The sequence below is a fragment of the Citrobacter sp. ANG330 genome, assembly GCF_047467925.1.
GTDB classification, from domain to species: domain Bacteria; phylum Pseudomonadota; class Gammaproteobacteria; order Enterobacterales; family Enterobacteriaceae; genus Citrobacter_A; species Citrobacter_A amalonaticus_G.
The window spans coordinates 1-115,343 of the sequence record NZ_JASJUI010000001.1; the positions used below are offsets into that span (position 1 = coordinate 1).

General features: G+C 53.8%; 99 protein-coding genes and 1 pseudogene (1 of these 100 running past the window's edge). 56 read left to right on the forward strand and 44 right to left on the reverse strand.

From position 1 onward, the window contains the following. The 4 genes from QNN88_RS00005 to marR form a co-directional block, all read right to left on the reverse strand. On the reverse strand, window positions 1-432 hold a 432-nt coding region (locus tag QNN88_RS00005; RefSeq protein WP_414238420.1), incomplete at its 3' end, for a DUF6531 domain-containing protein. A gap of 155 nt (window positions 433-587) precedes the next feature. Beyond that, a complete protein-coding gene (gene marB / locus QNN88_RS00010; protein ID WP_414238421.1) occupies window positions 588-806 on the reverse strand; it encodes a multiple antibiotic resistance protein MarB in 219 nt (72 codons plus the stop codon). A gap of 33 nt (window positions 807-839) precedes the next feature. Then, the gene (marA, locus tag QNN88_RS00015; RefSeq protein WP_139155862.1) at window positions 840-1,220 is read right to left on the reverse strand and encodes an MDR efflux pump AcrAB transcriptional activator MarA; all 381 of its coding nucleotides are present in this window, start codon (window positions 1,218-1,220) and stop codon (window positions 840-842) included. Between the two features lie 20 nt (window positions 1,221-1,240). Further along, window positions 1,241-1,675 (reverse strand): multiple antibiotic resistance transcriptional regulator MarR, encoded by a 435-nt coding sequence (gene marR, locus QNN88_RS00020; protein ID WP_414238422.1) that lies wholly within the window; start codon window positions 1,673-1,675, stop codon window positions 1,241-1,243. 259 nt (window positions 1,676-1,934) lie between these two features. On the opposite strand from marR, the gene QNN88_RS00025 reads away from it, so the two are divergent. Further along, window positions 1,935-2,597: a MarC family NAAT transporter gene (locus QNN88_RS00025; RefSeq protein ID WP_414238423.1), complete on the forward strand. Its 663-nt coding sequence runs from the start codon at window positions 1,935-1,937 to the stop codon at window positions 2,595-2,597. Window positions 2,598-2,631: 34 nt separating this feature from the next. On the opposite strand, the gene QNN88_RS00030 is transcribed toward QNN88_RS00025, so the two are convergent. After that, window positions 2,632-3,828 (reverse strand): sugar transporter, encoded by a 1,197-nt coding sequence (locus tag QNN88_RS00030; protein WP_414238424.1) that lies wholly within the window; start codon window positions 3,826-3,828, stop codon window positions 2,632-2,634. A gap of 95 nt (window positions 3,829-3,923) precedes the next feature. Continuing rightward, window positions 3,924-4,784: a putrescine utilization regulator PtrR gene (gene ptrR / locus QNN88_RS00035; RefSeq protein ID WP_414238425.1), complete on the reverse strand. Its 861-nt coding sequence runs from the start codon at window positions 4,782-4,784 to the stop codon at window positions 3,924-3,926. A gap of 99 nt (window positions 4,785-4,883) precedes the next feature. Here ptrR and sad point away from each other — a divergent pair, with 99 nt between their 5' ends. From sad to QNN88_RS00085, 10 genes are all read left to right on the forward strand, one after another. After that, on the forward strand, window positions 4,884-6,272 hold the full coding sequence (sad, locus tag QNN88_RS00040; protein WP_414238426.1) for a succinate-semialdehyde dehydrogenase: 1,389 nt from the start codon (window positions 4,884-4,886) through the stop codon (window positions 6,270-6,272). Window positions 6,273-6,373: 101 nt separating this feature from the next. Next, window positions 6,374-7,951, forward strand: a complete 1,578-nt coding sequence (locus tag QNN88_RS00045; protein ID WP_414238427.1) for a methyl-accepting chemotaxis protein — start codon at window positions 6,374-6,376, stop codon at window positions 7,949-7,951. Between the two features lie 63 nt (window positions 7,952-8,014). Next, a complete protein-coding gene (gene glsB, locus QNN88_RS00050; protein ID WP_414238428.1) occupies window positions 8,015-8,941 on the forward strand; it encodes a glutaminase B in 927 nt (308 codons plus the stop codon). After that, on the forward strand, window positions 8,941-9,300 hold the full coding sequence (locus QNN88_RS00055; protein ID WP_414238429.1) for a DUF4186 domain-containing protein: 360 nt from the start codon (window positions 8,941-8,943) through the stop codon (window positions 9,298-9,300). Before glsB ends, QNN88_RS00055 begins: the two co-directional genes overlap by 1 nt. Before the next feature lie 189 nt (window positions 9,301-9,489). Then, window positions 9,490-10,926 carry a diguanylate cyclase domain-containing protein gene (locus tag QNN88_RS00060; RefSeq protein WP_414238430.1) on the forward strand — a complete coding sequence of 479 codons (1,437 nt, stop codon included), beginning with the start codon at window positions 9,490-9,492 and terminating at the stop codon, window positions 10,924-10,926. A 76-nt stretch (window positions 10,927-11,002) separates the two neighbouring features. Beyond that, entirely contained in the window at window positions 11,003-11,530 is a 528-nt protein-coding gene (locus QNN88_RS00065; protein WP_414238431.1) for an N-acetyltransferase family protein, read from the forward strand. 106 nt (window positions 11,531-11,636) lie between these two features. Then, complete coding sequence (locus QNN88_RS00070; RefSeq protein WP_414238432.1) at window positions 11,637-13,088, forward strand: tagaturonate reductase; 1,452 nt, start codon at window positions 11,637-11,639, stop codon at window positions 13,086-13,088. 207 nt (window positions 13,089-13,295) lie between these two features. Then, window positions 13,296-14,210, forward strand: a complete 915-nt coding sequence (locus tag QNN88_RS00075; RefSeq protein ID WP_414238433.1) for a bestrophin family protein — start codon at window positions 13,296-13,298, stop codon at window positions 14,208-14,210. A 223-nt stretch (window positions 14,211-14,433) separates the two neighbouring features. After that, complete coding sequence (locus QNN88_RS00080; RefSeq protein ID WP_414238434.1) at window positions 14,434-17,223, forward strand: autotransporter outer membrane beta-barrel domain-containing protein; 2,790 nt, start codon at window positions 14,434-14,436, stop codon at window positions 17,221-17,223. A gap of 261 nt (window positions 17,224-17,484) precedes the next feature. Then, window positions 17,485-17,967, forward strand: coding sequence for a CaiF/GrlA family transcriptional regulator (locus tag QNN88_RS00085; RefSeq protein ID WP_414238435.1), 483 nt, complete (start codon window positions 17,485-17,487; stop codon window positions 17,965-17,967). 2 nt (window positions 17,968-17,969) lie between these two features. Here QNN88_RS00085 and tam read toward each other — a convergent pair whose 3' ends face one another. Next, window positions 17,970-18,728, reverse strand: a complete 759-nt coding sequence (gene tam / locus QNN88_RS00090; protein WP_414239323.1) for a trans-aconitate 2-methyltransferase — start codon at window positions 18,726-18,728, stop codon at window positions 17,970-17,972. A 92-nt stretch (window positions 18,729-18,820) separates the two neighbouring features. Between tam and QNN88_RS00095 the strand changes: the two genes are divergently transcribed. Further along, on the forward strand, window positions 18,821-18,985 hold the full coding sequence (locus QNN88_RS00095) for a hypothetical protein (protein ID WP_414238436.1): 165 nt from the start codon (window positions 18,821-18,823) through the stop codon (window positions 18,983-18,985). A 342-nt stretch (window positions 18,986-19,327) separates the two neighbouring features. Beyond that, window positions 19,328-20,656, forward strand: a complete 1,329-nt coding sequence (locus QNN88_RS00100) for a glycoside hydrolase family 10 protein (protein ID WP_414238437.1) — start codon at window positions 19,328-19,330, stop codon at window positions 20,654-20,656. Window positions 20,657-20,760: 104 nt separating this feature from the next. Here QNN88_RS00100 and QNN88_RS00105 read toward each other — a convergent pair whose 3' ends face one another. Beyond that, window positions 20,761-21,873, reverse strand: a complete 1,113-nt coding sequence (locus QNN88_RS00105; RefSeq protein ID WP_414238438.1) for a DUF2235 domain-containing protein — start codon at window positions 21,871-21,873, stop codon at window positions 20,761-20,763. A gap of 566 nt (window positions 21,874-22,439) precedes the next feature. Here QNN88_RS00105 and QNN88_RS00110 point away from each other — a divergent pair. Both QNN88_RS00110 and dosP read left to right on the forward strand, forming a co-directional pair. Continuing rightward, entirely contained in the window at window positions 22,440-23,822 is a 1,383-nt protein-coding gene (locus tag QNN88_RS00110) for a diguanylate cyclase (protein WP_414238439.1), read from the forward strand. 26 nt (window positions 23,823-23,848) lie between these two features. After that, window positions 23,849-26,254, forward strand: a complete 2,406-nt coding sequence (dosP, locus tag QNN88_RS00115) for an oxygen-sensing cyclic-di-GMP phosphodiesterase DosP (protein ID WP_414238440.1) — start codon at window positions 23,849-23,851, stop codon at window positions 26,252-26,254. 60 nt (window positions 26,255-26,314) lie between these two features. On the opposite strand, the gene QNN88_RS00120 is transcribed toward dosP, so the two are convergent. From QNN88_RS00120 to QNN88_RS00130, 3 genes are all read right to left on the reverse strand, one after another. Further along, complete coding sequence (locus QNN88_RS00120; protein WP_414238441.1) at window positions 26,315-28,237, reverse strand: methyl-accepting chemotaxis protein; 1,923 nt, start codon at window positions 28,235-28,237, stop codon at window positions 26,315-26,317. Between the two features lie 157 nt (window positions 28,238-28,394). Continuing rightward, complete coding sequence (hdeB, locus tag QNN88_RS00125) at window positions 28,395-28,724, reverse strand: acid-activated periplasmic chaperone HdeB (RefSeq protein ID WP_414238442.1); 330 nt, start codon at window positions 28,722-28,724, stop codon at window positions 28,395-28,397. 240 nt (window positions 28,725-28,964) lie between these two features. Next, the gene (locus QNN88_RS00130) at window positions 28,965-29,855 is read right to left on the reverse strand and encodes a LysR family transcriptional regulator (RefSeq protein ID WP_414238443.1); all 891 of its coding nucleotides are present in this window, start codon (window positions 29,853-29,855) and stop codon (window positions 28,965-28,967) included. A 142-nt stretch (window positions 29,856-29,997) separates the two neighbouring features. Here QNN88_RS00130 and QNN88_RS00135 point away from each other — a divergent pair, with 142 nt between their 5' ends. The 6 genes from QNN88_RS00135 to QNN88_RS00160 are packed head-to-tail and all read left to right on the forward strand — an operon-like array spanning window position 29,998 to window position 35,713. Further along, window positions 29,998-30,705 (forward strand): CoA transferase subunit A, encoded by a 708-nt coding sequence (locus tag QNN88_RS00135; protein WP_414238444.1) that lies wholly within the window; start codon window positions 29,998-30,000, stop codon window positions 30,703-30,705. Window positions 30,706-30,707: 2 nt separating this feature from the next. Then, a complete protein-coding gene (locus QNN88_RS00140) occupies window positions 30,708-31,364 on the forward strand; it encodes a CoA transferase subunit B (RefSeq protein WP_414238445.1) in 657 nt (218 codons plus the stop codon). Between the two features lie 10 nt (window positions 31,365-31,374). Beyond that, the gene (locus QNN88_RS00145; RefSeq protein ID WP_414238446.1) at window positions 31,375-32,580 is read left to right on the forward strand and encodes an acetyl-CoA C-acetyltransferase; all 1,206 of its coding nucleotides are present in this window, start codon (window positions 31,375-31,377) and stop codon (window positions 32,578-32,580) included. Then, on the forward strand, window positions 32,570-33,493 hold the full coding sequence (locus QNN88_RS00150) for a 3-hydroxyacyl-CoA dehydrogenase family protein (RefSeq protein ID WP_414238447.1): 924 nt from the start codon (window positions 32,570-32,572) through the stop codon (window positions 33,491-33,493). The genes QNN88_RS00145 and QNN88_RS00150 overlap by 11 nt, the downstream gene beginning before the upstream one ends. Window positions 33,494-33,536: 43 nt before the next feature. Next, the gene (locus tag QNN88_RS00155; RefSeq protein WP_414238448.1) at window positions 33,537-34,931 is read left to right on the forward strand and encodes a GntP family permease; all 1,395 of its coding nucleotides are present in this window, start codon (window positions 33,537-33,539) and stop codon (window positions 34,929-34,931) included. An 11-nt stretch (window positions 34,932-34,942) separates the two neighbouring features. Next, window positions 34,943-35,713, forward strand: a complete 771-nt coding sequence (locus QNN88_RS00160; RefSeq protein ID WP_414238449.1) for a 3-hydroxybutyrate dehydrogenase — start codon at window positions 34,943-34,945, stop codon at window positions 35,711-35,713. Window positions 35,714-35,748: 35 nt separating this feature from the next. Here QNN88_RS00160 and osmC read toward each other — a convergent pair whose 3' ends face one another. Then, window positions 35,749-36,180 carry a peroxiredoxin OsmC gene (gene osmC / locus QNN88_RS00165; RefSeq protein ID WP_414238450.1) on the reverse strand — a complete coding sequence of 144 codons (432 nt, stop codon included), beginning with the start codon at window positions 36,178-36,180 and terminating at the stop codon, window positions 35,749-35,751. 331 nt (window positions 36,181-36,511) lie between these two features. On the opposite strand from osmC, the gene bdm reads away from it, so the two are divergent. The 6 genes from bdm (at window position 36,512) to QNN88_RS00195 (ending at window position 41,600) form a co-directional block, all read left to right on the forward strand. Continuing rightward, entirely contained in the window at window positions 36,512-36,727 is a 216-nt protein-coding gene (gene bdm / locus QNN88_RS00170) for a biofilm-dependent modulation protein (protein WP_414238451.1), read from the forward strand. Between the two features lie 94 nt (window positions 36,728-36,821). Continuing rightward, a complete protein-coding gene (gene sra / locus QNN88_RS00175) occupies window positions 36,822-36,965 on the forward strand; it encodes a stationary-phase-induced ribosome-associated protein (RefSeq protein ID WP_061077521.1) in 144 nt (47 codons plus the stop codon). Window positions 36,966-37,136: 171 nt separating this feature from the next. Then, complete coding sequence (maeA, locus tag QNN88_RS00180; protein WP_414238452.1) at window positions 37,137-38,834, forward strand: malate dehydrogenase; 1,698 nt, start codon at window positions 37,137-37,139, stop codon at window positions 38,832-38,834. A gap of 308 nt (window positions 38,835-39,142) precedes the next feature. Continuing rightward, window positions 39,143-40,858: an ABC-F family ATP-binding cassette domain-containing protein gene (locus tag QNN88_RS00185; protein ID WP_414238453.1), complete on the forward strand. Its 1,716-nt coding sequence runs from the start codon at window positions 39,143-39,145 to the stop codon at window positions 40,856-40,858. Between the two features lie 179 nt (window positions 40,859-41,037). Further along, window positions 41,038-41,316: a type II toxin-antitoxin system RelE/ParE family toxin gene (locus QNN88_RS00190; RefSeq protein WP_414238454.1), complete on the forward strand. Its 279-nt coding sequence runs from the start codon at window positions 41,038-41,040 to the stop codon at window positions 41,314-41,316. After that, on the forward strand, window positions 41,316-41,600 hold the full coding sequence (locus QNN88_RS00195) for a HigA family addiction module antitoxin (RefSeq protein ID WP_102601809.1): 285 nt from the start codon (window positions 41,316-41,318) through the stop codon (window positions 41,598-41,600). Before QNN88_RS00190 ends, QNN88_RS00195 begins: the two co-directional genes overlap by 1 nt. A 44-nt stretch (window positions 41,601-41,644) precedes the next feature. Here the strand turns inward: QNN88_RS00195 and QNN88_RS00200 are convergent, their stop codons facing one another. From QNN88_RS00200 to fdnG, 4 genes are all read right to left on the reverse strand, one after another. Further along, a complete protein-coding gene (locus QNN88_RS00200; protein WP_414238455.1) occupies window positions 41,645-42,247 on the reverse strand; it encodes an inorganic diphosphatase in 603 nt (200 codons plus the stop codon). A 126-nt stretch (window positions 42,248-42,373) separates the two neighbouring features. Continuing rightward, window positions 42,374-43,030 (reverse strand): formate dehydrogenase-N subunit gamma, encoded by a 657-nt coding sequence (gene fdnI, locus QNN88_RS00205; protein WP_414238456.1) that lies wholly within the window; start codon window positions 43,028-43,030, stop codon window positions 42,374-42,376. Next, window positions 43,023-43,907 carry a formate dehydrogenase subunit beta gene (fdxH, locus tag QNN88_RS00210; RefSeq protein ID WP_414238457.1) on the reverse strand — a complete coding sequence of 295 codons (885 nt, stop codon included), beginning with the start codon at window positions 43,905-43,907 and terminating at the stop codon, window positions 43,023-43,025. Before fdxH ends, fdnI begins: the two co-directional genes overlap by 8 nt. Before the next feature lie 12 nt (window positions 43,908-43,919). Further along, on the reverse strand, window positions 43,920-46,967 hold the full coding sequence (fdnG, locus tag QNN88_RS00215; RefSeq protein ID WP_414238458.1) for a formate dehydrogenase-N subunit alpha: 3,048 nt from the start codon (window positions 46,965-46,967) through the stop codon (window positions 43,920-43,922). A 252-nt stretch (window positions 46,968-47,219) separates the two neighbouring features. Between fdnG and yddG the strand changes: the two genes are divergently transcribed. The 3 genes from yddG to QNN88_RS00230 all read left to right on the forward strand — a co-directional run bounded on the left by yddG (window position 47,220) and on the right by QNN88_RS00230 (window position 50,254). Continuing rightward, entirely contained in the window at window positions 47,220-48,101 is an 882-nt protein-coding gene (yddG, locus tag QNN88_RS00220) for an aromatic amino acid efflux DMT transporter YddG (protein ID WP_414238459.1), read from the forward strand. 544 nt (window positions 48,102-48,645) lie between these two features. After that, the gene (gene ompC, locus QNN88_RS00225) at window positions 48,646-49,725 is read left to right on the forward strand and encodes a porin OmpC (RefSeq protein WP_125368107.1); all 1,080 of its coding nucleotides are present in this window, start codon (window positions 48,646-48,648) and stop codon (window positions 49,723-49,725) included. An 88-nt stretch (window positions 49,726-49,813) separates the two neighbouring features. Further along, complete coding sequence (locus tag QNN88_RS00230; protein WP_414238460.1) at window positions 49,814-50,254, forward strand: GFA family protein; 441 nt, start codon at window positions 49,814-49,816, stop codon at window positions 50,252-50,254. On the opposite strand, the gene QNN88_RS00235 is transcribed toward QNN88_RS00230, so the two are convergent. The 8 genes from QNN88_RS00235 to QNN88_RS00270 all read right to left on the reverse strand — a co-directional run bounded on the left by QNN88_RS00235 (window position 50,244) and on the right by QNN88_RS00270 (window position 58,171). Continuing rightward, entirely contained in the window at window positions 50,244-51,743 is a 1,500-nt protein-coding gene (locus tag QNN88_RS00235) for an MFS transporter (protein WP_414238461.1), read from the reverse strand. The genes QNN88_RS00230 and QNN88_RS00235 overlap by 11 nt on opposite strands. A 212-nt stretch (window positions 51,744-51,955) precedes the next feature. Further along, window positions 51,956-52,729, reverse strand: coding sequence for a benzoate diol dehydrogenase BenD (gene benD, locus QNN88_RS00240; protein WP_414238462.1), 774 nt, complete (start codon window positions 52,727-52,729; stop codon window positions 51,956-51,958). Between the two features lie 9 nt (window positions 52,730-52,738). Further along, window positions 52,739-53,755, reverse strand: a complete 1,017-nt coding sequence (gene benC, locus QNN88_RS00245) for a benzoate 1,2-dioxygenase electron transfer component BenC (RefSeq protein WP_414238463.1) — start codon at window positions 53,753-53,755, stop codon at window positions 52,739-52,741. A 9-nt stretch (window positions 53,756-53,764) separates the two neighbouring features. Then, complete coding sequence (gene benB / locus QNN88_RS00250) at window positions 53,765-54,250, reverse strand: benzoate 1,2-dioxygenase small subunit (protein ID WP_414238464.1); 486 nt, start codon at window positions 54,248-54,250, stop codon at window positions 53,765-53,767. Beyond that, window positions 54,244-55,632, reverse strand: a complete 1,389-nt coding sequence (locus tag QNN88_RS00255) for a Rieske 2Fe-2S domain-containing protein (RefSeq protein ID WP_414238465.1) — start codon at window positions 55,630-55,632, stop codon at window positions 54,244-54,246. Before QNN88_RS00255 ends, benB begins: the two co-directional genes overlap by 7 nt. Window positions 55,633-55,752: 120 nt before the next feature. After that, window positions 55,753-56,679, reverse strand: a complete 927-nt coding sequence (gene catA, locus QNN88_RS00260; RefSeq protein ID WP_414238466.1) for a catechol 1,2-dioxygenase — start codon at window positions 56,677-56,679, stop codon at window positions 55,753-55,755. Between the two features lie 64 nt (window positions 56,680-56,743). Then, complete coding sequence (gene catC / locus QNN88_RS00265) at window positions 56,744-57,034, reverse strand: muconolactone Delta-isomerase (protein WP_414238467.1); 291 nt, start codon at window positions 57,032-57,034, stop codon at window positions 56,744-56,746. Window positions 57,035-57,046: 12 nt separating this feature from the next. Next, window positions 57,047-58,171: a muconate cycloisomerase family protein gene (locus QNN88_RS00270; RefSeq protein WP_414238468.1), complete on the reverse strand. Its 1,125-nt coding sequence runs from the start codon at window positions 58,169-58,171 to the stop codon at window positions 57,047-57,049. 260 nt (window positions 58,172-58,431) lie between these two features. Between QNN88_RS00270 and QNN88_RS00275 the strand changes: the two genes are divergently transcribed. The 9 genes from QNN88_RS00275 to QNN88_RS00315 all read left to right on the forward strand — a co-directional run bounded on the left by QNN88_RS00275 (window position 58,432) and on the right by QNN88_RS00315 (window position 72,596). After that, the gene (locus QNN88_RS00275) at window positions 58,432-59,229 is read left to right on the forward strand and encodes an IclR family transcriptional regulator C-terminal domain-containing protein (RefSeq protein ID WP_414238469.1); all 798 of its coding nucleotides are present in this window, start codon (window positions 58,432-58,434) and stop codon (window positions 59,227-59,229) included. Between the two features lie 65 nt (window positions 59,230-59,294). After that, on the forward strand, window positions 59,295-59,888 hold the full coding sequence (locus QNN88_RS00280; RefSeq protein ID WP_414238470.1) for a TetR family transcriptional regulator: 594 nt from the start codon (window positions 59,295-59,297) through the stop codon (window positions 59,886-59,888). A 198-nt stretch (window positions 59,889-60,086) separates the two neighbouring features. After that, the gene (locus QNN88_RS00285) at window positions 60,087-61,475 is read left to right on the forward strand and encodes a NarK family nitrate/nitrite MFS transporter (protein WP_414238471.1); all 1,389 of its coding nucleotides are present in this window, start codon (window positions 60,087-60,089) and stop codon (window positions 61,473-61,475) included. 131 nt (window positions 61,476-61,606) lie between these two features. Next, on the forward strand, window positions 61,607-65,347 hold the full coding sequence (locus tag QNN88_RS00290) for a nitrate reductase subunit alpha (protein ID WP_414238472.1): 3,741 nt from the start codon (window positions 61,607-61,609) through the stop codon (window positions 65,345-65,347). Beyond that, a complete protein-coding gene (narH, locus tag QNN88_RS00295; protein ID WP_414238473.1) occupies window positions 65,344-66,888 on the forward strand; it encodes a nitrate reductase subunit beta in 1,545 nt (514 codons plus the stop codon). Before QNN88_RS00290 ends, narH begins: the two co-directional genes overlap by 4 nt. Further along, window positions 66,888-67,583: a nitrate reductase molybdenum cofactor assembly chaperone gene (narW, locus tag QNN88_RS00300; protein ID WP_414238474.1), complete on the forward strand. Its 696-nt coding sequence runs from the start codon at window positions 66,888-66,890 to the stop codon at window positions 67,581-67,583. Before narH ends, narW begins: the two co-directional genes overlap by 1 nt. Then, window positions 67,580-68,260, forward strand: coding sequence for a respiratory nitrate reductase subunit gamma (gene narI / locus QNN88_RS00305; RefSeq protein ID WP_414238475.1), 681 nt, complete (start codon window positions 67,580-67,582; stop codon window positions 68,258-68,260). The genes narW and narI overlap by 4 nt, the downstream gene beginning before the upstream one ends. Window positions 68,261-68,337: 77 nt before the next feature. Continuing rightward, entirely contained in the window at window positions 68,338-69,231 is an 894-nt protein-coding gene (locus QNN88_RS00310) for a PhzF family isomerase (protein WP_414238476.1), read from the forward strand. Window positions 69,232-69,674: 443 nt separating this feature from the next. Continuing rightward, window positions 69,675-72,596, forward strand: a complete 2,922-nt coding sequence (locus QNN88_RS00315) for an autotransporter outer membrane beta-barrel domain-containing protein (protein ID WP_414238477.1) — start codon at window positions 69,675-69,677, stop codon at window positions 72,594-72,596. Window positions 72,597-72,637: 41 nt separating this feature from the next. Here the strand turns inward: QNN88_RS00315 and nhoA are convergent, their stop codons facing one another. Further along, window positions 72,638-73,483, reverse strand: coding sequence for an N-hydroxyarylamine O-acetyltransferase (gene nhoA / locus QNN88_RS00320; RefSeq protein ID WP_414238478.1), 846 nt, complete (start codon window positions 73,481-73,483; stop codon window positions 72,638-72,640). 506 nt (window positions 73,484-73,989) lie between these two features. Between nhoA and QNN88_RS00325 the strand changes: the two genes are divergently transcribed. Beyond that, window positions 73,990-75,606, forward strand: coding sequence for a carbohydrate porin (locus QNN88_RS00325; protein ID WP_414238479.1), 1,617 nt, complete (start codon window positions 73,990-73,992; stop codon window positions 75,604-75,606). Between the two features lie 139 nt (window positions 75,607-75,745). Continuing rightward, window positions 75,746-76,315 (forward strand): flavin reductase family protein, encoded by a 570-nt coding sequence (locus tag QNN88_RS00330; RefSeq protein WP_414238480.1) that lies wholly within the window; start codon window positions 75,746-75,748, stop codon window positions 76,313-76,315. Here the strand turns inward: QNN88_RS00330 and QNN88_RS00335 are convergent, their stop codons facing one another. Next, a complete protein-coding gene (locus QNN88_RS00335) occupies window positions 76,316-77,071 on the reverse strand; it encodes a DeoR/GlpR family DNA-binding transcription regulator (RefSeq protein WP_414238481.1) in 756 nt (251 codons plus the stop codon). It lies immediately after the preceding gene. Window positions 77,072-77,220: 149 nt separating this feature from the next. Here QNN88_RS00335 and QNN88_RS00340 point away from each other — a divergent pair, with 149 nt between their 5' ends. Next, entirely contained in the window at window positions 77,221-77,586 is a 366-nt protein-coding gene (locus QNN88_RS00340) for an NUDIX hydrolase (RefSeq protein ID WP_414238482.1), read from the forward strand. 125 nt (window positions 77,587-77,711) lie between these two features. On the opposite strand, the gene pptA is transcribed toward QNN88_RS00340, so the two are convergent. Together pptA and QNN88_RS00350 are read right to left on the reverse strand one after the other, a co-directional pair. Continuing rightward, the gene (gene pptA, locus QNN88_RS00345) at window positions 77,712-77,939 is read right to left on the reverse strand and encodes a tautomerase PptA (RefSeq protein WP_414238483.1); all 228 of its coding nucleotides are present in this window, start codon (window positions 77,937-77,939) and stop codon (window positions 77,712-77,714) included. Between the two features lie 64 nt (window positions 77,940-78,003). After that, a complete protein-coding gene (locus QNN88_RS00350) occupies window positions 78,004-79,008 on the reverse strand; it encodes a LacI family DNA-binding transcriptional regulator (protein ID WP_414238484.1) in 1,005 nt (334 codons plus the stop codon). Window positions 79,009-79,322: 314 nt separating this feature from the next. On the opposite strand from QNN88_RS00350, the gene QNN88_RS00355 reads away from it, so the two are divergent. Then, window positions 79,323-80,519 carry an L-talarate/galactarate dehydratase gene (locus QNN88_RS00355; protein ID WP_414238485.1) on the forward strand — a complete coding sequence of 399 codons (1,197 nt, stop codon included), beginning with the start codon at window positions 79,323-79,325 and terminating at the stop codon, window positions 80,517-80,519. Between the two features lie 72 nt (window positions 80,520-80,591). Beyond that, window positions 80,592-81,902, forward strand: a complete 1,311-nt coding sequence (locus QNN88_RS00360) for an MFS transporter (protein WP_414238486.1) — start codon at window positions 80,592-80,594, stop codon at window positions 81,900-81,902. 95 nt (window positions 81,903-81,997) lie between these two features. On the opposite strand, the gene QNN88_RS00365 is transcribed toward QNN88_RS00360, so the two are convergent. Further along, a complete protein-coding gene (locus QNN88_RS00365; protein WP_414238487.1) occupies window positions 81,998-82,615 on the reverse strand; it encodes a glutathione S-transferase family protein in 618 nt (205 codons plus the stop codon). Between the two features lie 403 nt (window positions 82,616-83,018). Between QNN88_RS00365 and QNN88_RS00370 the strand changes: the two genes are divergently transcribed. Both QNN88_RS00370 and ansP read left to right on the forward strand, forming a co-directional pair. Next, window positions 83,019-84,560, forward strand: a complete 1,542-nt coding sequence (locus tag QNN88_RS00370; RefSeq protein ID WP_414238488.1) for a methyl-accepting chemotaxis protein — start codon at window positions 83,019-83,021, stop codon at window positions 84,558-84,560. Between the two features lie 229 nt (window positions 84,561-84,789). Then, on the forward strand, window positions 84,790-86,232 hold the full coding sequence (gene ansP, locus QNN88_RS00375; RefSeq protein WP_414238489.1) for an L-asparagine permease: 1,443 nt from the start codon (window positions 84,790-84,792) through the stop codon (window positions 86,230-86,232). Window positions 86,233-86,385: 153 nt separating this feature from the next. Here ansP and QNN88_RS00380 read toward each other — a convergent pair whose 3' ends face one another. Then, a complete protein-coding gene (locus QNN88_RS00380; RefSeq protein WP_414238490.1) occupies window positions 86,386-87,447 on the reverse strand; it encodes a YncE family protein in 1,062 nt (353 codons plus the stop codon). Window positions 87,448-87,710: 263 nt separating this feature from the next. Here QNN88_RS00380 and pqqU point away from each other — a divergent pair, with 263 nt between their 5' ends. Further along, window positions 87,711-89,831 carry a TonB-dependent receptor PqqU gene (gene pqqU, locus QNN88_RS00385; protein ID WP_414238491.1) on the forward strand — a complete coding sequence of 707 codons (2,121 nt, stop codon included), beginning with the start codon at window positions 87,711-87,713 and terminating at the stop codon, window positions 89,829-89,831. Window positions 89,832-89,886: 55 nt separating this feature from the next. On the opposite strand, the gene QNN88_RS00390 is transcribed toward pqqU, so the two are convergent. From QNN88_RS00390 to QNN88_RS00400, 3 genes are all read right to left on the reverse strand, one after another. Next, window positions 89,887-90,552, reverse strand: a complete 666-nt coding sequence (locus QNN88_RS00390; protein WP_414238492.1) for a GntR family transcriptional regulator — start codon at window positions 90,550-90,552, stop codon at window positions 89,887-89,889. A gap of 235 nt (window positions 90,553-90,787) precedes the next feature. Then, the gene (locus QNN88_RS00395) at window positions 90,788-91,825 is read right to left on the reverse strand and encodes an NADP-dependent oxidoreductase (RefSeq protein ID WP_414238493.1); all 1,038 of its coding nucleotides are present in this window, start codon (window positions 91,823-91,825) and stop codon (window positions 90,788-90,790) included. A gap of 57 nt (window positions 91,826-91,882) precedes the next feature. Continuing rightward, window positions 91,883-92,458 (reverse strand): helix-turn-helix domain-containing protein, encoded by a 576-nt coding sequence (locus QNN88_RS00400; protein WP_414238494.1) that lies wholly within the window; start codon window positions 92,456-92,458, stop codon window positions 91,883-91,885. Window positions 92,459-92,495: 37 nt separating this feature from the next. Here QNN88_RS00400 and QNN88_RS00405 point away from each other — a divergent pair, with 37 nt between their 5' ends. Then, window positions 92,496-93,014, forward strand: a complete 519-nt coding sequence (locus QNN88_RS00405; RefSeq protein WP_414238495.1) for an N-acetyltransferase family protein — start codon at window positions 92,496-92,498, stop codon at window positions 93,012-93,014. Continuing rightward, the gene (locus QNN88_RS00410; protein ID WP_414238496.1) at window positions 93,011-93,460 is read left to right on the forward strand and encodes a DMT family transporter; all 450 of its coding nucleotides are present in this window, start codon (window positions 93,011-93,013) and stop codon (window positions 93,458-93,460) included. Before QNN88_RS00405 ends, QNN88_RS00410 begins: the two co-directional genes overlap by 4 nt. A 604-nt stretch (window positions 93,461-94,064) precedes the next feature. Here QNN88_RS00410 and QNN88_RS00415 read toward each other — a convergent pair. Together QNN88_RS00415 and QNN88_RS00420 are read right to left on the reverse strand one after the other, a co-directional pair. Then, a complete protein-coding gene (locus QNN88_RS00415; protein ID WP_414238497.1) occupies window positions 94,065-94,298 on the reverse strand; it encodes a YdcY family protein in 234 nt (77 codons plus the stop codon). A gap of 9 nt (window positions 94,299-94,307) precedes the next feature. Then, window positions 94,308-95,906 (reverse strand): ABC transporter substrate-binding protein, encoded by a 1,599-nt coding sequence (locus QNN88_RS00420; RefSeq protein ID WP_414238498.1) that lies wholly within the window; start codon window positions 95,904-95,906, stop codon window positions 94,308-94,310. A 259-nt stretch (window positions 95,907-96,165) separates the two neighbouring features. Between QNN88_RS00420 and QNN88_RS00425 the strand changes: the two genes are divergently transcribed. Genes QNN88_RS00425 through QNN88_RS00435 form a run of 3 tightly spaced genes read left to right on the forward strand, consistent with a single transcriptional unit; the run spans window position 96,166 to window position 102,597 of the window. Further along, on the forward strand, window positions 96,166-97,467 hold the full coding sequence (locus QNN88_RS00425; protein ID WP_414238499.1) for an SrfA family protein: 1,302 nt from the start codon (window positions 96,166-96,168) through the stop codon (window positions 97,465-97,467). Between the two features lie 4 nt (window positions 97,468-97,471). Next, window positions 97,472-100,453 carry a virulence factor SrfB gene (locus QNN88_RS00430; RefSeq protein WP_414238500.1) on the forward strand — a complete coding sequence of 994 codons (2,982 nt, stop codon included), beginning with the start codon at window positions 97,472-97,474 and terminating at the stop codon, window positions 100,451-100,453. After that, window positions 100,450-102,597, forward strand: a complete 2,148-nt coding sequence (locus tag QNN88_RS00435; RefSeq protein WP_414238501.1) for a virulence factor SrfC family protein — start codon at window positions 100,450-100,452, stop codon at window positions 102,595-102,597. Before QNN88_RS00430 ends, QNN88_RS00435 begins: the two co-directional genes overlap by 4 nt. On the opposite strand, the gene ortT is transcribed toward QNN88_RS00435, so the two are convergent. Then, the gene (gene ortT / locus QNN88_RS00440; RefSeq protein WP_042318948.1) at window positions 102,594-102,767 is read right to left on the reverse strand and encodes an orphan toxin OrtT; all 174 of its coding nucleotides are present in this window, start codon (window positions 102,765-102,767) and stop codon (window positions 102,594-102,596) included. The genes QNN88_RS00435 and ortT overlap by 4 nt on opposite strands. A gap of 193 nt (window positions 102,768-102,960) precedes the next feature. Between ortT and yncL the strand changes: the two genes are divergently transcribed. Further along, window positions 102,961-103,056 carry a stress response membrane protein YncL gene (gene yncL, locus QNN88_RS00445; RefSeq protein ID WP_414238502.1) on the forward strand — a complete coding sequence of 32 codons (96 nt, stop codon included), beginning with the start codon at window positions 102,961-102,963 and terminating at the stop codon, window positions 103,054-103,056. Between the two features lie 96 nt (window positions 103,057-103,152). Here yncL and patD read toward each other — a convergent pair whose 3' ends face one another. From patD to QNN88_RS00480, 7 genes and pseudogenes are all read right to left on the reverse strand, one after another. Continuing rightward, a complete protein-coding gene (gene patD / locus QNN88_RS00450) occupies window positions 103,153-104,577 on the reverse strand; it encodes an aminobutyraldehyde dehydrogenase (RefSeq protein ID WP_414238503.1) in 1,425 nt (474 codons plus the stop codon). Between the two features lie 21 nt (window positions 104,578-104,598). Next, entirely contained in the window at window positions 104,599-105,405 is an 807-nt protein-coding gene (locus QNN88_RS00455; RefSeq protein ID WP_414238504.1) for an ABC transporter permease, read from the reverse strand. Then, entirely contained in the window at window positions 105,395-106,339 is a 945-nt protein-coding gene (locus QNN88_RS00460; RefSeq protein WP_414238505.1) for an ABC transporter permease, read from the reverse strand. Before QNN88_RS00460 ends, QNN88_RS00455 begins: the two co-directional genes overlap by 11 nt. Further along, complete coding sequence (locus tag QNN88_RS00465) at window positions 106,340-107,353, reverse strand: ABC transporter ATP-binding protein (RefSeq protein WP_414238506.1); 1,014 nt, start codon at window positions 107,351-107,353, stop codon at window positions 106,340-106,342. A gap of 17 nt (window positions 107,354-107,370) precedes the next feature. Next, window positions 107,371-108,516, reverse strand: a complete 1,146-nt coding sequence (gene ydcS, locus QNN88_RS00470) for a putative ABC transporter substrate-binding protein YdcS (RefSeq protein WP_414238507.1) — start codon at window positions 108,514-108,516, stop codon at window positions 107,371-107,373. 324 nt (window positions 108,517-108,840) lie between these two features. Further along, window positions 108,841-110,250 carry a PLP-dependent aminotransferase family protein gene (locus QNN88_RS00475; RefSeq protein ID WP_414238508.1) on the reverse strand — a complete coding sequence of 470 codons (1,410 nt, stop codon included), beginning with the start codon at window positions 110,248-110,250 and terminating at the stop codon, window positions 108,841-108,843. 87 nt (window positions 110,251-110,337) lie between these two features. Then, a pseudogene (locus QNN88_RS00480) lies at window positions 110,338-110,556 on the reverse strand (type II toxin-antitoxin system HicB family antitoxin); the annotation flags it as partial. A gap of 225 nt (window positions 110,557-110,781) precedes the next feature. On the opposite strand from QNN88_RS00480, the gene QNN88_RS00485 reads away from it, so the two are divergent. Genes QNN88_RS00485 through QNN88_RS00495 form a run of 3 tightly spaced genes read left to right on the forward strand, consistent with a single transcriptional unit; the run spans window position 110,782 to window position 113,320 of the window. Then, window positions 110,782-112,185 (forward strand): cytochrome ubiquinol oxidase subunit I, encoded by a 1,404-nt coding sequence (locus QNN88_RS00485; protein ID WP_414238509.1) that lies wholly within the window; start codon window positions 110,782-110,784, stop codon window positions 112,183-112,185. After that, a complete protein-coding gene (gene cydB, locus QNN88_RS00490; RefSeq protein WP_414238510.1) occupies window positions 112,185-113,195 on the forward strand; it encodes a cytochrome d ubiquinol oxidase subunit II in 1,011 nt (336 codons plus the stop codon). The genes QNN88_RS00485 and cydB overlap by 1 nt, the downstream gene beginning before the upstream one ends. Continuing rightward, a complete protein-coding gene (locus QNN88_RS00495; protein WP_414238511.1) occupies window positions 113,195-113,320 on the forward strand; it encodes a DUF2474 domain-containing protein in 126 nt (41 codons plus the stop codon). The genes cydB and QNN88_RS00495 overlap by 1 nt, the downstream gene beginning before the upstream one ends. Before the next feature lie 110 nt (window positions 113,321-113,430). Here QNN88_RS00495 and QNN88_RS00500 read toward each other — a convergent pair whose 3' ends face one another. Next, window positions 113,431-115,343, reverse strand: partial view of a peptidase U32 family protein gene (locus QNN88_RS00500; RefSeq protein WP_414238512.1) — the 3' portion only. Its footprint extends 49 nt past the window's final position; the window shows 1,913 of its 1,962 coding nt (coding positions 50-1,962); its start codon lies off the right edge, out of view; the stop codon is at window positions 113,431-113,433.

The following is a 115,343-nucleotide window of genomic DNA, read 5'->3' on the forward strand; positions in this document are numbered from 1 at the left end:
ACCGCGCGCCAGCCAGAATCGTTCGCTGCGGCTGAAAGCGGTTTCACCGGGAAACAGCGGTTCGAAGTGAATGCTTCTGCCGCCGTTGTCGTTGAGGATAAGTCCCTCATCGCGAAGCTGTAAGCGAATATCGAAAGGAGCTTTCCAGCCGGGGCCGAAGATGCCCGCCGGGGCAGGCGTTTTTGTCCGGTAGCTGCTGTAGGCGCGGGTAAGCATAAACGGCAACGGACCGGGCAGGGCGACATCGGTTTCGCCGGGGAGCACCTTTGCACCCAGCAACGGGTTGACCGGGTTACCGGAAGTCATGCCACCGGGGCAGACCGAGCAGGCCACGCCTGTTGGCGCGCCAATCATCACGCCCGCCGAACCCTGGACAATGCTACCGCCCTTCATGGTGCCGTCGCCCTGGCGCGCCGCTGGTTTTCCGCTCATGCTCAAATCCTTTTTAAATCAGGTTTTGAGCAAGGAGCCTACCGGGAACAGTTCGTGAAAAAAGAGCAAAAAAGGCGCTGGGGAGAATTTTGAGAATATATAAAGATCAGGGGGGAAATAAAAAAAGCCCCGCTTTTCAGCAGGGCGAAAACGAATCACAGGCGGTGCCGGTTGTAATAAGGCACACCCAGTTCGTCGGACTTATCGCTTCCCGCGCCCATATGGTTAAAATCGAACGGTGACTGCTCCTGAGAAGTAGGAATAATCATCGTGTCGCGACCATTTTGTGTGGTGGGCTGCGCGGATTGCTCCGCAACGCTCTGACCTGAGACAACAAGCAGCAGGGCCAGCATTGCAGAAGACAGCAGTTTCATGATTTCCTCGATTACGTCGTTTACAGGCGATGGTTAGTTACAATGGTTCAGCGGCAGCAAATACCGCGATTCGCCGCGCATATTGGTAATACGGTATTTATGCGGCGGAACATCGAAATAGTTTTTGAATGTCCGGGTCAGCGTCTGCTGCGACTCGAAGCCATAACGTTCTGCCAGATATAAAATCGGCTCGTTACTCTCTTTTAATTTCTGCGCTATTTCGGTCATTTTACGGCTGCGGATGTACTGACCTAATGAATGGCCGGTCTCTTTTTTGAACATCCGTTGCAGGTGCCATTTGGAGTAACCTGAACGCTCTGACACTTTTTCCAGTGAGAGCGGCGATTCCAGGTTATCTTCGATCCAGTCCAAAATGCTATGAATGGTGATAGCGTCAGTATTGCGTCTGGACATCGTCATACCTCTTCTTGTTTTTACGGCAGGACTTTCTTAAGCAAATGCTCAAGCGTTGCCACTTCGTCCGCCGTTAAGTTTTTTGTTAATTCCTGGTGCAGGTCTTGTCCTACTAATTGATGACATTGCTCACAAATTGCCGCGCCGTGTTCGGTGAGTTTCACCAGCACGCCACGCTTGTCATGTGGGTTAGGGAGCCTGTCGATCCAGCCTTTGCAGACCAGACGATCGAGCATGCGCGTTAACGCGCCGAGATCGACAGACAACACTTTTTTCAGCTCAACCGGGGTAATACAACCCGCACAGCGGATAGAGCAGAGCACCTTAAACTGCGCTGCGGTGATATCCAGCGGTGAGAGATACTCATTCAAGAGACGATCTTTTTTCTGGTTGACCATATAGATCAAGCGCCCCAGTGGGATGATTTCATTGAATAAGTCACTGGTGCTTTTCACAATGGTTGCCCTGGCAAGTAGTTAATTACGGCAGATAATATTGCCCAGGCAACTATAAGTCAAACGAATGGATTTACCGATCACACGATTTGCTAAAAGGGAAAAGAGCTGCTCTGTATCACACTTTATTTTGTTAATGATAATTACTGGTTATATCTCTGGCCGATAACGAATGCTTACAGCGTCAGAATGGCTAACTTCATGGTTTTCCACTTATACTTGCCGCTAATACATGAGTGAAACAGGAATGGCTGCCAATATGATGGATTTGTTTAAAGCAATAGGGCTGGGGCTGGTGGTGATTCTGCCACTGGCAAATCCGTTAACGACAGTCGCACTGTTTCTCGGTCTTGCCGGGAACATGAACAGCGCCGAGCGCAACCAGCAGTCGCTGATGGCGTCGGTCTACGTGTTCGCCATTATGATGGTGGCCTACTATGCGGGCCAACTGGTGATGAATACCTTTGGTATCTCCATTCCAGGCCTGCGCATCGCCGGTGGTTTAATTGTGGCGTTTATTGGATTCCGCATGCTGTTTCCACAGCAAAAAGCGCATGAATCGCCAGAGGCGCGGAGTAAGTCAGAAGAACTGGAAGATGAGCCGACCGCCAATATCGCCTTTGTGCCGCTGGCGATGCCAAGCACGGCGGGGCCGGGAACCATTGCGATGATTATCAGCTCCGCCTCAACGGTGCGGTACGGATCTGATTTTCCTGACTGGGTGATTACCGTTGCGCCACCGATCATCTTTGCTCTCGTGGGAGTGATCCTCTGGGGATGCTTACGCAGTTCCGGGGCGATTATGCGTCTGGTGGGTAAGGGAGGAATTGAAGCCATTTCCCGTCTGATGGGCTTCCTGCTGGTCTGTATGGGCGTGCAGTTTATTATTAACGGCGTGCTGGAAATCATCAAAACCTACTGATAAAAAAGCCCGGTCGCGATGACCGGGCTGTCTGTCAGAAATGCTGTGGCTGTTCTTCCAACGTGACCGGCCATTTACGAAAGATAATCACTGACCAGATTAACGCCACGAGTGCCGGAGCGGCGCCTGTGTAACCAATCGCCGCCATCGACCAGTGCAGACTCACCTGATTTCCCACCAGCGCGCCTGCGCCGATACCAATATTGAAAATACCGGAGAACAGCGCCATCGCCACATCTGTGGCATCCGGGGCCAGTGCCAGCACCTTTACCTGCATCCCGAGGCCAATCACCATGATGGCAATCCCCCAGAAAATGCTCAGGACAGCCAGATGAAACTCACTGTCAGCGGCAGGTAACAGCAGTACCAGACAGAGCAGCAGCAGCGTAATGGCGATGCTGATAAGCGCCGAGGCGTGTCGATTGCCGAGCTTACCGAAAATCACGCTGCCGATAATACCCGCACCGCCCAGGATGAGTAACAGTACGGTGGCGAAAGTCGCGCTCAGCCCGGCAACAGTCTGCACAAACGGTTCGATATAGCTGTACGCGGTGTAGTGCGCCGTCACCACGACTACCGTCAACAAATAGAGGCTCATCAGCGCCGGGCGACGAAACAGCAGTGGAAGACTTTTCAGCGAGCCGGAGTGTTCGCTTGGCAATGTCGGCAGCAGCTTGATCAGACAAATCAGGGTGATCAACGCCCCCATCCCGATGGCGAAGAACGTGGTGCGCCAGCCAAAATACTGACCGACGATGCGACCGAGCGGTAAACCCAACACCATCGCCAGCGCCGTACCGGTCGCAAGTAAACTTAATGCCTGAGCGCGTTTGCCCGCCGGGGCAAGGCGGATCGCCAGTGAGGCCGTAATCGACCAGAAGATCGCGTGCGCAAAGGCTATCCCGATACGGCTTATCACCAGCACGGTGAAATTCCATGCCAGGAAAGAGAGCACATGACTGGCGATGAACAGGACAAACAGCCATATCAGCAGCTTACGTCGTTCAACCTGACTGGTCAGCAGCATAAACGGCAGGGACATCAGCGCGACCACCCAGGCGTAGATCGTCAGCATGATCCCGACCTGCGCGGTCTGCATATTAAAACTTTGTGCGATGTCGGAAAGCAGGCCTACCGGGACAAATTCGGTGGTATTGAAAATAAACGCTGCAATAGCCAGCGTAACGACCCGTAACCACGCGACGTTACGGGAAACCGTATGAGTTGTCATAAAAAATTAATCGGTTCGTTGCGAAAAAGGAGAGAAGGGGATCTTAAAACGTTTGCTGATGAAAAGACAACCGATATGTGATTTAGATCTCGTTTTCAGCTCTGCTCTGTCAACAGCTCAATAAACGCCTCCAGCTGGCGCATCATCGCACCGCGCCGCCAGACCAGCCATGTCGTCAGCCAGCGCCAGTTTCCGGACAACGGCCAGGACTCGACCTGTTGATGTCCGGGCATACTTTCCAGCATGGAGCGGGGGATCAGCGCGATACCGGCACCGGCGATCACACAGGCCAGCATGCCATGATAGGACTCCATTTCGTGGATTGTGCCCGGCATCGCCCGATCGGCATGAAACCAGCTTTCGAAATGGCGGCGATAGGAACAGTTGGCGCGAAAGGCGTAAATATGACTGCCGTTGACCTCGCTGGCGCGGGTCACCGGTGCATGACCGTGTGGCGTGACCACCATCATCTCTTCCTGATACACCGGCATTCCTTCAAGACCTGGGTGGGTGATCGGTCCGTCAACAAAGGCAGCATTGAGATGGCCCTGGAGCACCCCGTCCAGCATGTTGCCAGAAGGGCCAGTCGCCAGGGAGAACTGGATCCTGGGATAACGTTGATTGTAGCGGGCAAGCGTGGCCGGAATGCGCACGGCAGCGGTGCTCTCCAGCGCGCCGAGTGAGAATAGCCCCTGGGGTTCATCACCCGCGACAACCATTCGCGCCTCGTCAACCAGCGCAAGGATTTGTTGACTATAACGCAGAAAATTATGCCCGGCGGGGGAAAGCCGCAGTCGCTGGTTCTCGCGAATAAACAGATCGACACCGAGGTCAGCCTCCAGTTGCCGAATACGGGTAGTGAGATTGGACGGAACACGATGTACCTTCGCCGCCGCCTGGGTAATGCTGCCCGTTTCGGCGACGGCGTTAAACATCTTCAGCTGGGTCAGATCCATGGCTTTCTCTCATCGTGAATGGCCCCGTTAATATTATTCATTTTTCGTAAAGAGTAAACGCGTCCATGATGATGACATCAAGAACGACGGAGAGACTGTATGACGATTTCATCGGCAACCCATGCCATTTCCATCAATCCGCATAATGGTGAATTTCTTTCAGCGCTGCCGTGGTCTACAGCGCAGGAGATTGAGCAGGCGCTACAGTCAGCGGCTACGGGATTTCGCGGTTGGAAACAGACAACGGTGGCACATCGGGCGCAGAAATTACGCGACATCGGCCAGGCGTTACGCGCACGTGGCGAAGAGATGGCGCAGTGCATAACCCGCGAGATGGGGAAGCCGATTAAACAGGCGCGTGCTGAGGTCGCCAAATCAGCGGCGCTGTGTGACTGGTATGCAGAACATGGCCCGGCGATGCTGGTAGCCGAACCCACGCAGGTGGAAAACCACCAGGCGGTGATTGAGTATCGTCCGCTAGGAACCATCCTGGCAGTCATGCCCTGGAACTTTCCGCTATGGCAGGTGCTGCGCGGGGCGGTGCCAATTTTACTGGCTGGCAATGGCTATCTGCTCAAGCCTGCGCCGAACGTTATTGGCTGCTCGCAAATCATCCACCAGGTTTTTGCTGATGCGGCGATACCCGCCGGCGTCTACGGCTGGCTGAATGCGGATAATCAGGGCGTCAGTACATTGATTAACGATGCACGGATTGCGGCCGTGACGGTGACCGGCAGCGTGCGCGCCGGAGCGGCCATTGGCGCTCAGGCCGGAGCGGCGCTGAAAAAATGCGTACTCGAACTGGGGGGGGCCGATCCGTTTATTGTGCTTAACGATGCCGATCTGGATCTGGCGGTAGAGGCGGCGGTGGCCGGACGCTATCAGAATAGCGGGCAGGTTTGCGCCGCGGCGAAACGTTTTATCCTTGAAGAGGGGATTGCGGAACGTTTTATTGCGCGCTTTGTGGCGTCTGCCGCAGCGCTGAAGCTGGGCGATCCGCGGGCGGAGGAGAGCGAGCTTGGCCCAATGGCGCGTGCCGACCTGCGTGATGAATTGCATCAGCAAGTGCAGGCGACGATGGCCGAAGGCGCTCAGTTACTGCTTGGTGGCAAGATGCCTTCCGGAGCCGGTAACTTTTATCCGGCCACTGTGCTGACCAACGTCACCCCTGAGATGACGGCGTTTCGAGAAGAACTGTTCGGGCCGGTTGCGGCGATCACGGTGGCGAAGAGTGCCGAACAGGCACTGACGCTGGCAAACTGCAGTGACTTTGGTCTGTCGGCGACGCTTTTTACCGCCGATGAAGCCCGGGCACTGGAGATGGCCGCACGTCTGGAATGCGGAGGTGTCTTTATCAACGGCTTTAGCGCCAGCGATGCCCGGGTGGCGTTTGGTGGCGTTAAGAAGAGCGGCTTTGGTCGCGAACTCTCGCACTTTGGTCTGCATGAATTCTGTAATGTGCAGACCGTCTGGAAGAACCGACGCTAATCTTTCTGGCGCTCTGCGGGGCGCCTTGTCACATTTCTGCCATAGTTTTGTCATTTACGCTTCGTAGACTCGCGATTAACGTGTTGATACTGAAGACTATTATGAACTTAACTCAAACTTTACGTCGATTTCTACCACAGCAGTTTGGTCTGTTGGCCGGGGTTTTTTGCATTATCGCGCTGTTTTGCGTATTACAAATGACCTCGTCACTGATGCTGTCGTTTTCCGTCAGCCAGGCCCGGGAAAATGAGCAACGTAATCAACTGGCGCTGCGTCAGCAGACAAAAGTCGAAGAGGCGCGGATTGCGCTGCTAACCGCAAGCGATCTGCTCAACCGGGCTGGCGTCTACTTTATGCAGGACGCCGCCACAGGTTCAGAGGGAAGCTGGCAGCCATTAATCGACGAAGCACAACAGGTATTAACACAATCGACAACTGCGTGGCAGGCGTGGCGCGACATGAACCCGCCTGCGGATGAGGGGCTGGTTGACAGCTATCAACGCTTCAGCGACGGTCTTCAGGAGCAGGTGACCGGGTTAAGCAAAACAAAGTCCATCGATGCGTTCTTTGCCGTACCGATTCAGGCGTTTCAGGCTGACTTCAATGATAACTATGCCCGGGGGCAAAAGGTCGCCGCGCAGGCGCGGGAAAGTGGACGACAACAGTTGCTGGATCGCCTGCTGGATCTCCAGCATCTGTTCTTACTATTGCCGGTGATGCTGCTGGCCATTGCCGTCGCGGTATGGTGGGGAATGTCACGCTGGGTGATTTCTCCGCTGCGTCGGCTGATTGCGCATATCGATATTCTGGCGGCAGGCGATCTCTCGCGACCGATTCCCGCAGTGCCCGGCCTTAATCGCGAAGTGTCGCAACTCCACGTACGTATCGGTGCGATGCAGGAGGGGTTGCGCGAGTTAGTCCTGCAGGTTAGCGAGGCGACCACGGCAATGGCCGACAATATCGAAAGGCTGGCACAAAATAATACGCGCCTGTATCAACAGTCCGCAAAGCAGGATGAAGAACTGACTCATGTCACTTCGCATATTTCGGTGCTGGAAACACACGTCGGGGACAACAGCGGGTTTGCCCAACGGGCGAATCAGCGTGCGGAAGAGGCGCGTGCCATTGCGGCGGGCGGGGACAGAATGATGGATACCGTGAATCGTTCGATGCAGGCAATCGTGACGCGCTCGGCAGAGATGCGCGGGATCATTGCATTGATTGATAACGTTGCCTTCCAGACCAATATTCTGGCACTGAATGCGGCAATCGAAGCCGCTCATGCTGGTGAACAGGGACGCGGCTTTGCGGTGGTGGCAAGAGAAGTGGGGCTGTTGGCGCGTAAAAGCAGTCAGTCCACGCAGGATATTCAGGCGCTGATCTATCACTCTCTGCAAGGGATTGAAGAAGGATCGCGCGCGGTGACGCATCTGGAAGAGAACTTACAGCAAGTGATCGCGCTGGTGGAAAATCTGGGCGTTTCGCTGAATGATATCTCAGCCGCGACGCTGCAGCAGGGCGAGCGGATCCATCAAATGACACGCCAGCTACAGGCGCTGAACCTGGTCGCGCGCGATACCCGCGAACTGGTAGATACGGCATCGGCCTCCTCGCAGCAGTTGCATAATGAATCGCACCAGTTGATTCACGCGGTGGCAAGATTCCGACTTCCGGCCTGACGAGGGGGATTCCGCTCTGCTATACTCGCAGCCCTTTTCAGACCGGCAGGCAAGGAGTGTGGTGTGGCAATCACCCTGGACAATTCAATTTTAGAGACCATTCTGGCGGAGGTTCGTCCGCTGATTGGGCAGGGCAAGGTGGCGGACTATATACCTGCGCTGGCCTCGGTTGAGGGTTCCCGACTGGGTATTGCGATTTGCACCGTGGAGGGGCAACTCTGGCAGGCCGGAGATGCGACAGAACGCTATTCCATTCAGTCGATTTCGAAGGTACTCAGTCTGGTGGTGGCGATGCGTCACTATTCTGAAGATGAGATCTGGCAACGGGTGGGGAAAGATCCGTCTGGGTCGCCGTTTAACTCGCTGGTGCAGTTAGAAATGGAACACGGCATCCCGCGCAATCCGTTTATTAATGCCGGCGCGCTGGTCGTCTGCGATATGTTACAGGGGCGACTCAGCGCGCCGCGTCAACGCATGCTTGAAGTGGTCCGCTCGCTGAGTGGCGTAGCCGATATCGCTTACGATTCGGTAGTGGCCCGCTCAGAGTTCGAACATTCCGCCCGTAATGCCGCCATTGCCTGGCTGATGAAATCCTTCGGTAATTTTCACCATGACGTCACGACGGTCCTGCAAAACTATTTCCATTACTGTGCACTGAAAATGAGCTGCGTGGAGCTGGCGAAAACGTTTGTTTTTCTCGCGAACCAGGGAAAAGCTTTTCATCTCAATGAACCCGTAGTAACGCCGATGCAGGCGCGACAGATCAATGCGCTGATGGCAACCAGTGGGATGTATCAGAACGCGGGAGAGTTTGCCTGGCGCGTTGGCTTGCCCGCGAAATCGGGCGTTGGTGGTGGGATTGTGGCGATCGTGCCGCATGAAATGGCGATCGCCGTCTGGAGCCCGGAACTCGATCCGACCGGCAATTCGCTGGCAGGGATTGCGGTTCTGGAGCAACTGACTCAACGGTTAGGGCGCTCAGTTTACTGATGAAGACATTTGATGCACTTTTTGCCCGACTTTCACGCTCGACGTTTCGCTCCCGTTTTCGTCTGGGAACGAAAGAGAGACAGTACTGCTGGGATAAAGGGGCCGAGGTTATCGACAGACATGCTGCGGATTTCGTGGCGAAGCGGCTTGCCCCGGCGACACCGGCCAATGACGGTAAGCAAACGCCGATGCGCGGTCATCCGGTGTTTATTGCCCAGCATGCCACGGCGACCTGCTGTCGGGGTTGCCTTGCCAAATGGCACAACATTGCTCAGGGGCAACCGTTAAATGATGAGCAACAACGGTATGTGGTCGCCGTTATCCATCACTGGCTCGTTATTCAAATGAATAAACCGTAATAATTAAACGGTTACTTAAGCCTTTTCAAATGCCCGTTAAATAAAAAGGGGACGGGCTGCGAAATTTAACAAAAGAACCGATAGCGCAGCGGGGAATGGCTATCTTTGAGAATAATTCATGCTATTCTCTAAAATTATCCCCCCTATGCAGAGATAATTGCCAACGGCAATTATATGGACAGATATTTCATGCACGCATTCCACATTCCGTCTTTCCGGTTGTTTCAGGAAGACCATCCACTGCGTAACGCTGGCGCTATTTTTGCTTTAACCACTCTGTTCTATTTTATCGGCGCACAATTGCGTCTGGTGCATGAACTCTCGCTGTTCTGGCCGCTCAACGGCGTGATGGCCGGCGTCTTTGCCCGCTATGTCTGGCTAAACAAACTGCATTATTATGCCGTCAGCTATGTTGCGATGCTGGGTTATGATGCGATCACCACCGAATGGGGATGGATGTCGCTGGTTATTAATCTTTCCAATATGGTTTTTATCGTGGTTGTTGCTCAACTGGTGATCCGCGATAAGCGACTGGGGAAAAATAAATATGAACCCATCAGTGCTTTACGCTTATTTAATTACTGTCTGATTGCCGCACTGTTGTGCGCAATATTGGGTGCGGCAGGCTCTGTTGGCATTGACCGGCTTTCATTCTGGCCGCTGGTAGCTGACTGGTTTAGCGAGCAGTTCTCGACGGGGGTGCTGATTGTACCCTGCATGTTGACGCTGGGTATTCCCGGCGCGGTGAAACGTTTTAAACCTGAACAGTTGATGCCGGTGGCTGCGCTGATTATCTCGGTGCTGGCATCGGTGATCATTGGGGGTGCCGGCAGTCTGGCTTTTCCGCTGCCTGCGCTTATCTGGTGCGCGGTGCGATATACTCCGCAGGTGACGTGTCTGCTGACCTTTATTACCGGTGCCGTTGAAATCGTGCTGGTGGCAAATTCGATTATCAATATCGCCGTGGCGTCGCCGCTGTCAACGCCACAGATGTTCTCTGCACGACTGGGCATTGCCACCATGGCGATTTGTCCGATTATGGTTTCGGTCAGTGTGGCGGCGATTAATTCCCTGATGAAGCAGGTTTCCCTGCGCGCCGATTTCGATTTTCTCACTCAGGTTTATTCCCGTTCCGGACTCTATGAAGCGCTGAAGCGTCAGGTGTATCCGCGTACGCAGCATGTGACCGTCATGCTGTTGGATATCGACTTTTTCAAGCGCATTAATGATAACTTCGGCCATGAATGTGGCGATCGGGTACTCAGCATATTTGCCCGACATATTCAGCAGATTGTCGGTGACCGGGGACTGGTGGCCCGCATGGGGGGTGAAGAGTTTGTTGTCGTGGCGCCCTCAACACATCCCGAAGAGGGAATGCTGCTGGCGGAAAATATTCGTAAAGCCGTGGCACAGCACCCTTTTACCTGGAACCAGCAGACGTTCTATCTGACGGTAAGCATTGGACTCGGAAATGGCACGCTCGGCTCCCAGTTGTTGACCGATGTATTTAACAACTTGATGGTTGAAGCGGATGAGTGTCTCTATCGTTCGAAGAATGAAGGCCGTAATCGTACCAGCGATCGCCGGACAGGTCATACCGTCTTCACTGAGAGTGATATGGCATAACAATATCCTATGTTACTGTCCGTTGTGTTATGGCAATGTTAAGTGCATCGTATTGTCTCTGAATTAAGGAGACAACATGACCCCACCAAAATCCTGCTATCTGCTGGATGCAGCAGATATCGAGGCCAGAATCGATGAAATCTGTGACGTTCTGACCGACTGCGTGACGCATGGCGCATCGGTCAGTTTTCTCTTGCCGTTTGAACAGTCGAAAGCGCGTGCGTTCTGGCATGGCGTCGCACAAAGTGTGGACAGGGGCGAGCGTCTGTTGCTTGCGGTCGACAATGCTTCCGGGGTATTGGTTGGTACAGTTCAACTTATTCTCCAGCAACCGGAAAACCAACCTCATCGCGCGGACGTCGCGAAACTTCTCGTTCACTCCCGTGCACGTCGCCAGGGGTTAGCCCGGCAGCTCATGATGACACTGGAGGCGTACGCCGCAGAGCGACAAAAAACGCAACTGGTGCTGGATACCGCGACGGGAAGTGATGCTGAGTTGTTCTACCACTCTTGTGGCTGGCTCAAAGCGGGTGAGATCCCGGACTATGCGCTGATGCCCGATGGAAAGCTGACAAGCACCACGCTTTTCTATAAATCTCTATAAATAGTCGCTATGAATTGATCAAAACGGGGTTTTACTCTGGATAAGTTTTGCTAACCTGTTCTACCAATTTAATCAGGTTGTATGACTAATCGAAAGGGAACCCATTGTGAAAACACTTAACCGTCGCGATTTTCCCGGTGCTCACTATCCTGAACGCATCATTCAGTTTGGTGAAGGTAACTTCCTTCGCGCCTTTGTTGACTGGCAAGTCGATCTTCTGAATGAACATACCGATCTGAACTCGGGTGTGGTCATTGTTCGTCCTATTGATAGCACCTTTCCACCTTCGCTCAGTACGCAGGATGGCCTCTATACGACCATCATCCGTGGTCTGAATGAACAGGGCGAAGCGGTCAGCGATGCACGGCTGATTCGTTCGGTGAATCGTGAGATCAGCGTTTACAGTGATTACGATGCGTTCCTGAAACTGGCGCACAATCCTGAGATGCGTTTTGTGTTCTCTAACACCACGGAAGCGGGCATTAGCTATCATGCCGGCGACAAATTTGAGGATGCGCCGGCGGTCAGTTATCCGGCGAAACTGACGCGTCTGCTGTTTGAACGCTACAGCCATTTCAAGGGTGCACAGGATAAAGGCTGGATCATCATCCCATGTGAACTGATTGATTATAATGGTGATGCGCTGCGCGAACTGGTGCTGCGCTATGCGCAGGAGTGGTCATTGCCTGCGGCATTTATCACCTGGCTGGATCAGGCTAACGTCTTCTGCTCCACGCTGGTGGACCGTATCGTCACCGGTTACCCACGCGATGAAGCGGCACAACTGGAAGCGGAGCTGGGTTATCATGATGGTTTCCTTGATACCGCCGAACATTTCTATCTGTTTGTTATCCAGGGGCCGAAATCACTGGCAGCAGAACTCCGTCTCGACAAATACCCGCTTAATGTCTTAATTGTGGACGACATCAAGCCGTACAAGGAGCGCAAAGTCGCTATCCTGAACGGTGCCCACACCGCGCTGGTGCCGGTGGCATTCCAGTCCGGGCTGGATACCGTCGGCGAAGCGATGAATGACACCGAAATCTGCGCATTTGTTGAAAAAGCAATTTATGAAGAAATTATCCCGGTTCTCGATTTGCCACGTGATGAACTGGAATCCTTTGCCAGCGCGGTAACCGGACGTTTCCGTAACCCGTACATCAAGCATCAGTTGCTGTCGATTGCCCTGAACGGGATGACCAAATTCCGTACCCGTATTCTCCCGCAGTTACTGGCAGGGCAGAAGATGAGTGGCAAACTCCCGGCTCGTCTGACCTTCGCGTTAGCCGCACTGATTGCCTTCTACCGCGGAGAGCGTAACGGAGAAGCTTACCCGGTTCAGGACGATGCGCACTGGATCTCCCGTTTTAAACAGCTCTGGGGACAGCATGGCGATCGCCAGATCAGTACTCAGCAACTGGTCAGTGACATTCTGGCGGTTGAAGCGCACTGGGAACAAGATCTGACGAAAGTGGCGGGACTCGTTGAACAGGTAAGTGCCGATCTTGATGCCATTCTGACAAAAGGAATGCGTGAAGCGGTGAAACCGTTGTGCTAAAACAGTGACCCGGTGTAAACCGGGTTTCTTATAAAATGATTGTAGTTACAACATACAATGTAATTAATTCATTTCCCAAAATGTAAGTCCTGCGCTAAAAGGGGTTTAGCAGCTTGACGGCTGGTGGAAGCATCACTTTTGCTGCGCTTGAATGTTTGATCCAGATCACGTTTAATGGTGGGATTCGTTTCCTTCCAGAAAACCGTCATGATTGTTCGTCCACAACAGCACTGGTTACGCCTGATATTCGTCTGGCACGGTTCTGTATTAGCAAAAATCTCGTCCCGCTTGCTGCTTAATTTCCTGCTGTCTATTGCTGTGATCCTCCTGTTGCCCTGGTATACGATGCTGGGCATCAAATTTACCCTCGCACCGTTCAGCATTCTCGGTGTGGCAATCGCTATCTTTTTGGGTTTTCGTAATAACGCCTGTTATTCACGTTATGTCGAGGCGCGTCAACTCTGGGGCCAACTGATGATCGCTTCTCGTTCGTTGCTGCGGGAAGTCAAAACGGTCTTACCTGATGACCGCGAGTTAGGAGAATTTGTCCGTCTGCAAATCGCCTTCGCTCACTGTCTGCGCATGACGCTGCGGCGAAAACCACAGGCTGAGCCGCTGGCGAAGTATCTTAACACAGACGATCTGCAACGCGTGTTTGCCTCTCACTCTCCGGCAAACCGCATTTTACTGATGATGGGGGAATGGCTGGCGACGCGTCGACGTGACGGGCAACTCTCGGATATTTTATTTCACAGTCTGAACAATCGATTAAACGACATGTCCGCTGTACTTGCTGGCTGCGAAAGGATCGCCAATACGCCGGTGCCGTTTGCCTATACGCTAATCCTCCACCGCACCGTTTACCTGTTTTGCATCATGCTGCCTTTTGCCCTGGTGGTAGATCTGCATTATATGACCCCCTTTATTTCGGTACTTATTTCCTACACCTTCATCTCTCTGGACGCGCTGGCGGAAGAACTGGAGGATCCGTTTGGAACAGAGAATAACGACTTGCCCCTGGATGCCATCTGTAATGCCATTGAGATTGACCTGCTGGAGATGAATGATGAATCGGCCATTCCAGCGAAACTGATGCCGGATAAGCACTACCAGTTGACGTAAAAGAAGGGAACATTCCAGTAAATGAACGACAGGCTGGGTGTGTCAATGCGCTAACGTCGGTTTTCAGGATTAACTTATCACCGCCGATTAAATTTCAGATAATGCCCGCATATTTTCTGCGCGATTGAAAATAACTCTTGATAGGGGTCATAAGGCGTTCTTAAAACATCGGCATGCCATCAGTGCATATCAGGATGTTAAACGATGATCAGGAGGATTATCTATGAGCGCAAATCAATCAGGAATGATTGACACCCCACGAGTCGATGCAAAGGCGTCGACGCCATCACTGGCATCAATAAAGTCTCTCTCGCCGTTGCCGGTTATTCCAGGACTATTACTTGCCACCACCGGTCTTTTTGCCCCGACAGGTCTGTTGGCTGAAGAAATACGCTGCGAAAGTGAATCGACAACAGAGTGTGTTGAGAAAAAACTCAACGCAACAAACATATTAACAGCCCCCTGGACGCCCACGACGGCGAACAGCAGTGTTCTTATTAACGATAATGTCCAGGTCGTTTTATCTGCTGAAGAGAATAACGAAGTGGGATGGGCTGGTTTTGGTTCACTGATTGTCGGCCGGGGATCTACAGGTGAACTCACTATAATTGGTCGCACCATTAAATCGCTAGCGGGCACAATTGGCGATAACTCCGTCGGAATCGTGACATTAACCAACGGTGCGAAGTGGGACCTTAGCGGCAAGAAGTTGTTTGTCGGTAAAAATAATGGCGATGGAACATTAATTGTGAAAGAGGGAAGTCAGATCTCCAATATTGACGAATTACGTATTGGCGAGTTTTATGCCGATGCAAAGGGGCTGACCATTATCGAAGGCAAGGATTCGTCGATCAAGTCCGATTGGGCCGTAGTGGGCGATCAGGCCGCAGGTCGACTCGATATTCTGCAAGGAGGCCGGCTTTCAGTGCTCGAGCATATGAATATTGGCTATGTCGGTAAAACTCCGAATACGAATGGAAAAGGAAACGGCGTCGTGAATGTCGACGGTGAAAATTCACGTCTGGAAGTTGCGACATCGCTCATTCTGGGAGGGTTTGACGTCAGCCAAAACGATGCTAAAGGTGAACTCAATGTCAGTAATGGCGGCACAATTGCGGTGGGAAACCAAATCCGGCTTGGCATAGGGACAGGAAGTACCGCCACACTGAATATCGGCGGTAAACCCGGCGAAGACGCACGAAAGGCCGGAAATATTGAAACGCCACTTATTGTTCTCAGTGATAGAAATCAGAATAACAGTACCGCAACGCTGAATTTCAACCACACCAGTGATGATTATTCTCTGAGTGCAGCAATAAAAGGCTACGGTAATGTCAACCATAGCGGACCGGGCACGACACAGTTGACCGGCGATAATCGCTATACCGGAAATACCTCCGTCAGGCGCGGAACACTCAGCGCCGGAAGTGTCACAGGTTTTAGCCCGAATTCTGATTTCACCGTCGGGGAGGGCGCCACGCTCGATCTGAACGGCTACAGCCAGACCATTAAGTCTCTAAAGCTGAGTGGCACGCTGAGATTTGGCGATCCGCTGACCAACCGTGAAGCGTTGGCGCTGTCCGACAGCGTCTTAACCATCAGCGGCGACTATACCGGTGAAAATGGCTTACTTATTCTGAATACCACGCAGGATCAGGTAATGCAAAAACCGGTAGTTAACCGGCTTTCTGTTGCAGGAAACACCTCCGGAACTACTCTGGTCGCCTTGAAGGAATTAGGCAGCGTTGCGGTCGGCGATCTCAACGGAGCACGCGTCGTCCAGGTGGCCGGGAATTCAGCAGGTGAATTTGTTGCCCAAAACCGTCTGGTTGCCGGAGCGTATGACTACGCGCTTTTACGCGGAGTTGAAACTGAAAATGACGACGGAATCATGGATTCCAACCACTGGTATCTGGTCAATACCTGGGCGCCCGTTGACGATACCGATCCTACAGACAACCCGGATCCGAACATCGAACCGAAAGAGGGTGAGCAGGTCCCACAGCCGATACCATCTCCGGGCGTCGAACACTCATCCGCTGCGGTGATGCGCCCGGAAATGGGAGCGTATCTGGCAAACAGAAGGGCAGCGAACACCCTGTTTGTCACCCGTTTACACGACCGGTTGGGCGAAACGCAGTATATTGATCCCCTCTCCGGGGAAACGCGGGTCACCAGCATGTGGCTACGTAATGTCGGCGGGCACACCCGTTTTCATGACCATTCAGGGCAGTTAAGCAGCCAAAGCAACCGGTATGTAGCGCAAATTGGCGGCGATTTGGCCCAGTGGAGTACGGGGCTTGAGGATCGCTGGCATCTGGGAGTAATGACCGGCTACGCCAACAGTCAGAGCAATACCCGTTCATCTTTATCCCATTATCGAGCCGATGGCTCAGTTTCGGGTTACAGCGCAGGTTTGTACGCGACATGGTATGCCGATAACGCCACGAAGGAGGGGACCTGGCTCGACACATGGGTGCTCTACAACTGGTTTGATAACACGGTACGAGGTGATTCTCTGAAAGAAGAGCGCTATCGTTCGAAAGGAATAACCGCCTCGCTTGAAATGGGGCATACCTTTAGAGTGGCTGAACAACCGCGCCTGAGTTACGGGTTGCAACCGCAGGTACAGTTAATCTGGATGGGGGTATCTGCCGACGATCACCGCGAAGATAACGGCACATGGGTGCGGGATAAAGGGAAGGGTAATCTGCAAAGTCGTTTGGGAATAAAAGCCTTCATGCAGGGCTATACTATTCGCGATGAAGGTAAAGATCGGCTCTTTCAACCTTTTGTCGAGGTGAACTGGCTGCATAATACGCACAATGATGCGGTCTCAATGAATGAGCTGAGCGGATCGGTTGACGGCACGAAAAATAGTGTGGAACTCAGGACCGGTGTCGAAGCAAAAATCAATTCGCAACTGCATCTGTGGGGAAATATCGGTCAGCAGATCGGTGGAGAGGGATTTAGCGATACCCAGGCCGTGCTTGGTCTGAAATTGCTCTTTTAGTCTCTCACTCACGTATTCAGAGGGGGCATGGGATGTCGTTATCATCTACAGCCCCCTTATCGCTTAACAAAAAGTGTGAATTAATAAACTGCATCATTCTATTACCTGATGAATATCGCAGGAAACCGCCGTTACAAGGTCATTAAAGCGATTGTTCTCCAACGCGGTGAGATCAAATAAATGCATCACATTTGCGTGATAAATATATTGGGTGTTTTTCAACCGCCTGATATTCAGGCCAGTCTTTATCAAGGTATCGCGATGTATATTAATCCACCGTCCTCCAGCGCAAGAAAACGCGTGGAGCACCGTTTTCACATGCCCGAAGAAATCCAGCATTTAGGGGAAATGCCGCTGTTCAGAGCCGTGGCCTGGTGGGGATTTCTACACAAAAAAGAGTTTTCACGTAATGACGTAAGTAAAGCTTTTCATATTGACCTGCGACGGGCCAGCGGGATCCTGCATTATCTCTGTCATCGCCATGATAAACGTGACATCGAATTCAGCGTTCGCAAAGCGACGGTGCGCGACGGACATTGCCAGCTATTAGTCAAAATCCACTCTCTAGCATCGGCGGGAACCTCAACGGCGCCACTTGCCAAAGCGCAACCTGCAACTTGTCAGGGAAAGAAGCATAGCGCAACGGACGATCGCCGACTTTCACGCTGGCTATTATCTCGGCCGACGGGGAATAATGAAGCGAAGCTGGCCGCCTGGAAAGCGGCCTGTCCGTTGAGTGAGTGAGATCAGCAGTGACGACGCGCAACCAAAAACAGACGAGGAAATGCCAGCAATATCTGACCATCTTCCTGAAGCGGATATTGTTCCTGTAGCAGGTGATGATAGCGATCCAGAAATCGTTGTTGCTCGTGTTGATTCAGATCCTGCAGCCAGGGGCGTAATCCCGTCGCGCTGACCCAGTCAATAATCGCCTGGTGTGACCGCATCTTGTGATAATAGATTGTACGCCAGATGTCCACGTCGCATCCCGCTTCGCTCAGAATGTCGTAGTAGGCGTGAACGCCGGGCAGGGCGTCGCGACCACGGTTCGGATAATCCTGTTCATAAGCCACTTCACGCATCAACACGTGTGTCGGTTCCAGCCAGTTATCCGGCATTTGCACGGCCAGAATGCCGTTATCCTGGAGCAGGGCGACCAGGCGTGGAAACAGATTATAGTGATCAGGGATCCACTGCAGCGAGGCATTGGCATAAATGACATCGGGCGGTGTGACGGGGTGAAACTGACGAATATCCGCTTCAACAAAGTGACAATTTGGCAAGGCTTTTCGCGCTTCATCCAGCATCGCCGGAGAGCTATCTACGCCAGTAATACTCGCGCCAGGCCATCGGCTTTGGAGTAACGCCGTACTGTTACCGGGACCGCATCCTAAATCAATCACCGTAGAGACATGCTCAAGCTGAATTCTCGCCAGCAGTTCAGCGGCGGGTCTTGAGCGCTCCGCGCCATACTGCATATACAGCGCCGGATTCCAGTCGGACATCATCAATTCTCCTGCGGTTGGTAGTGCTAAACGGGCACACGGTATGAACTATACTAGTTTAGTATTATTTGCGCTCGGTAAGGAAACGCCTTATGAATAAGCCAGTTATTCGCGGTGGTATCGACATCGCGATGAAGGTTCCATCACATCAGTATCAGCAGACGATTGATTTTTATCGGAATGTCATTCGGTTACCAGAAATTACCGATAAGCCGCCGGCAGTGGGATTCGAACTTGGGCCGAACAAACTCTGGTGAGTGGATCGTACGATGAGTAGTAAAATGCAAATGTCACAGCGAAAGCTTTTACATCATCAATGAGTGCAGGCACGCTTAATGGCCTCACAAAACCCTGAACAGCAGAGCAATCAGCAGGACGATTATGACCATAAAATGCTGGATTCCTCGTGAACTTACTTTAGTACGCATAATGTATATTATGTTAAATTGATTATGAGAGTTCATTACCTCACATCATTACTACGCCGTTTCCTCTCCGTAAGCCTGCTTATTGTTCGCCTTCCCTATTCTCCAGCTTGACTTAACGTCGATTAGGAACAAAATAATTTCTCTTTTGTACTTACCGGATGACTGGCCTATATGGATATCTGTTCTCGTGCCGTTTTCTCACTGTCTCGCGTTAAAAAAATCAGTACGCTGGTTGTCGCCACGATCTTTCTGGCAAGTTGTTCATCAAAACCCCCGGTTTCACTGGTGACGCCGCCAGCGTCGACACCGACATCGCCCTCTAAAGCGCACAAGCTCAATGAGCCTGTTCGCGGCGTGTGGCTGGCGACGGTTTCCCGGCTTGACTGGCCACCGGTGGCGTCCGTGAATGTCAATAACGCCGCCGCACGGATCGCGATGCAGAAAAAGGCCTTAACGGACAAACTCGATAATTTACAGTCCCTGGGCATTAATACCGTTTTCTTCCAGGTTAAACCTGACGGAACCGCCCTTTGGCCTTCCTCTATTTTGCCGTGGTCGGATATGCTCACCGGTAAGATTGGTGAAAATCCGGGTTACGATCCGCTCCAGTTCATGCTTGATGAAGCGCATAAGCGCAATATGCGCGTTCACGCCTGGTTCAACCCTTATCGCGTGTCGACCAATGTGAAACCGGCAACGGTGAACGAGCTGAACCGTACCGTGTCGCTTCAGCCTGCCAGTGTGTTTGTTCTTCATCGCGACTGGATCCGTATCGCCGGTGACCGCTATGTTCTCGACCCCGGGATCCCGGAGGCTCGTGACTGGATAACCAGTATCGTGGCTGAAGTGGTGAAACGCTATCCGGTGGATGGCGTCCAGTTTGACGACTATTTCTATGCCGAATCTCCCGGTTCTGCGCTGAACGATAGCGTAACGTTCCGGCGTTACGGTCAGGGGTTCAGTTCAAAAGCGGACTGGCGTCGGCATAACACCCAACTGTTGATTGAACAGGTTTCGCGGACGATCAGGCAGATCAACCCGGATGTGGAATTTGGCGTCAGTCCGGCTGGCGTCTGGCGTAACCGTTCACACGATCCTGCCGGGTCAGACACCCGTGGCGCTGCGGCCTATGATGAATCCTATGCTGACACGCGGCTTTGGGTTCAACAGGGCCTGCTGGATTACATCGCACCGCAAATTTACTGGCCCTTCTCCCGTGATGCTGCACGCTATGATGTGCTGGCAAAATGGTGGGCGGACGTCGTGAAACCGACCAAAACGCGACTCTATATTGGTGTTGCGTTGTATAAGGTCGGCGAGCCTTCTCGTAATGAACCTGACTGGACGGTCAACGGCGGCGTTCCCGAACTGAAGAAACAGCTCGATTTGAATGAATCGATGCCACAAATCAGCGGCACAATTTTATTCAGAGAGAATAATCTCAACCAACCGCAGGCCCAGCAGGCCGTCAGTTATCTGAGAAACCGCTGGAATAAGTGACATTGTCACGAAAAGAGAGACGCCGCGCTCTCTTTTCGTCGCTGCTCACACACTCCTCGACTCCAGCGCAAATGTCGATATTCCTCATCAGGCGCAATCCGTTTTCAGGGCAAACTGGCGATACCCGGATCATCCCCTTCGACCGAATAAAAGTGAGGAAGATTCGGCGGTCGATAATCCGGATTAGCGTTCATCATATTGACCACTGACGTATGTACGCTGATTGCGCCCGTCATTGACCGGGGCGCCGGTTGACCAAACGGCGGCATCGCCCCAATCTTCAGCTCACGCTGGTTATTTTCTTCGATCCAGATCAGACGAGGCAGCCATTCGGCAAACTTCCACCCCAACAGCAGGGAGTTATGAATGGCAGGAAAGCCTGATGTGCGAACAGACAGTTCTTTTTTGGCGCGCAAGAAATCGATGCGCAGCCCTGCGCGCCAGGCCTCTCCCAGCATCCAGCGAAAGGCCGTCAATGCCAGTTGCGCCTGCGCCGGTGGATACCCGCCCCCCACGTCAGAATGCACTCCGGCAAACCACACCTCTTTAAGGTCCGTTTTCATATCGCCATTTTTTCGCCAGAGATTCTGACGAAAAAAACAACGCCGCTCATCAATTGACACCGCATGACGAACGATATCGACAGCGGGATTCTTCGCGGTATAGGGAATGATAACCGGATCGTATATCCATCCCACGGACTTCACCGTATCAAACAGACCAAGAAAATGGACGTTCACCCGTCGACCAAAGGTGGATTTGAAACGCGCCTGCAGTTTGAAATCTGGCGCCCTATTCTCGCCATTTTTTGCCAACAGCATGGCCCACGCGTAGTCAAAGAGATGTGCCTGATAGCTTTCAACAAGACCTGCTGTATGAATTAATGCCGCCAGCGCTCTGACGGCATAGGCACCACGGGAAAAGCCGAACAAATAAATTTCATCGCCCTGCCGGTAATTTTGCGCCAGGAAATGATAAGCCCCTTCGACATTACGTTTAAGCCCCCAACCAAACGCCAGTCCGCAAATCCGCGCAGGCAACTTTTGCCATTCAAATAGCGTCTCTTTGATGCCAAACGTCCCGACGCCCTGATCGTAATAAGTCAGCACGTCTGTGTCGTCTTTTGGCAATGAACGCAGCAGACGAATCACATTCGTCGGTTTATGACTGAAACGATTGCCTGTGCCATCGAGAAAAATAACCAGTTGCCGTCCCATCGTAACCTCCCCTGTTTCGCTGCGGATATGCTTTGACTGAAGAGAAAGTAAAACGCAATGTGCGTGTTGACGGGTTGTTGGCGATCAACTCTGCGGCGAATGTTCAATAAGTGACGGCAGGAAATAATATTCAGAAACATACTGATTATTTCCCGAAGCCAAAAACGGGATTTATTATCTAATAATGAAGATGTTTTTCGAAAAATCCCTCATCTCATTTCATGATATTGATAAACAGGCTGTCGATAAACGAGACCATAAGTCATTCTGTGTGGGGACGTCATTCCTCTCAACGATCAAACTGATGGACTATACTTTTCAGACGTTGATAAGTTTAAAAAATCGCTTAAAAAGAATTTTTCTTGCTACTTTTGGCTATAACCCTAATTGTTTCAGGCTTACTTCACCGGAACGCATGAAAATATGGCTTAAGGCATTACACTATTTCATTAATGTCACCCTGCACTCTTTCAGGTGTTTTATGTTTTAGATTCATCTTACTATCCAGACTATGCATTTGCGCCAGGCAAAAATGTTGTTCGCTAACCACTGTAAGGATCTTCACCATGGAGATGTATCTTAAAAGAATGAAAGATGAATGGGTCGCTCTGGTTGAACAGACCGACCCCCATATTCGCAGACTCGCTTCTGAGATAGCGATCGCCCATGCCCATGCATTAAGCATTGAGTTTTATCGTATTGTTCTCGCCGATCCGCACGCCGAGGAGTTTTTGAGTAATGAACAGGTTGAACGGCAACTCAAAAGTGCGCTTGAAAAATGGATTGTGGATGTGCTCTCCAGTGAAGCCGATAATATTGATGAACTGATAAAAATACAGCATACGGTGGCTGAAGTGCATGCGCGTATTGGTATTCCGGTGGAACTGGTTGAAATGGGTTTTCGCGTACTGAAGAAAATCCTCTATCCGATCATCATTGACAGCCACCATGAAGCGACACATAAGCTGCTTGTCTACCACTTCTCCATTAACAGTATTGATCTGGCGATGGAAGTCATGTCCAGGGCCTTCTCCTTTAGCGAAAGCACCGCAGCAAAAGAAGATGAAAACTATCGTATTTTTTCGTTGCTGGAAAACGCAGAAGAAGAGAAAGAGCGCCAAATCGCCGCGCTACTGACGTGGGAAATGGACATTATCTATAAGGTTTTACTCGACTCAGACCTCGGCAACAGCCTGCCGCTAAGCCAGGCGGATTTTGGTTTGTGGTTTAATCATAAAGGGCGTCATTATTTCAGTGGTATTGCGGAAGTCGGTCACATCTCGCGATTGATTCAGGACTTTGACGGCGTATTTCATCACACCAGTGGAACAACGAAAACGTTAAGCAATAAAGCGTCACGGGTGAAATTCCTGCTGCAAATCCGCAATACCGTCTCGCAGATCATTACGCTACTGCGTGAATTGTTTGAGGAAGTTTCCCGCCATGAAGTGGGGATGGATGTCCTGACCAAGTTACTCAACCGTCGGTTCTTGCCTACCATCTTCAAGCGTGAAATCGCCCAGGCGAATCGCGCCGGTACCCCTCTCTCAATTCTTATTATTGATGTCGACAAATTTAAAGAGATCAATGATACCTGGGGGCACAATACCGGCGATGAGATCCTCCGTCGGGTGTCTCAGGCTTTTTATGACAATGTTCGCAGCAGTGATTACGTTTTCCGCTACGGTGGCGATGAATTTATTATTGTTCTTACTGAAGCGACACAAAGCGATACGCTGCGTATTGCGGAACGGATTCGCAGTCGCGTCGAGAAAACCAAGATAAAATCGCCTGAGGGTGATTTTATTCCGCTGTCACTGTCCATCGGGGCTGCCATGTTTAATGGTCATCCGGATTATGAACGTTTAATTCAGATAGCAGACGAAGCGTTATACACCGCAAAAAGACGGGGCAGAAATTGTGTTGAACTCTGGAAACCCGCTTCTTAATGGGTATACGGAAGCAGAGGTAATAAATGAAGCTATCCGACGTTAAAAGCACCGGAGACAGCATATTCATTCCTGCTCTTGAGCAGAACATGATGGGTGCCGTGCTAATCAATGACAATGACGAGGTTTTGTTTTTCAATTCTGCTGCGGAAAAATTGTGGGGATATCGTCGTGAAGAGGTGATTGGCCAGGGAATTTCGATGTTGATCCCGCATGATTTACGCGCGGCGCACCCCGATTATATCCGTCATAACCGTGAAGGGGGTCAGCCCCGCGTTGAAGGCATGAGCCGGGAATTGCTGCTGGAAAGAAAAGACGGGACCAAAGTCTGGACGCGTTTCGCCCTTTCCAAGGTCAATGTTGAAGGCAAAATTTTCTATCTCGCCTTTGTGCGTGACGCCAGCGTTGAGATGGAGCAAAAGGAACAAAAACGTCTACTGGTACTGGCGGTAGACCACCTGGATCGCCCGGTCATCGTGCTCGACCCTGAGCGGCGTATTGTGCAGTGCAACCGCGCCTTTACCGAGATGTTTGGTTATGACATTACCGATGCGACGGGCCAACAGCCGGACAAATTGCTTACGATTCCCGAAGAGCCATCGGATAATTACCTGCGACTCACTCAGCTACTCTGGAAAACGGGCCGCGATCAGGATGAGTTTCTGGTGATCACCCGTGCGGGTGAAAAGATCTGGATCAAAGTCTCCATCAGTCCGGTTTATGACCGACGAAACGAACTCCAGAATCTGGTGATGACGTTTTCCGATATCACTGAAGAACGACAGATTCGTCAGCTCGAAGGTAATATTCTGGCGGCGATGTGCAGCAGTCCGCCTTTTCATGAAATGGGGGATATTATTTGTCGCAATATCGAAGCGGTACTCAAGGAAACACACGTTGCGCTGTATGCGTTGAAAAATAACACTCGCCAGTTCTGGGCGGCATCATCGAAAGAGATCGATGCAAAAGAGTTGAGCGTCTGGACGTTTACCATCCGGCAACGTGATGGTGAGCCCGCCGGGACGCTATTAATAAAAACGGTGAAAGGGACTGAGACCAGCGCCTTTATTGAACGCGTGGCAGACATCAGTCTGCATATGGCGGCACTGGCGCTGGAACAGGAAAAGAGCCGACAGCATATCGAACATCTCCTGCAGTTTGATCCCCTCACCGGCCTGCCCAACCGGAATCACCTGCACGCCTATCTTGACGATCTCATTAGCGGCGCAAAAGCATTTTCACCAGTGGTGTTTCTCATCAGCATCGATCACTTCCAGGACGTCATCGACAGTCTCGGCTATGCCGTGGCCGATCAGGTTTTGCAGCAGGTCATTAATAAAATCCGCGAGCGGCTCAAACCCGATCAGTATTTGAGCCGTATCGAAGGGACACAGTTCGTGCTGGTCAGTGACGATAACGAAATGAGTAATATTACCCAGTTTGCAGATGAACTGATCAATATCGGCAGTGAAGCCACATTGTTTGACGACAAGCCCTTCCCGTTGACCTTCAGCATTGGGATCAGCTATGAAGCGGGAAAAAATCGGGACTACCTTCTCTCCACCGCACACAACGCGATGGATTTTATCCGTAAAGCGGGCGGCAACGGCTGGCAGTTCTTCAACCCGGAGATGAATCGCGCGGTTAAAGAGCGTCTGCAACTGGGAGCCGCGTTGAAAGACGCCATTGCCAATAATCAGTTACGGCTGGTTTATCAGCCACAGATCTTTGCACAGACCGGCGAGTTGTATGGTTTCGAAGCGCTTGCGCGCTGGAGCGATCCGGTTCATGGCCACGTACCGCCCAACCGATTTATCCCACTTGCCGAAGAGACGGGTGAGATTGAGAATATTGGGCGCTGGGTCGTCAGAGAAGCGTGTCGCCAGTTGGCGGAATGGCACGCGTTATCGCTGACTATTCCGACCCTGTCGGTGAACCTCTCCGCCCTGCACTTTCGCAGCAATCAACTGCCGGACCAGGTGTCGGAAGCGATGGTGGAATTCGCCATTCCGGGCGATCAGCTAACGGTAGAAATCACCGAAAGCATGATGATGGAGCAGGATGAAGAGATTCTCAGGCGCATTGAGATCTTACGCAACATGGGAGTAGGACTGTCGATCGATGATTTTGGTACCGGCTTTTCTGGTCTCTCCCGGCTGGTCAGCCTGCCCGTGACGGAATTAAAAATTGATAAAACCTTTGTCGATCGCTGCCTGACTGAAAAACGCATTCAGTCTTTGCTGGAAGCGATTATCAGTATTGGGCAGAGTCTGAACCTGATAGTCATCGCGGAAGGTGTAGAGACGAAAGAACAATTTGAGCTGTTGCGCGCAATAAATTGTCCGGTGATTCAGGGATATTATTTTTCCCGCCCCATTCCGGCAGAAGAAATCGCCGCCTGGATGCAGACGGCGCTACCGTTGAAAATCTGACAGGCCGTGAAGTTGATACCCGATGGCGCTACCGCTTATCGGGTATCACATACAAAGTCATTACGGCAATTTAAAAGACGACACCTGCAGGGCCAGTTCTTCCGCTTCGGCTTTTAATATCTGCGTCCGCGCTGCCGCATCATCAATCAGCGATGCGTTCTGCTGGACCGTGCTGTCCATCTCTGTAACGGCTAGCGTCACTTCGGCTACGCCTTTACGCTGCTCTTCCCCCGCGACACGGATCTCCCCCATTAACTGACGTACCTGACGAACATGTTCCACCAGTTCCTGTAAGCGATCGCCGGCATGATGTATCTGCTGGCTACTGTTATCGACATGCGACACCGACTCATCTATCAGCGCTTTGATTTCCTGGGCGGCGGTCGCGCTACGCTGGGCCAGCGTTCTGACTTCAGATGCGACGACGGCAAACCCTCGCCCAGCATCCCCGGCGCGGGCGGCTTCTACGGCGGCGTTAAGCGCCAGAATATTGGTCTGGAAGGCGATGCTATCGATCACCGACACAATTTCCACCATCCGGCCTGATGATGCGCTGACGTTATCCATGGTCGAAATCACCCCATGCATAACATCGCCGCAGCGGTTAGCCGTTTGCGCCGTGCTTTCTGAAAGCTCATCCGCCAGTTGGGTATTGCCCGCATTCTGATGAACGGTCGCATTAAGTTGTTCCATTGCCGCCGCACTCTCCTCCAGTGCGGCCGCCTGCTGGGTGACGCGCGATGACAGCTCAGTGTTGCTGTCGGCAAGACTGACAGCATTGTTCGCTACCACCTCACTGCTACTGCGCACTGTCAGCAGGATGGCCGAAATTTTATCCACAAATAGGTTAAAGGCTTCTGCGATGGCGGATATCTCATCTTTGCCTTTCACGTCGAGCCGCCGTGTCAGATCGCCGTCTCCCTGAGCAATATCGTCCAGCGCGCGTCGCGTATCGTCCAGACGGGCAATCAAGCGGCGAACCACCAGCCAGGAGCCCACCAGCAACAGCGTCATGACCGGGATCAGCACTTCAAGAACATCGTTCATCATCACTTTCGCCAGTCCGACGATGCGTTCCTGCGGTGTCACCAACCCCACCACCCAGCCGGTGTCGGCCATCGGGAACAACATCACGCGTGAAGGCGCATTCAGAATGCCGTCGTTTTCCAGCGCCACGAAAGAGACTTCGGTGCGCAGTTTCTGCAGATGCCGGGCAACGGGGCTTAGCCACGCTGACGCTTTCACCAGATCGCTGACGGTTTTGTGATGATCCTGATCGTTTTGTGGGAAATAGAGAATTTGCCCCTGCTTATCGACCACAAAGGCATACCCGCCGGTACGTCCACCTTGCTGTTGCATAAAGCTGGCGACATTATCGAGTCGAATATCGGTCGTTGCCACGCCGGCGAATTTGCCCTCCAGTCGATAGGGAATACTGCAGGTCACCATATTGATCCCGGAAATCGCATCCTGGTAAACATCGGACCAGACGCAGTTTTCCTGCGAATGGCCTTTCGCTCCCAGATACCAGCTTTCGCTGTGGTATCCATTGCCGCCCGGCGCGTTATATTCGTCCGAAAACACCAGTTTACCGTCCGTATTGCGCGCCCAGAAAAAACTTCGACGCTCAATGCCCGGTGTGAAGGCATCCGGTTCAGGCCAGATCCCGCCGCCGGTGATGATCGCGTTATTCTCCTCACCGAGTAAACGCGGCACCACGGCGCGATACAGCGCTTCATCATTTGGTAGCACTTCGGCCAGTCGCGACAGACTGACGGTTTCTCCCTCAACACGCGCAAGAACGGCGCTCAATTGACGCGTCAGACCATGACCGGTTTCTTCAATCAGCGCCGTGTTGATTTCAACGACGCGGGGTTGCCCGCGCCAAAGCATAATGACAACAATCACTAACGTCGTTACGGCAAGTAACGCAATCCCCCCGAGTGTCAAACGAGTAGAAATACGAGACGGATACCAGACCATATAAACATCCTTTTATTTTCAGGCTAATTTATATTCAGTATCGGCACGTATTTTTAGAGCTTTATACAGAATCAGAGATTATGTGAGATAAATAATGTGACATTGTCACAAATAACAAAACCCAGCACTCTGGCTGGGTTTAAATAAGAGCTTAATCTTATTTGCTTAATTCTTTTTTGATTTCGTCTTTAATTTTAGTCAATTCGCTTTGCGGATGTTTTTTGCAGATTTCGACCGTTAAAGGAACCGCGGTAGTCACCGTTTCGTCAAAGGTCACATAGTCTCCACCTTTAAAGTCTTCATCTTCATTTAATACCCAGAAGGCAACCGGCGCCATCGTCTGCGGGTTCAGGTCAATGAACTCCTGGCAGCTCATGTTTTTAGGGGTAACGTCCTTTTTCGCGTCAGTGGTTGCTGCATTGACGCTGACACTGGTCAACAGCGCTGCGACTAAAATACCGGCTGTAGAAAGGGAAAATTTGTTCATTATTTTGACTCCGTTAATGAGATAAATAACCTCTACACGAGCGCTTTAAACCGTTAATGTAGAACGAAGAGAATAATACCCCGCCCTGCTCGAAAATAAATACATGCGCGGACGTTATGGCTGTTACTGATATTTCTCTGTGCCGATTTTGATGTTTGCCGCTTATTTCGCCGCGCCATTTTGCCTTATCGCTGCGCTTATCAGTCCCGCCAACATCCCCGTAGACCGCTCCGACAAATGCTATGCGCCATAGGCCAATTTCAGCGTATCCAACAGCGCCTGCGCTGCCGTCGAGAGTTTATGGTGCGCAGAGCGCAATACGCCCACCCGCCGTTCAATCACCGGGCCGTCAAGATCCAGACAGGCGGCGCCGAGTTCCTGCATCTGCGTACGACAAAGCGCCGGCACCGCGCTACCGCCTAACCCGTTTGCCACCAGACGCCCGACGGTGACCAGTTGATGACTCTCCAGCGCCACGTCCAGCGGCCGTCCGCTCTGCGCCAGGTGCTCCTCCAGCATCAGCCGCACCGCTGAAGGTCGTTGCAGGGCAATAAAATCCAGCGTCAACAGTTCACGCCAGGCTATTCGCTCGCGTCCCGCAAAGCGGGAATCGGGCGGTACGATGGCGATAAAACGATCCAGACCCAACGGCGTGAAGTGCAAATGACCGCAATAGTCCGGTTCAAACGCTATCCCCATCTCAACCCGTCCTTCACTCACCATTTCAATCACCTGTTCATTCACGACATCGTGAACGGTCACGTTAATTCCCGCATAGCGGTCGCGAAAGGTTTTCAACACTGGCGGCAGAACGTTCGCCGCAAAAGACGGCATCGCCGCCACCGACACTTTCCCCCGCTGGAGGGTAAAACGTTGGCGCATCGCCTCTTCTGTATTGTCCCAGTCCGCCAGCAATTGGCGCGCCATCGCTAACAGGGTTTCCCCTTCCTGAGTCAGCGTGACCCGGCGGGTGGTACGTAGCAGTAACGGTCCACCCAGTACTTCTTCGAGCCCCTTGATCGTCAGACTGAGCGCAGGTTGCGACATATTCAACCGCTCGCTGGCATGCGCGAAATTCAGAGTGTGAGCTACCGCTAAAAACGCGCGTAACTGTTTGATGCTCATTCTCATTTTTCGCCTCGTTAACTGATTGAATACATTTAATTAACATTGAATTGATAAAAAAACCAAATGAATAGGTCACAAATTTAAAATTAACAAATCATTTTCCGCCCCCAATGATGTCGGCAAGGACAACTGGAGGGGCAAGTATATGGCTGGACTGGATAAACGGGTCGCCACGTATCACGAGGCGCTGGAAGGACTCACCGATAACATGACGCTGTTGGCGGGGGGATTCGGCCTGTGCGGGATCCCGGAGAACCTGATCGCGGAAGTCCGCCGCCGTGAGGTTCAGGGGTTGACGGTGGTTTCGAACAATTGCGGCGTGGACGGCTTCGGTCTGGGCGTTCTGCTACAGACAAGGCAGGTGCGTAAAGTGATCGCCTCCTATGTTGGCGAAAATGCCCTGTTTGAACGGCAGGTATTAAGTGGCGAACTGGAAGCGGTTCTGACCCCACAGGGTACGCTCGCCGAACAGCTACGGGCGGGCGGTGCTGGCATCCCCGCCTTCTTTACCGCCACAGGCTACGGTACGCCGGTCGCTGAAGGGAAAGAGGTGCGTGAATTTGACGGGCGTCCCTACATCATGGAGCGGGCTATCACCGGTGACTTTGCGCTGGTGAAAGGCTGGAAAGCCGACTGGTACGGCAACGTCATCTATCGTCACACCGCGCAAAACTTTAACCCACTGATGGCCGCCGCCGGGCGAATCACCGTCGTCGAAGTCGAAGAGATTGTCCCTCCTGGCGAGCTGGATCCTGCCGCCATTCATACCCCCGGAATTTTCGTCAACCGCGTGATTCAGGGGCAATTCGAAAAGCGCATTGAGCAACGCACGCTGCGCAGCACAGGAGACTGACCATGTTAACCCGTGAACAAATGGCCATGCGCGTCGCCCGCGAACTGCGCGATGGTTTCTACGTCAACCTCGGGATCGGCATTCCGACGCTGGTCGCCAACTACATTCCTGACGGGGTGGACGTAATGCTGCAGTCAGAAAACGGCCTGCTCGGCATGGGAGCGTTTCCCACTGAAGCAGAGCTGGATGCCGACATGATCAACGCCGGTAAACAGACGGTCACGGCGCGTAAAGGTGCGGCCATATTCGACTCGGCGCAGTCTTTCGCCATGATTCGCGGCGGCCATGTTGACCTCACGGTACTGGGCGCCTTTGAGGTGGACGTTAATGGCAATATCGCCTCCTGGATGATCCCCGGAAAGATGGTGAAAGGCATGGGCGGCGCGATGGATCTGGTGGCGGGCGCAGAAAACATCATCGTAGTGATGACCCACGCGTCAAAAAGCGGTGAATCCAAACTGCTCCCCGCCTGTACCCTGCCGCTCACCGGTGTGGCCTGCATTAAGCGGGTGTTGACCGATCTGGCGCTGCTGGAAATCGTCGATGGCCGTTTCATTCTGCGTGAGCGTGCGCCTGGCGTCAGCGTGGATGAGATTGTCAGCAAAACCGCCGGGGCGCTGATCGTCCCTGAACACGTCCCCGAAATGCAATTCAACTGAGGAACTGACCATGCAGGATGTTGTGATTGTCGCGGCGACGCGTACACCCATCGGCAGTTTTCACGGAGCGTTAGCGCCACTCTCTGCCGTTGAACTCGGCGCGGCGGTAGTTCGTACGCTGTTGGAGACTACGGCGGTGGCACCGGACGCCATTGATGAAGTGATTTTTGGTCAGGTACTGACCACCGGTAGCGGTCAAAATCCGGCGCGGCAGACAGCGCTGAAGGCGGGATTGCCTGTCACCACGCCCGCCGTGACCGTGAATCTGGTTTGCGGTTCAGGTTTAAAAGCGGTGCAGCAGGCTGCGCAGGCGATTCGCTGTGGCGATGCGGAAATCATGATTGCCGGGGGACAGGAGAGCATGAGCAATGCCCCCTATTTCCTTGACGGCGCACGCGCAGGCTTACGCCTCGGCCACGCCAGCCTGAAAGACAGCGTGGTGCATGACGGTCTGTGGGATGCTTTTAACGATTACCACATGGGCATTACCGCGGAAAATCTGGCGGATCGCTTCGCCATTAGTCGAGAGCAGCAGGATGCCTTTGCTCTGTTGTCACAGCAAAAAGCCGCCGCTGCACGCGAAGCAGGACATTTCGCCGCAGAAATCACCCCGCTCAGCGTCCCGCAAGGCAAAAAACCGCCGCTACAGATCGTGCAGGATGAACAGCCGCGCCCGGATACCCAGGCCGAGAAACTGGCGCAACTGAAACCCGCCTTTCGACCAGGCAGCGGCTCGGTAACCGCCGGTAACGCGTCATCTCTTAACGACGGGGCGGCAGCCGTGATGCTGATGAGCGCCCGTCGCGCCGCGTCACTGAATCTACCCGTGCTGGCACGTATTGCCGGGTATGCGGTGTCCGGCGTGGATCCCGCCCTGATGGGGATTGGCCCGGTTGCGGCCACGCGCCAGTGCCTGCAACGCGCCGGGTGGACGCTGGATGAACTCGACCTGATTGAAGCCAACGAAGCGTTCGCCGCCCAGGCGCTGGCGGTAGGCCAGGAACTGGGCTGGGACGCCAGTAAAGTCAACGTCAACGGTGGTGCGATTGCGCTCGGCCATCCGATTGGCGCATCTGGCTGTCGCATCCTGGTGACGCTACTGCACGAAATGAGACGGCGCAACGCGCACAAAGGTCTGGCAACCCTCTGCGTTGGCGGCGGTCAGGGCGTAGCCCTAGCCGTTGAACGTTCTACAGGAGGCTCACATGCTGAATAACCGTTTCACCGTATTGGGCGCCGGATTAATGGGCGTCGGGATCGCCACACACTTCGCCCGTTATGGACAGGATGTCTGGCTGTATGATACCGACAGCGCCCGTATCGCCGAAATATCAGCAGTCGCCAGCAGCATTCTGGATGAACTGGTTGCCGCAGATCAGTTCTCCGCCGCGGAAAAAGCGACCGTTCTCGCCCGCTTACACGGAACAACGTCGCTTGAGGATGTTGCGGCGTCTCCGCTGCTGATCGAAGCGATTCCTGAACGTCTGGAACTTAAACACGCGCTGTATGCCCGGCTAGAAACACTGATTGCGCCGGAGGCAATTATTGCCAGCAACACCAGCGGCCTGCCGCCAGATGCGCTGGCGGAGAATCTTGCTTATCCGGAACGGCTGCTGATCGCCCACTTCTGGCACCCGCCGCATTTTATCCCTCTGGTTGAAATCGTCCCCGGAAGCCGCACGAATCCGGCCTGCCTCGCCACCGTTCAACAGCGGCTTATGAGTATGCAACTGGAAGCGGTGATCCTCGATCGCGCCGCGCCCGGCTTTGTCGGCAATCGCCTGCAGTTCGCCCTGCTGCGCGAAGCACTGCATATCGTCAAAAGCGGAATTGCGAGCGCGGAAGTCGTGGATCAAGTCATGCGCGCCTCTCTGGGGCGGCGCTATGCGATGGTCGGCCCTCTGGAGGCGGCAGATATGACCGGATTGTCGACCGTACAGGACATTTGCCATCACTTGTTGCCGGAGCTGGCGACCGGCAGCGACATGATGTCGCTGGTTGCGGAAAAAGTGGCGCGCGGTGACACCGGCTGGCGCAGCGGTCAGGGATTTTATCGCTGGGATGACTCGCGCAAGGATTATATCCAGCAACGCAGAACGCACCAACTGCGCTTTGCCCTAAAACCGTAACGTCTCTTTCTGTCCCCCACTATAACAACGATATCGAGGAGTCATGATGAGTGTGTTAATCGCCCTGGCCGCGCTGGGGCTGCTGATGCTGGCAGCCTATCGTGGTTACAGCGTCATTTTGTTTGCCCCCATCGCCGCTCTGGGCGCCGTGTTACTGACTGAACCGAGCGCCGTCGGGCCGGCCTTCACCGGTCTGTTTATGGAAAAAATGGTCGGTTTTGTAAAGCTCTATTTCCCGGTGTTTTTACTGGGCGCAGTGTTTGGCAAGTTAATTGAACTGTCCGGTTTTTCCCGTTCGATCGTCGCGGCAGCCATCCAGATTCTGGGACGCCGACATGCGATCCCGGTCATTGTACTGGTCTGTGCGCTGCTGACGTATGGTGGTGTGTCGCTGTTTGTGGTGGCGTTTGCGGTCTATCCGTTTGCTGCCGAACTGTTTCGTCAGAGCAATATTCCCAAGCGTCTGATCCCGGCGACGGTGGCGCTGGGCGCCTTTTCCTTTACGATGGATGCCCTGCCCGGCACGCCGCAAATCCAGAACATTATTCCAACCAGTTTCTTTGGCACTAACGCCTGGGCTGCGCCCTGGCTGGGGCTGATTGGCTCGCTGTTTATTATCGTGGTCGGCCTTTTCTATCTCGAACGCCAGCGGCGTAAAGCCTTTGCCCAAAATGAGGGCTACGGTAGCGACCTGCAAAACGAACCGGAAACACCGGATAACATTAATTTGCCCAATCCGATCGTCGCTATTTCGCCGTTGATCCTGGTGGGCGTATTCAACCTGCTGTTTACCCGCTGGATCCCGGTGTGGTATGGCAGCAGCCACCAACTGGAACTTCCGGGCCTGGCCGCCCCTATCACCACAGAAATCAGCAAAATCACTGCGATCTGGGCGGTAGAGGCGGCACTGGTCTCCGGCATCCTGTTGGTGGTCATTTTTGGTTATCGCAATATTCGTGGTCGCCTTGCAGAAGGCAGTCGAACGGCTGTCGGCGGCGCGATTCTGGCAGCGATGAATACCGCATCGGAATATGGCTTTGGCGCGGTAATCGCCGCACTTCCCGGTTTTCTGGTGCTGTCAAAAGCGCTGTCAGCCATTCCTGATCCATTACTCAATGAAGCGATTAGCATTACTACGCTCGCCGGTATCACCGGCTCCGCATCCGGCGGGATGAGTATTGCACTGGCGGCAATGTCGGATACCTTTATGGCGGCAGCCCATGCCGCCAATATTCCGCTGGAGGTGTTCCACCGTGTGGCATCGATGGCCAGCGGCGGGATGGATACGCTGCCCCATAACGGCGCAGTGATTACCCTGCTGGCGATTACCGGACTGAGCCACCGTCAGGCTTACGGCGGGATCTTCGCGATTACGGTAATCAAAAGTCTGGCGGTACTGTTTGTTATCGGGGTGTTTTACACCACCGGGATTGTCTGAGGAGATGAAACATGAATTTACACGGTAAGACGGCGCTAATCACCGGTTCCACCAGCGGTATTGGTTTGGGTATCGCACAGACGCTGGCGAAAGCTGGCGCGACGATTATCCTCAACGGTTTTGGTGAAGTGGCGGCGGCTAAAGAAGCCATCGCACAGTACGGGACAGAACCGGGTTATCATGGCGCCGATCTGAGCGATGCGGCACAAATCAGCGAAATGATCGACTACGCGCAACGCGAGTATGGCGGCGTGGATATTCTGGTCAATAATGCCGGGATCCAGTTTGTCTCCCCCGTCGAACACTTTCCGGTAGACAAATGGAACGCGATCATCGCCATCAACCTCTCCTCGGTATTTCACACCACTCGTCTGGCACTGCCGGGTATGCGCGAGCGCAACTGGGGGCGCATCATTAACATCGCTTCGGTGCATGGTCTGGTGGCCTCAAAAGACAAATCGGCTTATGTTGCCGCCAAGCACGGCGTGGTGGGATTCACCAAAACTACGGCGCTGGAAACGGCGCAAACGGGGGTGACCTGCAATGCGCTGTGTCCCGGATGGGTGCTGACGCCGCTGGTCCAGCAGCAAATTGATAAACGTATCGCCGAAGGCACAGAGCCGGACGCCGCACGTGACGCCCTTCTGGCGGAAAAACAACCTTCGCGGGAATTTGTTACACCACAGCAGTTGGGTGAACTGACACTGTTTTTGTGTTCTGAAGGCGCAGCCCAGGTGCGCGGCGCAGCGTGGAATATGGATGGCGGTTGGGTGGCGCAGTAACGTGATGATGCCCGGTTTCCCGGGCAGTTATGCGATCAGGAATTCAGCTGGTAATCCAGCGTGATTTCCGCTTTCAGCACCTGTGATACCGGGCATCCGGCTTTCGCTTTCTGGATAATCCCGTCGAAGGTGGCGGCGTCAATTCCCGGTACGTTGACGTCACTGTGCAGTGCGATTTTGGTAATCGCAAAACCGGCATCGACTTTGTCCAGAGACACATCGGCTGTGGTGTCAATGGCGTCCGGCGTAAAGCCAGCTTCACCAAGCATCAGCGAAAGCGCCATTGAGAAACAGGCCGCATGTGCAGCGCCGATCAGCTCTTCCGGGTTCGTGCCTTTTGCCCCTTCAAAACGGGTGTTGAAACCATATGGCTGCTGGTTGAGCACCCCGCTTTCCGTTGAAACGGTGCCTTTCCCGCGTTTAATGTCGCCTTCCCAGTGTGCCTGACCTTTCTTATGGATTGTCATTTTCGCTCTCCTGTTGGCTTAAAAGAGAAAGTATAGACCATGAATTACAGGTCTGACGGAATAAAGAAATAATCAAAAGGAATACCTCAGGTATAAAGACAATTTGACATAAGGTAAATTACCACTGACTCACAGAATAAATAAATCTATATATTTTGGCAAATTATAACGTTAAAAACTCAGAGTAATCCCTTTGAAATCATATGATTGAAATACATTTCATTGCTTCCAGGAGTTTTCTGAACCACAGGCGTAAAAATATTTGCCATTCTGAATACGAATTAATTTTTTGCGAGCCGTACTTATAAATACATCGACACGGAGGCAGGTTATGTTTACTTATTACTCAGCAAATACCTCAGCAGCACAGCCAGCATTAGTTCACGCCATTGAGCAGGGTCTTCGCGCAGAACTGGGAGCTGTCACTGAAGATGACATTTTAATGGAGCTGACCAAATGGGTCGAAGCGACCGATAATGACATCCTCAGTGACATCTACCAGCAAACCATTAATTATGTCGTCAGCGGGCAGCACGCCGCGCTTTAAAGATGCTATGCTGTATCACGCAACCTAAGGGGTTACATTTCTTTCGCACTTGCGAATTTGTCCTTAAAACTAGCAACAGGATTGAGGAGTTAAAATGAAATCGAACCGTCAGGCCCGTCATATTCTTGGACTGGATCATAAAATTTCTAATCAGCGCAAAGTGGTGACTGAAGGTGAAAAATCCAGCGTGGTGAACAACCCAACCGGCAGAAAACGCCACGCAGACAGCAAAAAGTAACCGCACAGCCCGACTATGACGATAAACACCATCGCAACCGCGATGGTGTTTTTGCTTACAAAAAGCCTAATTCATTCGCAATGCTTTATAATCTGTGCCCGACCCCCTGGCGGAATGGCAACATATTATAAAAGGTGCCAGGGACGGATATTCAAAAAAAGAGTGAGTGACATGGAAACCAAAAGCAAAAAAATGCGTTCCCTTTATATTCCTTACGCTGGCCCGGTACTACTGGAATTTCCCTTACTGAATAAAGGCAGCGCGTTCAGTATGGAGGAGCGCCGTAACTTCAACCTGCTGGGGTTACTGCCGGAAGTGGTCGAGTCGATTGAAGAGCAGGCGGAACGCGCCTGGATCCAGTATCAGGGATTCAAAACGGAAATCGATAAACACATCTACCTGCGTAATATCCAGGATACCAACGAAACGCTGTTCTACCGACTGGTGCATAACCATCTCGATGAGATGATGCCGGTGATCTACACCCCAACGGTGGGTGCTGCCTGTGAACGTTTCTCCGAGATTTATCGTCGTGCGCGCGGTGTGTTCATCTCCTACCAGAACCGCCACAATATGGACGACATCCTGCAAAACGTCCCTAACCACAACATCAAAGTCATCGTGGTCACCGACGGCGAACGTATACTTGGTCTTGGCGACCAGGGGATCGGCGGGATGGGCATTCCCATTGGCAAGCTTTCGTTGTACACCGCCTGTGGCGGCATCAGCCCGGCTTATACCCTGCCGGTCGTGCTGGATGTGGGAACCAATAACCCGCAACTCCTCAATGACCCGTTATACATGGGCTGGCGCAATCCGCGCATCACCGATGATGAATACTACGAATTTGTCGATGAATTCATTCAGGCCGTTAAACATCGCTGGCCAGATGTGCTGTTGCAGTTTGAAGACTTTGCGCAGAAAAACGCTATGCCGCTGCTTAACCGCTATCGCAACGAGATCTGCTCCTTCAACGACGACATTCAGGGTACCGCCGCGGTGACCGTCGGCACGCTGATCGCCGCCAGTCGGGCGGCAGGCAGTCAGCTCAGTGAGCAAAAAATTGTCTTCCTTGGCGCAGGCTCTGCCGGTTGCGGTATCGCCGAGCAGATTATTGCTCAGATCCAGCGTGAAGGATTAAGTGAAGAAGCCGCGCGCCAGAGAGTCTTCATGGTGGACCGTTTTGGCCTGTTGACCGATCAGATGCCGAATCTGCTCTCCTTCCAGACCAAACTGGTGCAAAAACGTGAAAATCTTCAGGAATGGGATAGCGATAACGACGTGCTGTCGCTGCTTGATGTGGTTCGCAATGTGAAGCCGGATATTCTGATCGGTGTTTCCGGGCAAACCGGCCTGTTCACCGAAGAGATCATCCGCGAAATGCATAAGCATTGCCCGCGTCCGATCGTAATGCCGCTGTCTAACCCCACCTCGCGTGTAGAAGCGACGCCGCAGGACATCATCACCTGGACGGAAGGTAACGCGCTGGTTGCCACCGGCAGCCCGTTTATGCCGGTGGTCTGGAAAGACAAAATCTATCCCATCGCCCAGTGTAACAACGCCTATATATTCCCGGGCATTGGGCTTGGCGTGATTGCTTCTGGTGCCTCGCGCATTACTGATGAGATGCTGATGTCCGCCAGTGAAACACTTGCCCAGCATTCGCCGCTGGTGCTCAACGGTGAAGGACTGGTGTTGCCGGAGCTGAAAGACATTCAGACCGTCTCGCGCGCCATTGCGTTTGCCGTCGGCAAAATGGCTCAACAGCAAGGTGTCGCGGTGAAAACCTCCGCTGAAGCACTATTGCAGGCTATCGAAGAGAACTTCTGGCAGGCGGAATATCGCGATTATCGTCGTACTTCTATCTGACAATTTGCCCGGTGGCGCACGCTGCCGGGCCTTCAGACTTGCGCTGTCTCATTACTTGCGCTTACACTTTCGCCATCGATTAACATTCAGATAAATAAAAGGAGGATACTTATGCTGTACTGTGAACGATTCATCGCTTCACATGCTTTTGGCGATCGCCAGTGCTCAAGCGTTATCGGTATCGTGCTGCGATAACTTCTGCTTGAGCGAAGCTAACTTCTGAATTCCCCTTCTCTCGGGCTTACCGGGTTATCGTCAGCGAAGTTTGACGAGGCGTTTTGACGCCTGTAACTCTTGAGTAAGCAACAATGAGCACATTACTAACTGCACAATCCCTTCACGTTGATACAGCGTTCGGCACGCTTTTCGACGATCTCACGTTTACCCTGAAAAAAGGCGATCGCATTGGGCTTATCGGCTACAACGGCTGTGGTAAAAGCACACTGCTGAAAGTTCTCGACGGTTCGATCACTCCAACAGGCGGAACCCTGGCGCTGGCAAACCACTGTCATCTTGCCCGCGTTGAGCAGCATTTGCCTGACGAAATCTTGCCGCTGACGTTACAGGAAGCTGTTCTGGCACAACTTCCTGACCATGAACGCGCTGGCCAGCTCTGGCAGGTTGAGGCGTTGCTCGCGCAGATGGGCTTTAGCGGCCAGGATCTGCAATTAACGGCGCAAACCCTCAGTGGCGGTCAGCATACGCGTCTGCTACTGGCTCGTGCGCTCATGCGCCAGCCTGATCTGCTGCTGCTTGACGAACCGGGGAACCATCTGGATTTACCCACCTTACTGTGGCTGGAACAATTTTTACAGAACTGGTCCGGCAGTTTTGTGGTGGTGTCTCACGATCCGCAACTGCTTGATGCGATCACGAATGGCACATGGATCCTGCGCGATCGGACCCTACACGCCTTCGCGTTGCCCTGTAGCGCTGCCCGACAGGCGCTGGTTGAGCGCGATGCCAGCGACGCGCTGCGCCATAAAGCGGAGCAAAAGGAGATCGATCGCGTCACCGCCAGCGCAAAACGGCTTGCCACCTGGGGACGGGTCTACGATAACGAGGATCTGTCGCGCAAAGCGAAGCAAATGGAAAGGCACGTGCTACGTCTGAAGGCGGTGCAAACGGATCTGACCGCAGGAAGTCAGTGGTCACTAACATTGAACGGTGACGCGCTACGGGCAGATCGTCTGCTGGAACTTTCTCACCTCTCGGTCGCGCCTGCGCCAGAGGCGCCCACGCTGTTTACTGTTGCGGGGATTCGCCTGAAGAGCGGCGACCGGGTGGCGATCGTCGGGCGCAACGGTTGCGGAAAATCTTCGCTGTTAAAGCTTATCTGGCAGCATTATCAGGCGCAGATGGCGTCTGATTCACTGGTTCTGCATCCCCGCGTGTCGCTGGGTTACTACGACCAGACGTTGCATCAGCTACCCGATGACGCGTCGTTGTTTGACGCCCTGGAACCGTTCGCCCCGCAGCCTGATATCCGCAAAATGGCGCTGATTAGCGCGGGATTCCCGTGGATACGCCATGCGCAATCGGTCAGCACGTTAAGCGGCGGCGAGCGTTCACGCCTGCTGTTTGTCGGACTGTCGCTGGCGCGCTATAGCCTTCTGATGCTGGATGAACCGACTAATCATCTGGATATGGAAGGCAAAGAAGCGCTGGCGCAGACCTTGCAAACTTTTGAAGGCGGCGTGCTGCTGGTCAGTCACGATCGGCAACTCATCAGCCAGAGCTGTAATCGGTTCTGGTTTGTTGACAACGGCGAACTGAGCGAATGGCACGATCCGGACGCCGTCTATGCCCGTATCCGGCAAGTCACGGAGGAACATTCACCAGCCATGGTGAAAGATGGCGAGCCCTCTGACGTGGAACGCCATGACGATGACGCTCTGCTGGAAAAACTACTCATGCTCGAGCAGCGTCTGGCTGAAGATCTGGCACGTAAACCCCGACACCAGAAGCCACAGTTGCAGGCTCAATGGCGTAAAGAGATAGACGACATCACCGCGCGTCTTTAATGTTCAATGCCCGGTAACGCGATGTTTACCGGGCAATTTGCGTAGCGCTTTCCAGTATTGAGCCCCTCTTCTTTTCTCTTTGTTCATTTCGCCAGACACTCGCACAAATGCAGGCGAAATTTGTTGCGTCTGACGGAACATAATGCTACTGTTCCTCCTGAAGGAACGAGGTGAAAAGGATGATCATGAATTTCAGGCACAAAGGATTACGCGACCTGTTTCTTCACGGTAAAACGTCAGGTGTGCTGGCAAAGCACGTCAAACGTTTGCGACACCGCCTCGCCGTGATTGACGCCGCAGGCTGCGTGAACGATATCAACATGCCCGGTTACCGACTGCATCCTCTGAGCGGCGATCGCGACGGCGTGTGGGCAATATCGGTTTCAGGCAACTGGCGTCTGACGTTCGAATTCGTCAATGGCGATGCGTACATTCTGGATTACGAGGATTATCACTGATGAAAATGGCGAATCATCCCCGCCCCGGGGATATTATTCAGGAAGCGCTGGACGAACTGAACGTCAGTTTACGTGAATTTGCCAGAGCAATGGAGATTGCGCCCTCAACCGCAAGCCGTCTTTTGACGGGTAAAGCCGCTCTCACGCCCGAGATGGCGATTAAGCTCTCGGTGGTGATCGGCAGCTCACCGGAGATGTGGCTAAATCTGCAAAATACCTGGAGTCTGGCACAAGCGCAAAAAAGCGTGGACATTTCCCGCCTGCGCCGTCTGGCGGTGCAGTAATCGCGTTGACAGCCGGACTGGCAAACGCCGTCCGGCAGATTCGCTTATCGCTGCGGATTTTTCGCTTTCCAGGCATCCCATGCCTGTTTGATTTCCTGCTTTGCGGTCGCCGCGTCGTTAAAGCCGTTCAGCTCCACTTTCTTGCGCCCTTCCGGTAATTCTTTGTAGACGCGGAAGAACGACTCCAGGCGCTGAACTTCAATTTTCGGCAGGTCGGCCAGTTCCTTGATGTCGTCATAGGTAGGATCAATTTTGCTGGCAGGAACCGCCACAATTTTGTCATCCTTCTCGCCGCCATCAATCATCTTCAGCACGCCAATCGCGCGAAGCTTAATCAGCGTACCCGGTGCCAGCGGCGCGCGGGTGTAGAAAATAACATCCAGCGGATCGCCGTCTCCCGCCAGTGACTGGGTCAGCGAGCCGTAGTTTGCCGGATAGGCTACCGGCATGGACTGAAAGCGGTCCGCAACGATAAACCCGGTTTTAGCGTCGGTTTCGTATTTAATGATCCCGCCAGCCGGAATTTCCGTCACGGCATAAAATTCTTCCGGATTGTTCTCCGGCTGTGGGAACTCAAGGACGTTCTGCGCCTGAACGGACGCGGAAAGAAGTACGCCTGCAGCGAGCAATTTTTTGACCAGATGCATTGTCGGTTAACTCTTCGGTTATTTGTGAAGACAACACGTTACGGTTAGCCAATGACAGAATCATGACGTTTTTATGGCAAAAAAAAGGCGCTACCGGAGTAGCGCCTGTTGCTGTGAAAAAGAGAACTAGTTTATTCCTTCTTCACTCTCTTTCTTCGCTTCGGCCTTCTCGATGTCACGATACCAGCGAGGATGGTGTTTCTTCGCCCAGCGACGACTCACCTTCCCTTCAATCATCCCTTTAATCGATCCTTTCACCCAGAATGCCATGTACATATGGATGAGAATGGCGTGAATCAGGATGATCCCCGCCGCCGCGTGGATCAACAGGCTGTAACGCACCACCTGCATCGGGAAATACTGCGCAAAGTATGGACGCCAGATAATCACGCCGGTCACCAGCAGTACAAAAATCATGCTCATGATCGACCAGAACATCATCTTTTGTCCGGCATTATATTTGCCCACATCCGCCACTTTGTGTTCGTTGCCTTTCAGCACTTCAACAATATTCTTCAGCCACGGAAGGTCTTTCTTATCCGGGATATTGTGATGGACGAAACGAACAAACATGAACATCAGCGCGACGAAGATCGCAACGCCAAAGAACGGGTGCAAAATACGCCCCATCTGCGGCGTTCCGAAGGTTTGCGTCAGCCATTGCAGCGTCGGGAAGAAAAATGAAATCCCCGACAGCGCAACCAGGAAGAAGCAAATCACCACCGTCCAGTGACAGGCGCGATCGATGAACTTCGTGCGCACAATCATTTTCGACTTACTCATGATGATCCTCCTCGTCATCGTCCACTTCTTTGTTCGGGCCGATACCGATGTAGTGGTAAATCAGCCCGGCAAAGGTGGCGATAAATCCGGCAGCGGCTAATGGTTTCAGCGCCCCTTTCCACAGATTGATAGAGGTGTCGACTTTCGGCTCGTTCGGCAAACCATGATACAGTTCCGGCTGATCCGCGTGATGCAGAACGTACATCACGTGCGTACCGCCAACACCCTGCGGGTTGTAGACGCCAGCATGCTCATAGCCGCGCGCTTTCAGTTTCTTCACGCGCTGCTCGCCCATTTCCAGCATCTCTTGCTTAGTGCCGAAATGAATCGCCCCGGTCGGACAGGTTTTGACACAGGCCGGCTCCTGACCCACGCTGACGCGATCGACGCAGAGTGTACATTTATAGACGCGGTTATCCTCTTTATTGAGGCGCGGAATATTAAACGGACACCCGGCGATGCAGTAGCCGCAGCCAATGCAGTGCTCGGACTGAAAATCAACAATCCCGTTAGCATACTGGATGATTGCACCCGCAGACGGGCAGGCCTTCAGGCAGCCCGGATCTTCACAGTGCATGCAGCCGTCTTTACGAATCAGCCATTCCAGTTTGCCGTTCTGCTCGGTTTCGCTAAAACGCATCACCGTCCAGGACTTGGCGCTGAGATCGGCGGGGTTGTCGTACACCCCAACACAATGCCCTACCTCGTCACGAATGTCGTTCCACTCGGAGCAGGCCACCTGGCAGGCTTTACAGCCCACGCAGGAGGTGACGTCAATGAGCTTGGCGACCTCGGCTTTATAATCACGCACCTGCGGTGGCGGCGTGATCGTGTTTGTTGCGGACCTTTTGATGATGTCCTGCGTTTCCAAAGACATATGCTCGCCCCCTTACGCCTTCTCGATGTTAACTAAAAACGCTTTGTACTCCGGCGTTTGCGAGTTTGAGTCACCGACGTTTGGCGTCAGGGTGTTGGCGATATAGCCTTTACGCGCCACCCCTTCAAAGCCCCAATGCAACGGGATCCCGACGGTTTCAACCTGCTGACCGTTGACATGCAGCGTACGCAGACGACGCGTAACGACCGCAACCGCACGAATAAATCCGCGCTTGCTGCTTACCTTCACGTAGTCACCGTTGCCAATGCCTTTGGCAGCGGCCAGCGTTTCGCTGATCTCCACAAACTGTTCCGGCTGTGCGATAGCATTCAACAGCGCATGCTTGGTCCAGGTGTGGAAGTGCTCGGTCAGACGATAGGTCGTGCCGACATACGGGAACGCGTCTTTTTTGCCTAAACGCAGCTCGTCATCTTCATAGATACGCACCACCGGGCTGGAGACTACGTTCGGATGCAACGGGTTAGTACCCAGCGGCGTTTCCATGGGTTCGTAGTGTTCCGGGAACGGACCTTCCGCCAGCTTATCAAGGGCAAACAGACGCCCCATCCCTTCCGGCTGCATGATAAATGGACCGGTTGCGCTGCCCGGCGGTGCGGTGTTGAAGTCCGGGATATCGTTACCCGTCCATTTCGCCCCGTTCCACTGGATCAGCATCCGTTTCGGATCCCACGGTTTACCGTTGATATCCGCAGAAGCGCGGTTGTACAGCACACGGCGGTTGAGCGGCCACGCCCATGCCCAGCCCAGCGTATTGCCCAGCCCGGACGGATCGGCATTATCGCGGTTGGCCATCTGGTTGCCCTGCTCTGTCCAGCTACCGGTATAGATCCAACAGGAAGACGACGTCGTGCCGTCATCACGCAACTGCGCGAAGCTACTCAGCAACTGACCTTTCTTTGCAATCAGCACACCGTTGGCATCATAGAGATCGGCCAGCGCATAGCCGTTATTCTCTTTCGCCACCTCTTCTGACTCTGGATGATCGGGCTGTTTGTAGTCCCAACGCATTTTCAGCAGCGGTTCCACACCTTTTCCGCCCTCTGTGCGATACATCTCACGCAGACGGTGGAACAACCCGGCCAGAATTTCGCCGTCGTTACGTGCTTCACCCGGCGCATCCTGCCCTTTCCAGTGCCACTGCAGCCAGCGTCCGGAGTTGGCGATAGAGCCATCTTCTTCTGCAAAGCAAGTGGACGGCAGACGGAATACTTCGGTCTGAATTGACGCAGGATCGACATCGTTAGACTCACCGTGGTTCTGCCAGAAGGTTGAGGTCTCTGTCACCAGCGGATCGATAACCACCATGTACTTCAGTTTGCTCAGGCTACGAACCACTTTGTTTTTGTCCGGGAAGGACGCAACCGGGTTGAAGCCCTGACAGATGTAGCCGGTGACTTTTCCGTTATCCATCATGTTGAAGTATTTGATGACGTCGTAGGCCTGATCCCATTTCGGCAACCAGTCAAAGCCCCAGTCATTCTCTTTCTGCGCGTTTTCACCGTAGAACGATTTCATCAGGCTGACGGCAAACTTCGGATAGTTGCTCCAGTAGTTAACCTGGTCCGCCCGCGTGGCTTTTGGCGTGTTGGCGTTCAGCCATGTCTGCCAGTCGCTCTGTTTTTCAGACGGCAGCGTCAGATAACCCGGCAGACTGGTGGAGAGCAGACCTAAATCGGTTAACCCCTGAATGTTTGAGTGACCGCGCAAGGCGTTAACACCGCCGCCTGCCATCCCCATGTTACCGAGCAGCAACTGGATCATCGCCATCGTGCGGATGTTTTGCGCCCCCACGGTGTGCTGTGTCCAGCCCAATGCATAGAGGAACGTAGTGGTGCGATCCGCCGCACTGGTCGACGCCAGCACTTCACACACTTTCAGGAAGTCAGCTTTCGGTGTACCGCAGATGTTCTCTACGACATCCGGCGTATAGCGTGAAACGTGCTGTTTCAGCAGATTCCAGACGCAGCGCGGATGTGACAGGGTTTCGTCGCGTTTAGCGTAGCCGTTTTCATCGAACTGATAGTTCCAGGACGACTTATCGTACTGACGTTTATCCGCGTCATAACCACTGAATAAGCCGTCGTCAAAGGCAAAATCATCCCGGACCAGCAGGCTGGCGTTGGTGTAATGTCTGACGTATTCAGCGTTGACTTTATTATTTTCAATCAGGTACAGCAAAACGCCGGACAGGAACGTAATGTCCGTGCCGGAACGAATCGGCGCATAAATATCTGCAACCGAGGCAGTACGGGTAAATCGGGGATCGACAACAATCAACGTCGCGTCGTTGTTGTTCTTCGCTTCCATCGCCCAGCGGAATCCTACTGGATGGGCTTCAGCGGCATTACCGCCCATTACCATCACGACGTTGGCGTTTTTGATATCAACCCAGTGGTTGGTCATCGCACCGCGACCAAATGTTGGAGCAAGACTTGCTACCGTTGGTCCGTGTCAGACGCGCGCCTGGTTGTCTACCGCCAGCATGCCGAGTGAGCGCACAAATTTCTGTGTCAGCATGCCGGTTTCATTACTGGCTGCGGAGGCGCAAAGCATCCCCGTGGAAAGCCAGCGGTTAACCGTTACGCCCTGTTCGTTTTTCTCGATAAAGTTGGCGTCACGGTCGGCTTTCATCAGCTTCGCAATGCGGGAGAAGGCGTCATCCCAGCTAATGCGCTGCCATTTATCGGAACCCGGCGCGCGGTATTCGGGGTAACGCAGGCGGTTTTCGCTATGAACGTAGTCCAGCAAACCGGCGCCTTTCGGACACAATGCCCCACGGCTGACCGGATGATCCGGATCCCCTTCGATATGATAAATCGCTTCTTTGGCGTTTTTTGCTCCATCACCCAGGCTATACATTAATAGCCCGCAACCTACGGAACAGTATGTGCAGGTGTTGCGGATCTCTTTCGCGCGTAACAACTTATAATTTCGCGATTGAGCCAGTGCCATTTTGGGCGTAAATCCCAGTGCGGCTACTGTTGTTCCCGCCATACCGCCCGCGCAGATTTTAAAAAACTTTCTGCGGCTGACGTTCATTGCTTTCCTCTTTTTCCAGAGTTGTAACATCTTTGCTGAGTTGTAACATCGGCGAGGAAACTAACAGCAATACCCATATTTTTTTTGAGTCAAATCAATAACGAAACGGTTCCGCTACTAAATAGCCCCAATTGTCGGTTTTATATACCACTAAGGGAGTAACTCCCTCTCTGTATTCGCCTGGCGTCTGTCGCTATAAAAGTGCTATATATTTCAACTTCTTTTTGAGCGCGATGGGAAACAGCAAACAGAATGACGAAACAAAAGGCAACGCTGACCGGACTGATTGCGATTGTGCTGTGGAGCACGATGGTCGGTCTGATCCGTGGCGTGAGTGAAGGTCTTGGACCGGTAGGCGGCGCAGCCGCAATTTATTCATTAAGTGGCCTGCTGCTGATATTTACCGTTGGCTTTCCTGATATTCGTCGGTTCCCGTTGAAGTATTTAATCGCCGGTAGTGTGCTTTTTGTCAGTTATGAAATTTGTCTGGCCTTATCGTTGGGTTACGCCGCGACGCGTCACCAGGCGATTGAAGTCGGCATGGTCAATTATTTATGGCCTAGCCTGACCATTTTATTTGCCATTCTGTTTAACGGACAAAAGACCAACTGGATTATCGTCCCGGGTTTACTCCTCGCATTAACCGGCGTCTGTTGGGTTTTAGGCGGTGAGAATGGACTTAACCCTGGCGAAATAATCAACAATATTACGACCAGCCCACTCAGTTATTTTCTCGCTTTTCTCGGCGCATTTATCTGGGCGACTTACTGCACCGTCACGAATAAATATGCTCGCGGATTTAACGGCATCACAATTTTTGTTCTGCTGACGGCACTCAGCCTGTGGCTTTACTATTTTCTGAGCCCACAACCGGAAATGCAATTCAGCACCCCGGTAGTCATCAAGCTTTTTTCCGCGGCCCTGACGCTGGGTTTTGCCTACGCCGCGTGGAATGTGGGGATTTTACACGGCAACGTCACTGTGATGGCTGTGGGTTCCTATTTCACGCCGGTCCTCTCCTCCGCGCTGGCGGCTGTACTGCTCAGCGCACCGCTGTCGTTCTCTTTCTGGCAGGGGGCCATCATGGTTTGCATTGGCTCTCTGCTTTGCTGGTGGGCCACACGACGTGCTTAATTCTCCCCGGGTCGGCCCGTTTTTCTGACCCGGATGTCGCCTGCACGTGACAAATATTCACCCGCCTGTTCTTAAGATATTCCCCTGTCATTCGAAAATTCTTATTTGTTTTTTTCTGTCAGTTCAACCATACCTTATCAGGCAGCGTAATCAGGTTTATTTACCTCGTCCCAACAAGTGTATTTAATTTTTAAATTTATGTTAAATTAATGATAATTACACGCTAAAAAAATACTTTTCTACATCCATTTATAATTATTATTGTGTATATAGTATACATTGACAACTAACTCAATAATAACCAATTTCCCATATATAGTCCCACGTGAAAATATTGCATAGAAAGTTATTTATAAGAATAGTCGCGCCTCAGATTTGCCTTAGGGAGATCTGGATCACACAAATAGAAATAATCTGCAATTACATGAAACTTATTATTGAATTAGTACTGCTGCGTAATTTAAAAATAGCTTGCCATTGATTAAATGATTCGATCGACAATGGTTCAGGAATCACACCAAGAAAATTATAAGGATTGTTAACAATGAAACTTAAATTAGTTGCAGTGGCAGTGACTAGCCTGTTGGCAGCAGGCGTCGTGAATGCGGCGGAAGTGTATAACAAAGACGGCAACAAACTGGATCTGTACGGTAAAGTTACCGCTCTGCACTACTTCTCCGACAATGACGGCGATGATGGCGACAAAACTTATGCTCGTCTGGGTTTCAAAGGCGAAACGCAGATTAACGATCAGCTGACCGGTTTCGGCCAGTGGGAATATGAATTCAAAGGTAACAACACCGAAGCGAACGGTACCAAAGGCAACAAAACTCGTCTGGCATTTGCTGGTCTGAAATTTGCTGAATTCGGTTCTTTCGATTATGGCCGTAACTACGGCGTTGCTTATGATGTTGGCGCATGGACCGACGTTCTGCCTGAGTTCGGTGGTGATACCTGGACCCAGACTGATAACTTTATGACCGCCCGTACCACTGGCGTTGCGACCTATCGTAACACCGACTTCTTCGGTCTGGTTGAAGGCTGGAACTTCGCGCTGCAGTATCAGGGTAAAAATGAAGACTCCCGTAATCCGCACCAGGCGAACGGTGACGGCTTCGGTCTGTCAACCAGCTATGAGTATGAAGGCTTCGCAGCAAGCGCCGCTTATGCGAAATCTGACCGTACTGACAGCCAGGTTGCTTATGGTAACAACAGCCTGAATGCTTCCGGTGACAATGCTGAAGTTTGGGCTGCTGGCCTGAAATATGATGCGAACAACATCTACCTGGCAACCACCTACTCCGAAACTCGCAACATGACGCCGTTCGGTGATGATCATATCGCGAACAAAACTCAGAACTTTGAAGTTGTTGCTCAATACCAGTTCGACTTCGGTCTGCGTCCGTCTCTGGCTTACCTGAAATCCAAAGCGAAAGACCTGGGTGCATGGGGCGATCAGGATGTGGTTGAATATGTTGATGTTGGCGCAACCTACTACTTCAACAAAAACATGTCTACCTATGTTGATTACAAAATCAACCTGATCGACGAAAGCAACTTTACTCGTGCTGCTGGTGTAGGCACTGACGATATCGTTGCCGTTGGTCTGACCTATCAGTTCTAATTTTTTAGAATTGCGCTGTACCAAAAGCCAGCCCTTGATGGGCTGGTTTTTTTTCCCCCGACGTGGAACCGGTCATAAGGAGAATGCCGTGCAAATCTATACAGGACGTTGTCTCTGCGGACAAAGCCATTTCACCGTCGATGTCGAATCCCTCGACGTCTATGCATGTCATTGTACGATATGCCAGAAATGGTCTGGCGGTATCGCGATGTATCTGGAAGCCTGTGGGCAGCCGATGATGGACACCGATGCCCCCGAACCTGCTCATTTTGCATCGTCCGTGCGCGGCGAACGGTATTTTTGCTCCGGTTGTGGATGCCCGTTGTGGATCAAATTAACCGACACTGAGCGCTACTTCATTCCCTGGACGTTACTCGAATTTAACGAAGTCGATCGCCGTCGTCTGATCCTTGCCGCTGAGATCTATACCGAAACACAACCTGCTTTCTGGCGACTCACCGGTCAGTATGCCCGTCTGAGCGGTAAGGAAGTGGAAGAACTGGATAACCGCTGCCAGCTCACCCACTGAGTGACTTGCGTGCGGCCTTCGCAAGACTGAACCACATTCCCACCGCCAGCAGAATCAACAGACTACCGGCACTGCTGAGTGCCACGCTATGCGACCAGGTAAACGCCTGCTTAGCGGCCAGCAGAACAGGCTCTGCGAGTGCCGACGGAAGCGTCTGCGCCAGTTGTACCGCTTCCCCCATTGAGGACGACGCGCGCGCTATTTCACCGGCGTTCAGTCCCTCAGGCAGCGCAATCGACGCAGAAAAGCTGCGGCTGAGCAACAGACCAAAGATGGCAATTCCCAGTCCCGCCCCCAGCTCGTAGGCCATCGTTTCGATTGCTCCGGCCGCTGCGGCTTTCTCGGCAGGCGCCGCCGCCATGATCGCGGCCGTTGAAGCCAGCAATGCGCTGGCAGCACTGAATCCCAGCAGCGCCATTAATAGCCAGGCCTGGATTTGCTGGCTACTGAAATCCGTGGCCGCCAGACCATAGAAACTCAGCGCGCTTAGCGCCATTCCGCCGGTTGCCACCTTCCGTAACCCCAGTCGTGAAACCAGCATCCCGGCAATCGGGCCGCTGAATCCGCTGGCAAGCATCACCGGCAACATAAACAATCCCGCCTGATACGGCGTTAAGCCATGAACAAACTGCAGTTCCTGCGCCATTAACAGCTCAAAGCCAACCAGCGTAATCATCGCCGTCATCGCCATCACCACACCACTTAAAATAATGCGGTGGGTAAAAAGGCGCATATCAATCATGGGGCGCTTCGCCGCCAGTTGAATGCGGACAAACTGCGCCAGTAACAGTGCGCCGCTGACAAGCGCCAGCACAATAACGCCGGTGGCAATGTGCCCTTTCAACGCCGTTTTCGCGCTGTAAACCAGCAGCAGAATCGCGACAATCAACATGATAGCGTGCCCCAGATTCAATGATTGATCGCGCCGCCCGTGCTGCTGTGGGACATAGCGCGCGGTAAGCGCCACCACCACAACAACAATGGGCACATTAATCAAAAACACCGAGCCCCAGTAAAAATGCTCCAGCAGCATACCGCCGACCAGCGGACCAAACGCCGCGCCACCGGATCCCACCGCGGCCCAGACGCCCAGCGCCATGTTGCGATGACGCGCTTCACAAAAGGTTGCGCGGATCCCGGCAAGCGTTGCCGGTACGATCATCGCCGCGCCAATCGCCAGAATGGCACGGGTGGCGATAAGCCAGCTGGCGGTGTGGGCAAAGGCAGCAGCCAGTGATGCGAGGCCGAATAACGCCCCGCCGAGCAGCAGCAGGCGTTTAAAGCCGATACGGTCGCCAAGCGCACCCATCGGCAGGACCATCCCTGCCATCACCAGCGAATAAATATCAATGATCCACAACAGTTCATTGCCACTGGCACCCAGCGTCATGCTCAGCGTGGGTGCGGCAACGTGCAGCACCGTTGCATCAATCGCAACAGGAATGTAGACCAGCACAATAATCACTAACGTTAACCACTGACGAAACATAAAACTCCCTGTGTATCCAAACTGGACACGCGTCCAGCTTTACCGATCCTACGGAAAATTGAACGTATGTCCAACTTTTTGTTCAGCTACGTGATTATCGAAAAACGCGGGTTATTGAATTTGTGAATGATTTTGGCGACGGTGAGCGATGGCAATACAGCGGAATAAAACAGCAAGCCGACCTCCAGTGTCGGCTTACGGGCAGAACAACATCAGCCGAGATCGCCCCCGGCAACCGGCAAGGTGACGCCGGTAATATAGCTGGCGTCATCGCTGGCGAGGAACAGAATGGCATTCGCCTGCTCCGCCAGCGTGCCGTAACGGTGCATCAGACTGCTGTTGACAGTCTGATCAATCACCTGCTGATACCACGCCTGCTCCTCGGCAGAGGGCGTTTCTTCATTGCGTGGGACGAGACGCGCCGGGGCATCAGTCCCGCCGGGGGCCACTGCATTGATACGAATGCCGCTGCCGCTGTATTCCATCGCAATCGACCGTGTTAACGCGTTGACGCCGCCCTTCGCTGCCGAGTACGGCACGCGATTCACCCCGCCGGTGGCAACGGAAGAGATATTCACAATGCTGCCGTGCCCCTGTTTAAGCATCCACGGGAGCGCCGCACGGCAGCCCCACAGCGTCGGAAACAGCGACCGGCGGATCTCCTTTTCTATCTGATCCGGCTGATATTCAGCAAAGGGTCGGGCCCAGATTGTGCCACCGACGTTATTCACCAGCACGTCCAGTTGAGCAAAATGCGCAACGCCTGCGGCAAAGACCTGCTCGGTGCTTTCCCATTGCTCAAGATCGGCTTCCAGCGCCAGCACCTGACATCCACCGGACGCCAGCGTTGCTGCCAGTTCATGAACGTGACGTGAACGATCGATAAGCAGTAATCGTGCGCCCTCTTGTGCCGCCTGAATGGCGGTCTGGCGACCAATCCCCTGCGCTGCGCCGGTAATGGCCATCACCTTATGGTTAAATCGCATAGAGGCTCCTTATGCTGCCGCGCTCTGGCTGGCAATAAATTTTTCATACCAGAAACCGGCAGGCGTAATGCCCCGTTCGCGTAATGCCGCGGTGATGGCGTTGACCATCGGCGGCGGACCACAAAGATAGATATCCACATCCCCCTGATTGAGCATCGCCTCACTGAGATGATCGGTGACAAATCCGCGCTGCGGGCAACCACTTTGCGCATCGGCGACAACCGGTAACCAGCGGAAGTCAACCAGTTTCTGCTGAAAGGCATCCAGCGCATCGGTTTTGACCAGGTCGACGTCATAGGTCACGCCATACAACAGCGTAATTTGTCGCTGGCTCCCCTGTGCAGCGAGCGTTTCCAGCATGGAGAGCATCGGGGCCAGTCCGGTACCACCGGCAAGCATCAACACCGGACGCTCGCCGCGGCGCAGATAGAAACTGCCCATCGGGCCGCTGAGCGTAACGGTATCACCCGATTGTCCGCACTGGGTCAGCCACTGGCTCATCAGCCCACCGGGTACATTACGGATCAGAAAGCGCCCTTCGTCACTGCCCGGCAGCGAACTGAATGAGTAGGCTCGCTGCTGCTGCGTCCCCGGAACCTGAATGTTAATGTACTGCCCGGACAGAAAATGAAGCGCGGTATCCGGGCGCACGACCAGCTCTATCGCTGTCTCAGAGAGCGCATTGATCGCCAGTACTTCTGCATGGGTGCTCGTGATGCTGGTTTTACACTGTGCCGCAGCGACCGGCACGTCAATTACGCAGTCGCTGGAGGGGATCATCTGGCAGGTCAGCACCTGTCGTGCGGTGGCTTCATCCTCGCTCAGCGCCTCTTCCAGAAAGTCCTCTCCCAGCGCGTAATCACCGCTGACGCAGTGGCATTTACAGGTGCCGCAGACGCCGTCGGAGCAATCCATCGGCAGGTTCACCTTCTGCCGGTAAGCGGCATCCAGCACCTTTTCACCGGCGTGACATTGAATAAAGCGGGTGATGCCGTCCTCAAAGTTGAGGGCAATCGTAAAACTCATAAGCACCTCTTAAATATGGTAAACGTCAATCACCTGACGGATATAGTCGTTATTGAGTCGCACTGTCTTCCGCGTGATGTGTGGCTGGCCGTCCTGTTCAACCAGCGTACAGTGCGTAGTGCCGAAGTAGGCATCGGTGTGCTGATAGCGGTGGCTGTAGGTGACCCAGTTGTAGCGCACCTCGATGCCACCTTCTTTCTCGCCCAGTAGTTCAATGTTGCTGATCATATGCGTGGTACGCGGCTCCGGCGTGCTGGCGCCCGAACGTTCGGTTTTGATGCGGTATACCCGGTCTTCCAGTCCGTCCCGGTTGGGGTAATAGATAAGCGAAATCTCCCGCTGTGGGTCGCGGGTGGTTTTATCATCATCGCCCCAGGCGGGCATCCAGAAGACCACTTTTGGGCTATAGCAATTGAGCCACGCATCCCACTGACGATCGTCCAGCAACCGCGCTTCGTAATAGAGAAACTGACGAACCTGTTCAAGCGTTAACATCCCCCCACCTCCACGCGTTGCGTAATCGACTGTTCATATTGCTGACGTTCTTTTTCCACCGCCGCAAGCATCACGTTTTGCCAGTGATGATGATGAGCGATGTAGAGCGCCTCATCTTCGGATTTCACGCCGCTCAACAGCGGTTTGAATCCTGCATGTTGCGCATGTTCATCAGGCCCATCCACCCAGTGCAGCGCGCCGCGACTGAGATCGCTCCACGCCAGATTTTCTCCCAGATAGCCGCGCTGGCAGGCACTGAACTCTTCCAGATCGTCGGGGGTTCCCATCCCGCTGACGTTAAAGAAATCTTCATACTGGCGAATGCGTAGCGCACGGGCCTGGTCAGATTCACCTTTAGGCGCAAAACACCAGATCGTCACTTCGGTTTTATCGACCGCGATGGGGCGAATCACGCGGATCTGTGTGGAAAACTGATCCATCAGGTACACATTGGGATAGAGACACAAATTCCGTGTCTCATTGACCATCTGGTCGGCGCGATTTTCACCAAATTCCGCCTTTAACCGCTCATGATGATCGTAAACCGGGCGGACTTCAGGGTTCATCGCCCGCGTCCACAGCAGCATATGACCGTGTTCAAACCCGTAGCCGCCGCCGAGGCTCTTAGACCAGCCGTTGGCATCCACCGCCCGCGTTCCTTCCGCCTCGTAATTACGGCGCGACATGGTGGAGGCGTAGTTCCAGTGCACCACGCTGACGTGATAGCCGTCGGCTCCGTTTTCCGCACCCAGTTTCCAGTTGCCTTCATAGACATAGCTGGACGAACCTTTCAGCACTTCCAGCCCCTCGGGAGCCTGATCGACCATCAGATCGATAATTTTGCAGGTCTCGCCGAGGTAGGTTTCCAGTGCCAGCACATCTTCATTCAGGCTACCGAACAGAAATCCACGATACGAAGCAAAGCGCGGCAGCGATTTCAGATCGTGTGACCCGTTATGTTTGAACGTCTCCGGGTAACCGCCGGTACTTTCATCTTTCGCCTTCAGCAATTTGCCGTTATTGCTGAAGGTCCAGCCGTGAAACGGACAGGTAAAGGAGTTTTTATTTCCGGTTTTACGTCGACATAACATCGCGCCGCGATGCGCACAGCTATTAATTAACGCATGCAGCTCATTCTTTTTATCGCGGGTAATAATGACCGGTTGACGTCCCAGGGTCAGAGTAAAATAATCACCAGGCTCCGGGATCTGGCTTTCATGCGCCAGGAATACCCAGTTCCCTTCGAATATATGTTTCAGTTCCAGATTAAATAACTGCTCATCGGTAAATATTGAACGATGGCAACGATAAATATGATTATCACGATCCACAATCAGGGCCTGCGTGATTTTATCTTTTAATGCCGAGAGCGTTTTTTGCATGAGTGTATCCCTCCTGCGTAATTCAGGATATATATACCCGTCAAATCAAGTTGCAGTTACGTTGGCTGCGATCAAATTATTTAGGGTATCAAACGGTACGGGTCAGACAGACGTTGCGAATTATTCCTGAGCGCGCAGTCGGGTAATCCGCTGCTCTTCCTCTGCGTTCTGCGCTGTGCACAGCGTAAAGTCGAAACAAACTTCAGTATGTTCACCGGCAAGGTCGCGTTGCTGAATCAACGCAGGATCGCTTACCTTCACCGGGTCGGCAATCAGACCATCACGGGTAGCGAAAGCGAAATCATCCCACAGATACTGGTCACCGTTCAGGTTGATCTGGCTGGTCAGGTGCTTAAAGCCCGGCGCAGAGACAAAGAAGTGAATATGCGCCGGGCGGTTGCCGTGGCGGCCGAGTTGATCGAGTAATTTCTGCGTCGGGCCGTCCGGCGGGCAACCGTAACCTGAAGGCAGAATACTGCGTACGCTGTAGCGCCCTTCGGCGTCGGTACGAATGCGACGGCGCAGGTTGTAGTCGCTCTGGCTCTGATCGAAGAAAGAGTAATTGCCCAGCGTGTTAGCATGCCAGATATCGACGATCGCCCCGGCCACCGGTTGCCCGTGAACGTCACGGACCTGGCCGTGCAGCCACATGACTTCGCCCGCATCTTTACCGTCGTCCATGCGGGCATAGCCATCAGCCAGCGGTGCGTTGGCGACATACAGCGGGCCTTCGATGGTGCGCGGCGTGCCCGTTTCTGCTGACAGACGAGATTCGATCGCCTCCTGGCGCAAATCGAGAAAATGCTCAAGACCCAGACCGGCAGCAAGCAGTGCCGCTTCCTGACGTCCGCCCAGCTCATGCAGATAATTCACCGCATGCCAGAATTCTTCCTGCGTAACATTATAATCATCAATAAGCGTACAAATATCGCCGAGCAGGCGGTGAATAATCGATTTAAAACGTTCATTCCCTTCCGGACCATTTAATCCGGCGCCTTCACGTAATAATTTCTGTACGACATCTTGTTGGATAAAAGAATGGCTCATAATGCGTCTCGCTTATTATTGTCTGTAGGGTTGTGCCGGATAATTCCGGCATGCGGCACTGATATTATCGGTCGTTACTCTGAATAGACGATGGATGGCGGCACAGCGCTTCGACGCGAATATCCATGAAGGGATATAACGGTAGCGCCATTAATATCCGGTGTAATTCTTCGGCATCATCGACATCAAAGATACTGACATTGGCGTACTGACCAGCAACGCGCCAGATATGTCGCCATTTGCCGTCTCGTTGTAACTGTTGGGAATACGCTTTTTCCCGCGATTTAATCTCTTCAATTTCATTTGCCGGCATTCCGTAAGGAATATTCACGGTCATATCCACTTTAAATAACATTCGCTTCTCCTGTTATTCCCGACGCTTGCGGGCATAAAACTGCAATTTGTCCTCATCGAGTTCAACCCCCAGCCCCGGTGTTTGCGGCAGCGTGACGCAACCATCGGCGAATAAGAGCGGAAGGCTAACGATGTCATCTTTTAACAGCAGCGGGCCAAACATCTCTGTGCCCCACTGCAACGGCAGAGTTGACCAGGCATGCAGTGACGCAACGGTCCCCACGGTGCCTTCAAGCATCGTGCCGCCGTACAGCCCGATACCTGCCGCCTGCGCAACGTGCGCCAGTTTCAGTACGCTTACCGGTCCACCGGCTTTGGCAATCTTCAGCGCATAGGCGCCACTGAACCCCTGCTGCGCCAGACGATAACCGTCGTAATGGCTGGCAACGGATTCATCCGCCAGGATTGCCGTGTCGATGCGTTGACTCAGGCGAACCAGCGCAGCGTTGTCCTCGGCGCTCACCGGCTGTTCAATCAGAGAGACGCCCATAGCCGCCAGCTCCCGGCATCCTCTGGCCGCAGAAGTGGCGTCCCAGGCCTGGTTGACGTCAACGCGGATACTGGCACGATCCCCCAGCGCTTCCACAATGGCGCGGGTGTGGCGCAGGTCCGTCTCCAGTTCCCGGGCGCCGATTTTCAGTTTAAAAGCCCGATGCCGTCCGGCATCCAGCAGTCGCTGCCCTTCTGCAATGTCATTGTCCGTATTGCCGCTGGCGAGCGTCCATAAAACCGGCAATACCGTATTCAGCGCGCCGCCCAGCAGTGCAGAGACCGGCAGGCCTAATGCTTTTCCCTGCGCATCCAACAGCGCGGTTTCAATGGCTGATTTGGCAAACGTATTGCCTTTGATTGCACTGTGGATACGCGACGTCAGCGCGTTCAGATTCTCAGCCGGTTGGCCTTTCAACAGCGGTGTGAAATAGTGCGTAATCGCCGACTGAATCGCCTCCGGGCTTTCCGCCCCATAGCTCAGTCCCCCAATGGTGGTGGCCTCGCCAATGCCGCTGATCCCGTCTGAACGGGTGATTCGAACAATCACCAGCGTCTGGCATCCCATCGTGGTCATGGACAGTTTGTGAGGCCGAATTGTCGGAACATCAACCAGCCAGCTTTCAATGCGTTCAACGGTCGCAGTCATCGTTTCTTCCTGAGCATTAATATCATTACTTTTCGTGCCACCAGTAATAACCCACGGTGACGGTGCTTTTGACAATAGGTGCGCGCCACGGCGATGGTCAACGGCGATAATCGAAATGTTGTGCGATAATCGGCGTGATTGTTACATTGAAGTTAATAATGTGATCCCTGTAGGAAATTACGGATATTCCGCGGCTCGCGTTTACCGGCGCGGTATAGTTGATGCGGTTCATGATGTGAATTGCACAGGAGGCGGACGTAATGAGCGATAAAAATCAGTTAGTTATCAGCAGCCCACAGGCTAAGTCTGACCCTAACTTTATGTTGTCTCTGGCGCGGGGTCTGGAAGTTCTTAATGCGTTTACCCCTCAGCGTCAGCGCCTGACGATTTCACAACTCAGCCAGAAAACACAGATTTCCCGCGCGGCGGTGCGTCGCTGTCTTTATACCCTGGCCGCGCTGGGGATGGTGCACAGCCCTGACGGGCGCAGTTATGAACTACTGCCACGCGTGCTGGCCGTGGGACATGCCTATCTCGCCGGTACGCCGCTGGCAAAAGTGGCACAAGCGGCGCTGGATAACCTGGGAAAATCCCTCGGAGAGTCCTGCTCGGCCGCCACGCTCGACGGTGATAACGTATTGTATATTGCCCGTGCGGCGGTCAATAACCTGCTCAGCGTCGACATCGGACGCGGTAGTCGGTTACCTGCCTGGGCCACCTCAATGGGACGCGTGCTGCTCAGTGCACTGCCCGAGTCACAGTTAGAGGTGACGTTGTCACGCGCTCAACTGCTCCGCTACACCCCGCATACGATATGCGACCTGGCGGCACTGCGGGAAGAGATTGCCCGCGTGCGAATTCAGGGCTATGCGCTGGCTGACCGGCAGATCGAAGTGGGACTTTGTTCTCTTGCCGTTCCGCTGCTTTCCCGCTGTGGCACTGTGGTTGCCGCCCTCAACGTCGGGGTGCCGGCGTCATCAATGAGCGCCGCCGCGTTAAAAGAAAAAGCGCTGGCACCGTTGCGCCGTTCTGCGATGGAGCTTTCGCTTCAACTGTAGCGTGTCACAATTGAACGTCTGTCCAGGTTGTTGATACACTGCCTTTTCTGAAAAAGGGAGGTGATATGAGCTATCTGAATAAAGATGAGCGTCGCGAAGTGATATTGCAGGCGGCCATGCGCGTGGCGCTTGAAGACGGCTTTTCTGCCATGACCGTCCGGCGGGTAGCCACAGAAGCAAAGGTCGCGACCGGACAAGTTCATCATCATTTCACCTCCGCTGGTGAACTGAAATCACAAGCTTTTGTTCGTCTCATTCGTACTCTGCTGGATGCGGAACGCGTGGCGGCGGATGCCACCTGGCGCGCGCGACTGCACACCGCACTGGGCAGCGATGACCGTGGATTCGAACCCTATATTAAGCTCTGGCGTGAAGCGCAGATCCTTGCGGATAAAGACCCGGAAATCAAAAGCGCTTATCTCCTCACCATGCGTATGTGGCATGAGGAAACGGTCACCATTATCGAAAGTGGACTCGCCGCCGGAGAGTTCACCACCGCGTCCGCCCCTGCAGACATCGCCTGGCGCCTGATAGCCCTGGTGTGTGGTCTTGATGGCATGTACGTTCTCGGCATTCAGGAGATGGCCGATCCAGCGTTTGATCGTCATCTGGACCACATGATTACGCTGGAGCTTTTTTCCAGAACGAATAAATGTTAACCATTTAATTTTTTATTTACATTTGGTAACACTAAAGCAACCTGTTATTCCCCCTTCACTCCGCGTGGTTGCACATTCTTATCTATCCTTTCATCAATATTCATAAAAGCATCTATAAATTCTAAAAAGGGCGTATAGCGCCCTTTGGGCAAACTATTCCTTATTTTTCCTGAACGACGGGCGCATGTGAGGGGCAATATGGCACAACAAATTGAAAAAAATAATCGCTATCTTTTAAGTGACTGGAAACCTGAAAATCCCGCATTTTGGGAGAATAAAGGAAAGCATATCGCACGAAGAAATCTTTGTATCTCAGTTGCTTGCCTTTTGCTTGCTTTCTGCGTCTGGATGTTGTTTAGCGCCGTTGCCGTCAATCTCAATAAAATTGGTTTTAATTTCACCACCGATCAACTTTTTTTATTAACCGCATTACCCTCTCTTTCTGGTGCAATATTACGCGTTCCCTACTCCTTTATGGTGCCTATATTTGGCGGGCGCCGCTGGACGGTTTTTAGTACCGCAATCCTGATTATTCCTTGCGTCTGGCTTGGCTTTGCGGTGCAAAACACCACCACTCCTTTCGAGGTATTTATCATCATTGCGCTGCTGTGTGGATTTGCCGGCGCAAACTTCGCGTCCAGTATGGGCAACATCAGTTTCTTCTTCCCAAAAGCAAAGCAAGGCAGCGCGCTGGGGGTGAACGGAGGATTGGGGAATCTTGGCGTCAGCGTGATGCAACTCGTCGCGCCGCTGGTGATCTTCTTACCCCTGTTCGCCTTTCTTGGCGTTCAGGGCGTACCGCAACCCGATGGGTCGCTGCTTTCGCTGGCAAATGCCGCCTGGATTTGGGTGCCGCTGCTGGCGATTGCCACACTGGCCGCCTGGTTTGGCACCAATGACATTGCCAGTTCGAAAGCCTCTATCGCCTCGCAGCTTCCGGTGCTCAAGCGCTTTCACCTTTGGCTGTTGAGCCTGCTCTATCTGGCCACCTTCGGATCGTTCATCGGGTTTTCCGCGGGTTTTGCCATGCTGGCGAAGACGCAGTTCCCGGAGGTGAATATCCTCAATCTGGCATTCTTTGGGCCGTTTATCGGTGCGCTGGCGCGGTCTGCGGGCGGGGTAATTTCGGATAAATTCGGCGGCGTACGCGTGACGCTGATTAACTTCATCTTTATGGCGCTGTTCTCGGCTCTGCTCTTCCTGACGCTTCCCGGCTCGGGTTCCGGCAGTTTTATCGCCTTCTATCTGGTGTTTATGGGGCTGTTTTTAACCGCCGGTCTGGGCAGCGGTTCTACCTTCCAGATGATCGCCGTCATCTTCCGCCAGCTCACCATCTACAAGGTGAAACTGCGTGGTGGTACGGACGAACAGGCCCAACGCGAAGCGGTAACCGACACAGCAGCGGCGCTGGGCTTTATTTCCGCGATTGGCGCCGTTGGCGGCTTTTTCATTCCTAAAGCCTTCGGCAGTTCGCTGGCGATGACAGGGTCCCCCGTCGGTGCGATGAAAATTTTCCTGGTGTTCTACATCGTTTGCGTACTGGTGACCTGGCTGGTCTATGGCCGCCGTAAACCGAAGCAAAAATAACAACATATTCACCGATGTTTTGTAGGCCGGATAAGGCGCTTGCACCGCCATGCTGCAAGAATTTCACGCCTGATGGCGACGCCGGGGCGTCTTATCAGGCCTACAGGACCTTATGGAGCAGGAGAAATGTCATGAGTAAACTCTTGGATCGCTTTCGTTACTTTAAACAAAAGGGTGACACATTTTCTGACGGTCACGGCCAGGTGATGCATACCAACCGGGACTGGGAAGACAGCTATCGTCAGCGCTGGCAATTTGACAAGATTGTCCGTTCCACCCACGGAGTGAACTGCACCGGCTCCTGTAGCTGGAAGATTTACGTTAAAAATGGTCTGGTGACCTGGGAAACCCAGCAGACGGACTATCCGCGTACGCGCCCCGATCTACCTAACCATGAGCCACGCGGCTGCCCGCGTGGTGCCAGCTACTCCTGGTATCTGTATAGCGCCAACCGCCTGAAATACCCGCTGGTGCGCAAGCGCCTGATCGAACTGTGGCGAGATGCCCTGGCCTCCCATACCGATCCGGTGCTGGCGTGGGAATCGATCATGAACGACCCGCAAAAGTGCCAGAGCTACAAGCAAGTACGCGGACGCGGCGGGTTCATCCGCTCCAACTGGAAGGAGCTTAACCAGTTGATTGCCGCCGCCAACGTCTGGACGGTGAAAACCTATGGGCCGGACCGCGTCGCCGGATTTTCCCCCATTCCGGCGATGTCGATGGTCTCTTACGCCGCCGGCACCCGCTATCTTTCACTGATCGGCGGCACCTGCCTGAGTTTTTACGACTGGTACTGCGACTTACCGCCCGCCTCGCCAATGACCTGGGGCGAGCAGACCGACGTGCCGGAATCCGCCGACTGGTACAACTCCAGCTATATCATTGCCTGGGGCTCCAATGTGCCGCAGACACGAACCCCGGATGCCCACTTTTTTACCGAAGTGCGCTACAAAGGCACCAAGACGGTCGCGATTACCCCTGACTTCTCAGAAGTTGCCAAACTCAGCGATCAGTGGCTGGCGCCAAAACAAGGCACTGACAGCGCGCTGGCAATGGCAATGGGCCACGTGATCTTAAAAGAGTTCCACCTCGATAACCCCAGCGACTACTTCCTCAACTACTGCCGTCGCTATACCGATATGCCGATGCTGGTATTACTGGATGCCCGTGAAGATGGCAGCTACGTGCCAGGACGGATGATGCGCGCCTCGGATCTGGTCGACAGTCTGGGCGAAAGTAATAATCCGGAGTGGAAAACGGTCGCCTGCAACAGCGCCGGCGAGCTGGTGGTGCCTAACGGCTCGATTGGCTTCCGCTGGGGCGAAAAAGGCAAATGGAACCTGGAGTCGCTGGCCGCGGGTACGGAAACCGAGTTGTCGCTGTCATTGCTCGGTCAGCATGATGAAGTGTTGGGCGTCGCGTTCCCCTATTTCGGCGGCAATGAAAACCCGCATTTTCGCAGCGTGAAGCAGGAACCGGTGCTGGTGCGCCAACTGCCCGTAAAACACCTGACGCTGGCTGATGGCAGTTGTTGCCCGGTGGTCAGCGTTTACGATCTGGTGCTGGCCAACTACGGTCTCGATCGCGGTCTGGAAGACGCATACGCCGCAAAGGATTTCGCCGACGTGAAAGCCTACACCCCGGCGTGGGCTGAACAGATCACCGGCGTGCCGCGTTTCCAGATTGAAACCATCGCCCGTGAGTTTGCCGATACCGCACATAAAACCCACGGTCGCTCGATGATTATCCTCGGTGCCGGTGTTAACCACTGGTATCACATGGACATGAACTACCGGGGGATGATCAATATTCTGGTGTTCTGCGGCTGCGTCGGACAAAGCGGCGGCGGCTGGGCGCACTATGTTGGCCAGGAAAAGTTGCGTCCGCAGACCGGCTGGCTGCCGCTGGCGTTTGCGCTGGACTGGAACCGGCCGCCGCGCCAGATGAACAGCACCTCGTTTTTCTATAATCACGCCAGCCAGTGGCGCTATGAAAAACTGACCGCCCAGGAACTGCTCTCACCGCTGGCGGATGCCTCGAAATTCACCGGTCATCTGATCGATTTCAACGTGCGTGCCGAGCGCATGGGCTGGTTGCCCTCTGCGCCACAGCTCAACCTCAACCCGCTGACGGTGAAGGCAAACGCCGAAAAAGCCGGCTTGTCGCCCGCGGAATACACCGTTCAGGCGCTGAAATCTGGTGAGATCCGTTTTGCCTGCGAACAGCCTGACAGCGGCAAGAACCATCCGCGCAATCTGTTTGTCTGGCGCTCTAACCTGCTTGGTTCTTCCGGTAAAGGCCATGAGTACATGCTCAAATATTTACTGGGAACAGAGAGCGGCATTCAGGGGGAAGCGCTGGGTTCCCGTGAAGGCATTAAACCTGAAGAGGTTGAATGGGAATCCCCCGCCATTGAAGGCAAGCTCGATCTGCTGGTGACGCTCGACTTCCGTATGTCGAGTACCTGTCTGTTCTCCGACATTGTTCTGCCCACCGCCACCTGGTATGAAAAAGACGACATGAATACCTCGGACATGCATCCGTTTATTCATCCGCTTTCTGCGGCGGTCGACCCGGCGTGGGAATCCAGAAGCGACTGGGAAATCTACAAAGGCATCGCCAGCGTCTTTTCAAAAGTCTGCGTCGGGCATCTGGGACAGGAAACCGACGTGGTGCTGCAACCCCTCCAGCACGATTCCCCCGCAGAACTGTCACAGCCGTTCGACATTCAGGACTGGCGTAAAGGGGAATGCGATTTGATCCCCGGTAAAACTGCGCCGAACATCGCGGTGGTTGAACGAGACTATCCTGCGACCTATGAGCGCTTTACCTCGCTTGGACCGCTGATGGACAAACTGGGTAACGGCGGCAAAGGGATATCGTGGAACACCCAGACCGAGGTCGATTTCCTCGGTAAGCTCAACTACACCAAGCGCGACGGTCCGGCGAAAGGCCGTCCGCTGATTGAAACCGCGCTGGATGCGTCGGAAGTGATCCTCGCCCTGGCCCCGGAAACCAACGGTCAGGTGGCGGTGAAAGCCTGGGAAGCGCTCGGCGCGATGACCGGTCGCGAACATACCCATCTGGCGCTCAACAAAGAAGACGAGAAAATTCGCTTCCGCGATATCCAGGCGCAACCGCGCAAAATCATCTCCAGCCCGACGTGGTCCGGTCTGGAAAGCGAGCATGTCTCCTATAACGCAGGCTATACCAACGTCCATGAGCTGATCCCGTGGCGCACGCTCTCCGGTCGTCAACAGCTGTATCAGGATCATCAGTGGATGCGCGCCTTCGGTGAAAGCCTCGTCGCGTACCGTCCGCCGATTGACACGCGCAGCGTCAGTGAAATGCGGGAAATTCCGCCGAACGGCTTCCCGGAGAAAGCGCTTAACTTCCTGACACCGCATCAGAAATGGGGCATTCACTCCACCTACAGCGAAAACCTGCTGATGCTGACGCTGTCGCGCGGCGGGCCGATTGTCTGGATCAGTGAAACGGATGCGAAAGAGCTCGGTATTGAGGATAACGACTGGATCGAAGCCTTCAACGCCAACGGCGCCCTCACCGCCCGTGCTGTGGTGAGTCAGCGCGTGCCGCCCGGTATGACGATGATGTACCACGCCCAGGAACGCATCCTGAATATCCCCGGTTCGGAAGTCACCGGGATGCGCGGCGGGATCCACAACTCCGTTACCCGCGTGTGTCCGAAACCGACGCACATGATTGGCGGCTATGCGCAGCTCGCGTACGGCTTTAACTATTACGGTACCGTCGGCTCCAACCGCGACGAGTTCATCATGATTCGAAAAATGAAAAATATCGACTGGCTGGATGATGAAGGTCGCGATCAGGTACAGGAGGCGAAAAAATGAAGATACGCTCACAGGTTGGCATGGTTCTGAACCTCGATAAATGTATTGGCTGTCACACCTGCTCTGTGACCTGTAAAAACGTCTGGACCGGACGTGAAGGAATGGAGTACGCGTGGTTTAACAACGTCGAGACCAAACCGGGCATCGGCTACCCGAAAAACTGGGAAGACCAGGAGGAGTGGCAAGGCGGCTGGGTTCGCGACGTGAATGGCAAGATCAGACCACGTCTGGGCGGCAAAATGGGCGTTATCACCAAAATCTTCGCCAACCCGGTGATCCCGCAAATCGATGATTACTACGAGCCGTTCACCTACGACTATCAGCATCTGCACAGCGCGCCGGAGGGTAAACACCAGCCGACCGCCCGTCCCCGCTCACTGATTGACGGCAAGCGGATGGACAAAATCATCTGGGGACCGAACTGGGAAGAGCTGCTCGGCGGCGAATTTGAAAAACGTGCCCGCGACCGTAACTTCGACAAGATCCAGAAGGAGATGTACGGCCAGTTTGAAAACACCTTCATGATGTATCTGCCGCGTCTGTGCGAACACTGCCTGAATCCAAGCTGTGTCGCCACCTGTCCGAGCGGCGCCATCTATAAGCGAGAAGAAGACGGCATTGTGCTGATCGATCAGGATAAATGCCGTGGCTGGCGTCTGTGCATCAGCGGCTGCCCGTACAAGAAAATCTACTTCAACTGGAAAAGCGGCAAATCGGAAAAATGCATTTTCTGCTATCCGCGCATTGAATCCGGCCAGCCGACGGTCTGCTCCGAAACCTGCGTTGGCCGCATCCGCTATCTCGGCGTGCTGCTCTACGATGCAGACCGCATTGAAGAAGCGGCCAGCACCGAGCATGAAACCGATCTCTACGAGCGTCAGTGCGACGTCTTCCTTAACCCGAACGATCCGGCGGTGATTGAAGAAGCGCTCAAACAGGGCATTCCACAAAACGTGATTGACGCCGCCCAGCGATCGCCGGTCTACAAAATGGCGATGGACTGGAAGCTGGCGCTGCCGCTGCATCCGGAATACCGTACTCTGCCGATGGTCTGGTATGTGCCGCCGCTGTCACCGATTCAGTCATACGCCGATGCGGGCGGCCTGCCGAAAAGCGACGGCGTACTGCCGGCGATCGAAAGCCTGCGCATCCCGGTGCAGTATCTCGCTAACATGCTGAGCGCTGGCGATACCGGCCCGGTGTTGCGCGCCCTGAAGCGCATGATGGCAATGCGCCACTATATGCGTTCACAAACCGTGGAAGGTGTTACCGATACCCGCGCAATCGACGAAGTCGGCCTGAGCGTGGAACAGATCGAAGAGATGTACCGCTACCTGGCGATTGCCAACTATGAAGACCGCTTTGTGATCCCGACCAGTCACCGTGAAATGGCGCGTGATGCCTTCCCGGAGAAAAACGGCTGTGGCTTTACCTTTGGCGATGGCTGCCACGGTTCGGATACCAAATTCAACCTGTTCAACAGCAGCCGCATCGACGCTATCAACATTACAGAAGTGCGGGATAAAGCGGAGGGTGAATAATGCAGATCCTCAAAGTGATTGGCCTGCTGATGGAGTATCCGGATGCGCTGCTGTGGGAGTGCAAAGAGGACGTACTCACGCTGGTGCGCCAGGATGCGCCGATGCTCACCGGCTTCACCCACGAGTTGCTCAACGCGCCGCTGCTCGATAAACAGGCCGAATGGTGCGAAGTATTCGATCGCGGGCGTGCTACCTCGCTGCTGCTGTTCGAACATGTTCATGCCGAATCCCGCGATCGCGGTCAGGCGATGGTCGATTTGCTGGCGCAATATGAAAACGTCGGGTTACAGCTCAACTGTCGCGAACTGCCGGACCATCTGCCGCTCTATCTGGAATACCTGAGCGTATTGCCGGAAGCTGAAGCCCGCGAGGGCTTGCAAAATGTCGCGCCGATTCTGGCCCTGCTCGGCGGACGCTTAAAGCAGCGCAACACGCCGTGGTATCAGCTATTTGACGCCCTGCTTGCCCTGGCGAAAAGTCCGCTATCAAGTGACAGTGTCACCAATCAGGTTAATAGTGAGACACGCGACGACACCCGCCAGGCGCTGGATGCCGTCTGGGAAGAGGAACAGGTGAAATTTATCGAAGATAACGCCACAGCCTGTGACAGCTCACCGTTACAGCAATATCAACGACGCTTTAGCCAGGACGTGGCGCCGCAGTATGTCGACGTCAGCGCGGGAGGCCCGAAATGATACAGTACCTGAACGTCTTTTTTTACGATATCTACCCGTACATCTGCGCGACGATCTTTTTCCTCGGCAGTTGGCTGCGTTACGATTACGGCCAGTACACCTGGCGCGCCTCCTCCAGTCAGATGCTGGATAAACGCGGGATGGTGGTCTGGTCGAATCTGTTCCATATCGGCATTCTGGGGATCTTTTTTGGTCATCTGTTTGGGATGTTAACCCCGCACTGGATGTACGCCTGGTTCCTGCCGGTTGCGGTCAAACAGCAGATGGCGATGATTCTCGGTGGCGTTTGCGGCGTGCTGACGCTGATTGGCGGCGCGGGGCTGCTCTGGCGTCGGCTGACCAATCAACGCGTACGGGCAACGTCCACAACGCCAGATATTCTGATCATGAGCATACTGCTGATTCAGTGTTTGCTGGGACTAAGCACCATTCCGTTTTCGGCACAGTATCCGGACGGCAGCGAGATGATGAAGCTGGTCGGCTGGGCGCAGAGTATTGTGACCTTCCGCGGCGGCTCCTCTGAAATGCTCACCGGCGTGGCCTTTGTTTTCCGCGTTCATCTGGTGCTGGGAATGACCATCTTCCTGCTCTTCCCGTTCACCCGTCTGGTTCATGTCTGGAGCGCGCCGTTTGAGTACTTTACCCGACGCTACCAGATCGTTCGTTCCCGTCGTTAGGAATGTTGGTGTCGGATGGCGTCGCCATCCGACACGCTGTCGCGCTATGATGCTTCTCCACCACAGGGAGAATGCTTATGAAACCACAGGTTTACCACGTTGATGCCTTCACCAGAACCCCCTTTCGCGGCAATTCCGCCGGTGTCGTCCTGCATGCCGACGGGCTGAGCGACGCGCAGATGCAACTGATTGCCCGCGAACTGCGCCACTCTGAAACCGCCTTCCTGCTGCAAAGCGAAGACAGCGATGTTCGCATTCGCTATTTTACCCCGACGGTCGAAGTGCCGATTTGCGGACACGCCACCGTCGCCGCGCACTATGTCCGTTCCACGGTGCTGGGGCTTGGCAATACCACGGTGTGGCAAACCTCACTGGCAGGACGTCACCGGGTTGCGGTCCATCATGATGGCGACGACTATCGTATCTCGCTGGAGCAAGGCGCGCCCTCGTTTGAAGCCCCTCTTGAAGGCGACATCCGCGCCGCCATTCTTCGTGCGCTGCACCTGAGTGAAGACGCGATGCTGCCGGGCTTACCGATTCAGGTTGCGTCGACCGGTCATTCCAAAGTGATGATTCCCCTGAAGCCCGAAGTCGATATCGACGCCCTCGCCCCCGATCTTGCGGCGCTTTGTACCATCAGCCAGCAGATTGGCTGCAATGGCTATTTCCCTTTCCTGATCCGTCCAGGAAAAAATGAGACCGACGGTCGTATGTTCTCGCCGGCTATCGGTATTGTGGAAGATCCCGTGACAGGAAATGCGAACGGTCCAATGGGCGCCTGGCTGGTCCACCATAATTTACTGAAACATGACGGGAAATTACTGAAGGTGAAAGGACATCAGGGACGGGCATTAGGCCGCGAAGGTATTGTAGATATTGATGTGGACATTCAGGATAACCAACCGGTTAAAGTGACTATATCCGGTAATGCGGTAATCCTGTTTCACGCGCCATGGGCAATAGATTTTTAAAAATTCTCCGGTAGGAATTATTCCTACCGGAGTGATTTATTTCCCCGTCATGATATTGATAATTTTAAATTCCATTATTAAACATCTTAATAAATCTTAAATTTGATTTAAGAGATTTTATATCTTTAAAATCATACTGATAGCCAAGTACCCTTCTTTTTGCTACCCCCCCTCCCTGTGACAAAATCAGGATCATTTAAGCTGTAATTGATTATTTCACTTCATCTTCAACTGATTTCTTTAGTTACGTAAGATCAATTCATTTGTGATTTATTCAGCGAAATGAAAAATAACTCACTCTTTCACGAATGAATTACAGGAAGGGATTCGGCAGAAATAGCTTTCACAAATAGCTTTCGCTCTGTCTGGAAATCCAAAAGGCAGCACTGAGAAATGTAATATATTCTGTGCTGTATTTGTCTATTAAAAAAGTGAATATGGATATGAAAGAATTTAAATTAACCACTATGGCGCTGTTGATCGGCAGCCTGTTAATGACAAATAGCGTAAATGCAAAAATTTATGATAAAGATGATGGCATTATCACCGGCAGTGGTGCCCTGGTTGCAGGTGGCAGCTATAAAATTATCGGCGTCGCTGGGGAAGATAACACCCTCTTCGTAGAAAACAATGGCGCGATTACGGTGACGGCTCCGGCTGGAACACCGATTGTTAGCGGCATGGGCGAGTTTGAAGATGGCGATTTTTTACTGACGTCTGGCGCTGTTTTAGTTGCCAATAGCGGCACAATCAATTTAGGGTCAGGCTCTACGGTTAATCAGCTTGTCGGAGATTACGTTCCGGGTCAGGTTGAAGGACGCCCGGACCTGGCGCTGGACAATGATTATCACACGATGTTCGCGGTTGGCATTATCAATGTCGGCGGATCAAGCGATGCCTATCTTGCGAAAAAAGGCGCGATTATTGCTGATGATTTAACCATAAACATCAGCCACAAACGTGATAATAAGGACATCATGGGTATTTACGCTGATAAGAATAACGGCGTGATTACCCTGACCGGTGATACCACGGTGAACGCAACCATAACCGGAACGAAGGGACACATTTTTGGCATTTATGCGAAAGAAGGGACCCTCATCGACGCTGAAAACCTGATTGTGAATAACAAGAGTACGGAATATTCCGTCGGAATTGACTCAGAGTCGACAAACTCCGCTCACCGCTCGCTTATTCGTTATCAGAATGCCACCGTAAGATCCGTTGCTGATGACTTTGCAGACGGTATTAATGCTAACGCGGGTTATATTGAAGCCTTTGGCGATACCGTTGTCGATGTCACTGCTAACCGCGTTGGTGCGGTTGCTTCAGGCATGTGGCTTTCTGATGGTCTTGAAGGCATCGATCTGGATTCGTACATCACCACCCATGGAACGACGACGCTGCTGCTGAAATCAGGCGCGGATAACACGACTCTTGAGGCTCTGGGCTCAATGGGGTCCTCGCAATACACGGGAAATGACCTGAACATTACGCTCGATACCCAGGGACACCAACAGACCGCCGGTTCCGGTCTTATGGCCAGTAAAGACCAGGCACTGACGGCGGGTAAAATCGACATTAACGGTCATCTGAACATTGATGTTGTTGATACTACCCGCAGTGGTAGCTGGAAATACGTTCAGGCGAACAAAGGCGGCGAGATCACGCTAAACGGTGAAGTGCAACTGGGGGTTAACTACAATGACCCGGATGCCACCGCCATTCTGGCGGAAAACGCTGACTCCCGCGTGACGATTAACCCACAGAAAATCCAGGTTGTCGGGACGATTGAAGCCCTGGATTCCGCCGTGGTTGATGTCAGTGCGATTAACCAGTCGCGTTTCGTCGGCGGGATGGTCACCAACGGCAATGCGGTGAATAATCTGTCGCTGGCCGATGGCTCAGCCTGGAATATGACCAAAAGTTCTCAGCTCACCAACCTGACGCTGAATGACTCCACGCTGACCTTTATGCCGGCTGCCGCAAAGCGTCGTATGCTGACGCGTGATGCCACGAGCTTCAAAACCCTGACGGTGGACGGTGATTACGCCGGTACTAACGGTAACCTCGTGATGAACACCCAACTGGGCGATGACAGCTCACCAACTGACCGGATGATCGTTGCGGGCAACACCTCGGGCACCACGAATGTAAAAGTGCTCAATGCCGGGGGCGCGGGTGGACTGACAACTGACGGCATCGAACTGATTAGCGTCGCTGGCAATTCTGACGGTGAATTTAAACAGAATGGCCGTATCGTGGCAGGCGCTTATGACTACACCCTGCAACGCGGTGAAGGTGAGAACAACAAAAACTGGTATCTGAGCAGCGCCCTGTCTCTGTCTCCTGCGTCACCTGAAATGCCTGACACACCCACTTCACGCGAACACGCGGTACGTCCGGAAGCCGGTCTGTACGGTATGAACCTGCAGGCGGCGAACACGATGTTTAACACCCGTTTGCAGGATCGTCTGGGTGAAACGCATTATGTTGACGCCCTGACCGGCGAGAAAGCGGTCACCAGCCTGTGGCTACGTAACGTTGGCGGGCATACCCGTCAGAAAGACAACAGCGGCCAACTGGATATGCAAAGTAACCGCTATGTGGTGCAACTGGGCGGCGATATCGCGCAGTGGTCTTCGAACAACACCGATCGTTACCACCTGGGTTTGATGGCCGGTTACGCTAACCAGAAGAGCCGTGCGGAAAACCAGCGTAATGGCAACCGGGCTGACAGCCGCGTTAGCGGTTACAGCGTCGGTCTGTATGGTACCTGGCTGCAGGATAATGCCACATTCGAAGGTGCCTACGTTGACACCTGGGCGCAGTACAGCTGGTTTGATAACACCGTTTCTGGTCGTGATGTTGAATCAGAAGAGTATGATTCCAAAGGCTTCACCGCGTCTGTTGAATCCGGTTATACCTGGAAACTGGCGGAACTGAGCGAACGTAACTCGCTGTATATTCAGCCAAAAGCCCAGGTAACCTGGATGGGCGTGAAGGCGGATGAGCACAAAGAAGTTAATGGTACTCGCGTCGAAGGCAACGGCGATGGCAACATCCAGACTCGCGTCGGCGTGCGTCTGTTCGGCAAGGGCCACAATCAACTGGACGACGGCCAGGATCGCAACTTCCAGCCGTTTGTGGAAGCCAACTGGATCCACAACAGCAAAGACTTTGGCGTCTCGATGAACGGCGAAAATGTGAATCTGGCCGGCGCACGCAATATCGGTGAACTTAAGGCCGGTGTCGAAGGACAGTTGACGAAGAATGTCGCACTGTGGGGGAACGTTGCTCAGCAGGTTGGCAACAATGACTACAGCGATACCTCCGCGATGATCGGTATCAAAGCCTCGTTCTGATGAAAAACACCCGGTAAGCGCATGCGCCTGCCGGGTGTTGTTTATTTCCCCGCTTCCGGATGCGTATCAAACGCCGCCATTACCCTTGCCAGCTCACTTTGCGTAAAGCCATGTTTCGCGTCTGTCACGCCTAAACCAAAACGCTCCTGAAGCAATGCGTACAACGAAGCGACATCGGGCAAATTGACCTGTTCTACGGCCCTGTCCCCTTCGTAATGGGTGAAATGGAAATTGGTGAGAGTCAGTTTCCCCCCGTCCGGCAAATGACGGCACATCAGCAGGTGATGACGGAAATGCGATTGCGGCCAGTGCGCAGACCAGAAATTACCCATCACGTGGTCGCTTTGCTGTACCACATTCTGATCGAAACGATACATAGACTGCCAGCGATCATGATGACAGAACTGCAGGATCCAGTCATCGCCCTCCTGTTGCAAACGGTATTCACCGTGCGGCGTCTTCTGGACAACATCCACTTGCAGACGAATGGGGGCAGTCAGCGTCTGACCGCCAAATCCGACATCGGCGATCCAGGATTCATTGTCAAGCTCAACCAACAGCAGGCGATGGGTGCGCGGTGGCAACGTCGGTGGATTTGCCAGCACCACGCGTCCTAACAGGCTGCGTACGGTAAAGCCCAGTTCGCGTAGTACGCGCTCAAATACGCCATTTTGCTCAAAGCAATAGCCACCGCGACGTGCGCTAATCAGTTTCTCTTCCAGCGCCCGGTCGTCAAGGTGCATTTCTCGCGGTAACAGCACGTCAAGATTCTCGAACGGGATAGTGCAGTTATGCTGCAAATGTAGCGCCCGAAGCGTCTCAATATTCACATCGGCGCGCCCTGACCAGTTCAGTCGGGCAAAATAAGCATTCAGGATAGGCGTCATCAGATTTCCTGTCGGTACCATTTCAGTGTGCTTGAGTATAAACTACGCCTGCGCGGTATGTGTCATACTTCTCTCATGATAATACTTAATAACATGGTATGACGGTCATCATATTCTGCCCGTCAATTTCTTGCCCTCTTCTTCTTGCAACTTCACACCTTACCTTTAAATAAGAGACGCCCCCAAAGAGGACAGTAAATCATTTCAGGGTGATAATGACAGGATGGCCTAATTATCATTACTGATAATATCCTTTCACGATCACAAAAAAGAAAAATCATAAGGTCATTACAAAATATTAGAATTTTCACGCCCCATGCCATTAATTTAAAAATATGCCTGCCATTAATTTAATGGACGATGGAGAGAGGTTGCAATGTTTTAATGATAATCCACAACAAAACATAATTAATCTGAATAATATGTTAATCGGGGCGTCCCGTCTGAGCGGTTCTATTTCACTGCTGAACTGAAATAGACGCTGCATTCATTTTTTAAGGGAATATATGCGTATATCTGTGATAAGTGCAGCGATCTGCTGCGGTATTTTTGGAATGAACGCCAGTCAGGCTGCCAGTCTCACCATCGAACAAAGACTGGCGATTCTGGAGGCGAAGGTCAACCAGGCTCAGCGCGAGGCACAGGAAGCAAAAGCGCATGCGCAGAAAGCGGAAATGCGTACGCAGAAGGCGGAAGCGCGGGCGGATGTGGCAGAAAAGCAGTTGCAGCAACTCACCGTGCGGGCAACGGCGAGTGAACAGATGGTGCAGGAAACCGATAAAAAAATGACCGCACAGATGGCAAAGGATCGTGCACATGACGGTTTTGAATTTAATGCTTACGCCCGCGCCGGTTTATTAGTCAATAATCATGGCAAAGGCGGACGAGGTGGACCGTCAGTCTCTCCTGCCAGTTCGTTAAATGGTGACGCTCACGCCGGACGTCTTGGCAATGAAAAAGATAACTATATTGAATTGAGTCTTGGAAAAAGAGTGACCTTTGATGATGGTTCCTGGACTCACTTTAAAACCATGATCGCCGATGGTGCCAACAGCCCCGACCCGTGGGTACAGGATAATAACAGCCACCATATTAATGTGCGGCAAATCTATGTTGAAATGGGGGATTTTAATGATTTCACCGGGCCAACGAAAAACGCCATAATATGGGCGGGAAAACGTTTCGACAGCCGAAATTTCGACATCCATTTTACGGATAGCAATATTGTGTTTCTCGGCGGCGCGGGAGGTGGAATAAGCGGTGTAAAATGGACGCCAGCTTTCCAGGGTGATTATAACGTTTACGGACGTAATTTTGGCGACTTAGGTGGTGACCATTATAACGACAATGATATTCAAGATCTGATGTTCACCGCCAACCATTATTACAATAACTGGCAACTGATGCTCACGGGCCTGACGGCACAGGGCAATGACAAACTGAAAGATACCACCTCCACCACCGGCAGCTACGCGTTACGCAGCGATAATTCAGCGACGCACGGTTATTTCAGTATGCTGGCATACCATGATAAGCAGCAGTTTTACGGCCTCGCTCCCGGCGTATCTGAAACCGCCTTGCAGTATGGTCGCGGCCTCGGCGCTGAAGCACGCCAGATCGGCAGCGATGGAGATTTAACCGATAAGGCCATGTCCGTCCGTTTTGCCTCTTACGGCATCCTGCCTTTCGCCAAAAACTGGCAACTGGCCCCCTCCGTCATCGCCCAACACAGCGAAGACCGCTATCGTAATGGCGATCGTTACGACTGGGCAACCTTTAACCTCCGCGCCTCTCAGGCGATCACCACTCATTTTGCTCTGCTTTATGAAGCATCATGGCAATATATGGATCTGGACGCCAATGGCAGAACCTACCGCGATAATAATGCGGTGAACACCTATCAGAATGTGAAAGGCGGTTTCTATAAACTCACCTTCGCCCCTACGTTCAAAGTGGGAAATGTCTTTGATATTAAAGCGCGACCGGAAATCCGTTTCTTTGCCACCTACATGAACTGGGATAAAGAACTGGATCGCTACGCGACCAATGATGATTTTGGCAGCGCAGGCTTTACTGCTGGCGGGAACTGGAACTTCGGTGTTCAATCTGAAATCTGGTTCTGATGAGGCTTACCGCGGCAGGCCATCTGCCGCTTCTTCGCCGAACGCAGAGTGCACGCCAGGTTAACCTTTTTCATATCCGCTGATTGGCGCAACGTCAGTTTTCATTAATACTCAGAAAAACCCTTTGCGAGACAATTCTATGAGTCGATTCCGCCCTGTCGATTTACGCCACGCCAGTCGTCTGCTCAATCATGGCCCTACGGTGCTGATCACCAGTCGCGATGAGGTCAGCAACCGGCGCAATATCATGGCCGCCGCGTGGTCTATGCCCGTCGAGTTTGAACCGCCGCGCCTCGCCATTGTGGTCGATAAAACGGCCTGGTCGCGGGAGTTAATTGAGCGCAGCGGCCTGTTTGGCATCGTTATTCCTGGTGTCGCCGCCACCAACTGGACTTACGCCGTCGGCAGCGTTTCCGGGCGCGATGAAGACAAATTCAACTGTTACGGTATTCCGGTGGTCAAAGGACCGGTGCTGGGACTTCCGGTAGTTGAAGAAAAATGTCTGGCCTGGATGGAGTGTCGCCTCCTCCCCGCCACCGCCGCACAGGAAAAATACGACACCTTATTCGGCGAAGTAGTGTCTGCCGCTGCCGATGAGCGCGTGTTTACCGACGGTCGCTGGCAGTTTGATGACGATAAGCTCAATACCCTGCATCATCTGGGCGCAGGAACGTTCGTTACCAGCGGCAAACGTGTGACGGCGGGCTAACTACGCCGTCACCACCGTGATCCCCTTCGCGCTCATGGCGCGGATCCAGCTCTCATCGGTATTCTCTTCCACGACGACCGTATTAATCAGCGATACGTCGCCAATGGCAAAAGGAGACGCGGTACTGATCTTCTCCGGTGAGGCCAGGACAATGGTTTCCGCTGCTCTGCCGGAAAGTGCACGTTTGATGCACGCTTCTTCGTAATCTCCCGTAGTTAACCCCGCTTCCGGGTGAATGCCCGTCACGCCCATGAAAAAGAGATCGGCCTGGATGTTACGCATACCTTCAACCGTCGCCGCGCCTACCGTGACAATTGAGTGCTTAAACACGCGCCCACCAATAAGTATGATCTCGATAAGCGGATGATTGATCAGCCCTAATGCGATGCCCGGACTGTGGGTCACCACGGTAATATTTAAATCATCCGGCAGACACGCGATCAGTTCTGTTGTTGTCGTTCCACCATCAATGATCACCACCTGACCGGGTGTAATCAGCGTGGCTCCTTTTTGCGCCACGCGCTTTTTGGCGTCGGTTTTCAATGACTTTCGTTCAAGAAACGGCGCTGTCGCACCAGAAGAAGGCAACGCCCCGCCATGCACGCGCTGTAGAAATCCTTCCGCGGCAAGTTCACGTAAATCGCGACGAATCGTGTCTTCAGAAACCGCAAACCGGTTACTGAGCGCCTTCGACAACACCTGACCTTCGGCGGCCAGCAGTTCAAGGATCAATTTTTTACGCTGTTCGGTAAGCATAGGGTCATTCCTGAATGTGCACGATTTATCTTGATCATGCACGAATCTGCTGTTTATGATACTTACTCTACAAACGCAATGCCTGACAAGCAACAAAAACGTGCAGAAATACGCATTTCTGCCTACGACATACAAGCAGTGAGGATATCATGACAGCAAAACTCATATTGATCGCCGGCCCTTATCGCAGCGGCACAGACGGAAAGCAAGCCCTGATCGACGCCAACCTTCAGCGTCTGGAAGCGGCAGCGCTGGCCGTTTACCAGCGCGGACATATTCCGCTGATTGGCGAATGGCTCGCGTTGCCGCTGGCTAAGGCGGCAGGTTCTACGTCGTTAGATGATGAGATTAGCGAAGCCATGCTCTACCCGGTCGCCCACCGCCTCATCGCTCGCTGTGACGCGATTTATCGAATTGAAGGGGCGTCCAAAGGCGCCGATATGGATATTGAGGTCGCTCGCCAACATGGACTGACAATCTATACCTCAATCGATGACATTCCACAGAACAGATGAGAGGCAGACTACAGGTAAAAACGAGCGAGCCGCCTGAAGAAAGGGATAAATTTGAGTTCTGGTTCAATATCGTCACGCCGTAACCCGACGTTGCCCGGTCAACTTTTGTATGACCGGGCTCTTTATCACATGCTGTAGCCCGGCTTTTTAATCAGCGCGTCCATTTGCGGTTCAATTTCGCTATCCCAGACGCCCTGCCACTTATCCTCCGGCACTTCAGTCAGCGCGACACTCACCGAGCGCTCCTTGCTTTGCAGATGACGGATGATCACCTCCGTTATATCATCGGCCAGCGCCGCTTTTTGTTCATCATTCAGGTCGCGCGGAAAACATTTAATATCAACGTGTGGCATAGCAGGTTCCTTATTGTCAGTGTGACGTTAACGCTAGCACACTCAACAACATGTATGTGTCGGTTTATGCGGATTCACGCTCGATCAGGTGAAAACCGATATCGATAATGGCCTCTTCCACTGCCGTCTGTTCAATGCGATTCGCCAGCAACGTGGCGGCCCGCTGGCCAATAGCGCGGCGGTCGACGCTGACGGTGGTAATCGACGGACGGTTGCTGGCGGCAAAATCAAGATCGCCAAAACCAATGACGGCCAAATCCTGCGGAATTCGTAAGCCACGACTTTCTGCTTCCATCATCGCGCCCTGTGCCAGGGTATCAGAACTGCAGACAATCACATCGAATTCCCCTTCGCTGAACAGTTGCGTCAGTCCACTTCGTCCCAGCGACAACGACGCCGGCAGCGGCACATCCACCTGAGGCACATCATGAATCTCATGACGAGACAGCACGCTGCATAACCCCTGCTTACGTTGACCGGCGCGGCGATCGGCGGTCCACAGCAAACCGGGTCGACGATACCCTTTACGCAACAGATATTCTCCAGTGGCCTGTCCGACTTTTTCATGGGAGAAACCGACCAGCATATCGAGCGGCGTTGGCGTGAGATCCCAGATCTCCACCACCGGAATGGCGGCATTCAGTATCACTTTTTTCAGTTCACTGGTGTGGTGAATGCCGGTTAATACCACGCCGTCGGGACGCCGGGAAAGCAGCGTTGCGACCAGCTCCGCTTCCGTCTGCTCGGTATAACCGGCCACGCACAGGAGAATATGGTAACCACGTCTTGCCAGTTCATCGCTCAGCGACTGGATCGTATCGACGAACATGTTGTTGTTGATTTGCGGCACCACAACAGCAATCAATTTACTGCGCCGTGACGCCAGGCCACCCGCCAGCGCGTTGGGAATATAACCAGTCGCCCGCACGGCCAGCATCACTTTCTCAACGGTTTTAGGCCGCACAAGCTGTGGCGTATTCAGCGCCCGACTCACCGTCATGGGCGACAGTCCCGCACTGCGGGCAACGTCTTCCAGCGTTGGCGCGCGAGGTGGTTTTGTGCTCTTCACTGTGGGGCCCCTGAAAATTCGCTGATTTATCTGCGCATTATTCATCATGCGTGTGGCTATTGCCAGCTTCTGACCGGAAGCGGCGCGATTACAACCGCTTACTTTCTCCTCATGTGTAAAAAATGTTAGCGCCATCATTAAGTATTGTGCATTTTACCAGATCGTTTTGGAATGTGAGCTATCTGGCACGTATCTCCCTTATTTATTCGGCATATGTGATCGTTTGTTCAATTTGACATCAACTCTCTGGATTAATTTTTTCCATAAGAATAGAAATGTTAGCGCAATCATTTTACACCATTAAGGAGAGTAACATGTCTTTAAGCGCGAATTCTGACGCCGTAACCTATGCCAAAGCGGCCAATGCCAGAACGGCAGCGGAAACCGGCGATCGTATTGAGTGGGTGAAGTTATCACTGGCTTTTCTGCCGCTGGCTACCCCGGTGAGTGACGCCAAGGTGTTGACCGGTCGCCAGAAACCGCTTACCGAAGTGGCGATCATCATTGCGGAGATCCGCAGCCGCGATGGATTTGAAGGCGTCGGTTTCAGCTATTCAAAACGCGCCGGTGGTCAGGGTATTTACGCTCATGCCAAAGAGTTAGCCGACAACCTGCTCGGTGAAGATCCGAATGACATCGACAAAATCTACACCAAACTGCTGTGGGCGGGCGCATCCGTTGGCCGCAGCGGCATGGCGGTTCAGGCCATCTCCCCTATCGATATCGCCCTCTGGGACATGAAAGCCAAACGTGCCAGCCTGCCGCTGGCAAAACTGTTGGGCGCCCATCGGGACTCCGTGCAGTGCTACAACACGTCCGGCGGCTTTCTGCATACGCCGCTCGATCAGGTACTGAAAAATGTGGTGATTTCGCGCGAAAATGGCATTGGCGGGATCAAACTGAAAGTTGGACAGCCCAACTGCGCCGAGGATATCCGCCGTTTAACCGCCGTTCGCGAAGCGCTGGGTGATGACTTCCCGTTAATGGTCGATGCCAACCAGCAGTGGGATCGTGAAACGGCAATCCGTATGGGACGCAAAATGGAGCAGTTCAATCTCATCTGGATTGAAGAGCCTCTGGACGCCTACGACGTTGAAGGTCACGCCCAGCTTGCCGCCGCGCTGGATACGCCCATCGCAACCGGTGAAATGTTGACCAGTTTCCGCGAGCACGAACAGCTGATTCTGGGTAACGCCAGCGATTTCGTCCAGCCAGATGCCCCGCGTGTAGGCGGCATCTCGCCATTCCTGAAAATTATGGATCTGGCCGCGAAGCACGGTCGTAAACTGGCGCCGCATTTTGCTATGGAAGTTCACCTGCATCTGTCCGCCGCCTATCCGCTGGAGCCGTGGCTGGAGCATTTCGAATGGCTGAACCCGCTGTTCAATGAACAGCTTGAACTGCGCGATGGTCGCATGTGGATCTCCGATCGTCATGGTCTGGGCTTCACCCTGAGCGAACAGGCACGCCGCTGGACTCAATTAAGCTGCGAGTTTGGCAAACGCCCTTAATTCCCATTGGCGGGAAGCATTCCCGCCCTCTTACCTTACAGAACGCTTTCTGCCCTTACCGAGGAGTAGAGAATGAACACAATGATAAAGCGCACCAAAGTGCGTTACAGTATCCTTATATTTTTATTTCTGGCCACCGTATTTAATTATGCCGATCGGGCGACATTATCCGTCGTCGCGCCGATTATGAGTAAAGAATTAGGCTTTGACCCTGAAGCGATGGGGCTGGCTTTTTCGTCTTTTGGTATTGCGTATGTGATCATGCAATTACCCGGCGGCTGGTTATTAGACCGCTACGGTTCGCGCCTGGTTTATGGCTGCGCACTGATCGGCTGGTCACTGGTGACCATGTTCCAGGGCACTATCTATCTTTATGCCAGCCCACTGATAGTGCTGATTATTCTGCGTTTACTGATGGGCGCAATCGAGGCCCCCGCCTTCCCGGCAAACAGTCGCTTAAGCGTACAGTGGTTCCCGAATAATGAACGTGGGTTTGTCACCTCGGTTTATCAGGCGGCGCAATATATCTCGCTGGGGATAATTACCCCGCTGATGACCATTATTCTGCATAACCTGAGCTGGCATTTTGTCTTTTATTATATCGGCGCCATTGGCGTTATTCTCGGTGTCTTCTGGTTAATTAAAGTTAAAGATCCGATGCACCATCCGAAAGTGAATCAGCAGGAAATTGACTATATTCGCGAAGGTGGCGGTGAACCGATGCTGGGCAGTAAAAAAGAGACGCAAAAGGTCTCGTTCGCGCAGATCAAAAGCGTCTGCGTCAACCGGATGATGATCGGTGTCTACATCGGGCAGTTCTGCGTCACCTCTATCACCTGGTTCTTCCTGACCTGGTTTCCGACCTATCTGTATCAGGCTAAAGGGATGTCGATTCTGAAAGTGGGCTTCGTTGCCAGTATCCCGGCGATTGCCGGATTTATCGGCGGCCTGCTCGGCGGGGTGTTCTCAGACTGGTTACTTAAGCGCGGCTACAGCCTCACTATCGCGCGTAAACTGCCGGTAATTTGCGGCATGCTGCTCTCCTGCGTGATTGTTATTGCTAACTACACCTCTTCGGAGTTCGTGGTCATTGCCGCGATGAGCCTGGCCTTTTTCGCAAAAGGGTTTGGCAACCTCGGCTGGTGCGTCCTCAGCGATACGTCGCCGAAAGAGGTACTGGGCATTGCGGGTGGCGTCTTTAATATGTGCGGCAACATGGCAAGTATCATCACCCCGCTGGTGATCGGCGTGATTCTGGCCAATACCCAGTCGTTTGACTTCGCCATTTTGTACGTTGGCTCAATGGGCCTGATTGGCCTGATTTCCTACCTGTTTATTGTTGGACCGTTGGATCGCATTACGCTAACCCCGTCTGCTGCCTGATTGTCCGTATGGCGACGCTTTCGCCCCGCTGTTCCAGGATTGCACTCCCCCGGAACAGCGTTTTTTTAACGCGTGTACCGCGACTCTCGTTGCTTTCAGATGATCCCATTGTTTTTCAACACCTGGCGTAATTCTGCCCGCTGACAGACTGCATCCGCTATCGCGCTGATATTCGGCGTATTATCCTGGAACCAGTCATGGCCCGGTCCCCACGTACGCATCACGCACAGATAACAGTCGAGCAGCGTTAACTGTTCGCCGAAGGCATACGGTTCCGCACTTAATTGATCGTTCAGCCAGAGGTAGAGCGATTTACGGTATTCGATACAGTTCTTTTTCAACGATGCGGGCGCATCAGGAACCCAGCGTTCCGGATAGTCGGCATATGTAAATGTCGGATAGATATTGGCCACCAGCCAGATCAATAAACGCTGAAACTGCTGGCGCTCTGTACGCCCGACGGGCGGTGCCAGATCGGGACGACGATCGAGTACCATCAGCGCGATGGCGGCGGTTTCGGTCATCACTTCGCCATTTTCAAGCGTCAGCGTCGGGACCTGGCATAGCGGATTGATTTTTTGCAACAGATCGCGCTGCGGTCCTTCACGGTCAAAACCGCTGACATCGACAAAACGATACGGAATGTCCGCCAGGGTAAGCATTACTTCGCTGATCGCTGACCCCCACCCAGGCGCGCCATAAAGCTTAATCATACTGCCTCCTGCAGGTTAAAACTCTAAGTGTAGAGTAAACTGCCTGTCTGGCACGGCCTTATGACCGCTCCTCCCGTTTGCACCCTACAAAATTTAATAGGTCAGGAAAAATCATCTGTCTGGCCGCATGGGTGCTGGCTTATTTTCTTTTTGGCATCGTTTTATTGGTCAGATTTCACTTAAGAAAGTGCCCTGACCTTTTCAGGTTACGCAGTTGTATTTATTTTTTCATTTTAATGACATGTCATTTTATATAACGCATGTAAATTTCATTTTAAATACTTTCACCATTCTGATGTTTAGTAGAGAATGCAGCATTCTAAATATATCAATAGCTATTATCCGTCAGCCCCGGCTGTCGGACTTTTGTGTTTATTCCGCACAGCATCACCAGGAGTCTTTCATGAGAAGTAACAGTCCAGTTACACAGAAAGAGTATTTGCTTAACGAGAAAGCGACGCTGTTATCGACAACGAATACGCAAAGCCATATTACCTATGCGAATTCAGCGTTTATCGATGCCAGCGGATTTGGCGAAAATCAACTGATGGGCGAACCCCATAATATCATCCGTCATCCGGATATGCCGCCTGCCGCGTTTGCTGATATGTGGTTTACCCTGCAACAGGGCGATAGCTGGACCGGGATGGTCAAGAACCGTCGACAGAACGGCGATCACTACTGGGTTCGCGCCAACGTCACGCCGGTCTGGCATAACGAGCAATTAACCGGATACATCTCGGTGCGCACCGTTCCTGCACGTAAGGAAATTGCGCAAAGCGAGCAGCTTTATCAAAAGATCAATAACCATAATTTCAAAGGTCATCGTTTATTTAAGGGGATTGTTATTCGTCGTGGCGCCCTGGCCTGTTTATCAGTATTTAAATGGTTATCCATCCGCCAGCGCGTTAATTATGCTATTGCCACATGTATATTCCTCGCGCTGGGTATTATTTTCTTAGTCACTAATCCACTTATTCAGGCGGGCGCGGTTACTCTCTTATTTTTGCTGCTGGCTATTTACCTTAAGTATCAAATTTGTCATCCGGTTAAACAAATTTTGTCGCAAATGCAGAAAGTGGTCGCCGGGCGAAAACCGGACAGTATTCATTTACATCGCGTCGATGAACTGGGAATGATGATGCGGCTGGTGAATCAGGCCGGGTTAAACCTGAATTCACTGGTCGATGATGTCAGTACCCAAATTACCGGGATTCAGGAGATCAGCAAGCGCGTCAGCCAGGAAGGCGCGGCGTTGCATAAGCGATCTGAGGAGACCTCGGCCAACCTGCAGCAAACCGCAGCAGCCATTGAAGAAATTGGCAGCGCGGTGCAACAAACCGCTGATACTGCCGCACAAACGATGACGATGGCGGACAGAACCAGCGCGAATGCCAGCGAAGGCGGCGACTTTATGAAGCAGACAATTGGCATGATGCAGTCGATCTCCCGCGATAACAGGCAAATCGTCGACATCATCGGCGTGATCGACAGTATTGCTTTCCAGACCAATATTCTTGCGCTTAACGCGGCGGTCGAAGCCGCACGAGCCGGAGAGTCTGGCCGCGGGTTCGCGGTCGTTGCCGCCGAAGTGCGAAATCTGGCGCAGCACTCCGCGTCTGCTGCCAAAGAGATTGCCGCACTGATTGAGAAGAACGTCGCCAACGTCAACGCGGGCGTAAGCATGGTCGAACAAACAGAAACCCATCTGACCGGAATGATCGACGACGTGTTCCGGATGTCGGGCATGATTAAGGAAATTGGCCTCGCGACGCGTGAACAAACCCAGGCGCTGGAACTGATTAACGACTCGATCTCCCGCATCGGTACGATGACCGATAACAATGCCGCAATGGTCGAAAGCGTCAGGGACGCTGCCGGCAACCTTTCCGGGCGATCCTCACGTCTGCAACAAGCCGTACACGTCTTCGGCGCCTCTGCTTAATTCCCCACCCGCTCTGCCTGTTCAGCGCGGGTTTTCACTTCAGTTCTGGTTGATTATTCCGCAATCTGACCATTGTGAATGGACTATTTTGCACGGTTAATTATTTGCAGGTAGGATGCTCCGCCGGTGGTGTTATCCCTACCCAGAATGACGGGAAATATCACCCGCGTCGCAACGCAGGGTTGCGGCGAAAGGTTCGATTTATCAGACAGGTAAAACAGGTAACGTAATGAATACACAAGAAACAACGGTGTCGGAGCAGCATGCGGCGAAACGACGCTGGTTGAATGCCCATGAAGAGGGGTATCACAAAGCGATGGGCAACCGTCAGGTCCAGATGATCGCCATCGGCGGCGCCATTGGGACCGGGTTATTTTTGGGAGCCGGTGCGCGCCTGCAAATGGCGGGGCCGGCGCTGGCGCTGGTTTATCTGGTCTGCGGGATTTTCTCATTCTTTATTCTGCGCGCACTGGGCGAACTGGTTTTGCACCGCCCGTCCAGCGGCAGCTTCGTCTCCTATGCCCGTGAATTTCTCGGCGAGAAAGCCGCCTACGTCGCAGGCTGGATGTACTTCATCAACTGGGCGATGACGGGGATTGTCGATATCACCGCCGTCGCGCTGTATATGCATTACTGGGGCGCATTTGGTGATGTTCCGCAGTGGGTCTTTGCCCTCGGCGCGCTGGCGATTGTCGGCACCATGAACATGATCGGCGTGAAATGGTTTGCGGAGATGGAGTTCTGGTTTGCGCTGGTGAAAGTGCTGGCCATTGTACTCTTTCTGGTGGTCGGGACGATTTTCCTCGGCTCGGGTAAACCGCTGGACGGTAACGCCACAGGTTTTCATTTGATTACCGATAACGGCGGATTCTTCCCCCATGGCCTGCTGCCTGCACTGGTGCTGGTACAAGGAGTGGTCTTTGCTTTTGCTTCTATCGAACTGGTGGGAACTGCTGCTGGCGAGTGTAAAGACCCGCAGACGATGGTACCGAAAGCCATCAACAGCGTGATCTGGCGTATTGGCCTGTTCTACGTTGGCTCTGTGGTATTGCTGGTTCTGCTGTTGCCGTGGAACGCCTATCAGGCAGGACAAAGCCCGTTTGTGACTTTCTTCTCGAAGCTCGGCGTGCCTTACATTGGCAGCATGATGAACATCGTCGTGCTGACTGCCGCCCTCTCCAGCCTGAACTCCGGTCTCTATTGCACCGGGCGCATTTTGCGTTCGATGGCGATGGGCGGTTCTGCACCGAAATTCATGAGTAAGATGAGCCGTCAGCATGTGCCCTACGCGGGAATACTGGCGACGCTGGCGGTCTACGTTGTTGGGGTCTTTCTTAACTATCTGGTGCCGTCGCGGGTTTTCGAAATTGTCCTGAACTTTGCGTCACTGGGAATCATCGCCTCATGGGGCTTTATTGTGGTCTGCCAGTTGCGCCTGCGTCAGGCTATCAAACAAGGAAAAGCCGCTGACGTCAGCTTCAAATTGCCGGGTGCGCCTTTTACCTCGTGGTTGACGCTGCTGTTCCTGTTGAGCGTGCTGGTATTAATGGCTTTTGATTATCCGAACGGGACCTGGACCATTGCGTCCCTTCCGCTGATTGCCATTCTGCTGATCGCCGGCTGGTACGGCGTACGTAAACGCGTGGCGGAAATACACCGGACTGCGCCATAAACAACAAGGCCTGCTCTTTCGGGCAGGCCTTAGCAAGATTACACCTTCGCGTATCTGCCGGATGACGGCTTCGCCTTACCCGGCCTACAACACCAGTCAGGCGTAGGCCTGATAAGCGAAGCGCCATCATGCGGTAGTCCGCCCTCTGGCGTCTTACAAGGCGATACGAATCACATCATCCGGCTCAGTGGCTTCTTTCTCGCGAGTGGATTTCTGCTTCACGCTCACGTACAGCGTTTTGCCATCGGCAGACAGTGCCAGGCTGTTCGGGAAGGTTGGCGTATCAAACGTTTTCACCACTTTGTAACTCTTCGCGTCAATCACACTCACTTTACCCGCCTGACGGTGCGTGACGTAAGCTTCATTACGCGTTGGGTTAAACAGTACGGCCAGCGATTCTGGCGCAGCCACTTTCGCCAGCACGTTGCCGTTGCGGGTATCGACAACCAACACTTCCGCCGCTTTTGAATCGGTGACAAACGCGCGATGACCGGCGGTGTCGAGGCTCAGGTTAATAAAGAAGTGCTCTTTGCCGTCATCCAGGAGTTTTTTACGGCTGAGGATTTTATTGCTGGCGGTATCGATGGTAATGAATTCGCCATCGGCATTGGTGGTGTACAGACGTTTCGCCTGGCTGTCGATCGCCAGACCGGTGCTCATCTTACCGGTATTCTGGATAGTCTCTTTCAGCGCGATTTTTTCGCCATCCACCACCCAAATCACACTCTCTTTACCGAGACCGCTGATGTAAACCGTGTTGCTGGCTTCATCGACAACCAGCTCACGCGGCTGCAGCGGACGCACCTCTTCTGAGCGCCTACGGGCATCGAGCACCAGACGCCCTTTCACTTCACTCGTTTTCGCATCAATGGCCGTTACCGCGCTGTTCACCGTGTTACCGAACCACAGGGTCTGGGTCGCGTTGTTGATGGTGGCACCAAACGGCTTGAGATCGTTATGAATCACCTGAGTGACGTCCAGCGTGACAGGATCAAGACGATAGACAATACCGCCCTTGTCCAGCTTGCGACTCTGCGAGGTCGCCAGCCACAGGGCGTTTTCCTGCTGGCTGAAGGCCATTTCGTAGGCGCCTTTGCCCACGCCTTTACGCAGCAGTTCTTCTGCCGCCTGAGCGCTGAATGAAGAAGCAACCAGCAGTGAACCTAACAGCAATGAACTCCGCAGACGCGGCGAGAACAGATGACGAAAATGCATGACGACTCCCTTTCATAAATAGCTATTTTGCTGCTTCACATCGCTTCAACGAGCAACATCCTGGTATTGCTCTTGTTTATAGATGGGAATGGTAATCATTATTCATGTGAATGTGGAGCATTTATTCGCATTCTGGCTACAATCTTCTTAATTTCTCCATAAATTTTTAACGCATCGTGCCGTTAAAATTTTCAAATATTTACATATCCATTAACATAGAACTCACATACCTCTGGGTACGTTCAATTTAACTGGCCTTTTTCATGAAGATTATTTCCGCACGACATACCGCAGTACCCGCACTTTTTCTCCCGCTCGTCTTTTCATCGCCGGTTATGGCAGATGAGGCTAGCGATGCTCAGACAATGATCGTCAGCGCATCACCCCAGGCGATATCAGAACTGGATACCCCGGCAGCCGTCAGCGTCGTCGATGGCGAAGATATGCGTCTGGCCGCGCCGCGCATCAACCTGTCAGAATCGCTGACCCGCGTGCCGGGGCTTCAGGTGCAAAACCGGCAAAACTATGCACAGGATTTGCAAATTTCGATGCGCGGATTCGGCTCCCGATCCACCTATGGGATCCGCGGCATCCGTCTGTATGTGGACGGCATTCCGGCGACGATGCCGGACGGCCAGGGGCAGACATCGAACATCGATCTCAGCAGCGTACAGAACGTTGAAGTGCTGCGCGGTCCCTTCTCTGCGCTGTACGGTAATGCCTCCGGCGGGGTAATGTCTGTCACCACCCAAACCGGTCAACAGCCCCCGACGATAGAAGCCAGCAGCTATTACGGCAGTTTCGGGAGCTGGCGTTACGGACTAAAAGCCACGGGCGCGATGGGTGATGGCACTCAGGCGGGCGACGTGGATTACACGGTCTCCACCACCCGTTTCACCACCCACGGCTATCGCGATCGCAGCGGCGCGCAGAAAAATCTGGCCAACGCAAAACTGGGCGTTCGCATTGATGACGCCAGTAAGTTGAGTCTGATTTTCAATAGCGTCGACATTAAAGCCGACGATCCGGGCGGGCTTAACGAAGCGGAATGGCGGGATGATCCGCGGCAATCTCCCCGCGCAGAGCAGTACAACACGCGTAAAACCATCAAGCAGACCCAGGCCGGATTGCGTTATGAGCGCCAGATCAGCGCGCAGGATGACATGAGCGTGATGATGTACGCCGGAGAACGCGAAACCACGCAGTATCAGTCGATCCCTATGGCACCACAGCTTCGCCCCTCTCATGCCGGCGGCGTGATCACCCTGCAGCGCCATTATCAGGGTATCGACAGTCGCTGGACGCATCGCGGTGAACTGGGCGTGCCCGTGACCTTCACCACCGGTTTGAACTACGAGAACATGAGCGAAAACCGCAAGGGCTATAACAACTATCGTCTGAACAACGGCGTGCCGGAGTACGGTCAGAAAGGCGATCTGCGTCGCGATGAACGTAATCTGATGTGGAACGTGGATCCCTATCTGCAAACCCAGTGGCAACTGACTGACCAGCTCTCGCTGGATGCCGGCGTACGCTACAGCTCGGTCTGGTTTGATTCCAACGATCATTACGTCACGCCAGGCAATGGCGATGACAGCGGTGACGCCAGCTACCATCAGTGGTTACCTGCCGGTTCGCTGAAATACGCCTTAACCGATGCGTGGAACATCTATCTCGCCGCGGGCCGGGGCTTTGAAACACCGACCATTAATGAGCTTTCCTACCGCGCTGACGGGCAAAGCGGGATGAATTTTGATCTCAAACCCTCGACCAACGATACGCTAGAGATCGGCAGTAAAACCCGGATTGGCGATGGATTACTGACGGCCGCCCTCTTCCAGACCGATACCGACAATGAACTGGTGGTCGATTCCAGCAGCGGCGGACGCACGACCTATAAAAACGCCGGGAAAACCCGTCGTCAGGGTGCGGAACTCGCCTGGGATCAACGCTTTGCCGGAAACTGGCGGTTCAATGCATCGTGGACCTGGCTGGACGCCACTTACCGCAGTAACGTCTGTAACGATCAGAACTGCAACGGCAACCGGATGCCCGGCATCGCACGGAACATGGGATTCGCCTCGCTGGGCTACGTGCCTGATGATGGCTGGTACGCAGGAGCCGATGCGCGCTATATGGGTGATATCATGGCTGATGATGAGAATACCGCTAAAGCGCCCTCTTATACCGTCGTTGGCCTGAATACCGGCTATAAATTCATCGTCAGCAGCCTGACAGTGGACGTCTTTGGTCGTGTCGATAACCTGTTCGATAAGGAGTACGTCGGATCGGTCATCGTGAATGAATCGAATGGTCGCTACTACGAACCTGCACCAGGCCGAAACTATGGCGTGGGTGTCAATCTGGCCTGGCAGTTTGAGTAAGACAGATTATTAATGCCGATCGAGCGGGGATCCCCCCGCTCTAATTAAGCCATGCTTAATTATTATATTGCTGTTTAATTATCGCTACATTTTTAGTGATCAGATCAATTAAACAATGGCGACTGGCGTCTTTATTTCCCGCCGCCATCGCATTCAGCAATTCCTGATAATGCCCGACGTTGTGTTGATAAGCGTCATGCTTCGCCCGGTCATAGAGAAAATGCAGGCTCGGCCCCATGCGCACCCAAAGCTGTTCGATCATTTCGACCAGCGTGGGCATATTAGCAAACTGATAGATTTTGAAGCGCAACGCCCGGTTCGCCAGCAACCGATCTTCTACTGTACCGCTCTCGTGGGCCTGCTGATAGTCCGCCAGAAGCGCATGCAGAATCTCCATCCGTTCCGGCGTGATCTCGCCCGCCGCCATCATTACCGCCATGCCTTCCAGTTCGCAGCGGATGTGAATAATCTCGCTCAAACGCGCCATCGGAATATCCGGAACCATAAACGCCTGCGCGGGCGCGATAGCCAGTGCACTCGCGGAGACCAGCCGTAGCAACGCTTCCCGAACCGGAGTGATACTGATCCCCAACTCCTGCGCGATATTTTTGGTGATAAGCCTGGCCCCGGGGCGTAACGCGCCAATGCTTAATTTGTCTTTTAATCCTCTCTCAACTTGTGTGGTCAAACTTATATGTTGCGTTTTTTCCATACCAGGCATTCTGTTTCTTCACCTCATAACATTGCCAATTGCAATTAAGCGAATACGCCTAATTGATTTAAATATCGCCTGGTTTAAAAATGTAAAATACAAAGAACGCAAATTTTCCCGCGTTTTATTAACAGCGCCGACGGGGTTATTCGTCGGTTACGCGGTGATATATACCCTGAATAATTAAAGCTGGAATTTAGAATTTTGCCCATTTTTTATGGCGGCTTTCGCCGCCAGCTTTTGCTTATACGTCGTCGGCGAGACGTATCACCACTTTACCAAAGTTTTTACCGGTCAGCAGGCCGATAAAGGTTTGCGGCGCGTTCTCCAGTCCATCGGTGACCTGCTCACGGTAGTGGATTTTACCCTCTTTCACCCAGCGCCCCATTTCCTGCTGGAACTCGTGAATGCGGTGTCCGTAGTCCTGGCCGATGATAAACCCTTGCATCCGGATCCGTTTTTTCAGCAGGGTCGCCATCAGTAATGGCAGCCTGTCGGGACCCGCCGGCAAGTCTGTCGCGTTATAACCGCTGACCAGACCACAAAGCGGGATCCGCGCCGAGGTGTTCAGTAGCGGCAGTACGGCATCAAACACTTTCCCGCCCACGTTTTCATAGTAGACGTCAATGCCTTGCGGACAGGCTTTCGCCAGTTGTTCGGCAAAGTCGCTGGCATGGTGATCCAGACAAACATCGAAGCCCAGCACGTCGGTGGCATGACGGCATTTTTCCGCACCGCCCGCAACGCCCACCACGCGACACCCCTTCAGTTTGCCAATTTGCCCAACCGTTGCGCCCACTGGCCCCGTTGCGGCCGCCACCACCAGCGTCTCGCCCTCTTTTGGCTGACCGATGTCCAGCAAACCCATATAGGCGGTGAATCCTGGCATCCCCAGTACGCCGAGCGCCCACGACGGATTTTCAGGATTTTCTCCGAGCTTCACCAGCCCCGTGCCGTCGGAAATATCGTAATCCTGCCAGCCGCTGTAACTCAGCACCCATTCACCCGTTTTATAATCAGGATGATTTGACGCCACCACACGGCTGACGGTGCCGCCCACCATCACCCCACCAATCTCAACCGGCGGCGAATATGACGGTTCATCACTCATGCGTCCGCGCATATAGGGGTCGAGCGACAGATAAAGGGTGCGCAGTAACACCTGACCTTCCCCAGGGGTGGCGACATCGTCTTCTTCCAGACGGAAATTCTCCACTACCGGTGCGCCATGGGGCCGGGATGCTAACACCCAGCGACGGTTACGGTCTGTTTGTTGAGCCATGATGTTCTCCTCTGCTTTTGGCATGAATCCATCAATAGTAGCAGGCCGCGGCGGTCATTAGCTTCCGGCCAGGTTTAAGCGCACAACGAGGTAAACGCAAGGTTGCGTCGTTTCATTGATAAAACGACAGTCATTCGGCGGCCCCAGTTCCAGGCAATCTCCCGCCTTCATCTCGTGGCGCGTATCACCTTCAACGAATACCAGTTCGCCCTGTTGCAGCCAGATCAATTGCCGGGCCTGCACATACGATGAGGCAGGCATCGGGATATTGCTGCCTGCCGGCAATTCAATTTGCACCAGATCGATTGGCAGATCGCTGCGCGGTGAAACATGGCGACGCAGATAGTGACTCTGCGGATCGTGCCAGACGGGCTGATCGGCGAAGCGGGACAGTTTACCCTCCTGCATTTCAGCGCGGGCAATCAGCGTGGACATACTGATGCCAAATGCCCCTGATAATCTGCCGAGCAGCGTCGCCGTTGGGCTGCTCTCTGCGCGTTCGATTTTGTGGATCATCGCGCGCGACACGCCCGCCCGCTCCGCCAGTTCGGTGAGCGACCAGCCACGGGATTCGCGTTCAATGCGAATTCTTGCACTGATCCGTTGATTTATGCTGTCTTCAATAGTATTCATATCGTAATACTATAGTGTACACCGCCTGAGGTTCAACATGTCTATTCGATTCGCCAGCAAAGAGGACTGCGCCGCCATCGCAGAGATCTATAACCATGCGGTGCTGCATACGGCGGCCATCTGGAACGACCAGACGGTCGATACCGATAACCGCATCGCATGGTATGAGGCGCGACAGGCGCTGGGTTATCCGGTACTGGTGAGCGTGGAAGGTGACGTTGTCACGGGCTATGCCTCTTTTGGCGACTGGCGCAACTTTGATGGCTTTCGCCATACGGTCGAACATTCGGTGTATGTCCATCCGGATCATCAGGGGAAAGGTCTGGGACGACAGTTACTCAGCCGGTTAATTGAAGAAGCTCGCCGCTGTGGTAAACATGTAATGGTTGCCGGTATCGAATCGCAGAACCACGCCTCATTGCATTTACATGAAACGCTCGGGTTTCACACCACTGCACAGATGCCGCAGGTTGGAACCAAGTTTGGCCGCTGGCTGGATTTGACCTTTATGCAGCTACAGCTTGACGATCGCAATGAACCGGATGCACGCGGATGAACCAGTCACTCACCCTCGCCTTTTTGATCGCCGCCGGTATCGGTCTGGTGGTGCAAAACACCCTGATGGTTCGCATTACGCAAACTTCATCGACCATCCTGATCGCCATGTTGCTGAACTCGCTGGTCGGGATTGTCCTGTTTGTCAGTATTCTTTGGTTCAAACAGGGAATGGCGGGATTTGGTGAACTCGTTGCCAGCGTGCGCTGGTGGACGCTGATTCCGGGTCTGCTGGGCTCGTTTTTCGTCTTTGCCAGCATCAGCGGCTATCAACATGTCGGTGCGGCAACAACAATTGCGGTACTGGTCGCCAGTCAGCTTATTGGCGGTCTCGCGCTGGATATTTTGCGCAGTCATGATGTGCCGCTCAGAGCCCTCATCGGCCCGGTTTGCGGCGCAGTGATGCTGGTGGTCGGCGCCTGGCTGGTGGCCAGACGCCAGTTTTGAACGCCTGATGGCGCTACGCTTATCAGGCCTACACACCCATACCCGTAGGCCGGATAAGCATAGCGTCATCCGGCACATCACTTCCCCGTAGGCCGGATAAGCGTAGCGTCATCCGGCACATCACTTCCCCGTAGGCCGGATAAGCGCAGCGTCATCCGGCATATCACTTCCCCGTAGGCCGGATAAGTGCAGCGTCATCCGACACATCACTTCCCCGTAGGCCGGATAAGTGCAGCGTCATCCGGCATATCACTTCCCCGTAGGCCGGATAAGCATAGCGTCATCCGACATATCACTTCCCCGTAGGCCGGATAAGCATAGCGTCATCCGACACATCACTTCCCCATAGGCCGGATAAGCATAGCGTCATCCGGCACATCACTTCCCCGTAGGCCGGATAAGCATAGCGTCATCCGACACATCACTTCCCTGTAGGCCGGATAAGCATAGCGTCATCCGGCATATCACTTCCCCGTAGGCCGGATAAGCGTAGCGTCATCCGGCACATCACTTCCCTGTAGGCCGGATAAGCATAGCGTCATCCGGCATATCACTTCCCCGTAGGCCGGATAAGCGTAGCGTCATCCGGCACACTGCACCAAAATTAAAGGATCGTGCCGCCTTTTGTGAGTTGTTCGCGACGCACTTCCATATCTTCCTTATGCTGACGACCGTGATGCGCGATAGCCGTTCTTAAGCGCTGCTGCTGCGTGTAGCGGTCTTCACGGCTTAGCTGCGCATCATCGCTCAGGGCGACCAGCAGCTCGTTCATATGGGTGATGACGCCCTCATCAATAGCGGCATCGACACGGGCGCTGACCTCATCCAGGTGCGACATAAAAACTCCTTAATTCAGTTTTGCTTTTGAAAAATCACTGCCCATCAGGCTGACGCTGTAACCGGTCACGTTGCTGCGCGTGGCGTAAAACGTTTTGCCATTGGCGAGAGCGATCCACGGCGCCTGTTGATAATAGATCTCCTGCGCCTGCTGGTAGAGTTTCACACGCTCTTCCGGTTTACTGACCAGCTTCGCTTTCTGGACCAGTGAATCATACTCTTTATCGCACCAGCGTGCGGCATTCGATCCGGTTTTGATGCTGTTGCAACCCAGCAGGACATCCGCGAAGTTGTCCGGATCGCCGTTATCCGACATCCAGCCAAACAGCGCACTGTCATGTTCGCCTTTACGCATCCCGGAAAGGTATTCGCCCCACTCGTAAGAGACAATCTTCGCCTTAACGCCCACTTTTGCCCAGTCGCTTTGGATCATCTCGGCAATGCGTCGCGAGTTGGGGTTATACGGACGCTGTACCGGCATCGACCAGAGGGTGACTTCAAACCCATTTTCCTGCCCGGCCTGTTTCAGCAGTTCTTTCGCTTTTTCCGGGTCGTAGGCGTAATCCTTCAGCTCCGGATTAAAACCCATCATATTCGGCGGGATCGGGGATTTCGCGACTTTCGCCGAATCGAGGAAAACAGCCTTCACAATGGCCTGTTTATCGGTGGCGTAGTTCAGCGCCTGACGAACCAGCACGTTATCAAAGGGTTTTTTCTCTGTATTGAAGGCCAGATAGCCCACGTTGAGCGCCTCAACGGCATGCAGCGTCAGGTCTTTGTTCTTCTTGATCTCGTCAAACTGCACCGGCGACGGCGCCGGGATAATCTGGCATTCATTGGTTTGCAGTTTCGCCATCCGCGTCTGCACGTTAGGCGTGATGGCGAAGATCAGATGCTTTGTCGGCACCTCGCCATCCCAGTAATTCGGGTTTGCCAGATAGCGAATTTGCGAATCCTGCTTGTACTGCTGCAGAACGTACGGCCCGGTGCCAATCGGCCAGTTATCGACGTTTTCCGGCGTGCCTTTTTTCAGCATCGCGTCGGCGTATTCCGCAGAGAGAATCGAGGCAAAATCCATTCCCCAGTCGGCGAGAAATGCCGCGTTTGGCTCGCTCAGCACAAACTGTACGTGGTAATCATCGACCTTTTTCACCTCTTTAATCAGCTTATCGAAACCCACGTCGTTGAAATACTCATAGCTGCCCTGCGACACATTGTGGTACGGATGCGTGGCCTCTTTCTGGCGTAATACCGAGAAAATGACGTCATCGGCGTTAAAGTCGCGGGTCGGCTTGAAGAACTTGTTACTGTTGAACTTCACGCCCTGACGCAGCGTAAAGGTGTAGGTTTTGCCATCCTCTGAAATGGTCCAGTCCGTCGCCAGCGACGGCACCGGCGTGTTTTTTACCGGGTCGAAATTGATCAACCGGTTGTACAGCACCTGGGAGCTGGCGACAAACGACGGGCCTGAGCTGGCAATTTGCGGGTTAAAAGATTCGGGTGAGGCTTCCGAGCAATAGACAAGGGTGTCGCTATTGGCCGCAAGCGCTGCCCCGGTTGGTAACACCGCACTGAGCGCCAGTGCAAGCAGCGTTTTCCTTGTGGACATGATATGAACCTTCTTCGTTATTATTGAGGGGGTTATAGGAGCATAGATGAAGCAAACGGTTAAATAACAAATCCGTCTCAGGTTATGCGAATCCGCGCGTTTTTGTTGGATCTTTCGCCACAGAATTTACGTTAAGTCTTTTCGAAAACGTCAACGCCTCTATGCCCTGAAAATTCACTCCTTTTTGCCTCTCTTCCACCGTTTGCCTGAGCCACTAACCCGTAAAGTAGATGGGTGAAAAAGTCTTAGGGACCTTATCGTGGCAAAAACACTCTTGCGCAGCGGCAATCTGGATGATTATCAAGCCGTCGGCGGTGGCGGCCAGGCCGTCTTTGATTCAGCACTACAAATTCGTGAAACGCTCCGCCTGCGTAAACAGCAGGCAATGGTGGATAGTCTCGCCATTCCCCAGCTTAACGACAGCGGCGATCGCGTTGACTGGTATTCTCCCGTTGAAGGGGATGCCATCGCGTGGAAAAACGCCGATGAGGAGACGCGCTTTCGCGCCCTGCGCTACCTCAGTGCGACCCTGGAAAGCGCCGCCGCCCTGAGCCGCAAAAGTCTGCAATCCGGCAAAACGTCACTGCAACTGTTTGGTTCTCTGCTGGAAAAAGCCATTCAGTTCCCTGGGGAGAATCACGTCTTCCTCGTCGATGGAAAACCGGTCATCACCTTCTGGGGATTTATCCATCTTAATGAGAACATCCGCGAAGATGTGCTTGAGTGCCTGCGCATCCAGCAAGAACCTGAACCGCAAATTCTCATTGCGCCAGAACCTTTAGAAGAGCCGGTTCCTGAAGTGACGTTTGCCCAGGCAGATGAACCGCTGCTCTCCACGCCGGTCGCGCCGATCGGCGAGCCAGAACCCGTGATGCCACCGCAGCCGGTTCCCGTTATCACTGAAGAAAAAGTAACGCCTGCTCCGGCCAAACCGCCACGTCGCCTGCCGTTGTGGACTTTGCCCGTCGCTGCTGTCATCGTCGCCGCCATTGCCGCGCCGCTGCTGTGGAACTCACACACGCCAGCCATCGCAACGGAAGTCGTCAGCGCACCGCAACCGGATATGGCGCCTCTGCCAGCGCTGACTGTCGCGCTGCCGCTGCATCAGGCAGAGATCATTGCGCCAGTGAAAAAAGAGAAACCGGCCGATGATCCGGTGGTGATTGCCGCGATCCCGAAAGACGCGCTGGTGATGGATGCAAATCAGATGAAAGCCGGCACCACGCGCTTTCTCAACGGCAACTGGCGCGTCATGGTCGACGTGAAAGATCCTGTCACCGGCAAAGCGCCCTCTCTGCGTTACCAGATTCAGAATAATAAAGGCACGGCGCGCGTGGTTCACGGCGATAACATCGTCTGCCGCGCGGAGCTCTTCTCAGGGCTGCATCAGAGCGGGGAATTAATGATTAAGAGTCGCGGCAATGCGCGCTGCACCGATGGTTCGCGTTATCCGATGCCGGAAATCACCTGTAAAGCCGGGGTCAATGATGTCGCGGTTTGTACCGCCCGCTTTGATGCGAAAGCCGCGATCCCGTTGACGTTCAAGAAGACAGGGGCCTGATTTTATGCTGGTAAATCTGTGTGATTACAAACAGAGCGTCACGCTCATCGCAAATAGCGGCGTGCAGTTTCTCGACTTTGGGCTGACGCCGCAGGAATCCGCACATCACGGTCGCTTTGTGCGTAAAACGGCCAACGGCCCCCTGCTGCGCCTGGATTACGATCTGGCAAACGATCGCTATACGCTGCCTGCGCGACCGGGTTCGCAACCCGAAGTGGTGAAGCCGGAAAGCACGCAAACGCTGCATTACTCGCTGGATGTCCTCGACGGCATCTGGCTGCCGTTGCCATTCCTGCGTTTTAATCCGCCACGCACCTTCGTAGAAGGCCCGGACAACTGGGCGCGCGTTCAGGTGCGTAAACTGGCGGAACCCGACAGCGCGGGCAACACCCACCGGGTCACTCTCGCGCTCGATAGTCAGTTAAGCGAAAATACGCCCGCCGCACTTGCACCCGGCGAAAACGATCTGCTGAACGGCACCCGTTTTGCCCTGGCCTGGCGTGATCATGAGATCGCCGATTTTCTCGATCAGACCTGGATTGATGGCTGGCTACGCGAAGTATTTCTCAACCATGTCAGCCAGCAGGAAAACCGGACAGAGCAGGCCATCAGCCAGGCGCTGCGCAACTTTGAATACCAGGCGCACTGGCTGAATCTGCTGGCGCTACTGGGTGAACAGCTTGCGGTGCCGGAAGTGAAACTGGTCACCCACACGCTGAGTACCCCGGCGATTCCGGTCGATTTGATTCTGGATGTCGGTAACACCCATACCTGCGGCGTTTTGATTGAAGATCACGGTGACGCCAATGATGGACTGCGTCAGACGGCAGAACTGCAGGTCCGTTCACTCAGCGAACCGCAGTATCTCAACGACCCTCTGTTCACCAGTCGTCTGGAATTTTCAGAAGCCCGGTTTGGTAAACAGCACTTTTCCGTCGAAAGCGGACGCGAAGATGCGTTTATCTGGCCGTCGATTGTGCGGGTCGGCGACGAAGCGCGTAAGCTGGCAATGCAACGCACAGGAACGGACGGCAACAGTGGAATTTCCAGCCCGCGCCGCTATCTGTGGGATGAAACCCCCGTGCTGCATGACTGGCGTTTCAGCCAGATGAACAGCAAAACCCAGCGCGAACCGCTCGCCACCGCCTTTCCGTTGATGAATCTGATGAACGACGATGGTCAGCCGCTCTACTCGCTGCCGCAGGATGACCGTCTGCCGGTCTTTTCACCTCAGTACAGCCGCAGTACGCTGATGACCCACATGCTGTGCGAGATCCTCGCGCAGGCGCTGGGGCAAATCAACAGCGTCGCGACCCGCCTGCGTCTGGGTTTTCCGGCGTCGCCTCGCCAGTTACGCTCATTGATCCTCACGCTGCCCTCGGCGATGCCGAAACAGGAGCGTGAGATCTTCCGTCTGCGCATGTTCGAAGCCATCGCGATTGTCTGGAAAGCGATGGGCTGGCACCCGCAGGACGAGGATTTCAGCACCCGCAAGCAGCAGGAAAAAAGCATCGTCCCGGTGCCAGAAATTCAGATGGAGTGGGACGAAGCCAGTTGCGGTCAACTGGTCTGGCTGTACAACGAAGCCATTTCCCATTACGCCGGGCGCAGTGAAGCGTTCTTCAACGCCCTTGCCCGCCCGGATCGCCTGCCCGAACCAGGCGAAACCAAAGGCCGGGCGCTACGCGTGGCATCGATCGATATCGGTGGCGGCACCACCGATATGGCGATTGTCCACTATCAACTGGATGATGGGGTTGGGGCGAATGTGAAAATTACGCCGCACCTGTTGTTCCGCGAGGGCTTTAAGGTTGCAGGCGACGATCTGCTGCTGGACGTGATCCAGAAATGCATTTTACCGGCCCTGCAAACCCGACTGCAGCAGGCGGGTGTCACCGATGCCGCCGCCCTGCTCTCCACGCTGTTTGGCGATTCCGGGCGCATCGATACTCAAGCCGTTTTGCGCCAACAAACGGCGCTACAGCTCTTTATGCCACTCGGTCACGCGGTACTTTCTGCCTGGGAGAAGAGCGACGTTACCGATCCGCTGGCCGGGCTGCATGCCACCTTTGGCGATCTGCTGGACCATCGTCCGACCCGCAACGTGCTCAATTACATTCAACAGGCGATTGATCACGCCCTGCCGTCGGGTTCGCCGACGTTTGATCTCTTTAGCGTCCCGTTACAGGTACAGTTCAGCCAGTTGCAGGAGGCGATGCTGGCAGGTCAGTTTACCCTGACCTCCCCGCTGCACGCGGTCTGCGAAGCCATTTCGCATTATTGTTGTGATGTGCTGTTGGTCACTGGCAGGCCGACCTGTATCCCGGCGGTTCAGGCGCTGATCCGCCATCTGCAGCCCGTTCCGGTCAACCGGATGGTGTGGATGGATAACTACCGCGTCCATGAATGGTATCCGTTCAGCCAGCAGGGGCGCATTGGCAATCCGAAATCCACCGCCGCCGTCGGCGCAATGCTCTGCAGCCTTGCGCTGGATCTGCGCCTGCCGCGCTTTAACTTTAAAGCCGCTGATATTGGCGCCTACTCGACCGTGCGTTACCTCGGCGTACTCGACAATACGGTGAATACGTTGCGTGAGGAAAACGTCTGGTATCAGGATATCGATCTTGATAAACCCGGCGCGAAGCTCGACACCCGCGTGCACTTTCCGCTGCGCGGTAACGTCACGCTCGGTTTCCGCCAGTTGGCGAACAGTCGCTGGCCTGCAACGCCGCTGTATACACTGAGCATTAACTCCGCCGATCTGGCGAAGAATATCGCCGGTGACGGCGTGTTAAATGTGCGTCTGCAACTGCGCGGCGGCAATAAAGAGACGGGCCCCGAGTCGTTTGTGCTGAGCGATGCCTGGCTACAGGACGGCACGCCGGTAGCGGCAAATGCCCTGACCTTAAAATTAAATACCCTGGCTGACCGTCGACACAGCGGTAGCCATTACTGGATTGACAGCGGGAGCGTGTACCTGAAATGAACAAGATGTTGAATACCACTCAGGCCGCGATCGCGTGGGTTAACCGCACCCGTCAGCACGCCCTCACGCTGGATGACGAGGCGGATGCGTTGCTGGCCCAACTCAACGGCGCAGCAGCCACGGAATCCGCCCTCAACGCCGCCCGGCATGAGCGTGCCAGTATCGGGCTTTACGGCTACTCGCAGGCGGCAAAGGCGCACCTCCTCGCCGCGCTGTGCAGCAGCGGCAACGGTAAGGTCAATGTCATGACCCCGGATCGCAGCTTCGACTATTTCAGTCATCTCAACCCCGGACACGCACCGACCAACATGGCGCTACGCTTCACGCGCCAGCAAAACCTGTCGGATGACGAGTGGCCGTTGCGCCTGCGGCTGGTGACAGAAGCGGAACTGGTACAGATATTCATCGTCCAGGCCTGTGCCCAGCCGGAATATCGACCAGTGGAAAAGGCCATCATTGAATCGCGTATAGAAAAGTGGCAGTCATTGCGTCAGTTACATCCGGTTCAGGGCGTGACGGCGCAGGAAGTCGCCACCATTGCCCGCTTCTGGCAGCGCTGTATTCCCGTGTCGCAACAGCAGATTGATGATGCGCTATGGCATCAGTTTGCCCTGCTGCTGCCGACGGTTGATCTCTCAACCCGAGCCAGCGCCTGGTCGCTGCTGTGGGGCGAACAGCCAGAGCTGACGCAACAGTGGCTGAAACTGGCGCAGGTGCTGCAACAGACCGGTCATGCCAGCGAAGTGGCCGCGCCGCTGAGTCTGCTTGTCGATCAGTTTGGCCTACCGTCCGAGAGTTTTATCACCCAGGATTTTCTGAACTCGCAGGAGGCCCAAAGCGATGTGGTCGTTCATCCCGTAGTGGATGAGAAATGGCTTAACGCCGTCAGTCTGGCCCAGGAATCGCTGGCACTGTTGACCCGGGAACTGGTACTGAACGTTGAAGATGGCGTACTGGATGATGTCGATCTGCTGGATATTCCACTCACGCCGCTCAGCCATCCGCAACCGCTCTGGCAGGCTAAACTCGGCTGGTTGCTGGAGCATTACCGCCAGCAGTTACAGCCCGATGTGCTGGTCGTCTGCAACGCCACGGACACCCGCACGCAAACCCCATCAACAGCGAGGACGTTACTCAACTGGGTGCACGATACGCAGCCGACGCGCGAGACCGCGTTGCCCGGTGTGGTGTGGGCGATCACGCCGCAGGATGCGCGCTTTACGACACAACAGAATCTGGACGAAGCGGTCCAGCATCTGATGGGAAAACCGGGCCAACACTGGGGCACGCTACAAGCGCTGGATAAACACAGCCTGCAACGGCTGATCGAGTGGCTGTCGCAAGCCACTTGCGCCCCTCAACGCCAGGCACGTTTGCAGGCGCTGAGCGAACAGCATCAGCAGCGTGTGCGTGAACTGATGCTGACGCAACCTGACGAAGCGCTCAGTGCGGAAACGGTGGTTCGCCAGCTACAGCAGCAGGCAGCGCATCACGGCGATCTACTCGATGGCCTGTTGCCGGCGGTACAACAATTTGAAACCCTGCTCCGCGTTCAGCAACCGCGTGAAGAACAGGTCAGCGGTTTGTTTAATGATGCCATTGACCTTTTCGCTGATGTCCGTGACGCCCCGCAACAGGCAGAGAACAAAGAGACGGGTTATCAGGCGCACCGCATGTGGCTTAACCATATTCGCCAGTGGAGCCGCGATGACCGCCAGGCACCGCGTTTAGGGTTGACGCCCGCCGCGCTGCGTCAGGTCGTCGACATTCTGGCGATCGCCAGCTACCGACTGCAACTGCCGCAGCAACTGCAACAGATAGTGCAGCGTGAAGACGTTTGCGGCGCCCAGCTACACGCCTGTATCGCCAACTTTATCGCCTGGCTGGGCTATGCCGGGGTGGCTGAGGCGGAAAGGCCCGCCAGTCGTATTGCGAAAGGGACGGCGATTTTCAGTGCGGTCAAACGCCAGCCGATGGCGCGACTGACGCAACTGGAAGAGCAACCGGTGCACGCCGCCAGCCGCTATGTTTATGACTGGCTGGTCGCGCTATATACGCGGGCAACGGAAAACAAGGGCTATCAGCATCCGCAGGCTGTGACTGAAGCAGACCGGAAGGCGCTGATGGCTTTGCTGACGGCTTAGAACAGCGAAAACAGCAGCGCGACCGGAAAACTCATCGGCCAGGTAGCCCCGACCAAAAAGGCGCTCAGAAAGCGGATACGTTTTTTATCATGCGAGAGAAACCAGGTGATCAGAAAGGCAATCGCGGCCATCACCGCATAGAACATCAGCATTTTTTGATACAAAGACATGTCAGGGCATCCGGCCAGAAGAATAAAACGCGCGCAATATGCTCCATTTTTTGACGCACATCAAGTTTTATCCCTTTCGGTCAACCATTTTGTCCTTTTTTATGACCGCTTACGTTAAGTCCATACTCTGGACTATTGCGGATCACGAAACACCAGACTATATACAAAGGGGCACTTACACAGGGTGGCAAAAATGAATGTTTCCAGTAGAACCGTGGTGTTGATAAACCTCTTTGCTGCTGTCGGTCTCTTTGCTCTGATTTCGTTGAAATTTGGCTGGTTTGTTTAAACTTTGCATACCTGCGGCGCAGACAGGCAGAGAGAATGTTTCTCTCTGCCTTCAGCTAACGATCTTCCCACTTCTCTCGTAAGGCGTAAATTACCCTTAATGTTTAACCATAACGTGGCGGACCACGGTGTAGTCTTCCAGTCCATATAGCGACATGTCTTTCCCATAACCGGACAATTTCTGCCCGCCGTGTGGCATTTCGCTCACCAGCATAAAATGGGTATTGACCCAAGTGCAGCCATACTGCAATCGCGCACTGACCCGATGCGCGCGCCCGACGTCACGCGTCCAGACCGACGAGGCGAGACCATATTGCGAATCATTGGCCCACTCCAGCACTTGCTCCTCATCCTCGAAGAGCGTCACACTAACTACCGGGCCAAACACTTCTCGCTGAACAATCGCATCCTCCTGTTTAGCCCCTGCCAGCAGCGTCGGGGCAAAGTAATAGCCCGGCCCTTCAATTTTTTTGCCACCCGTGACCACATTGATATGCCCCAGCGCTTTGGCCTCCTCAACGGCTCTCGTGACACGCTCCAGATGAGCAAGCGAACTCAGAGGGCCCAGTTCTGTCGATTCCTCCTCCGGCGCGCCGGTCTTCAGGCTGGCGACGGCGGCGCCCAGTTTCTCAACCAGCGTGTCGTAAATGCCCTTCTGTGCGTAAATGCGACAGGCCGCGGTACAGTCCTGACCGGCATTGTAAAACCCGAAGGTGCGCACGCCCTCCACCACCGCATCCACATCGGCATCATCAAACACAATTACCGGCGCTTTACCGCCCAGTTCCATATGCGTGCGCTTAATTGACGGCGCAGTATGGCTGATAATGTGCTCGCCGGTAGCGATAGAGCCGGTTAACGAGACCATACGTACCTTCTTGTGCCCGGTCAGCGGATCGCCGACCGTTTTGCCCCTGCCGAACAGCACGTTAAGTACGCCTGGCGGAAAAATATCTTTAGCGTATTCCGCCAGCTTCAGCGCGGTTAACGGCGTGATTTCCGAAGGCTTGATCACCACGCAGTTACCGGCCGCCAGCGCGGGGGCCAGTTTCCACGCCGCCATCATCAGCGGATAGTTCCACGGCGCAATGGAAGCCACCACGCCAACCGGGTCGCGGCGAATCATCGAGGTATGGCCCTCCAGATATTCCCCCGCCGCCAGCCCGTTCAGACAGCGGGCGGCGCCGGCGAAAAAGCGAAACACATCGACAATCGCCGGGATCTCATCATTGAGCGCACAATGCAGCGGTTTACCACAGTTGCGCGATTCCAGTTCGGCAAACTCATGCGCATTCTGCTCAATAACATCCGCCAGCTTCAGCAGCAGTTCACTGCGCACTTTCGGGGTTGTCTTTCCCCATTCGCTAAACGCACGATCGGCGGCGAGGACAGCCGCATCCACCTGAGCGGGAGACGCTTCTGCAATTTCCAGTAGCACCTCACCGGTAGCAGGATTATAGACAGGCTGCTTTTCACCTTCACCGTTGACCAGCTCGCCATTAATCAGTAATTGATGTTGCATAGCATTTTCCCATATCGTTGATTATTTAGCGTTTCCGGCGACGTTGTCGCCTTCACGCGTAAGCCACCAGGCCCCCAGAATCGGAATCGTTGTAACCAGCATGACCAGCAGTGCCACCACGTTCGTCACCGGCACGTCGCGAGGTCGCCCTAACTGGTTGAGCAACCACAGCGGCAGTGTTCTCTCATGACCGGCAGTAAAGGTTGTGACGATGATTTCATCAAACGACAGCGCGAACGCCAGCATTCCCCCCGCCAGCAGCGCCGAGCCCAGATTCGGCAGCACGACATAGCGGAAGGTTTGCCAGCCATTCGCGCCAAGATCCATAGAAGCCTCCACCAGGCTCCATGCAGTACGACGAAAGCGGGCTATTACGTTGTTAAACACCACCACCACGCAGAACGTCGCGTGACCGACGACAATGGTGAAAAAACCCGGTTCGAGATTAACCGTCTTAAAGGCGGTCAGTAGCGCCAGACCGGTGACAATCCCCGGCAGCGCGATCGGCAGCAGCAGCAACAACGAGATGGCGTTTTTGCCGAAGAAATCACGTCGCCAGAGTGCGGCGGCCGCCAGCGTGCCAAGCACCAGCGCAATTGCCGTCGACAACGCGGCAATTTTTAGTGACAACGTCACGGCATCGAGAATATCGCTACGCTGAGCCGCCACGCTGAACCAGCGTAGCGTCAGCCCTTGCGGCGGAAAGCTAAAGGCCGCGTCCTCGGTATTAAACGCATACGCGGCAATGATCAGTATCGGGAAGTGCAGGAATATCACCCCGCCCCAGGCCGCCAGTTTGAGGAAAAACGGTGCGCGCTCAGAGTGCATCGAACGCTCCCAGACGTTTCACGAACGCCAGATAAAGGGCTATCAGCACGATCGGTACCAGCGTAAACGCCGCCGCCATTGGCATGTTGCCAATCGCCCCCTGCTGCGAATAGACCATGTTGCCGATGAAATAACCCGGCGGCCCCACCAGCTGCGGCACGATGAAATCCCCCAGCGTCAGGGAAAAAGTGAAGATCGAACCGGCGGCGATTCCGGGGATCGCCAGCGGCAGAACCACATAACGGAAGGTCTGACGCGGACGCGCCCCCAGATCGGCGGACGCCTGTAACAGCGACGGCGGCAAGCGTTCCAGCGCGGCCTGAACCGGTAGGATCATAAACGGCAGCCAGATGTAGACGAATACCATAAAGCGCCCCAGCCCCGACGTCGAAAGCGTGTTGCCCCCGATAGCCGGCATTGTCAGCAGGCTGGTCAGCAGCGGTTCCAGGCCAAGATGGGTCAGAAACCACTGCGCCACGCCATCTTTTGCCAGCAGCAGCGTCCAGGCATAGGCTTTGACGATATAGCTCGCCCACATCGGCAGCATGACCGCAATGTAGAAAAACGCTTTCATCTTGCCGCGGGTGTAACGTGCCATGTACCACGCCATCGGAAACGCCAGAATGGCGCTGGCGATTGTCACCGCAATCGCCATCGTCAGCGTACGTAAAATGATGTCGTAATTGGCGGGATTAAACAGCGCGCGCAGATTGGCGAGCGTCAGGTCCGGTGTCACCGACATCGTGAAGTCGTCAAAGGTGTAAAATCCCTGCCACAGCAGCGTCAGTAGCGAACCGAAGTAGACAATACCAAACCACATCAATGGGCCGAGCAGCAATAAAAACAGCCCCAGCCCGGGATGACGCCAGAAAAAACCGGTGAGTTGACTCAGACCGCCGGGCCGGGAAGGCGTAGAGAGCACGTTCATTGCCATTCACCTCTCCTCAACCAGCGGAACCATGACCTCTCGCGGCCAGGACACCATCACCGGCTGACCGGGCGCGAGCGTGGTTGCAAACGGTTCTCCCGTGAGATTGGGCTGACTGACCAGCAGCTTTTCTCCACCGACAAGTTTTAGCTCAAAACGGGTGGCCGCCCCCTGATACTGCACCGCCTGAATCACCCCTTGCGTTTGGATCTCTCCGGGCACATTGAGCCGGATATGCTCCGGGCGCAGTGAGAAGCTGCCCGTCATCCCACAGACGTTTGCGGCCATCGCCGGGTCAAAGACGTTTGATGTTCCCACAAACCCCGCAACAAACGGCGTACGCGGTCGCATGTATAACTCACGGGGGGAATCCACCTGTTCAATACGCCCGTTATTAAACACCGCCACCCGATCGGACATCGACAGCGCTTCGCCCTGATCGTGCGTCACGAAGATAAAGGTGATCCCCAGCGACTGCTGGAGCTTTTTCAACTCCAGTTGCATCTGCTCGCGCAGCTTCAGATCCAGTGCGCCGAGGGGCTCATCCAGCAGCAACACGCGCGGTTCGTTGACCAGCGCCCGGGCGATCGCCACCCGCTGCCGTTGACCGCCGGAAAGTTGTGACGGCTTGCGCTCAAAGACAAACCCCAGCGCCACTTTCTCCAGCGCTTCGCGGGCCCGGGCATGGCGCTGTTTTTTATCAACACCTTTGACCATAAGGCCATAGGCGACATTGTCGAGAATCGACATGTGCGGAAACAGCGCGTAATCCTGGAACACGGTATTCACATCCCGCTCCCAGGGCGGCAAGTCACTGGCAGGCTTGCCAAAGATGGCTATCGAACCGCCGGAAAGCTGTTCGAATCCGGCAATCAGGCGCAGACAGGTGGTTTTGCCGGAGCCGGATGGCCCCAGCATAGAGAAAAATTCACCGTCTTTTATCGCAATACTGACGCCATCGACCGCCCGCACGTCACCGTACAGGCGCGAGACGTTGTCAAACTCCACTGCGTACGTCATAAATCACCCCAGTGACGTTAACGACCGCCCATGATGGCGATGTAATCCTGCGTCCAACGGCTGTACGGCACGAATTTACCGCCTTGTGCGACAGGCGTTTTCCAGAAGGCAATTTTGTCAAAATAACGATAGCCATTGGTTTCGCAGCCTTTCTCGCCCAGCAGCGTACTGGCTTTACAGCCTTCGGTAACCACCGGCAACGATCCAAACCAGGCGGCAACATCGCCCTGTACTTTTGGCGTCAATGACCAGTTCATCCACTTGTAGGCGCAAACCGGGTGTTTGGCGTCACTGTGCAACATGGTGGTATCAGCCCAGCCGGTGACGCCCTCTTTCGGGAACACCGTGCCGATGTGTTGACCTTCACCTTTCAGCGCGTTCGCCTGATACGGCCAGGCACTGGAAGCTACGACGCCCTCATTTTTGAAATCGCTCATTTGCACCGTGGTGTCGTGCCAGTAGCGGTGAATCAACGGTTGCTGTGCTCGCAGCACTTTCAACACTGCCTGGTACTGTTCTTCAGTGAGTTGATACGGGTCCGAAATCCCCAGTTGCTGCTGGGTGGCTTTCACGAACAGCGCCGCATCGGCAATGTAAATCGGTCCGTCATAGGCCTGAACGCGCCCTTTGTTGGTTTTACCGTCCGGAAGGTTTTGTTCAACGAACACCACGTTCCAGCTATCTGGTGGCGTAGGGAAAGTTTGCGTGTTGTACATCAGCAGGTTCGGTCCCCACTGATACGGCGTGCCGTAGACTTTGCCCGCCACGTTGAACCAGTCGCCTTTGACTACGCGGGGATCGACAGTTTTCCAGTTCGGGATGAGCGCCGTATTGATCGGCTGCACGCGCTTACCCATGATCAGGCGCAGCGAGGCATCACCAGAGGCCGTCACCAGATCGTAGCCCCCTTTCGCCATCAGGCTGACCATCTCGTCCGATGTCGCCGCCGTCTTGACGTTAACCGCACAGCCGGTCTCTTTTTCGAATTGTGTTACCCAGTCGTACTGTTTATCGGTCTGACCGCGTTCGATGTAACCCGGCCAGGCAATAATATCCAGGCGCCCTTCTGCCTGGCCTAAAGAAGTAGGCGGTTCGGCGGCGTGCGCGGTCATCAGCGTCATACTGAGCGCGCACAGGCTGCTGCGGGCAAATTTCTTGCTCATAAGATCTTACTCCTGTCGCAAAATATTGAGCGGCAGCCCTGCCGTAAATATATGTCCTTTCCTGAGAATAGTCGGCGCGCCGTTAGCCGACCTCCCGGCACGAGTAAATTTAATCAGGTTGTGACATAACGCGCATTACGCCTTAACTTTCGGCATAGTACGGCTATCTTCTGGAGTATAGACAAGGGGTTAGCAGGTAAGACGAAAAAACAAAAGCTATTGATATTTCCTATGATGTTCTGTGGAAAATAAAGTCCCGGGCTTGTGGATGATATTTCAAAAATAAGAACGCGCCATTCGTTTATATTGAATCGCGCGTACGTTTTATTTCATCTGAGCGCGAATAAGTTGCCCCAGTTGTTTCACCGCCTCTTCTTCACGCTCTCCCCAATTCCAGGCGGTATTAAAGCGGAAAAAGCGTTTCCATGTGTCTGAGGTCGAGAACATTTTTCCCGGCGCGATGCTGATATGATGGGCCAACGCTTGTGTGGTCAGTTCACCCGCATCCAGCGATTCCGGCAGCTCCAGCCAGAGAAAATAGCCGCTGTTGTTGTGATGTATTTTCACTTCAGCAGGGAGATGGCGCAGCAGCGTTTGCCAGGCCTGCTGTTTACGTTCCGCCAGTTGACGGCGCAGGCGGCGAAGATGGGCGTCATAGCGGCGCGTGGAGAGATAATCGACCAGCGCCAGCTGCATCGGTGAACTGGTCGAGAGCGTACTCATCAGCTGCAAACGCTGGATCTGGCGGGCATGTTTACCTGCGGCCACCCAACCGATGCGAAAGCCTGGCACCAGACACTTGGAAAATGACGAGCAGTGCAGCACCCTGTCGGCTCGATCCCAGGCTTTGGCCGGCAGCGGTTTCTCCCGACCAAAGTAGAGTTCGCTGTAAACGTCATCTTCAATCAACATCACATTATGGCGATCGAGTATCTCAACCAGACGCGCCTTTTTCTCCGCGCTGAGGGTAAAGCCAAGCGGGTTCTGGCTGTTGGTCATCAGCCAGCACGCTTTAACCGGATACGTCTGCAACGCCTGCTCCAGCGCCGCGAGATCGATCCCCTCTTTGACATCAGTGGCAACCGACAGCGCTTTAAGCCGCAGGCGTTCCAGCGCCTGCAGCGCGCCATAGAAACAGGGGTTTTCGACAACAACCCAATCGCCAGGTTCAGTTACCGTCTGCAGACTCAGGTTGAGCGCTTCCAGCGCCCCGGCGGTAATAACTATTTCATCGGGCGAGACGGTAATGCCCTGAAGCGCGTAACGGCGGGCAATAGCGTGGCGCAGTTCTGCGTTCCCCGGCGGCAGGTTTTCAATCACGCTCATCGCGGTTGCGGTTCTGCTGACCTGCGCCAGAGAACGGTTCAGTTGCTGCAGGGGAAATAGACGCGGATCGGGAAAGGCAGAGGCAAACGGCATCACCGACACATCCCGGCTGGCCTGTAGCATCTCAAAAATATAAGTATTGATATCCACCGCTTCGTCGCGCATCACCTGGGCGGGTTGAACCGTTGGCTGGTGAACCGGGCGTGGCGCGACATAATAACCGGACTGCGGGCGCGCAATGATCCGCCCCTGACTTTCCAGCAGTTGATAGGCATGCCCGACGGTCATAAAACTCATCCCGCTGCTGACCACCTGCTCACGCAGCGACGGCAGACGATCGCCCGGCTGCCAGACACCAGAGGCGATCTGCTCGCAAATTTGTTCAGCCAGACGCTGGTACTTTTTCATTGTTATTCACTCGTGGATCCGTGGCAGCTGATCCTCGCAGTGTATATCAGCGAATAAAATACTCAACATCCTAAGAACTGTTATGGTTTACGACAACGTAAGCGACAGTTCTTTGCCGAGCGCGCGCACCGCCGTCTGCACCGCATCAATTTTTGTTGCGTGTCGTAAGTCAAACAGGCGGGTAATTTCCTGTTTCGGTCGGCCAATGCGTTTCGCCAGCTCCTGCTGGCTGATTTTTGACGCCAGGAAAGCGTTGAGCAAAAGGACTTTTGACGCGACGCTGAGCGGGACCTCAACAAAGTTGTCACCCTCGCATTTATGCTTAGTTTTCTCACCTGATAAAAGAAAAATGCCCGTCGTGTAGAGGCGTACCTATCCATTCCGGAAGGCGGCTTCCAGAATTTATATCAACAGACGCAATTTGTAATATTCACGCAACTGTTATGGTTAAATAGAGCCGTTCTGTTTCTGCCACTGAAACCCTCACCGGCCTAGAATTGCGCTGAATCAATTTTTAGTGCGGAGTGGTGCATGTTTGGTCTTGATGCGTTTCACCTGGCGAGGCTCCAGTTCGCCTTTACGGTTTCCTTCCACATAATATTTCCGGCGATCACCATTGGTCTTGCCAGCTATCTCGCGGTGCTGGAAGGTCTTTGGCTGAAAAGTAAAAATCCCGTCTGGCGCTCGCTCTATCAGTTCTGGTCGAAAATTTTCGCCGTTAACTTTGGCATGGGCGTGGTGTCTGGCCTGGTGATGGCCTACCAGTTCGGGACTAACTGGAGCGGATTCTCTGAATTCGCGGGGAGTATTACCGGCCCTTTGCTGACCTATGAAGTGCTCACCGCCTTCTTCCTGGAGGCCGGTTTCCTCGGCGTGATGCTGTTTGGCTGGAACAAGGTTGGCCCAGGATTACACTTTTTCTCCACCTGTATGGTGGCACTGGGCACGATTATTTCGACCTTCTGGATCCTCGCGTCTAACAGCTGGATGCAGACGCCGCAGGGCTATGAGATTGTCAACGGTCAGGTCGTGCCGGTGGACTGGTTCGCCGTCATTTTCAACCCGTCATTTCCTTACCGTTTGCTGCACATGTCAGTGGCGGCGTTTCTCAGTAGCGCACTGTTTATTGGGGCCTCGGCAGCCTGGCATTTACTGCGTGGAAACAACACCCGCGCTATTCGCGCCATGTTTTCGATGGCGCTGTGGATGACGCTGATCGTCGCGCCTCTTCAGGCGCTCATTGGTGATATGCACGGCCTGAACACCCTCAAACACCAGCCCGCGAAAATCGCTGCCATTGAAGGCCACTGGGAAAATCCACCTGGCGAACCAACCCCGCTACTGCTGTTCGGCTGGCCGGACATGGAACAGGAACGTACCCATTATGGGCTGGCGATCCCGGCGCTGGGGAGCCTGATTCTGACCCACAGTCTGGATAAACAGGTCCCGGCGCTCAAAGAGTTTGCCAAAGAGGATCGCCCTAATTCCACGATAGTGTTCTGGTCGTTTCGTATCATGGCGGGGCTGGGTATGCTCATGATCCTGCTCGGCATTTGCGCGCTGTGGCTACGGTATCGGCAGCGTCTTTATACCTCGCGAGCGTTCCTGCGCTTTGCCTTATGGATGGGACCGTCAGGACTGATCGCCATTCTGGCGGGTTGGGTCACGACAGAAGTGGGCCGCCAGCCATGGGTCGTCTATGGGCTGCAACGCACGGCGGATGCGGTCTCTGCACACGGCGACCTGCACATGAGCATTTCTCTGCTGGCGTTCTTTGTTGTTTACAGCGCCGTCTTTGGCGTGGGATACAGCTACATGATCCGCCTTATCCGCAAAGGACCGCAGGATGAGATGTCCATCCCGCCGACGTCCGGCACGCCTGCCAGACCGCTGTCTGCTGCCGTCCTCGATTCTCAACATGAGGCACATCGCTAATGGGTATTGATTTATCAGTAATCTGGTTTGTCATCATCGTCTTCGCCACGCTGATGTATATCGTCATGGACGGATTCGATTTGGGTATTGGCATTTTGTTTCCCGCTGTCCGCGACGCAGACGATCGCGACGTGATGGTTAACAGCGTCGCCCCGGTCTGGGACGGTAATGAAACCTGGCTGGTCCTCGGTGGCGCCGGATTGTTTGGCGCGTTTCCCCTGGCCTATGCGGTGATAATCGACGCGCTGACCATCCCGCTGACACTGATGCTCATCGGTCTGATTTTTCGCGGCGTCGCCTTTGAATTTCGCTTTAAAGCCACGCCAGCCCATCGCCCGTTCTGGGATAAAGCCTTTCTCTGCGGTTCGATTCTCGCGACATTCACTCAGGGTGTGGTGGTAGGTGCGGTGATTAACGGTTTTGCCGTCACGGGTCGTCGTTTCAGCGGCGGCCCGTTTGACTGGTTTACCCCGTTCACCCTGTTTTGTGGCGTTGGGCTGGTGATCGCTTATGCGTTGCTGGGTGCCACCTGGCTGGTGATGAAAAGTGAGAACCCGCTACAGGAGAAAATGCGCGCTGTGGCAAAAAAACTGCTGCTGGCGATGCTGCTGGTGATTGCGCTTATTAGCCTGTGGACGCCGCTTGCGCACCCGCAGATTGCCGAACGCTGGTTTACCCTGCCGAATCTGTGGTTCCTGATGCCGGTTCCGCTAGTCGTCGCGGCGATCGGTTTCTTGCTGTGGGGAACACTAAACCGCAAGAACAGCCATGCGCTGCCCTTTGTGCTGACTCTCGGCCTGATATTTCTCGGTTTTAGCGGCCTGGGGATCAGTATCTGGCCGCATATTATTCCGCCTTCCATTACAATCTGGCAGGCGGCTGCACCCGCACAGAGTCAGGGCTTTATGCTGGTTGGCGCGTTACTGATCATCCCGATTATTCTGGTTTATACCTTCTGGAGTTACTACGTGTTTCGCGGAAAAGTTCAACATGGCGAGGGGTATCACTGATGCAACAGTCTGTCTGGAAGCGCCTGATGTGGCTGGTCATTTTGTGGGGCGGTAGCGTGCTGGCGCTGGCCGCCGTAGGGATGTTCTTTCGCCTTATCATGACGGCGGCGGGATTTAGATCCTAGTTCATACCAACAGAATGCCCGGTGGAGCTGACGCTTACCGGGCCTACAAAATCAATATATTACCTGCCCTACGTTGACCGAATAAGGCGATAGCCGCCTCCGGCGCCTGGTCAGCTTTTGCGCTTCGGCAGCGTTTTCATCAGCTCTTCCGGGCTGACGGAAGCCACCACGCTACCTGGCAGCGGCATCTTCAGAATGTGATTTTTGATTTTACCGATCACATGCATTTCGCACGGACGGCAGTCAAATTTCAGCGTTAACACCTCATCGCCGTTGACCAGTTGCATCGGCGTCGCCTTCCAGCTTTTGATGCTGCCTTTCGCCTGTTTCGGACACAGGTTGAACGCAAAGCGCAGGCAGTGTTTGGTGATCATCACCGGCACATCGCCCTTTTCCTCATGCGCTTCATAGGCCGCGTCAATCAACTGCACACCATAGCGATGATAAAACGCGCGCGCCTTCTGGTTGTATACGTTCGCCAGAAAACTCAGGTGCGTCTGCGGATAAACCGGCGCAGGTTCAGACACCGGTTTGCGAATGCCGCGCTGATAGCTCGCAAGACGCGCGGCATCCAGCATCTCCACCGCTTCCCGGCGGAACGCATTAAGCAGGCTGTTCGGGACAAACAGCGCGCCCGGCAGGGTCACCGCGATCTCGCGGGCGTAATAGATTGTCTGCCCCAGTTTTGCCAGCCCGTCCTTCAGCCCGTTCAGCGCTTTTTCCGCGTTGTTAGCCTCATCAAACTGTCCATCCAGCGTATGGGTGATGCTGACACCCTCTTCGCTGGTCAGCGTCAGGATCAGCTGTTCCTGCCAGCCACCCAGCGCAATATCCACCGCCACCCGCCGTTCGCTGGAGGTCTTCGTTAACGCCTGCTGCCAGTTATGGTCCAGGTTACGGTTTAAAGGATGGTGCGGACGCACTTTGTGCAGATCGATCGGCATCTCATTTGGCCAGATGCGGTAACGGTTTTGTCCGGTTTTCTCAACGGTATTAGCGCGAAATCCAACCACTTCACGCTTAATCAGCACATTCAGTCCGTCGCCGTTTGCCAGCGGTTCGCTGACCTCCACGTCCAGATGATCTTTCGCCACGTTCAGCACTTCCCCCACCGGAAGACCAATAAACTTCGGCGAGTCAAACGCGCCAATATCGCCTTTACGCGCATTCACAAAGTAGTCGGTGTTGCCACGATGGAACGTTTTGTCCGTAGAGGGGGTAAAGAAATGTTCCGTGCGCCCGGCAGACGCCCTCGCCAGGTCATCGCGATCCTCAATGATGGCATCCAGCATCTGCCGATAGTGAGCGGTGATGTTCTTCACGTAGCTCATGTCTTTATAACGCCCTTCAATCTTGAAGGAACGCACACCGGCATCGATTAGCGCGCCAAGGTTAGCGGTCTGATCGTTATCTTTCATCGACAGCAGGTGTTTTTCATAGGATACCACTCGCCCCTGATCGTCTTTCAGGGTGTACGGCAAACGGCACGCCTGCGAGCAGTCGCCACGGTTAGCGCTACGCCCCGTTTGCGCGTGCGAGATATAGCATTGCCCGGAATACGCCACACACAGCGCACCGTGGACAAAAAATTCAATGGTTGCGTCAGTTGCCTGGTGGATAGCCTGAATCTGCTCAAGACTCAGTTCGCGCGCCAGCACAATCTGGGTGAACCCCACGTCTGAGAGAAATTTGGCTTTCTCAACGCTGCGGATATCACACTGGGTGCTGGCATGCAGTTCGATCGGCGGAATATCGAGTTCCAGTATCCCCATGTCCTGCACAATCAACGCATCCACGCCGGTCTGGTAAAGATCGGTGATCAGTCGCTGTGCGGGTTCCAGTTCATCGTCATGAAGGATCGTGTTCAGTGTAACAAAGATTTTCGCGCCATAGCGATGGGCAAACGGCACCAGTTCGGCAATATCTTTCAGGCTATTGCTGGCATTATGACGCGCGCCGAAACCGGGCCCCCCGATATAAACGGCGTCTGCACCATGTAAAATGGCTTCGCGGGCAATGGCGG

Coding starts and splice junctions, on each gene's coding strand:
- marB (WP_414238421.1), bottom strand. CDS start 806: ATGAAACTGCTGTCTTCTGCAATGCTGGCCCTGCTGCTTGTTGTCTCA.
- marA (WP_139155862.1), bottom strand. CDS start 1,220: ATGTCCAGACGCAATACTGACGCTATCACCATTCATAGCATTTTGGAC.
- QNN88_RS00025 (WP_414238423.1), top strand. CDS start 1,935: ATGATGGATTTGTTTAAAGCAATAGGGCTGGGGCTGGTGGTGATTCTG.
- QNN88_RS00030 (WP_414238424.1), bottom strand. CDS start 3,828: ATGACAACTCATACGGTTTCCCGTAACGTCGCGTGGTTACGGGTCGTT.
- ptrR (WP_414238425.1), bottom strand. CDS start 4,784: ATGGATCTGACCCAGCTGAAGATGTTTAACGCCGTCGCCGAAACGGGC.
- sad (WP_414238426.1), top strand. CDS start 4,884: ATGACGATTTCATCGGCAACCCATGCCATTTCCATCAATCCGCATAAT.
- QNN88_RS00045 (WP_414238427.1), top strand. CDS start 6,374: ATGAACTTAACTCAAACTTTACGTCGATTTCTACCACAGCAGTTTGGT.
- QNN88_RS00055 (WP_414238429.1), top strand. CDS start 8,941: ATGAAGACATTTGATGCACTTTTTGCCCGACTTTCACGCTCGACGTTT.
- QNN88_RS00060 (WP_414238430.1), top strand. CDS start 9,490: ATGCACGCATTCCACATTCCGTCTTTCCGGTTGTTTCAGGAAGACCAT.
- QNN88_RS00065 (WP_414238431.1), top strand. CDS start 11,003: ATGACCCCACCAAAATCCTGCTATCTGCTGGATGCAGCAGATATCGAG.
- QNN88_RS00075 (WP_414238433.1), top strand. CDS start 13,296: ATGATTGTTCGTCCACAACAGCACTGGTTACGCCTGATATTCGTCTGG.
- QNN88_RS00080 (WP_414238434.1), top strand. CDS start 14,434: ATGAGCGCAAATCAATCAGGAATGATTGACACCCCACGAGTCGATGCA.
- QNN88_RS00085 (WP_414238435.1), top strand. CDS start 17,485: ATGTATATTAATCCACCGTCCTCCAGCGCAAGAAAACGCGTGGAGCAC.
- tam (WP_414239323.1), bottom strand. CDS start 18,728: ATGTCCGACTGGAATCCGGCGCTGTATATGCAGTATGGCGCGGAGCGC.
- QNN88_RS00095 (WP_414238436.1), top strand. CDS start 18,821: ATGAATAAGCCAGTTATTCGCGGTGGTATCGACATCGCGATGAAGGTT.
- QNN88_RS00100 (WP_414238437.1), top strand. CDS start 19,328: ATGGATATCTGTTCTCGTGCCGTTTTCTCACTGTCTCGCGTTAAAAAA.
- QNN88_RS00105 (WP_414238438.1), bottom strand. CDS start 21,873: ATGGGACGGCAACTGGTTATTTTTCTCGATGGCACAGGCAATCGTTTC.
- QNN88_RS00110 (WP_414238439.1), top strand. CDS start 22,440: ATGGAGATGTATCTTAAAAGAATGAAAGATGAATGGGTCGCTCTGGTT.
- dosP (WP_414238440.1), top strand. CDS start 23,849: ATGAAGCTATCCGACGTTAAAAGCACCGGAGACAGCATATTCATTCCT.
- QNN88_RS00120 (WP_414238441.1), bottom strand. CDS start 28,237: ATGGTCTGGTATCCGTCTCGTATTTCTACTCGTTTGACACTCGGGGGG.
- hdeB (WP_414238442.1), bottom strand. CDS start 28,724: ATGAACAAATTTTCCCTTTCTACAGCCGGTATTTTAGTCGCAGCGCTG.
- QNN88_RS00130 (WP_414238443.1), bottom strand. CDS start 29,855: ATGAGAATGAGCATCAAACAGTTACGCGCGTTTTTAGCGGTAGCTCAC.
- QNN88_RS00135 (WP_414238444.1), top strand. CDS start 29,998: ATGGCTGGACTGGATAAACGGGTCGCCACGTATCACGAGGCGCTGGAA.
- QNN88_RS00140 (WP_414238445.1), top strand. CDS start 30,708: ATGTTAACCCGTGAACAAATGGCCATGCGCGTCGCCCGCGAACTGCGC.
- QNN88_RS00145 (WP_414238446.1), top strand. CDS start 31,375: ATGCAGGATGTTGTGATTGTCGCGGCGACGCGTACACCCATCGGCAGT.
- QNN88_RS00150 (WP_414238447.1), top strand. CDS start 32,570: ATGCTGAATAACCGTTTCACCGTATTGGGCGCCGGATTAATGGGCGTC.
- QNN88_RS00155 (WP_414238448.1), top strand. CDS start 33,537: ATGATGAGTGTGTTAATCGCCCTGGCCGCGCTGGGGCTGCTGATGCTG.
- QNN88_RS00160 (WP_414238449.1), top strand. CDS start 34,943: ATGAATTTACACGGTAAGACGGCGCTAATCACCGGTTCCACCAGCGGT.
- osmC (WP_414238450.1), bottom strand. CDS start 36,180: ATGACAATCCATAAGAAAGGTCAGGCACACTGGGAAGGCGACATTAAA.
- bdm (WP_414238451.1), top strand. CDS start 36,512: ATGTTTACTTATTACTCAGCAAATACCTCAGCAGCACAGCCAGCATTA.
- sra (WP_061077521.1), top strand. CDS start 36,822: ATGAAATCGAACCGTCAGGCCCGTCATATTCTTGGACTGGATCATAAA.
- maeA (WP_414238452.1), top strand. CDS start 37,137: ATGGAAACCAAAAGCAAAAAAATGCGTTCCCTTTATATTCCTTACGCT.
- QNN88_RS00185 (WP_414238453.1), top strand. CDS start 39,143: ATGAGCACATTACTAACTGCACAATCCCTTCACGTTGATACAGCGTTC.
- QNN88_RS00190 (WP_414238454.1), top strand. CDS start 41,038: ATGATCATGAATTTCAGGCACAAAGGATTACGCGACCTGTTTCTTCAC.
- QNN88_RS00195 (WP_102601809.1), top strand. CDS start 41,316: ATGAAAATGGCGAATCATCCCCGCCCCGGGGATATTATTCAGGAAGCG.
- QNN88_RS00200 (WP_414238455.1), bottom strand. CDS start 42,247: ATGCATCTGGTCAAAAAATTGCTCGCTGCAGGCGTACTTCTTTCCGCG.
- fdnI (WP_414238456.1), bottom strand. CDS start 43,030: ATGAGTAAGTCGAAAATGATTGTGCGCACGAAGTTCATCGATCGCGCC.
- fdxH (WP_414238457.1), bottom strand. CDS start 43,907: ATGTCTTTGGAAACGCAGGACATCATCAAAAGGTCCGCAACAAACACG.
- yddG (WP_414238459.1), top strand. CDS start 47,220: ATGACGAAACAAAAGGCAACGCTGACCGGACTGATTGCGATTGTGCTG.
- ompC (WP_125368107.1), top strand. CDS start 48,646: ATGAAACTTAAATTAGTTGCAGTGGCAGTGACTAGCCTGTTGGCAGCA.
- QNN88_RS00235 (WP_414238461.1), bottom strand. CDS start 51,743: ATGTTTCGTCAGTGGTTAACGTTAGTGATTATTGTGCTGGTCTACATT.
- benD (WP_414238462.1), bottom strand. CDS start 52,729: ATGCGATTTAACCATAAGGTGATGGCCATTACCGGCGCAGCGCAGGGG.
- benC (WP_414238463.1), bottom strand. CDS start 53,755: ATGAGTTTTACGATTGCCCTCAACTTTGAGGACGGCATCACCCGCTTT.
- benB (WP_414238464.1), bottom strand. CDS start 54,250: ATGTTAACGCTTGAACAGGTTCGTCAGTTTCTCTATTACGAAGCGCGG.
- QNN88_RS00255 (WP_414238465.1), bottom strand. CDS start 55,632: ATGCAAAAAACGCTCTCGGCATTAAAAGATAAAATCACGCAGGCCCTG.
- catA (WP_414238466.1), bottom strand. CDS start 56,679: ATGAGCCATTCTTTTATCCAACAAGATGTCGTACAGAAATTATTACGT.
- catC (WP_414238467.1), bottom strand. CDS start 57,034: ATGTTATTTAAAGTGGATATGACCGTGAATATTCCTTACGGAATGCCG.
- QNN88_RS00270 (WP_414238468.1), bottom strand. CDS start 58,171: ATGACTGCGACCGTTGAACGCATTGAAAGCTGGCTGGTTGATGTTCCG.
- QNN88_RS00275 (WP_414238469.1), top strand. CDS start 58,432: ATGAGCGATAAAAATCAGTTAGTTATCAGCAGCCCACAGGCTAAGTCT.
- QNN88_RS00280 (WP_414238470.1), top strand. CDS start 59,295: ATGAGCTATCTGAATAAAGATGAGCGTCGCGAAGTGATATTGCAGGCG.
- QNN88_RS00285 (WP_414238471.1), top strand. CDS start 60,087: ATGGCACAACAAATTGAAAAAAATAATCGCTATCTTTTAAGTGACTGG.
- QNN88_RS00290 (WP_414238472.1), top strand. CDS start 61,607: ATGAGTAAACTCTTGGATCGCTTTCGTTACTTTAAACAAAAGGGTGAC.
- narH (WP_414238473.1), top strand. CDS start 65,344: ATGAAGATACGCTCACAGGTTGGCATGGTTCTGAACCTCGATAAATGT.
- narW (WP_414238474.1), top strand. CDS start 66,888: ATGCAGATCCTCAAAGTGATTGGCCTGCTGATGGAGTATCCGGATGCG.
- narI (WP_414238475.1), top strand. CDS start 67,580: ATGATACAGTACCTGAACGTCTTTTTTTACGATATCTACCCGTACATC.
- QNN88_RS00310 (WP_414238476.1), top strand. CDS start 68,338: ATGAAACCACAGGTTTACCACGTTGATGCCTTCACCAGAACCCCCTTT.
- QNN88_RS00315 (WP_414238477.1), top strand. CDS start 69,675: ATGAAAGAATTTAAATTAACCACTATGGCGCTGTTGATCGGCAGCCTG.
- nhoA (WP_414238478.1), bottom strand. CDS start 73,483: ATGACGCCTATCCTGAATGCTTATTTTGCCCGACTGAACTGGTCAGGG.
- QNN88_RS00325 (WP_414238479.1), top strand. CDS start 73,990: ATGCGTATATCTGTGATAAGTGCAGCGATCTGCTGCGGTATTTTTGGA.
- QNN88_RS00330 (WP_414238480.1), top strand. CDS start 75,746: ATGAGTCGATTCCGCCCTGTCGATTTACGCCACGCCAGTCGTCTGCTC.
- QNN88_RS00335 (WP_414238481.1), bottom strand. CDS start 77,071: ATGCTTACCGAACAGCGTAAAAAATTGATCCTTGAACTGCTGGCCGCC.
- QNN88_RS00340 (WP_414238482.1), top strand. CDS start 77,221: ATGACAGCAAAACTCATATTGATCGCCGGCCCTTATCGCAGCGGCACA.
- pptA (WP_414238483.1), bottom strand. CDS start 77,939: ATGCCACACGTTGATATTAAATGTTTTCCGCGCGACCTGAATGATGAA.
- QNN88_RS00355 (WP_414238485.1), top strand. CDS start 79,323: ATGTCTTTAAGCGCGAATTCTGACGCCGTAACCTATGCCAAAGCGGCC.
- QNN88_RS00360 (WP_414238486.1), top strand. CDS start 80,592: ATGAACACAATGATAAAGCGCACCAAAGTGCGTTACAGTATCCTTATA.
- QNN88_RS00365 (WP_414238487.1), bottom strand. CDS start 82,615: ATGATTAAGCTTTATGGCGCGCCTGGGTGGGGGTCAGCGATCAGCGAA.
- QNN88_RS00370 (WP_414238488.1), top strand. CDS start 83,019: ATGAGAAGTAACAGTCCAGTTACACAGAAAGAGTATTTGCTTAACGAG.
- ansP (WP_414238489.1), top strand. CDS start 84,790: ATGAATACACAAGAAACAACGGTGTCGGAGCAGCATGCGGCGAAACGA.
- QNN88_RS00380 (WP_414238490.1), bottom strand. CDS start 87,447: ATGCATTTTCGTCATCTGTTCTCGCCGCGTCTGCGGAGTTCATTGCTG.
- pqqU (WP_414238491.1), top strand. CDS start 87,711: ATGAAGATTATTTCCGCACGACATACCGCAGTACCCGCACTTTTTCTC.
- QNN88_RS00390 (WP_414238492.1), bottom strand. CDS start 90,552: ATGCCTGGTATGGAAAAAACGCAACATATAAGTTTGACCACACAAGTT.
- QNN88_RS00395 (WP_414238493.1), bottom strand. CDS start 91,825: ATGGCTCAACAAACAGACCGTAACCGTCGCTGGGTGTTAGCATCCCGG.
- QNN88_RS00400 (WP_414238494.1), bottom strand. CDS start 92,458: ATGAATACTATTGAAGACAGCATAAATCAACGGATCAGTGCAAGAATT.
- QNN88_RS00405 (WP_414238495.1), top strand. CDS start 92,496: ATGTCTATTCGATTCGCCAGCAAAGAGGACTGCGCCGCCATCGCAGAG.
- QNN88_RS00410 (WP_414238496.1), top strand. CDS start 93,011: ATGAACCAGTCACTCACCCTCGCCTTTTTGATCGCCGCCGGTATCGGT.
- QNN88_RS00415 (WP_414238497.1), bottom strand. CDS start 94,298: ATGTCGCACCTGGATGAGGTCAGCGCCCGTGTCGATGCCGCTATTGAT.
- QNN88_RS00420 (WP_414238498.1), bottom strand. CDS start 95,906: ATGTCCACAAGGAAAACGCTGCTTGCACTGGCGCTCAGTGCGGTGTTA.
- QNN88_RS00430 (WP_414238500.1), top strand. CDS start 97,472: ATGCTGGTAAATCTGTGTGATTACAAACAGAGCGTCACGCTCATCGCA.
- QNN88_RS00435 (WP_414238501.1), top strand. CDS start 100,450: ATGAACAAGATGTTGAATACCACTCAGGCCGCGATCGCGTGGGTTAAC.
- ortT (WP_042318948.1), bottom strand. CDS start 102,767: ATGTCTTTGTATCAAAAAATGCTGATGTTCTATGCGGTGATGGCCGCG.
- yncL (WP_414238502.1), top strand. CDS start 102,961: ATGAATGTTTCCAGTAGAACCGTGGTGTTGATAAACCTCTTTGCTGCT.
- patD (WP_414238503.1), bottom strand. CDS start 104,577: ATGCAACATCAATTACTGATTAATGGCGAGCTGGTCAACGGTGAAGGT.
- QNN88_RS00455 (WP_414238504.1), bottom strand. CDS start 105,405: ATGCACTCTGAGCGCGCACCGTTTTTCCTCAAACTGGCGGCCTGGGGC.
- QNN88_RS00460 (WP_414238505.1), bottom strand. CDS start 106,339: ATGGCAATGAACGTGCTCTCTACGCCTTCCCGGCCCGGCGGTCTGAGT.
- QNN88_RS00465 (WP_414238506.1), bottom strand. CDS start 107,353: ATGACGTACGCAGTGGAGTTTGACAACGTCTCGCGCCTGTACGGTGAC.
- ydcS (WP_414238507.1), bottom strand. CDS start 108,516: ATGAGCAAGAAATTTGCCCGCAGCAGCCTGTGCGCGCTCAGTATGACG.
- QNN88_RS00475 (WP_414238508.1), bottom strand. CDS start 110,250: ATGAAAAAGTACCAGCGTCTGGCTGAACAAATTTGCGAGCAGATCGCC.
- QNN88_RS00485 (WP_414238509.1), top strand. CDS start 110,782: ATGTTTGGTCTTGATGCGTTTCACCTGGCGAGGCTCCAGTTCGCCTTT.
- cydB (WP_414238510.1), top strand. CDS start 112,185: ATGGGTATTGATTTATCAGTAATCTGGTTTGTCATCATCGTCTTCGCC.
- QNN88_RS00495 (WP_414238511.1), top strand. CDS start 113,195: ATGCAACAGTCTGTCTGGAAGCGCCTGATGTGGCTGGTCATTTTGTGG.